The organism is Euzebya rosea (genome assembly GCF_003073135.1).
GTDB lineage: Bacteria > Actinomycetota > Nitriliruptoria > Euzebyales > Euzebyaceae > Euzebya > Euzebya rosea.
This window is the reverse complement of the sequence record NZ_PGDQ01000003.1, coordinates 114,793-230,135: the sequence shown is the minus strand read 5'-3', so window position 1 is coordinate 230,135 and position 115,343 is coordinate 114,793. Positions and strand designations below refer to the sequence as shown.

The 115,343-nt window shown below is 71.6% G+C and carries 98 protein-coding genes (2 of these 98 only partly in view); 37 read left to right on the top strand and 61 right to left on the bottom strand.

Annotation, left to right across the window (positions count from 1 at the left end; genetic code table 11):
• Positions 1–1,447, top strand: partial view of an AMP-binding protein gene (locus CUC05_RS04010; RefSeq protein ID WP_108664781.1) — the 3' portion only. 149 nt of this gene lie to the left of the window's left edge; the window shows 1,447 of its 1,596 coding nt (coding positions 150–1,596); its start codon lies beyond the left edge, outside the window; the stop codon is at positions 1,445–1,447.
• 17 nt (positions 1,448–1,464) lie between these two features.
• Here the strand turns inward: CUC05_RS04010 and tyrS are convergent, their stop codons facing one another.
• Complete coding sequence (tyrS, locus tag CUC05_RS04005) at positions 1,465–2,748, bottom strand: tyrosine--tRNA ligase (RefSeq protein WP_108664780.1); 1,284 nt, start codon at positions 2,746–2,748, stop codon at positions 1,465–1,467.
• Positions 2,749–2,820: 72 nt separating this feature from the next.
• Positions 2,821–3,936, bottom strand: a complete 1,116-nt coding sequence (locus CUC05_RS04000; protein WP_108664779.1) for an HDOD domain-containing protein — start codon at positions 3,934–3,936, stop codon at positions 2,821–2,823.
• 296 nt (positions 3,937–4,232) lie between these two features.
• Between CUC05_RS04000 and CUC05_RS03995 the strand changes: the two genes are divergently transcribed.
• Positions 4,233–4,538 (top strand): hypothetical protein, encoded by a 306-nt coding sequence (locus CUC05_RS03995; protein ID WP_157965182.1) that lies wholly within the window; start codon positions 4,233–4,235, stop codon positions 4,536–4,538.
• 64 nt (positions 4,539–4,602) lie between these two features.
• Here CUC05_RS03995 and CUC05_RS03990 read toward each other — a convergent pair whose 3' ends face one another.
• Both CUC05_RS03990 and CUC05_RS03985 read right to left on the bottom strand, forming a co-directional pair.
• A complete protein-coding gene (locus CUC05_RS03990; protein WP_157965181.1) occupies positions 4,603–5,766 on the bottom strand; it encodes an HDOD domain-containing protein in 1,164 nt (387 codons plus the stop codon).
• An 87-nt stretch (positions 5,767–5,853) separates the two neighbouring features.
• Positions 5,854–6,828, bottom strand: coding sequence for a DMT family transporter (locus tag CUC05_RS03985; protein ID WP_240606194.1), 975 nt, complete (start codon positions 6,826–6,828; stop codon positions 5,854–5,856).
• A gap of 50 nt (positions 6,829–6,878) precedes the next feature.
• Between CUC05_RS03985 and CUC05_RS03980 the strand changes: the two genes are divergently transcribed.
• From CUC05_RS03980 to CUC05_RS03965, 4 genes are all read left to right on the top strand, one after another.
• Positions 6,879–8,294, top strand: a complete 1,416-nt coding sequence (locus tag CUC05_RS03980) for an FAD-binding oxidoreductase (protein WP_240606193.1) — start codon at positions 6,879–6,881, stop codon at positions 8,292–8,294.
• 51 nt (positions 8,295–8,345) lie between these two features.
• Positions 8,346–8,798 (top strand): hypothetical protein, encoded by a 453-nt coding sequence (locus tag CUC05_RS03975; protein ID WP_108664774.1) that lies wholly within the window; start codon positions 8,346–8,348, stop codon positions 8,796–8,798.
• An 81-nt stretch (positions 8,799–8,879) separates the two neighbouring features.
• The gene (locus tag CUC05_RS03970) at positions 8,880–9,686 is read left to right on the top strand and encodes an AzlC family ABC transporter permease (RefSeq protein ID WP_205712116.1); all 807 of its coding nucleotides are present in this window, start codon (positions 8,880–8,882) and stop codon (positions 9,684–9,686) included.
• Positions 9,683–10,009 (top strand): AzlD domain-containing protein, encoded by a 327-nt coding sequence (locus CUC05_RS03965; protein WP_108664773.1) that lies wholly within the window; start codon positions 9,683–9,685, stop codon positions 10,007–10,009. The genes CUC05_RS03970 and CUC05_RS03965 overlap by 4 nt, the downstream gene beginning before the upstream one ends.
• Before the next feature lie 71 nt (positions 10,010–10,080).
• Here CUC05_RS03965 and CUC05_RS03960 read toward each other — a convergent pair whose 3' ends face one another.
• Entirely contained in the window at positions 10,081–11,007 is a 927-nt protein-coding gene (locus CUC05_RS03960) for an alpha/beta hydrolase (protein ID WP_157965180.1), read from the bottom strand.
• A 70-nt stretch (positions 11,008–11,077) separates the two neighbouring features.
• On the opposite strand from CUC05_RS03960, the gene CUC05_RS03955 reads away from it, so the two are divergent.
• From CUC05_RS03955 to typA, 3 genes are all read left to right on the top strand, one after another.
• Positions 11,078–12,151 (top strand): adenosine deaminase, encoded by a 1,074-nt coding sequence (locus tag CUC05_RS03955; RefSeq protein ID WP_108664771.1) that lies wholly within the window; start codon positions 11,078–11,080, stop codon positions 12,149–12,151.
• On the top strand, positions 12,148–12,549 hold the full coding sequence (locus CUC05_RS03950; RefSeq protein WP_108664770.1) for a pyridoxamine 5'-phosphate oxidase family protein: 402 nt from the start codon (positions 12,148–12,150) through the stop codon (positions 12,547–12,549). The genes CUC05_RS03955 and CUC05_RS03950 overlap by 4 nt, the downstream gene beginning before the upstream one ends.
• A gap of 121 nt (positions 12,550–12,670) precedes the next feature.
• Positions 12,671–14,557 (top strand): translational GTPase TypA, encoded by a 1,887-nt coding sequence (gene typA, locus CUC05_RS03945; RefSeq protein WP_108664769.1) that lies wholly within the window; start codon positions 12,671–12,673, stop codon positions 14,555–14,557.
• Positions 14,558–14,611: 54 nt separating this feature from the next.
• Here typA and CUC05_RS03940 read toward each other — a convergent pair whose 3' ends face one another.
• The gene (locus tag CUC05_RS03940) at positions 14,612–15,655 is read right to left on the bottom strand and encodes an HD-GYP domain-containing protein (RefSeq protein WP_108664768.1); all 1,044 of its coding nucleotides are present in this window, start codon (positions 15,653–15,655) and stop codon (positions 14,612–14,614) included.
• Between the two features lie 13 nt (positions 15,656–15,668).
• Positions 15,669–17,693 carry an ATP-binding protein gene (locus CUC05_RS03935; RefSeq protein ID WP_108664767.1) on the bottom strand — a complete coding sequence of 675 codons (2,025 nt, stop codon included), beginning with the start codon at positions 17,691–17,693 and terminating at the stop codon, positions 15,669–15,671.
• A 159-nt stretch (positions 17,694–17,852) separates the two neighbouring features.
• Here CUC05_RS03935 and sigH point away from each other — a divergent pair, with 159 nt between their 5' ends.
• Positions 17,853–18,500, top strand: a complete 648-nt coding sequence (sigH, locus tag CUC05_RS03930; RefSeq protein WP_108664766.1) for an RNA polymerase sporulation sigma factor SigH — start codon at positions 17,853–17,855, stop codon at positions 18,498–18,500.
• A 195-nt stretch (positions 18,501–18,695) separates the two neighbouring features.
• Here sigH and CUC05_RS03925 read toward each other — a convergent pair whose 3' ends face one another.
• The 3 genes from CUC05_RS03925 to CUC05_RS03915 form a co-directional block, all read right to left on the bottom strand.
• Entirely contained in the window at positions 18,696–19,670 is a 975-nt protein-coding gene (locus CUC05_RS03925; protein ID WP_108664765.1) for a S1C family serine protease, read from the bottom strand.
• Between the two features lie 69 nt (positions 19,671–19,739).
• The gene (locus tag CUC05_RS03920) at positions 19,740–21,806 is read right to left on the bottom strand and encodes an ATP-dependent helicase (RefSeq protein WP_108664764.1); all 2,067 of its coding nucleotides are present in this window, start codon (positions 21,804–21,806) and stop codon (positions 19,740–19,742) included.
• Between the two features lie 138 nt (positions 21,807–21,944).
• Entirely contained in the window at positions 21,945–23,852 is a 1,908-nt protein-coding gene (locus CUC05_RS03915; protein WP_157965179.1) for an HNH endonuclease, read from the bottom strand.
• Positions 23,853–24,016: 164 nt separating this feature from the next.
• On the opposite strand from CUC05_RS03915, the gene CUC05_RS03910 reads away from it, so the two are divergent.
• From CUC05_RS03910 to CUC05_RS03900, 3 genes are all read left to right on the top strand, one after another.
• A complete protein-coding gene (locus CUC05_RS03910; protein WP_157965178.1) occupies positions 24,017–25,120 on the top strand; it encodes a hypothetical protein in 1,104 nt (367 codons plus the stop codon).
• A gap of 138 nt (positions 25,121–25,258) precedes the next feature.
• Positions 25,259–25,789 (top strand): SigE family RNA polymerase sigma factor, encoded by a 531-nt coding sequence (locus CUC05_RS03905; protein ID WP_157965177.1) that lies wholly within the window; start codon positions 25,259–25,261, stop codon positions 25,787–25,789.
• The gene (locus CUC05_RS03900) at positions 25,782–27,116 is read left to right on the top strand and encodes a LysM peptidoglycan-binding domain-containing protein (RefSeq protein WP_108664760.1); all 1,335 of its coding nucleotides are present in this window, start codon (positions 25,782–25,784) and stop codon (positions 27,114–27,116) included. The genes CUC05_RS03905 and CUC05_RS03900 overlap by 8 nt, the downstream gene beginning before the upstream one ends.
• Before the next feature lie 76 nt (positions 27,117–27,192).
• Here CUC05_RS03900 and CUC05_RS03895 read toward each other — a convergent pair whose 3' ends face one another.
• The 8 genes from CUC05_RS03895 to CUC05_RS03860 all read right to left on the bottom strand — a co-directional run bounded on the left by CUC05_RS03895 (position 27,193) and on the right by CUC05_RS03860 (position 38,567).
• Positions 27,193–29,094, bottom strand: coding sequence for a M14 family metallopeptidase (locus CUC05_RS03895; RefSeq protein WP_108664759.1), 1,902 nt, complete (start codon positions 29,092–29,094; stop codon positions 27,193–27,195).
• A 73-nt stretch (positions 29,095–29,167) separates the two neighbouring features.
• Positions 29,168–31,411, bottom strand: coding sequence for a glycoside hydrolase family 31 protein (locus CUC05_RS03890; RefSeq protein WP_108664758.1), 2,244 nt, complete (start codon positions 31,409–31,411; stop codon positions 29,168–29,170).
• A complete protein-coding gene (locus CUC05_RS03885) occupies positions 31,408–32,529 on the bottom strand; it encodes a glycoside hydrolase family 15 protein (protein ID WP_157965176.1) in 1,122 nt (373 codons plus the stop codon). The genes CUC05_RS03890 and CUC05_RS03885 overlap by 4 nt, the downstream gene beginning before the upstream one ends.
• An 8-nt stretch (positions 32,530–32,537) precedes the next feature.
• Positions 32,538–33,935: an ABC transporter substrate-binding protein gene (locus CUC05_RS03880; RefSeq protein ID WP_205712115.1), complete on the bottom strand. Its 1,398-nt coding sequence runs from the start codon at positions 33,933–33,935 to the stop codon at positions 32,538–32,540.
• A 59-nt stretch (positions 33,936–33,994) separates the two neighbouring features.
• Positions 33,995–34,921, bottom strand: a complete 927-nt coding sequence (locus CUC05_RS03875) for a carbohydrate ABC transporter permease (RefSeq protein WP_108664757.1) — start codon at positions 34,919–34,921, stop codon at positions 33,995–33,997.
• On the bottom strand, positions 34,914–35,795 hold the full coding sequence (locus CUC05_RS03870; protein ID WP_420810891.1) for a carbohydrate ABC transporter permease: 882 nt from the start codon (positions 35,793–35,795) through the stop codon (positions 34,914–34,916). The genes CUC05_RS03875 and CUC05_RS03870 overlap by 8 nt, the downstream gene beginning before the upstream one ends.
• Positions 35,795–37,003, bottom strand: a complete 1,209-nt coding sequence (locus CUC05_RS03865) for an ROK family transcriptional regulator (RefSeq protein ID WP_108664756.1) — start codon at positions 37,001–37,003, stop codon at positions 35,795–35,797. Before CUC05_RS03865 ends, CUC05_RS03870 begins: the two co-directional genes overlap by 1 nt.
• 163 nt (positions 37,004–37,166) lie before the next feature.
• The gene (locus CUC05_RS03860; protein ID WP_108664755.1) at positions 37,167–38,567 is read right to left on the bottom strand and encodes a dihydrolipoyl dehydrogenase family protein; all 1,401 of its coding nucleotides are present in this window, start codon (positions 38,565–38,567) and stop codon (positions 37,167–37,169) included.
• A 336-nt stretch (positions 38,568–38,903) separates the two neighbouring features.
• Here CUC05_RS03860 and CUC05_RS03855 point away from each other — a divergent pair, with 336 nt between their 5' ends.
• Positions 38,904–40,670: a sensor histidine kinase gene (locus CUC05_RS03855; protein WP_170127909.1), complete on the top strand. Its 1,767-nt coding sequence runs from the start codon at positions 38,904–38,906 to the stop codon at positions 40,668–40,670.
• 6 nt (positions 40,671–40,676) lie between these two features.
• Here the strand turns inward: CUC05_RS03855 and CUC05_RS03850 are convergent, their stop codons facing one another.
• The 3 genes from CUC05_RS03850 to CUC05_RS03840 all read right to left on the bottom strand — a co-directional run bounded on the left by CUC05_RS03850 (position 40,677) and on the right by CUC05_RS03840 (position 43,914).
• A complete protein-coding gene (locus CUC05_RS03850; protein WP_108664753.1) occupies positions 40,677–41,627 on the bottom strand; it encodes an acyl-CoA dehydrogenase family protein in 951 nt (316 codons plus the stop codon).
• A gap of 28 nt (positions 41,628–41,655) precedes the next feature.
• A complete protein-coding gene (locus tag CUC05_RS03845) occupies positions 41,656–42,816 on the bottom strand; it encodes an acyl-CoA dehydrogenase family protein (protein ID WP_108664752.1) in 1,161 nt (386 codons plus the stop codon).
• Between the two features lie 186 nt (positions 42,817–43,002).
• Positions 43,003–43,914, bottom strand: coding sequence for a sigma-70 family RNA polymerase sigma factor (locus CUC05_RS03840; protein ID WP_108664751.1), 912 nt, complete (start codon positions 43,912–43,914; stop codon positions 43,003–43,005).
• 288 nt (positions 43,915–44,202) lie between these two features.
• On the opposite strand from CUC05_RS03840, the gene CUC05_RS03835 reads away from it, so the two are divergent.
• The 4 genes from CUC05_RS03835 to CUC05_RS03820 all read left to right on the top strand — a co-directional run bounded on the left by CUC05_RS03835 (position 44,203) and on the right by CUC05_RS03820 (position 47,323).
• Complete coding sequence (locus tag CUC05_RS03835) at positions 44,203–44,742, top strand: YqgE/AlgH family protein (RefSeq protein WP_205712114.1); 540 nt, start codon at positions 44,203–44,205, stop codon at positions 44,740–44,742.
• An 85-nt stretch (positions 44,743–44,827) separates the two neighbouring features.
• A complete protein-coding gene (locus CUC05_RS03830) occupies positions 44,828–45,418 on the top strand; it encodes a TetR/AcrR family transcriptional regulator (RefSeq protein ID WP_170127908.1) in 591 nt (196 codons plus the stop codon).
• 59 nt (positions 45,419–45,477) lie between these two features.
• The gene (locus CUC05_RS03825; RefSeq protein WP_108664748.1) at positions 45,478–46,470 is read left to right on the top strand and encodes an LLM class flavin-dependent oxidoreductase; all 993 of its coding nucleotides are present in this window, start codon (positions 45,478–45,480) and stop codon (positions 46,468–46,470) included.
• A 28-nt stretch (positions 46,471–46,498) separates the two neighbouring features.
• Positions 46,499–47,323, top strand: a complete 825-nt coding sequence (locus CUC05_RS03820) for an LLM class F420-dependent oxidoreductase (protein WP_108664747.1) — start codon at positions 46,499–46,501, stop codon at positions 47,321–47,323.
• Positions 47,324–47,608: 285 nt separating this feature from the next.
• Here the strand turns inward: CUC05_RS03820 and CUC05_RS03815 are convergent, their stop codons facing one another.
• From CUC05_RS03815 to CUC05_RS03785, 7 genes are all read right to left on the bottom strand, one after another.
• Complete coding sequence (locus tag CUC05_RS03815; protein ID WP_108664746.1) at positions 47,609–48,445, bottom strand: dienelactone hydrolase family protein; 837 nt, start codon at positions 48,443–48,445, stop codon at positions 47,609–47,611.
• Positions 48,445–49,326, bottom strand: coding sequence for an alpha/beta fold hydrolase (locus CUC05_RS03810; RefSeq protein WP_108664745.1), 882 nt, complete (start codon positions 49,324–49,326; stop codon positions 48,445–48,447). The genes CUC05_RS03815 and CUC05_RS03810 overlap by 1 nt, the downstream gene beginning before the upstream one ends.
• 100 nt (positions 49,327–49,426) lie before the next feature.
• Positions 49,427–53,866, bottom strand: coding sequence for a cell wall-binding repeat-containing protein (locus CUC05_RS03805; protein ID WP_108664744.1), 4,440 nt, complete (start codon positions 53,864–53,866; stop codon positions 49,427–49,429).
• Positions 53,867–54,010: 144 nt separating this feature from the next.
• Positions 54,011–55,069, bottom strand: coding sequence for an amidohydrolase family protein (locus CUC05_RS03800; protein WP_157965175.1), 1,059 nt, complete (start codon positions 55,067–55,069; stop codon positions 54,011–54,013).
• Between the two features lie 91 nt (positions 55,070–55,160).
• Complete coding sequence (locus CUC05_RS03795) at positions 55,161–55,628, bottom strand: peptidylprolyl isomerase (protein ID WP_108664742.1); 468 nt, start codon at positions 55,626–55,628, stop codon at positions 55,161–55,163.
• Positions 55,629–55,733: 105 nt separating this feature from the next.
• Positions 55,734–56,048, bottom strand: coding sequence for a hypothetical protein (locus CUC05_RS03790; protein WP_108664741.1), 315 nt, complete (start codon positions 56,046–56,048; stop codon positions 55,734–55,736).
• A gap of 37 nt (positions 56,049–56,085) precedes the next feature.
• Positions 56,086–56,532: a CBS domain-containing protein gene (locus tag CUC05_RS03785; RefSeq protein WP_108664740.1), complete on the bottom strand. Its 447-nt coding sequence runs from the start codon at positions 56,530–56,532 to the stop codon at positions 56,086–56,088.
• A 183-nt stretch (positions 56,533–56,715) separates the two neighbouring features.
• Here CUC05_RS03785 and CUC05_RS03780 point away from each other — a divergent pair, with 183 nt between their 5' ends.
• Entirely contained in the window at positions 56,716–57,276 is a 561-nt protein-coding gene (locus CUC05_RS03780; RefSeq protein WP_108664739.1) for a TIGR03086 family metal-binding protein, read from the top strand.
• Positions 57,277–57,285: 9 nt separating this feature from the next.
• On the opposite strand, the gene CUC05_RS03775 is transcribed toward CUC05_RS03780, so the two are convergent.
• Positions 57,286–58,065 carry an enoyl-CoA hydratase-related protein gene (locus tag CUC05_RS03775; RefSeq protein ID WP_205712113.1) on the bottom strand — a complete coding sequence of 260 codons (780 nt, stop codon included), beginning with the start codon at positions 58,063–58,065 and terminating at the stop codon, positions 57,286–57,288.
• A 111-nt stretch (positions 58,066–58,176) separates the two neighbouring features.
• Here CUC05_RS03775 and CUC05_RS03770 point away from each other — a divergent pair, with 111 nt between their 5' ends.
• The 5 genes from CUC05_RS03770 (at position 58,177) to CUC05_RS03750 (ending at position 65,187) form a co-directional block, all read left to right on the top strand.
• Positions 58,177–58,875, top strand: a complete 699-nt coding sequence (locus CUC05_RS03770) for an AMIN-like domain-containing (lipo)protein (protein ID WP_108664738.1) — start codon at positions 58,177–58,179, stop codon at positions 58,873–58,875.
• Positions 58,876–59,028: 153 nt separating this feature from the next.
• Positions 59,029–60,591, top strand: a complete 1,563-nt coding sequence (locus CUC05_RS03765) for an acyl-CoA carboxylase subunit beta (protein WP_108664989.1) — start codon at positions 59,029–59,031, stop codon at positions 60,589–60,591.
• A complete protein-coding gene (locus tag CUC05_RS03760; protein ID WP_108664737.1) occupies positions 60,588–62,579 on the top strand; it encodes an acetyl/propionyl/methylcrotonyl-CoA carboxylase subunit alpha in 1,992 nt (663 codons plus the stop codon). The genes CUC05_RS03765 and CUC05_RS03760 overlap by 4 nt, the downstream gene beginning before the upstream one ends.
• Positions 62,580–62,653: 74 nt before the next feature.
• Positions 62,654–63,316 (top strand): histidine phosphatase family protein, encoded by a 663-nt coding sequence (locus CUC05_RS03755; RefSeq protein ID WP_108664736.1) that lies wholly within the window; start codon positions 62,654–62,656, stop codon positions 63,314–63,316.
• Positions 63,317–63,516: 200 nt separating this feature from the next.
• A complete protein-coding gene (locus CUC05_RS03750; RefSeq protein ID WP_108664735.1) occupies positions 63,517–65,187 on the top strand; it encodes a diguanylate cyclase domain-containing protein in 1,671 nt (556 codons plus the stop codon).
• 13 nt (positions 65,188–65,200) lie between these two features.
• On the opposite strand, the gene CUC05_RS03745 is transcribed toward CUC05_RS03750, so the two are convergent.
• A complete protein-coding gene (locus tag CUC05_RS03745) occupies positions 65,201–65,761 on the bottom strand; it encodes a DUF1684 domain-containing protein (RefSeq protein WP_108664734.1) in 561 nt (186 codons plus the stop codon).
• A 184-nt stretch (positions 65,762–65,945) separates the two neighbouring features.
• On the opposite strand from CUC05_RS03745, the gene CUC05_RS03740 reads away from it, so the two are divergent.
• The 6 genes from CUC05_RS03740 to CUC05_RS03715 all read left to right on the top strand — a co-directional run bounded on the left by CUC05_RS03740 (position 65,946) and on the right by CUC05_RS03715 (position 71,737).
• Positions 65,946–67,220 carry a BMP family lipoprotein gene (locus CUC05_RS03740; RefSeq protein ID WP_108664733.1) on the top strand — a complete coding sequence of 425 codons (1,275 nt, stop codon included), beginning with the start codon at positions 65,946–65,948 and terminating at the stop codon, positions 67,218–67,220.
• Positions 67,221–67,229: 9 nt separating this feature from the next.
• A complete protein-coding gene (locus tag CUC05_RS03735) occupies positions 67,230–68,726 on the top strand; it encodes an ABC transporter ATP-binding protein (RefSeq protein ID WP_108664732.1) in 1,497 nt (498 codons plus the stop codon).
• Entirely contained in the window at positions 68,723–69,775 is a 1,053-nt protein-coding gene (locus CUC05_RS03730) for an ABC transporter permease (protein WP_108664731.1), read from the top strand. The genes CUC05_RS03735 and CUC05_RS03730 overlap by 4 nt, the downstream gene beginning before the upstream one ends.
• Positions 69,775–70,716: an ABC transporter permease gene (locus tag CUC05_RS03725; RefSeq protein ID WP_108664730.1), complete on the top strand. Its 942-nt coding sequence runs from the start codon at positions 69,775–69,777 to the stop codon at positions 70,714–70,716. The genes CUC05_RS03730 and CUC05_RS03725 overlap by 1 nt, the downstream gene beginning before the upstream one ends.
• 137 nt (positions 70,717–70,853) lie before the next feature.
• Positions 70,854–71,324: a PPOX class F420-dependent oxidoreductase gene (locus CUC05_RS03720; protein ID WP_108664729.1), complete on the top strand. Its 471-nt coding sequence runs from the start codon at positions 70,854–70,856 to the stop codon at positions 71,322–71,324.
• A gap of 5 nt (positions 71,325–71,329) precedes the next feature.
• Positions 71,330–71,737: a YjbQ family protein gene (locus CUC05_RS03715; protein ID WP_108664988.1), complete on the top strand. Its 408-nt coding sequence runs from the start codon at positions 71,330–71,332 to the stop codon at positions 71,735–71,737.
• A 118-nt stretch (positions 71,738–71,855) separates the two neighbouring features.
• Here the strand turns inward: CUC05_RS03715 and CUC05_RS03710 are convergent, their stop codons facing one another.
• Both CUC05_RS03710 and CUC05_RS03705 read right to left on the bottom strand, forming a co-directional pair.
• Positions 71,856–72,110, bottom strand: coding sequence for a hypothetical protein (locus CUC05_RS03710; protein ID WP_108664728.1), 255 nt, complete (start codon positions 72,108–72,110; stop codon positions 71,856–71,858).
• 139 nt (positions 72,111–72,249) lie between these two features.
• Positions 72,250–72,705, bottom strand: a complete 456-nt coding sequence (locus CUC05_RS03705) for an SRPBCC family protein (protein WP_108664727.1) — start codon at positions 72,703–72,705, stop codon at positions 72,250–72,252.
• A 114-nt stretch (positions 72,706–72,819) separates the two neighbouring features.
• Here CUC05_RS03705 and CUC05_RS03700 point away from each other — a divergent pair, with 114 nt between their 5' ends.
• The gene (locus CUC05_RS03700) at positions 72,820–74,877 is read left to right on the top strand and encodes a M3 family metallopeptidase (RefSeq protein ID WP_108664726.1); all 2,058 of its coding nucleotides are present in this window, start codon (positions 72,820–72,822) and stop codon (positions 74,875–74,877) included.
• 25 nt (positions 74,878–74,902) lie between these two features.
• Here CUC05_RS03700 and CUC05_RS03695 read toward each other — a convergent pair whose 3' ends face one another.
• Positions 74,903–75,097, bottom strand: coding sequence for a PspC domain-containing protein (locus tag CUC05_RS03695; protein WP_108664987.1), 195 nt, complete (start codon positions 75,095–75,097; stop codon positions 74,903–74,905).
• A 490-nt stretch (positions 75,098–75,587) separates the two neighbouring features.
• Between CUC05_RS03695 and CUC05_RS03690 the strand changes: the two genes are divergently transcribed.
• On the top strand, positions 75,588–76,157 hold the full coding sequence (locus tag CUC05_RS03690) for a hypothetical protein (RefSeq protein WP_108664725.1): 570 nt from the start codon (positions 75,588–75,590) through the stop codon (positions 76,155–76,157).
• A gap of 45 nt (positions 76,158–76,202) precedes the next feature.
• Here CUC05_RS03690 and CUC05_RS03685 read toward each other — a convergent pair whose 3' ends face one another.
• Positions 76,203–77,609, bottom strand: coding sequence for a serine hydrolase domain-containing protein (locus tag CUC05_RS03685; protein WP_108664724.1), 1,407 nt, complete (start codon positions 77,607–77,609; stop codon positions 76,203–76,205).
• 234 nt (positions 77,610–77,843) lie between these two features.
• On the opposite strand from CUC05_RS03685, the gene CUC05_RS03680 reads away from it, so the two are divergent.
• Positions 77,844–78,233 (top strand): hypothetical protein, encoded by a 390-nt coding sequence (locus CUC05_RS03680; RefSeq protein ID WP_205712112.1) that lies wholly within the window; start codon positions 77,844–77,846, stop codon positions 78,231–78,233.
• Between the two features lie 200 nt (positions 78,234–78,433).
• Here CUC05_RS03680 and CUC05_RS03675 read toward each other — a convergent pair whose 3' ends face one another.
• Positions 78,434–79,486, bottom strand: coding sequence for a 2OG-Fe(II) oxygenase (locus CUC05_RS03675; RefSeq protein WP_108664723.1), 1,053 nt, complete (start codon positions 79,484–79,486; stop codon positions 78,434–78,436).
• A gap of 130 nt (positions 79,487–79,616) precedes the next feature.
• Between CUC05_RS03675 and CUC05_RS03670 the strand changes: the two genes are divergently transcribed.
• Entirely contained in the window at positions 79,617–81,758 is a 2,142-nt protein-coding gene (locus tag CUC05_RS03670; protein WP_108664722.1) for a heavy metal translocating P-type ATPase, read from the top strand.
• A 39-nt stretch (positions 81,759–81,797) separates the two neighbouring features.
• Here CUC05_RS03670 and CUC05_RS03665 read toward each other — a convergent pair whose 3' ends face one another.
• The 4 genes from CUC05_RS03665 to CUC05_RS03650 form a co-directional block, all read right to left on the bottom strand.
• Positions 81,798–82,232: a c-type cytochrome gene (locus tag CUC05_RS03665; RefSeq protein ID WP_205712111.1), complete on the bottom strand. Its 435-nt coding sequence runs from the start codon at positions 82,230–82,232 to the stop codon at positions 81,798–81,800.
• 78 nt (positions 82,233–82,310) lie between these two features.
• Entirely contained in the window at positions 82,311–83,852 is a 1,542-nt protein-coding gene (locus CUC05_RS03660; RefSeq protein ID WP_157965174.1) for a copper resistance CopC/CopD family protein, read from the bottom strand.
• 93 nt (positions 83,853–83,945) lie between these two features.
• Positions 83,946–84,314, bottom strand: a complete 369-nt coding sequence (locus tag CUC05_RS03655) for a hypothetical protein (protein ID WP_157965173.1) — start codon at positions 84,312–84,314, stop codon at positions 83,946–83,948.
• A 141-nt stretch (positions 84,315–84,455) separates the two neighbouring features.
• Complete coding sequence (locus CUC05_RS03650; protein WP_108664984.1) at positions 84,456–87,242, bottom strand: vitamin B12-dependent ribonucleotide reductase; 2,787 nt, start codon at positions 87,240–87,242, stop codon at positions 84,456–84,458.
• Positions 87,243–87,697: 455 nt separating this feature from the next.
• On the opposite strand from CUC05_RS03650, the gene nrdR reads away from it, so the two are divergent.
• Positions 87,698–88,153: a transcriptional regulator NrdR gene (gene nrdR / locus CUC05_RS03645; RefSeq protein WP_157965172.1), complete on the top strand. Its 456-nt coding sequence runs from the start codon at positions 87,698–87,700 to the stop codon at positions 88,151–88,153.
• On the opposite strand, the gene CUC05_RS03640 is transcribed toward nrdR, so the two are convergent.
• Positions 88,154–88,522, bottom strand: coding sequence for a LysM peptidoglycan-binding domain-containing protein (locus CUC05_RS03640; protein WP_108664718.1), 369 nt, complete (start codon positions 88,520–88,522; stop codon positions 88,154–88,156). It lies immediately after the preceding gene.
• 86 nt (positions 88,523–88,608) lie between these two features.
• On the opposite strand from CUC05_RS03640, the gene lexA reads away from it, so the two are divergent.
• The gene (gene lexA / locus CUC05_RS03635; RefSeq protein ID WP_108664983.1) at positions 88,609–89,340 is read left to right on the top strand and encodes a transcriptional repressor LexA; all 732 of its coding nucleotides are present in this window, start codon (positions 88,609–88,611) and stop codon (positions 89,338–89,340) included.
• Here the strand turns inward: lexA and CUC05_RS03630 are convergent.
• From CUC05_RS03630 to CUC05_RS25255, 11 genes are all read right to left on the bottom strand, one after another.
• Positions 89,337–92,786 (bottom strand): FG-GAP-like repeat-containing protein, encoded by a 3,450-nt coding sequence (locus tag CUC05_RS03630; protein ID WP_108664717.1) that lies wholly within the window; start codon positions 92,784–92,786, stop codon positions 89,337–89,339. The two genes, lexA and CUC05_RS03630, sit on opposite strands and share 4 nt — an antisense overlap.
• Before the next feature lie 7 nt (positions 92,787–92,793).
• Positions 92,794–94,020, bottom strand: a complete 1,227-nt coding sequence (locus CUC05_RS03625) for a sugar ABC transporter permease (protein WP_108664716.1) — start codon at positions 94,018–94,020, stop codon at positions 92,794–92,796.
• Complete coding sequence (locus CUC05_RS03620) at positions 94,017–94,808, bottom strand: ATP-binding cassette domain-containing protein (RefSeq protein WP_108664715.1); 792 nt, start codon at positions 94,806–94,808, stop codon at positions 94,017–94,019. The genes CUC05_RS03625 and CUC05_RS03620 overlap by 4 nt, the downstream gene beginning before the upstream one ends.
• 86 nt (positions 94,809–94,894) lie before the next feature.
• Positions 94,895–96,070 carry a sugar ABC transporter substrate-binding protein gene (locus CUC05_RS03615; protein ID WP_205712110.1) on the bottom strand — a complete coding sequence of 392 codons (1,176 nt, stop codon included), beginning with the start codon at positions 96,068–96,070 and terminating at the stop codon, positions 94,895–94,897.
• 121 nt (positions 96,071–96,191) lie between these two features.
• A complete protein-coding gene (locus CUC05_RS03610; RefSeq protein ID WP_108664714.1) occupies positions 96,192–96,887 on the bottom strand; it encodes a response regulator transcription factor in 696 nt (231 codons plus the stop codon).
• Entirely contained in the window at positions 96,884–99,382 is a 2,499-nt protein-coding gene (locus tag CUC05_RS03605) for an ATP-binding cassette domain-containing protein (RefSeq protein ID WP_157965171.1), read from the bottom strand. The genes CUC05_RS03610 and CUC05_RS03605 overlap by 4 nt, the downstream gene beginning before the upstream one ends.
• 26 nt (positions 99,383–99,408) lie before the next feature.
• Positions 99,409–100,911, bottom strand: a complete 1,503-nt coding sequence (gene hflX, locus CUC05_RS03600) for a GTPase HflX (RefSeq protein ID WP_108664981.1) — start codon at positions 100,909–100,911, stop codon at positions 99,409–99,411.
• A complete protein-coding gene (dapF, locus tag CUC05_RS03595) occupies positions 100,908–101,735 on the bottom strand; it encodes a diaminopimelate epimerase (protein ID WP_205712109.1) in 828 nt (275 codons plus the stop codon). Before dapF ends, hflX begins: the two co-directional genes overlap by 4 nt.
• Positions 101,736–101,778: 43 nt before the next feature.
• Positions 101,779–102,720, bottom strand: coding sequence for a tRNA (adenosine(37)-N6)-dimethylallyltransferase MiaA (miaA, locus tag CUC05_RS03590; RefSeq protein ID WP_108664711.1), 942 nt, complete (start codon positions 102,718–102,720; stop codon positions 101,779–101,781).
• An 11-nt stretch (positions 102,721–102,731) separates the two neighbouring features.
• Positions 102,732–104,147, bottom strand: a complete 1,416-nt coding sequence (gene miaB / locus CUC05_RS03585) for a tRNA (N6-isopentenyl adenosine(37)-C2)-methylthiotransferase MiaB (RefSeq protein ID WP_157965170.1) — start codon at positions 104,145–104,147, stop codon at positions 102,732–102,734.
• A gap of 11 nt (positions 104,148–104,158) precedes the next feature.
• The gene (locus CUC05_RS25255) at positions 104,159–104,452 is read right to left on the bottom strand and encodes a hypothetical protein (RefSeq protein ID WP_157965169.1); all 294 of its coding nucleotides are present in this window, start codon (positions 104,450–104,452) and stop codon (positions 104,159–104,161) included.
• 281 nt (positions 104,453–104,733) lie between these two features.
• Between CUC05_RS25255 and CUC05_RS03580 the strand changes: the two genes are divergently transcribed.
• Positions 104,734–105,567, top strand: coding sequence for a hypothetical protein (locus CUC05_RS03580; RefSeq protein WP_108664709.1), 834 nt, complete (start codon positions 104,734–104,736; stop codon positions 105,565–105,567).
• Between the two features lie 179 nt (positions 105,568–105,746).
• On the opposite strand, the gene CUC05_RS03575 is transcribed toward CUC05_RS03580, so the two are convergent.
• The 10 genes from CUC05_RS03575 to CUC05_RS03530 all read right to left on the bottom strand — a co-directional run.
• A complete protein-coding gene (locus CUC05_RS03575) occupies positions 105,747–106,370 on the bottom strand; it encodes a regulatory protein RecX (RefSeq protein ID WP_108664708.1) in 624 nt (207 codons plus the stop codon).
• A complete protein-coding gene (gene recA, locus CUC05_RS03570) occupies positions 106,367–107,419 on the bottom strand; it encodes a recombinase RecA (protein ID WP_108664707.1) in 1,053 nt (350 codons plus the stop codon). The genes CUC05_RS03575 and recA overlap by 4 nt, the downstream gene beginning before the upstream one ends.
• Before the next feature lie 218 nt (positions 107,420–107,637).
• Positions 107,638–108,075 (bottom strand): hypothetical protein, encoded by a 438-nt coding sequence (locus tag CUC05_RS03565; RefSeq protein WP_108664706.1) that lies wholly within the window; start codon positions 108,073–108,075, stop codon positions 107,638–107,640.
• Between the two features lie 191 nt (positions 108,076–108,266).
• The gene (thpR, locus tag CUC05_RS03560) at positions 108,267–108,824 is read right to left on the bottom strand and encodes an RNA 2',3'-cyclic phosphodiesterase (RefSeq protein WP_108664705.1); all 558 of its coding nucleotides are present in this window, start codon (positions 108,822–108,824) and stop codon (positions 108,267–108,269) included.
• On the bottom strand, positions 108,824–110,077 hold the full coding sequence (locus CUC05_RS03555; RefSeq protein WP_157965168.1) for a CinA family nicotinamide mononucleotide deamidase-related protein: 1,254 nt from the start codon (positions 110,075–110,077) through the stop codon (positions 108,824–108,826). The genes thpR and CUC05_RS03555 overlap by 1 nt, the downstream gene beginning before the upstream one ends.
• A gap of 2 nt (positions 110,078–110,079) precedes the next feature.
• Positions 110,080–110,715, bottom strand: a complete 636-nt coding sequence (pgsA, locus tag CUC05_RS03550; RefSeq protein WP_108664703.1) for a CDP-diacylglycerol--glycerol-3-phosphate 3-phosphatidyltransferase — start codon at positions 110,713–110,715, stop codon at positions 110,080–110,082.
• 11 nt (positions 110,716–110,726) lie between these two features.
• Positions 110,727–112,127, bottom strand: coding sequence for a 30S ribosomal protein S12 methylthiotransferase RimO (gene rimO, locus CUC05_RS03545; protein ID WP_157965167.1), 1,401 nt, complete (start codon positions 112,125–112,127; stop codon positions 110,727–110,729).
• Positions 112,128–112,135: 8 nt separating this feature from the next.
• On the bottom strand, positions 112,136–112,963 hold the full coding sequence (locus CUC05_RS03540; protein WP_170127907.1) for a helix-turn-helix domain-containing protein: 828 nt from the start codon (positions 112,961–112,963) through the stop codon (positions 112,136–112,138).
• 820 nt (positions 112,964–113,783) lie between these two features.
• Positions 113,784–114,737, bottom strand: a complete 954-nt coding sequence (locus CUC05_RS03535) for a glutaminase (RefSeq protein ID WP_108664700.1) — start codon at positions 114,735–114,737, stop codon at positions 113,784–113,786.
• 96 nt (positions 114,738–114,833) lie between these two features.
• Positions 114,834–115,343 carry the end of an ABC transporter ATP-binding protein gene (locus CUC05_RS03530; protein WP_157965166.1) on the bottom strand. Its footprint extends 807 nt past the window's final position, so the window shows 510 of its 1,317 coding nt (coding positions 808–1,317); its start codon lies beyond the right edge, outside the window; the stop codon is at positions 114,834–114,836.

The following is a 115,343-nucleotide window of genomic DNA, read 5'->3' as shown; positions in this document are numbered from 1 at the left end:
GGCGGTCGCCTTCCAGGCCGGCACGCAGCCCGATGCGGTCGCGGTGATCGACGACCGCGGCATGCTCACCTGGGCGGAGCTCGACAACCGGGTCACGCGCCTGGCCAACACGCTGCTGCAGCACGGCGAACCGCGTGGGTGCGTGGCGTTCATGGTCCGCAACGGCAGGGAGGCGCTGGAGTGCTACGCCGCGGGGGGCCGCTCCGGCCTGGCGCCGGTCCCCCTCAACACCTGGGCGACCGGCAGCGAGGTCGGCCGGATCCTCCACATGCAGCGCCCGGCCGTGCTGGTCGTCGACGAGGAGTTCACCGACGCCGTCGCCCACGCCGTCCGCGACCTCGAGGACCCACCGGTCCTGCTGACGATCGGCCCCGGCGGCAGCTACGAGACGGCGCTGGCCTCGGCGTCGAGCTCGGCCCCGTTCGTGCGCGGCACCGGCAAGGTCGTCATCCACACGTCCGGCACGACCGGATCCCCGAAGGGCGCAGAGCGCAGCGTCGGGGCGTCCGGTCTCGGGGCGATGCTCGGCTTCGTGATGAAGGTGCCGCTGCAGCGCGGCGACCGGTTGCTGATCGGCCCGCCCCTGTTCCACGGCTTCGGTGGCGGGGTGGCCGGCGCGGCCATGCTGATCGGGGCGACCTCGATCCTGCCCCGCCACTTCGATCCGGCCGACTTCCAGCGCATCGTCGACGAGCACGAAGTGGACGCGGCTGCGCTGGTCCCCGTCCAGCTGCGACGGGCGCTGGAGGAGGGCGGCCCCGGCGGCCCCGGACGGCTGCGGATCATCCTGACCAGCGGCTCGGCCCTGCCGGTCGCCCTGCGGCAGCGGGCCCAGCAGCGGTGGGGCGAGGTCACCTACGACCTGTACGGCTCGACCGAGGCCGGCTGGGTGTCGATCTCCACGCCAGCGGACTTCCGCGAGCGCCGGGGCACCGTCGGCCGACCGGGCCCGGGCATGCGCGTGGAGGTGGTCGACGAGGACGGCCGTCGGCTGCCGCCCGGCGAAATCGGCCGGCTGCGCGTCACCACCGGGATGGAGTTCGCCGGCTACACCGGCTCCGACACCCACCGGGGCCCGGTCGAGATCGGCGACCTCGGCTACGTCGACCTCGACGGGTACCTCTTCGTGACCGGCCGCGGCGACGAGATGATCGTCTCCGGCGGAGAGAACGTGTACCCCTCGGAGGTGGAGGAGGTCCTCGAGGGTCACCCCGACATCACCGACCTGGCCGTCATCGGGGTGCCCGACGAGGAGTTCGGGCAGGTGCTGCGGGCCTACGTCGTCGGCGACGTCGACCCCGAGGACGTCCGTGCCTGGCTACGGGAGCGGATCGCCCGCTACAAGGTCCCCAAGCGCGTCGTCGTGGTCGGCGAGCTGCCGCGCAACGCCACCGGCAAGGTCCTCAAGCGGCACCTCCTGCGCTGCGAGCATCCCTCGCTGGGCTGAGCGCGGCCCGGCCGGGCTCAGCCCAGCCGTGCCAGCCAGTAGCGCTTCTTGCCCACTCGCAGGACGAGGGTGGTCGGGGTCGCGAGGTCGTCGGCGGTCAGCGCGCGGTCGGCGTCGTCGACCTTGACGTTGTTGATCCGCACGCCGCCCTGGTCGACGAGTCGCCGGGCCTCGCCGTTGGACTTGGCTGCCCCGGCGGTGGTCATCAACTCGGCGACGCTCGTGCCGGTGCCGATCGCGTCTGCCGGCAACGACACCGACGGCGCCGCGGCGAACGCCTCGGCCAGCACGGCATCGGACAGGCCGGTGAAGGCCTCGTTGCCGAACAGCACCTCGGTGGCCCGCTCGGCGTCGGCCAGCCCCTCCTCGCCGTGGGCGATCCTCGTGGCCTCCATCGCCAGCCGTCGCTGGGCGATACGACGATGCGGCGCCTGGGCGTGCTCGGCCATCACCGACTCGACCTCGTCGAGCTCGAGGAAGGTGAACATCGTGAGGAACCGCCGGACGTCGTCGTCGGAGGCGTTGATCCAGTACTGGAAGTAGGCGTAGGGCGACGTCATCTCGGCGTCCAGCCACACGGCGTTGCCGGCGGACTTGCCGAACTTCGCCCCGCTGGCGGTGGTGAGCAACGGCCAGGTCATGCCGAAGGCCCGGCCGTCGTGCATGCGGCCGATCAGGTCAGTGCCAGCGGTGATGTTACCCCACTGGTCGGACCCCCCGCCCTGCAGCACACAGCCCTCGGTCTCGAACAGGTGGGCGAAGTCGTAGGCCTGCAGCAGCTGGTAGGAGAACTCCGTGAAGCTGATGCCCTGCTCTCGGTTCTCCAGGCGTCGTTTGACCGACTCGCGGGCGATCATCTGGTTGACGCTGAAGTAGCGCCCAACGTCCCGCAGGAACGGGATGAAGCCGATGTCGCGCAGCCAGTCGTAGTTGTCGACCAGCAGGCCCCGCTCGGGTTCGGACAGGTCGAGGAACCGGCCCAGCTGCGTCCTGATCCCCTCCAGGTGGGTCGCGAGGACGTCCTCGTCCAGCACCTGCCGTTCGTCGTCCCGACCGGAGGGATCACCGATCCGTCCCGTGCCGCCACCGGCGAGGGCGATCGGGCGGTGCCCCATCCGCTGCAGCCACGCCATCGCCATGATCCCGACGAGGTTGCCCGCGTGCAGGGACACCGCGGTCGGGTCGAAGCCGACGTAGAAGGTGACCGGCCCCTCGTCGAACCGGGCCCGGAGGCCATCCTCGTCGGTGATGTCCTGGACGAAGCCGCGTTCGCGAAGCACGTCCACAGGGTTGGTGCTCATGCCGAGGAACGGTAGCGGGCCGGTCCCGCCGTGCCGAACCGCGCCGGGTGGCAGCTGCCGCAGGACCGGTTGCTACTGCACCCAGGCGGGCAGGCCGTCCAGCACGACGACGTCGTAGACGTCCACCCCGTCGGGGTGCAGTGCGGTCTGGACCGCATGGTGCACCCGGAACCCCAGCGCCCGGTCGTCCGGTTCCTCGCTGAGGGGGGGCAGGTGATGGCCGTCGATCATCCGGGCCAGCACCTTCGGCAACGACCACCGCCTGGCGAGCAGGGCCCCCGCAGTGGCGTGCGTGACGCCGAACGCCTCCTGCTCGGCTTCGTGCAGCGGCTGACCGCGGCGACGACTCTGCTCGCGCAGGACGGCATGGTCCTCGGGCCATGCCAGCGCCATCAACGGCATGCCGATGTCCAGCAGCAGCGCCCCCGTCCGGGCGTGCGGCGGCAGGTCCGGCATGCTGGCCGCCATGCGGGCAGCCGCAACGCCGTGGCGCTGCGAGTGCTCGATCACGTCGCGTGCCACGTCCAACGACGACACGGCCGAGAAGGCCGCTGAGGCGATCACCACCTGCCGGAGCGTCTCCACGCCGAGCAGCGCGGCGGCCTGGGCGAGGCTGGAGATGACGACGTTGTGCGACGCGAACCCGGCGTTGGCGAGGTGCAGGACCCTGGCGGCGAGCATCGGGTCGCGACCGACCGTCGTCGCGATCCGGTCGGTGGAGACCTCCGGATCCTCCATCAGGTCGCGCAGATCCGAGAGGATCCCGTGGGTCGGCGGCAGGCCGGCGACCCGACCGATGGCCTGCTGCAGGTCGTGGGGCACGTTCGCTGGCGCTGCGTCGAGCGCCAGCAACACGGCGCGCAGCGTGGTCGCGGAGGGTTCGCGGGTCAGGACCCGATGGGCGACGCCCATCTCGACACCGGATGACGGCAGGCGCTCGTCCTGCTCGTCGACCAGCAGGCGGGCCGCCGACGGCTGGATGCTCCTGACGAGGGTCAACAACGTCGCACCGCCGATGTGCCCGACGGTCCGCGCGGCGACCACCGCGTCCCATCGCTGGCTGCGCAGGTGCCCCAGGCAGCCGACCCCGTCCTCGGCCAGGGCGATGGTCCACCCGAACCGGTCGCGCAGCTCCGTGGCAGCGCGCGACAGCACACCCCCGGGCACGTCGACGACGAGCATGAACATTGGTGGTTCCCCGATGGAACGGACGGACGACGCAACCTCCATCGGCGGACGACACCGGTACATGAGGTATCGCTGGTCGTGCGCCCCGATCCGGTGCTAGCGTGTCCCCCGTGCAGCAGCAGCTGGTAGCCACCCTCGCAGCCGACCTCGTACTCGGCTGCGCTTCTGCTGTGCTCATCATCGGCGGGCGTTCCTAGCCCCCGACCGACCACCGGGCAGGCAGGAGCGGCCCGGTGGACCATCGCACCCTGCTCCCCGTGTCGCCCCTCGCCGGCCCTCCGACGAAGGACCTTCACGTGAGGCGTTCCCCCCACGGACCACCCGCCAGCCCGCCTGCGCCGACCCGCCTGCGGTTGGAGCTCGACGATCGTTGCCGCGCCCTCGCCCGGGTGATCGCCCTCGTCGAGGGCAGGGGCCTGCAGATCGGCGACCTCCGGTACCGCCCCGCCGGCCCGACGCGGGACGTGGCCGAGGCGGTCATCGAGATCATCGGGACCGATCCGGACGCGACACCCGATCGGCTGACCACCCTGCTGGCACGCATCGAGTCGTTGCCGAGCGTTCGCCGCGCTCGTGTGGAGCACCCCGCGCTGACGAGCTGACCCGGACCCCGGGGCTCGCGTCGCCCCCCGGTCTCCGACGTCGGGCTCGTCCGGGGGTGGCGGGCTATCCCCGGGTGTCGGGTGGTCCTGCCCACTCGACGTCCTCGACCCGCCACCGGTCGACCCACTCCGGCACGTCGAGCTCGACGCCGTGGTCGTGGATGTCGCGTCCGGCCGGGTCGCCGAGCTGGGCGGCCCGGTGCACGACGTAGCCCAGTGCCCGGCGTTCGGGAACCGGGGAACGCGGGACGAAGTGGTGGCCGGCGACCATCTCGACGATCGATGTCGGCAGCGACCAGCGACGAGCCAGCAGCGCGCCGGCCTCGGAATGGGAGGTGCCCAGCACGCGCATCTCCTCCACGTGCAGCGGCACCGAACGTTCGTGGACCATCGCCCGCAGCTCGGCGTGCACGTCGGGCCAGGTGAGCGCCATCAGCGGCAGGCCGATGTCCAGCAACAACCCGCCGATGGCGGCATGCGGCGGCAACGTGCCCGAGGCCATGGCCGCCGCAGCCACGGCGACCCCGTGGCGTTGCACCGCCGCGACGAGGGTGGGATCGACGCCGAGCTGTTCGGCAGCCGCGAAGGCTGCGGAGGCGAGGACGACCTGGCGGAGCACGCGCATGCCGAGCAGCGCCGCGGCCTGCTCGAGGTCGTGGACGCTGCCGGCACGACCGGCCAGGCCCGCGTTGGCGAGGTGCAGGACCTTGGCGGCGATGGCCGGTTCGGTGCGCACGACGGCGGCGACCCGGTCCGGGCTGCAGGCCGGATCGGTCAGGATGGTCTTCAGGTCGGTGAGGATGCGCGCCACGGACGGCAGTCCGGCGACCGCACCGACGCTGTCGACGAGGTCCTGCGGCGCCCGCATGCCGCCGACGCCCATGACGACGAGCATCGCCTTGAGGGCGGCTGGGGTCGGCACGTCGTCGAGGACACGGTGGGCGATCTCGGCGACGGCGAGCGCAGTCGCGGACCCTCCACCCGGATCCAGGCGCACGAGGCACCGCGTCGCGGACGGCTGCTTGAGCCGGGCCAGCGCCAGCGCGCTGCTGCCGTCGCCGAACTCGTCGTCGGCTGCGACGAGGGCGTCCCAGCGTTGGGCGGTGAGCGCCCCGACGACTTCGCCGATGCTCGAGGCGGTGGAGGTGGTCCAGCCGTACGCGGACGCAACCTCACCGGCGAGCTGCGTCAGCCTGCCGGGGTTGTCGTCGACGAAGAGCACATGCACGGTTCCGATCCCTCCGTCGGGGAGGGCCTCCACCATGCATGATCGGCCGGCACCGCGGTGACCTGAGGTCACGACCATCACGCAGGGTCACACGACCGGCGACGCCCCGACTCGGCGGTTGGGCACGGCGAGGATCGCCAGCCCGACGCCGATCGCCGCGGCACCGACGAGCTGCAGCACGGTCGGGCGTTCCGCCAGGATCCCGACGGCCAGGATCGCGGCCGTCAGCGGCTCGGCCAGGCTGAGGGTCGCGCCCACCGCAGCGGTCACCTCGCGCAGCCCGGCACCGTAGAGCAGGTAGGCGATGAGGATGGTCGGCCCGGCAAGCCACAGGAGCATCGCGATCCCCCGCGGGTCGGCGAGCCAGCCGAGGTCGAGCCCGACGAGGAGGGGCAGCACGAGGACCGCTCCCCCGCCGAACACCGCGGCCATGGCGCGGGCCGGCGGCCACCGGTCGAGGAGCTGCTTGGACGACACCGCGTAGGTGGCGTAGGAGAGGCCGGCGAGCAACGCCAGCCCGATGCCGGCGAACGCACCGCCGCCGGGCCCCGCGAGGAGGACCAGCCCGATGGTCGCGATGCCGGTCGACGACCACCACCTGGGCGTCGGGCGACGTCCGCTGACCGCCCACTCGATCAGGCCCGTGAAGACCGGCGAGGAGCCGATTGCCACCGCCGTTCCCACCGCCACCCCGGCACGGTCCACGGCGGCGAAGAACGACAGCTGGTACGCCGCGACCCCGACGGCCCCGCACAGCATCGGCAGCAGCGGCAGGCCCGCCGGCGAGGTGGGCGTGCTGGGGGTGGAGGGCCGCGTGGAGAGCCGCGTGGAGACCAGCATCCAGGCGGTCAGCACGGCGCCGCCGGCGACAAGGCGGGTGATCCCGACCGCCTGCGGGCTCGCGCCCTCGGGGCCCAGCGCCTGGGCGGTGCCCGTGGTCCCCCACAGGACCGCGCCGAGCAGCACCAGCACCACCCCGCGGGTCCTGGCCGATGACCGTGGCGGCCCCGTGGGCCCGCCGTCGGGTGGCGGCGTGGATCGGGACGGTCGGGCAGCGGGCACGGGGCACAGTGTGGCGCCGGGCCCGGTCCTCGCCACCGTATGGTGGACGGGTGCGCACCCCAACCGAGACCCGCCCCGTGCCCGAGCACGTCGCCGCCGCGCTCGACGAGCTGTCCCGGGCCCTTCCTGCCGGCCGCCTCCTGACCGACCCCGACGTCCTGGCGTCCTACCGGACCGACCGCGCCCCCGACCTGCGTGCCGGCACGCCGGCGGCGGTGATCCGGGCCAGGTCGACCGGTGAGGTCCAGCAGGTGATGCGCACCGCGACCCGCCACCGCGTCCCGGTCGTGCCCCGTGGTGCCGGGGCCGGGTTGCACGGCGGGTCCAACGCCGTCGACGACGGGATCGTGCTGTCGATGGAGGCGATGACGTCGATCCTCGACGTCGACCCCGCCGACCGGCTCTGCGAGGTCGAGCCCGGCATCATGAACCTGGCCCTGAAGGAGGAGCTGGCGGTCGACGGGCTGTGGTACGCCCCCGACCCGGCGTCCATGGCGTTCTGCTCCATCGGCGGCAACGTCGCCACCAACGCCGGGGGCCTGTGCTGCCTGAAGTACGGCGTGACCCGCGACTGGGTGGCAGGGCTGGAGGTCGTCCTGGCTGACGGGCGGGTCATCGAGACCGGCAGCCGCACCATCAAGTCCGTCGCCGGTTACGACCTGACGTCGTTGATCGTCGGCAGCGAGGGCACCCTCGGGGTGGTCACGAGGGCCCGGCTCCGCATCAGGCCGCTGCCCCCGCCCGCCAGCACGCTGGTCGCCTTCTTCGGCGACCTCGGCGACGCAGGCCGGGCAGTGGTGGAGATCTGCGAGGGCGAACCCCCGGCCCTGCTGGAGATCATGGACGCCTCCACGATCCGTGCGGTCGAGGAGTGGCAGCGCATGGACCTCGACACCGACGCGGCGGCCCTGCTGCTGATGCGCAGCGACGTTGCCGTCGACCGGTCCGGACACGTGGCCGCCATGGAGGAGATCTGTGCCCGCCACGGCGCGACGTTCGTCGCGCGGACCGACGACCCCGACGAGGGCGAGGCGTTCCTGCAGGCCCGGCGCCTGGCGCTGCCGGCGGTCGAACGACACGGCGTCGCGCTGCTGGAGGACGTCGGCGTCCCGCGTTCGCAGGTCCCGGCGCTGCTCGCCAGCACCGCCCGGATCGCCGCTGACCGGGGCACGGAGATCTACAGCTACGGCCATGCCGGGGACGGCAACATGCATCCGACCCTGCGCTGGGACCATGACGACGCCGACGGCAAGGTGCGGGCCATGCAGGCGTTCGACGACATCCTCGAGGCGGCGCTGGCGCTCGGCGGCACCGTCACCGGCGAACACGGGATCGGTCTGCTGAAGGAGAAGTGGCTGCAGCGGGAGGTCGGCGAGGACGCGATGGACGTCCAGCAGGCCATCAAGGACGCGCTGGACCCGGCGGGCATCCTCAACCCCGGCAAGATGGCCCTGCGGCTGCGCTGAGCAGACGCGGCATGGTTCGGCCGGCGCCCGGCCGGATAGGGTTGCCTCCACATGGCCTACAAGCTCCCCAACCCCGAACGCGAGCGGACCGAGCGCAACCGTGAGCTGAAGCGGCTGCGCAGCCCCGACGAGGAGGACCGGGTCCAGCGGGCGGCGGCCCTGATGCTCGTGTTCCACGAGGAGCGCGACATCAACCACGTCATGGAGCTGGCCCAGATCGTGATGGACGCCGCGGACGACGGGGTCGACGTGCTGGTGACGACCTACCTCGAGGACGTGGCCGACGCGGAGGACCGGATGGAGCGGCTGGCCATGCTGGCCAACGTCGGTCGCTGGATCGAGTCCGCGGCCCTCGAGGACGTCGCACGCGACCGCGGTGTTGCCGTCGCCGCGGACTGGTGCGGACAGGTCAACGACGAGATCGACCGGGCTGAGCGCTTCAGCGTCGTCGAGCGACGCTTCGACGCCGACGTCCGCAAGGCCGTGCAGGCGAGGTTCCCATGACGGGTGCCCTGCGCAGCTGACGCAGCGGTCCACTTCGCGGACCTGTTGCAGCGCGTCGGCCCGCGACCCACAGTGTCCCGGATGGCCACCCCTCCCACGTCGACGGCGACGTTCGCGACGGCGCGGTCCGCGGTGTTCGCGGGCATGCGTGACATCTCCCCCGTCGTGCTCGGCATGGCCCCGTTCGGGTTGCTTGCCGGCATCGCCGCGCTGGAGGCCGGCATGCCGGCATGGGGCGCCAGCGTCTTCTCGACGTTCGTCTTCGCCGGCGCAGCACAGCTGGCGGCGCTCGACCTGATCGCCCAGGGCGCCGCCGCTCCGATCGTGATCGGCACGATCGTGGTCATCAACGCCAGGTTCCTGATGTACTCCGCGAGCCTCGCCGTGCACCTCGGCGAGGAGCCGGCGCACCGGCGACTCGGCGTGGCCTACCTGCTGACCGACCAGGCCTACGCGGTCACGATCGCCCGGCTGACCGACAACCCCGGCCTGGCCCACCGGGTGGCCTACTACACGGGTGCCGGCGGGCTGCTGTGGGCCTGCTGGCAGGGCTACACGATCGCGGGGACGCTCGCCGGCGCGGCCATCCCCGCCGACGTCCCGATCGAGTTCGCCATCCCGTTGGTGTTCGCCGCCCTGCTGGTGCCGGCGCTCACCGACCGGGCGACGCTGCTCGCGGCCGTGGCCAGCGCGCTGGTCGCCACCCTCGCCGCGGGCCTGCCGGCCAACCTCGGCCTGCTGCTCGCCGCGGCGGCCGGCGTGTCCGTGGGCCTCGCGACGTCGGTCCGCAACGGCTCCCTGGACCGCCAGTCGGCGACGGTCGCCGGTGGTCGAGCGGTGCAGGTCGAGCCGACCCCGGACGACACCGGCCGGGAGGAGGCGGCATGACCGGCACCCTCTGGGCCATCGCCATCGTTGGTGGCGTCGGCACGCTGCTGGAACGCTGGTCGTTCCTGTCCATCGCCCACCGCGCGACCGCCCTGCCGCCGGTCGTGCAGGAGGGGCTGCGCATGATCCCCGCAGCAGCCCTGGCCGCCCTGGTGGCCCCGGCGGTCTTCCGGGGCGGGTCCGCCGACGGCTCGATCGACCTGCTCGACCCTCGCCTGCCCGCCGCTCTCGCGGCCGTGCTGGTGATGTGGCGGACCCGCAACATCGTGCTGACCCTGCTGGTCGGCATGGGCGTCCTGCTGGGCCTCGACGCCGTCCTGTAGCCGGCGTTCTCGCGAGGCGTTCTCGCGAGGCCAGCCCGGTCCGGGGCCCGGCCGTGCTCGGAGGGTGCGGGCTACCGGGAGAGCAGTCCGCGAAGCCCACCGACGACGGCCTCGGTGGCCGCTGCCGCCGCCCGACTGGTCCCGCCCATGCCGAGGAACCCGTGGATCAGGCCCGGGAAGTGCAGGCCAGCAACCGACACGCCAGCCTCGCGCAGCCGCTCGGCGTAGCGCAGACCGTCGTCCTTCAGCAGGTCGTACCCCGCGGTGGCCACCACGGCGGGCGGCAGGCCCGACAGGTCCGACAGCTCGCCCGGCGAGAACCCGTTCCCCGGCGCGTAGGCGTCGTAGAACCACTGCATCGTGGACTTGGTCAGGCCGTAGCCCTCGGCGAGGTCGTCGTGGGACGCTGACCCCATCGTCGGCTCCATCGCGGGGTAGACCAGGCACTGGGCGGCGATGGTCGGGGCCCCGTCGGTGTCACGGGCCCGCGCGGCCACGGCGGCGGCCAGCAGGCCACCCGCGGAGTCGCCCGCCACGACCAACCGGTCGGCGTGGAAGCTGTCGCCCATCTCGCTGGCGGCGTACTCCACGGCCTCCCATGCGTCGTCGTGCGCCGCCGGGTAGGGGTGCTCGGGCGCCAGCCGGTAGTCCACCGACAACACGATGGCCGGCAGCGCAGCGAACGCCCGGGCCATCTCGTCGTGGGTCCTCGGGTTGCCCAGCACCCAGCCGCCGCCGTGGAAGAACACCACCAGCGGCAGCGGGCCGTCGTGCACGGAGCGGCCCAGCGGGCGGTAGGCCCGGTACCACAGGTCACCGATCCGGTACTCCTCCACGGAGCACTCCGCGCCGCGGGGCGGCCCGTCGCCGCGGCGAATCGCGACGACCTGCTCGTAGGCGGCCCGTGCCTGCGCGGCGGTCTCCATCTGCTCGTACGGCGTGCCGCCCGCCTCGGCGAGGTCGGCCAGATATCGTGCGGTCTCGGGGTCCAGCGTCATGCCCCAATCATGGCGCACGTGTCGACCACGATGCTGCACGAGCCCTTGTCCACGCTGGCATGATCGCGGCATGTCCCTCGACGCCCAAACCATCCGCAAGGCACCGAAGGTCCTCCTGCACGACCACCTCGATGGAGGACTGCGACCGCAGACCGTGATCGAGCTCGCCGCCGAACAGGGCTACGACGAGCTGCCGACGACCGACCCCGACGACCTGGCTGCCTGGTTCACCCGCGGCGCGGACCGCAAGTCCCTCGAGCTGTACCTGGAGGGCTTCCGCCACACCGTGGCGGTCATGCAGGACCCCGACTCGCTGATGCGGGTCGCCCAGGAGTGCGCCGAGGACCTGGCCGACGACGGAGTGGTCCACGCCGAGGTCCGCTTCGCCCCCGAGCAGCATCTCGAGCACGGCCTCGACATGGACCAGGTCGTGGAGGCCGTGCTCGCCGGGTTCAGGAAGGGCTCGGCCGGCCGGGGCATCACGATCGGCACACTCATCACCGCGATGCGCCATGCCGCCCACTCCCGCGAGGTCGCCGAGCTGGCCATGCGCCACAAGGACGAGGGTGTCGTCGGCTTCGACATCGCCGGCGCCGAGTCCGGGTATCCCCCGACGCGCCACCTCGACGCGTTCCAGCTGATACAGCGGGAGCTGTCGCACATCACCATCCACGCGGGTGAGGCGTTCGGGCTGCCCTCCATCTGGGAGGCGCTGCAGTTCTGCAACGCCGAACGGCTGGGGCACGGCGTCCGCATCGTCGACGACATCACCGTCGACGAGGACGGCACCGCCCACCTGGGGCGGCTTGCCGCGTTCGTGCGCGACAACCGCGTCCCCCTCGAGATGTGCCCCACCTCCAACGTGCACTCCGGTGCCGCCCCCTCGCTGGCCGAGCACCCAATCGACCTGCTCAAGCGGCTGCGCTACCGGGTGACGGTCAACACCGACAACCGGTTGATGAGCAACGTGTCGATGACCTCGGAGATGACCGCCCTCGTCGAGACGTTCGACTGGACGCTGGAGGACCTGCGCTGGGTCACCATCAACGCCATGAAGAGCGCCTTCTGGCCGTTCGACGAACGGCTGGCGCTGATCGACGACGTCATCAAGCCCGGCTACGAGGCGCTGGGTGCCACCCGGTGAGCATCGACCACACCGATCCCCCACCTGGCGTCCTCGCCTTCCTCGCCGAACGCCACCTGGCGACGTTGACCACCCTGCGGCCCGACGGCACCCCGCATGTCGTCCCCGTCGGGTTCACCTGGGACCCCGAGGGCCCCACGGTCCGGATCATCACCAACGCCGCCAGCGTGAAGGCCCGCAACGTCGGCGGCGGCGGCCGGGCAGTCGTCAGCCAGGTCGACGGCGGCCGTTGGCTGACGGTGGAGGGCCGGGGGCGTGTGACCGACGACCCCGACGACGTCGCCGAGGCGGTCCGTCGCTACACCGAGCGCTACCGCCCACCGCGTACCAACCCCGACCGGGTCGCGATCGAGATCACCATCGACCGCATGATGGGCCGCGCTCCCGACGACGCCTGACCGGGCGCCGGGGGACGGCCGGTCGGACCGGTGAGGGACACATGACGGCCGCTACCCTTGACGGCCAGAGCGGGCCCGTCGACCGATGGGCCCGCCGTCCGTTCGCCCGAAGGCTCCTCCGATGTCCACCCCCACCCGCGCAACCCGCGACGACTCGCGCAACATCGCCATCGTCGCCCACGTCGACCACGGCAAGACCACCCTTGTCGACGCGATGCTCCACCAGTCCGGCACGTTCCGTGCGAACCAGGACGTCGCCAACCGCGTGATGGACTCCGGCGACCTGGAGAAGGAGAAGGGCATCACCATCCTGGCCAAGCACACCGCGGTGCGGTTGCCGGCCAAGGGGGATCGCGGCGAGACCAAGGTCACGATCGTCGACACCCCCGGTCACGCCGACTTCGGTGGCGAGGTCGAGCGCGCCCTGTCCATGGTCGACGGGATCGCCCTGCTGGTCGACGCCGCCGAGGGTCCCCTGCCGCAGACGCGCTTCGTGCTGCGCAAGGCGATGCAGATGACCCGGACCGGCGCGGACCGTGCCGGGCTGCCGATGATCCTGGTCATCAACAAGATCGACCGGCCCGACGCCCGCCCGGCCGAGGTCGTCGACGAGGTGTTCGAGCTGCTGTTCGACCTCGACGCCGACGAGGACAGCATCGACTTCCCGATCGTCTACACCAACGCCAAGGCCGGGACCGCCTCGCTGGACCCCGACACCCCCGGCGAGGACCTGACGGCGCTGTTCGACACGATCCTCGACACCATCCCGCCGCCCTCCCACGACCCCGAGCACCCCCTCCAGGCGCTGGTCACCAACCTGGACGCCTCGCCCTACCTCGGCCGCCTGGCGCTGTGCCGCGTGCACAACGGCCACCTGGAGAAGGGCAAGCAGGTCGCCTGGATCGACGAGCACGGCGAGAAGCGCAACGTCAAGGTCGTCGAGCTGTTCACCACCGAGGGCCTGGAGCGCGTCCCCACCGAACGGGTCGGGCCGGGCGAGATCTGCGCCGTCGCCGGCATCGAGCAGGTCATGATCGGTGACACGCTGGCCGACCCCGAGAACCCCGTGGCCCTGCCGGGCATCCGCGTCGACGAGCCGACGCTGGCGATGACCATCGGGATCAACACCTCCCCGCTGTCCGGCCGGTCCGGCGACAAGGTCACCGCCCGTGTCCTCAAGGACCGCCTGGACCGCGAGCTCATCGGCAACGTGGCGCTCCGCGTGTCCAACACCGACCGCCCGGATGCGTGGGAGGTCAAGGGTCGCGGCGAGCTGCAGCTGGCCATCCTCGTCGAGCAGATGCGTCGCGAGGGCTTCGAGCTGACCGTCGGCAAGCCGCAGGTCATCCCACAGGAGATCGACGGCAAGACCCACGAGCCGCTGGAACGCGTCACCGTCGACGTCCCCGAGGAGCACTCGGGCACCGTCACCCAGCTGCTGGCCGAACGCCGCGGTCGCATGGTCGCCATGACCAACCACGGCACCGGCTGGGTCCGCATCGACTACCTGGCCCCGACCCGTGGCCTCATCGGGTTCCGCACCGAGTTCCTGACCGCCACCCGCGGCACCGGTGTCCTCAACCGCGTGTTCGAGGAGTACGTGCCGTGGATGGGCGAGGTCCGCACCCGCAACACCGGCTCGCTCGTCGCCGACCGCAAGGGCCCGGTGACGGCGTTCGCCCTGCAGAACCTGTCCGACCGCGGTGTGATGTTCGTCGGCCCCGGTGAGGACGTCTACGAGGGCATGATCGTCGGCGAGAACGCCCGGTCGGAGGACATGGACCTCAACGTCACCAAGGAGAAGAAGCTCAACAACATCCGCTCCGCGACCGGCGAGGAGCTGGTCCGCCTGACCCCGCCGAAGGTCATGGCGCTGGAGCAGGCGCTGGAGTGGATGCGCGGCGACGAGTGCGTCGAGGTCACCCCCGACGCCATCCGCCTGCGCAAGGTGGAGCTGGACCAGAACCTCCGCGCCCGCCAGGCCAAGCGCGCCAAGAACGACGCCTGATCCCGTGCTCGCCCGCCGGTCCACCGGCGGGCATCCGCGTCATGCGCGTGTGGGTCATCCCGCGGTGACGGGCCGGTCGACGACCTCGAGGAACGCCTCCACGACGGCGGGGTCGAACTGCTGCCCGGACGCGTCGGCGATCTCCTTGCGGGCGATGTCCTCGGGCCATGCCGCCTTGTAGCAGCGCTCGTGGGTGAGGGCGTCGTAGACGTCGGCCACGCTCACGATGCGGGCCTCGAGCGGGATCTCCTCAGCCCGGAGGTCGTGGTAGCCGTGCCCGTCCCACCGGTCGTGGTGGTGCAGCGCCATGACCGACGCCAGCTGCAGCAACGGCGACTCGCTGTCGCGGAGGAGCTCGTGACCCACCTCCGTGTGGGTCCTGATGATCGCGAACTCGTCCTCGTCGAGGGGACCGGGCTTGAGCAGCACCCGGTCCGGGACCTTGATCTTGCCCAGGTCGTGCAGCGGGGCGGCGAGCCCGATCAGCTCGGCGCGGTCGTGGTCGATGCCGAGCTCCAGGGCGATCGCCCGCGAGGTGTCGCCGACGCGACGGATGTGCTTGCCGGTCTGGTCGTCGCGGAACTCCGCGGCCAGCGCCAGCCGGTCCACGGTCTCGGCCTGGGCCCGCCAGAGCTCGGCGGTGCGGTCCCTGACCCGGGACTCCAGCATCCGGTTGTGGTCCTCCAGTCGCGCGTGCAACCAGCGCGTCTGCAGGAGGTTGTGCATTCGCAGCAGGACCTCGGTGCGGTCGAACGGCTTGGTGACGAAGTCCATGGCACCGCCGGCCAGCGCCCGGTCGCGGGTCGCCGTGTTGGCGTCGGCGGTGAGGACGAGGATCGGCAGGAACGTCCCGTGGTCGTTGAGGTCCTCCAGCAGGCCCATCACCTCGAACCCGTCCATGCCCGGCATGTTGAGGTCCAGCAGCACCAGGTCGGGCCAGCCGTGCTCCAGCATCTCCGGCAGGGCCATCGGGTTGGTCGTCGCATGCACGTGCCGGTACCCCTCGTGGCCGAGGATCCGGCGCAGGAGCAGCACGTTCGTCGGCTCGTCGTCGATGACGAGGATGCGGGCGTCGTGATGGGTCTCGGGAGGATGCACGCGGGGCCTCGGGTCAGTCCATCGGGATGCGGTCGCCGATGTGGGCGTCGACCACGCCGAGCAGCGAGTCGATGTCGAACGGCTTGGACAGGTAGTCGTCGGCGCCCGCCTCCCGCAGCACCTGGACCCGGTCCGGGGTTGCGTCGGCGCTGACCACCACCACCGGGATCGTCGCGGTGCGCGGGTCCTCGCGGAGGCGCCGGAGCACCTCGGACCCGGGAAGGTCGGGCAGGCCCAGGTCCAGCAGCACCAGGTTCGGCCGGTCGCGGACGGCCCAGTCCAGCCCGCGCGTGCCATCCGGTGCGTGCACGAGATGGACCGCTGGACGTCGACGGAGGACCCGCTCGACCAGCTTGGCGTTGATCCTGCTGTCCTCCACGTAGAGGACGGTCCCTGCGGAACCGGTCCCGATCGCGGCCCGGGCCGTCCCGCTGTGGGTGTCCTCGAGGTCCAGCACCGGGTCGCCCACCGGCAGCACGAGGCGGAACTCCGTGCCCTCACCGACCGTGGAGGTGGCGTCGAGCCCTCCGCCCATGGCCTCGGCCAGCCGACGGGACAACGCCATCCCGAGACCCGTGCCCTCCACCCCCGACACCTCGGCGCCGAGCCGTTCGAACGGCATGAACAGCTGGGCCATGCGGTTGGCGGGGATGCCAACCCCGGTGTCCCGTACCCGCACGACGACATCGTCTGATTCCTGCTCGAGCCGGATGACGACCCGGCCGCCGACCCGGTTGTACTTCACCCCGTTGGACAGCAGGTTCAGCAGGATCTGGGTCATCCGCTGCCGGTCGGCCCTGACCCACGGACCGGATCCCTCGGACGGCTCGACCAGGAACGTGACCTCGTTGGCCTCCGCTGCGGGCGCCACCAGCGAGCAGCACTGCTGGACGACCTCTCGCACGTCGAGCGACTCGGCCGTCAGCGGCAGGTACCCGGCCTCGATGCGGGAGATGTCGAGCACCTCGTCGACCAGCCCGAGCAGGTGCTGGCCGGCCGCGCGGATCTGCTGGAGGGAGTCCCGGGCGTCGTCGGCCAGCGGCTCGAGCTCGAGGAGCTGTGCGAAGCCCAGGACGGCGTTCAGGGGCGTCCGCAGCTCGTGGCTCATCCGCGAGACGAACTCGGACTTGGCGCGGTTGGCCCGCTCCGCCTCGTGTGCCCGGCGTTCGCGCGCGGCATGCTCGATCCGCTCCAGGCCGGCGCGCACCAAGGACGCGATCTGCGCCGTCGAGGCCAGCAGGGTGCCCATGCCCTCGGGCAGGTCGTTGGCGTCGGTGCTGACCATCACCAACCTCGTGTTGGTCGGCCCGTGCAGCGGCCAGACGAGGCCGTGCACGAGGTCACCCGGCAGCGTCTCGCCCGCACGTTCGCCTCGGAGGCCCTGGCCACCGGCCACGACCGCGTGGAGTGCGTCGGCGTCGATGTCGGCGGTGCCGCGCTCGGCGAGGACCACCACGCTCCCGACCACGGGAGCAGTGGCCTCGACGACGTCGTCGTATCCCGGGTCGCGGACCACCATCCCCGCGGTCCAGCCGAAGGCGTCCACCATGACCTGCACTGCCGTCGCGGCCACCTCCTGGGCCGTGGTGGCAGCGGCCACACCCTCCATGACCTGGTGGAGCGCAGCGACCTCGGTGGCCTGCACTCGCCGTCGGTCGGCGTCGAGCAGCCGCTCGCAGGCCACGCCCGCGGTTCGGGTCAACCCCTCGAGCAGCTCGATGGAGGGTGGGCCATCGTTGTCGACGGTCAGGTCCAGGATCCCCACCGGTCGGCCGCCGGCCCCCACGGCCAACACCGTCCCGTGGCCGGGGTGCTCCGTGACGCTGGCCTCCGACGCGAGCACCTGCTGGATGCGTGTCGGCAGCGCGACGAGGTCCCGCTGGCCGTGCACGGCCGGGACCGGCCACCGGGTGACTCCCCGCACACCCGGCACGGTCGTCAGCACCGCTGCCAGCCCGGCCAGGACCGCGTCGACGCTGACCGCGCGATCGATGTGATCGAGCAGGTCGAGGAGCGGGGAGGCGGGGGGTGAGGTCATCGGCTGAACAGCGTTCGCTACGCAGTGTGCCCGTTGGTGAACGTGCCGGCAGGTTCGATCGCCGAGAAGAAAACCGTAACGCCCGACGAACCCCCTCGTTGTACGGGATGAGACGGCAGCCGATCCACCGGTTCGCCGCCCACCGGAAGGACGAGGACTGTGACGACTGCGACGCTTGCCCCCGACAGCACCGAGCTGGCCGACGAGGACCTGGTCGAGGTTGCCCGCACCGGGGACGAGGCCGCGCTGGCCGAGCTGCTCAGGCGCTTCCGTCCGCAGGTCCGTGCCAAGGCCAAGACCTACTTCCTGTCCGGCGGCGACCGCCAGGACGTCATCCAGGAAGGCATGATCGGGCTGTACAAGGCGGTCCGGGACTACGACCGCAGCAAGCATCCCAGCTTCCGCCACTTCGCCGACCTCTGCGTCACCCGGCAGGTCATCACCGCCATCAAGGGCGCGAACCGCCGCAAGCACGCCCCGCTGAACGCCTACGTGTCGCTGACCGGCTCGGTCAGCCACGAGGACGACTCCGACATGGAGTACCGGGAGCGGATCGCCGATGACGGGCAGGACCCGATCCACAGGATCACGTCCGCGACCGACCTCGACCAGCTCCGCTCCTTCTGCGCCGAGGTCCTCAGCGACCTCGAGACCGAGGTGCTGGTTCGCTACGTGAGCGGGGAGTCCTACTCCGACATCGCCGTCGAGCTGGGCCGACACGCCAAGGCCATCGACAACGCCCTCCAGCGGGTCAAGCGCAAGCTCGAGCAGTACGTCCAGGAGCGCCGCATCCGTCCGACGGACTGACCCCACCCGACGTCCAAGCGGCCGCCGCCCAACCCCGCCGCCACACGCCCTGCCCGGGACCCCTCGTCTCCGGGCAGGGCGTTGTGCTGTACCCACCGCGTGGCACACGAGTGTCGGTCCTCCGGGTACCGGGACCGTTCGTCGACGGACCGATCGGATGTCGGCGCCGTCCTCGAGGACGGTGCCGTCCGGGTGTCAGGACTCGGCGAGCCGGGTGCGCACGTCGATCGTTCTGGGGGCATCGGCGCCACGACGGGCGACCAGGTGCACCTCCTCCCCCGCGGTGCGGAGGGCGAGCAGCAGGTCATCGGGACCACGGAGCACGGTGCCGTTCATCGCGGTCAGCAGGTCCCCACGCCCGAGGCCGGCGGCGGCGGCCGGCCCGTCGGGGTCGACACCCGCCAGCAGGACGCCGTCGGCGGGGGCCAGCCCGACCGCTGCGCGGAGCCATGTAGCCGTCCTGCCCGGCACGACCTGCACACCCAGCCGCCGACGCCGGGGCACCTCGCCACGAGCCAACCGGTCGACGACGTCGCGGAGGACGTCGTCGGCACGGACCGCTTGGTACAGGCCACCCTCGACCCTGTTGACGTCCATGCCCACCACCCGTCCCTCGCCGTCGACGACCGGGCCACCGGACGCGCCATGCGGGAGCGGCGCGGTGTGCTCGAGCAGGTCGCCGAGCGGGCTGCCGGTGCCCGTGCGCAACCGTGCCCCGGTGGTGGCAACGGTGCCCGCGGTGAGCCTGACGATGCCGTCGGGGGCTGCAGCAGCCACGACCGGGGTGCCGACCGGGGGCACGGCGTCGTCGGTCCACAGCAAGGGGGCCCAGTCCTCCCCAGCGTCGTTGCCATCCTCGCCGTCGCGTCCGGCGGCGTCGAGGGCATCGCCGACGGTGCGGACCGCCGGGGCGACGGCGACGCCTGCCGGATCGATCGCCAGGACCGCCAGGTCCAGGTCCTCGGCGACCCCGAGGACCTGGGCGGGCAGGGGCGTCCCACCGGCCCGGAGGACCTCGACGCGGCCACCCCGCACGTTGTGCGCAGTCGTGAGCACGCGGTGCTCGGGCAGCAGCACGCCGGTGCCTCGCCGTCCCCTGGCGCGAACGCCGACGGTGCCTGCGGCGACCCGATCGGCCACTCCGGCGATGTCGATGGTGGGGACGGACATGGCGACAACCTTCCTCGACAGTTACATGATTACATCATTCTAGCGCGAGGGTGTGGAGTCGGTCGAGAGTCACCAGAGTTCCTCGAGCAGCGCGTCGACCCGGTCGGCGGCGGTGCCGGCCAGCACCGGCACGTCTCGTTCGACCTCTCGAGGGCCCACGCGAGCCATGGTGTCGCGCACCGGGCCCTGCAGGAACCGTGACACCTGGCCGAAGCTGTGCCGGTCCCCGGAGCCGAACCGCTGGTGGTAGTACCGCAGCGGTACGTAGACGTCGAGCTCGTACCGGGGGCGGGTGAGGGCCACGTACAGCAGCCGCCGTTCCTCCTCCACCTCGTCGGGGTCGCCGGTGCTCATGTCCGACGGGATCATCCCGTCGGCGGCGTGCAGGAGATGCACGGTGTCCCACTCCAGGCCCTTGGCGGAGTGGATGGTGGACAGGATCAGGTAGTCCTCGTCGAGCAGCGGCGGTCCGGCGAGGTCACCGGTCGACGCCGGCGGGTCGAGCACGAGGTCGTCGAGGAAACGCGTTCGGCTGGTCGACTGCTCGGCGAGGACCTCGAGCTGCTGGAGGTCGGCCATGCGCGGGATCGGATCCTCGAACGTCTGGGCGCACACCGGGCCGTACCACTCGCGCAGCCGTTGGACCTGCCCGGCGACCTCGTCGATTGCCGCGGTGTCGGCGAGCGCGACGGCCAGCCCGACGACGGCCCGTTCAGCCGCGGCAGGCAGGTGGACGGCGGCGTCGACGACACGATCACCGAGCTGGGCGACCGCGACACCGCCCTCCCCCACCCCGATGGCGTCCATCAGGGTGCGTGCTCGTCCCGGGCCGATGCCCTCGAGCCGCTGGAGGATGCGGAACCAGGCGAGTTCGTCGTCGGGGTTGTCCAGCAACCGCAGCAGCGACACGAGGTCCTTGACGTGGGCGGCCTCAAGGAACTTCAGGCCGCCGTACTTCACGTAGGGGATGTTGCGCCTGGAGAGCTCGAGCTCGAGGAGGTCGGCGTGGTGCGACGTGCGGAACAGCACCGCCTGCTGGGTCAGCGGCGTGCCCTGCTCGCGGCGGTCGAGGACCGCGTCGCACACCCGGGCGCTCTGGTCGTCCTCGTCGTGACAGGTGTGGAGGCGCGGCTGCGGGCCGTCGAGCCGGTCGCTGAACAGCGACTTGCCGAACTCGGGATGCTCCTTGGTCTGCACCATCTCGGCGACCAGGGCGTTGGCCGTGTCGAGGATGGGCTGCGTTGACCGGTAGGACTGCTCGAGCCGGACGATCCTGGTGCCCGGGAACGTCTGCGGGAAGTCGAGGATGTTGCGGACCGACGCAGCCCGGAACCCGTAGACGGCCTGCGCGTCGTCGCCGACCACGGTCACGTTGTCGTTCGTGCGGCGCAGGGCAGCGACGATCTCTGCCTGCAGGGCGTTGGTGTCCTGGTACTCGTCGACCAGGACGTGGTCGAAGCTGCCGCCGAGCTCGTCGCCGATGCCCTCGGCCTCTGCCAGGACCTTCCAGAACAGCAGCAGGTCGTCGTAGTCCAGCAGGTTGCGCGCCCGCTTCCGCTGGCCGTAGCCGGTGAAGACCCGCCCGATCGCCTCGGCGTGTTCCGCGCACCAGGGGTACTGGGACTCCAGCGTCGCCTTCAGCGGGACCCGGCTGTTGACCACCCGTCCGTAGATGCCGGCCAGGGTGGCCTTGCGAGGGAACCTCGACGTGCCCTTGGCCACCTCGAGGTCGTCACGGACGAGGTCGATGAGGTCCGCGGCGTCTGCGGCGTCCAGCAGGCCGAAGTCGGTGGCCAGGCCGATGCGGTCGGCGTAGCGGCGAAGCAGCCGGTTCGCGATCGCGTGGAACGTGCCGCCCATGACCTTGCCGGTCGAGGCGGGTACCCCAGCCGCCGCGACCATGCGTCCGGCACGCGACAACATCTCGCCGGCGGCCCGCCGGGTGAAGGTCAGCAGCAGGATGCGCTGCGGGTCGACGCCGTCGGCGACGAGTCGGGCCACCCTCGCCGCGAGGGTCGTGGTCTTGCCGGTGCCTGCCCCGGCCAGGATCAGGAGCGGACCGTCCCCGAAGGACACGGCCTCGTGCTGGGCGCTGTTGAGGTGGGCGAAGGCGTCAGACACGTCGGAGTCGAACATCTGTTCACCATATCGCGGCGGTGTGACAGCCTCGGCGAGGGACCGCGCCACGGCGGTGCCGGGGCCCGGATCACCCGCGTACAACCGGTCGGCTTGGCTCGGGGCAGCCCGAGGGCCCCGCCGGCGGCGGGGTGCGGGTCAGATCGGTAGTCGTCCGTCGCCGGGATCGTCCCAGTCCGGGCCAGTCCGACCGGGGGCCGTGCGGCCTGGGGCGTTCCGGTCGGCGGGTCCGGCCGGGCCGTCGGGTCCTGACGGCTTCGTCAGGCCCGGGCTGGCCGGGGTTCGCGATTGGGGTCTGGGGTTGTCGTCGGGAAACCGGGTGGTCCGGGTGACGGTCTCACCGTCGCGGGTGCGGTGGACGGTGACGGTGCCGGTGGGCAGGTCGAAGGTCAGCTGCCAGCCGTCGTGGTGCACCGCGTTGTGATGATGGCGGCACAACGGCACCCCGTTGTCCTGATCGGTCGGGCCGCCGTGACGCCACCACTGGACGTGATGCAGGTCCGTCCAGCCGATCGGCCGACCACACGGCGTCCGATCAGCAGTCGGGAACCCACACCCACCGAACAACAGCTTGGCGGCCGTGTGCTGGGCTGTCGTCCACGCCCGTGTGGTCCGACCGATGTCCAACGGCACCCCTCGGGCATCCACGATCGCCCGGGTCAGCCGGGCATCACATGCCAACCGACGTGCCGTCTCCGGGGAGACGACCGTGCCGAACCCGGCCACCCCGGCCACCTCTGCCTCACCCGTCAACGTCGCCAGCGGCACCGTCACCGTCACGTGCGGCTTGATGCCACGCGACGTGGGCAGCTCACCCGCCTGCAGCCCGGCGGTGACCAGGTCGAGGAACGCGTCGTAGCGACGCTGCTCGGGGGTGCGTCGTTCCGCCTCGGGGGTGTCGGGCGGGTCGAAGACATGGGCTGCCTCGATCCCTGATTGGAGGAGCTCGCGGTCGGTGTCGGTCAGCACCACCCGCAGCACCGTCTGCCCGGTGATCCGGTCGGACCCGAAGGTCACCGATCGGCGGGCCCGCTGCGCCGCGGCAGCACGCTCCAACGCCGCCACATCAGCAGCCCGCATCGTGTTGGCCTCGGTCCGCACCCGATCCGGCGACGCCCCCGCCACCGCCGACTCCAACAACGCCTCCTGACGGGCACGAAGAGCCGCCTCGTCGGCGGCCGCCTGCTCGGCGGCCGCTTCGGCGCGTTCCCGGGCGAGCCGTTCCTCCCGTGCCGCGGCCTCGCGGGCAAGACGCATCCGCTCCGCCAGCGTGGCGGCTTCTGCCTGGGCCCGCTCGTCGGCCAGACGACGCTCCTGGCGTTCGGCGTCCTGCCGTGCGGCCTCGGCGCGGGCGGCGGCGTCCTGATCGGCCGCCTGCTTCTCCGCCGCCGCCACCAACCCGGCCGCATGATCCCGCGAGATCACCCCCGCCTGCAACCGGTCCAACACCTCCCCATCGTCAGCCAGGCCGACCGCCAGACGCACCTCCCGTGCCGCCGTGGCCCCGGACAGGCCGAACACCCCCGCCACCCACGTCGACAACGACACCGCACCGTCGCACTCGGGCAGACCCGCCACATCTGCGGCCACGATTCCCCGCAGACGCGCCGCCGACAGTGCCGCGTCGATCCCCGCGAGTCCCTCCATCGCACGCCGGACCGTCCCGGGCTCGATGGTTCCCGAGGCACCGTCGTCGGTCACCCCCGAGGCGGTGCCGGTAGCCATGCCCGCCAGCCAGTCGTTCAGCCGACCCAGGACACCCAACGCCTCAGCGACCAGCACGACCGGGTCGGCAGCCCCCGGACCGCCCAGGCCCCCGGCCCCGTCCTCCGGCGGCTCACCAACCGTGTAGTCCGCCCCGTCCTCCCCCACCAGCCACACCTCGGGCACCCCACCACCCGATGCCGGCAGCTCCTCCGCGAGGTAGGCGACGACATCCTCCTCCGACAACCACACCTCAGCCACCCGGCCACCCCACCAGCTGCCCGACCCGGCTGCACCCGCCTCGTCCTGACCAGCCACCCGCCGGTCCACCGCCGTGGTCATCGTCGCGTTCACCTCCTCCCGAAATCCAGCTCTCGATGTACCGATCAAGGTACGCCAGGGGTGGGACATCGCCCCCAGCCCCCGCGTCACCCACCCAAGCCACCCCGACGGCCGGCCATGCCCCGCAGTCGGGCCCACCCCGGTACCGCGGCAGACTCGACCGCGTGCCCACTCCCTCCTCCTCCTCGCAGCCTCGGCCCCGGACACGGGCTGTCGTGGCCACCGGGCTCGCCGCGCTCCTGCTGCTCGGCAGCGCCGGATGCACGGACTCGGCACCCGACCCCAACGCCGTCGCGGTCCCGCCGCCGGACCCCAACGCCACCGCCCTCCCCCCGTCGACCCCGGAGGCCGAACCCCAGCTCCCACCGTCGACTCCCCCCGCCAGCAGCCCCGCACCCACCGGCAGCCCAGCGACCGAGGACCCAGCCACGTCCCCCGAGGCGCTCGAGGACGATCCGGAGCCGACCACCCTCGGTACCTTCCCCGTCGAGTCGATCCCCGAGGCCAGCGGCATCGCGGCCAGCAGCGTCGACCCCGACCGCCTGTGGCTGCTCGACGACGGTCCGGGCACGACGTCGGTCTGGGCCATCCGCACCGACGGCACGGTCCTCGGCGAGGTGACCATGGCCGGCGTCGAGGGCGTCGACACCGAGGCCCTGGCCGTCGCCCCCTGCACGACCACCGACCCGCAGCCGTGCATCTGGGTCGGCGACATCGGCGACAACCTGCCTGCCCACGACGCCATCCGCGTCCACCGCTTCCCCGAACCCGCAACCGTCGACGGCCCGGCCACGGTCGAGGTCACGACCGCCGCTTTCACCTACCCCGACGGCCCCGTGAACGCCGAATCGATGGTCATCGGCCCCGACGCGCGCCCGTGGATCCTCACCCGCGAGGAGGACGTCACCCGCCTCTTCGCCCCCGCCGCGTTCGCCGACGGCCCGCTCCAGGAGCTCGCCACGCTCGACATCCCCGTCCCGAGACTCCCGATCCTCGCGATGTTCGCCGGACTGCTCGTCACCGACGCGGCACGCCACCCCGACGACGGACGCCTGCTGTTGCGCACCTACGACAGCGCGGTCGTGCTGACCCCACCCTCCCCCGACGCCGACCCGGCCACGATCGCCGACTGGACCGCCCAGGAGGTGCCGACCGCCGCGGAACCCCAGGGCGAGGCGATCACCTGGCTACCCGCCAGCGGCGACCGGCCGCCCGGCTACGCGACGGTCAGCGAGGGCACCGGCACCATCAGCTTCGTGCCCCGCTGACCTGGGTCGGACGCCCGAGGGAGGTCATGCACCCTCTGCAGTCACGCGTCCTGAGTGATTCCGGCCATGATGGCCGTGCCGGGCAACCTGTTGCGACCGGACTAAACCGTTGGGGGCACTGAATGGGTTGGGAGGGTGATGCAACACATCCCTGACGATCCCGAGGCCTTCTGCCGTCAGCACTGGCGGCCGCTGGCGCAGTCCCTCGCCGTCTACACCGGTGATGTGGCGCTGGGTCAGGACCTGGCCCAGGAGGCGCTCGCCCGGGTCCTCGTGCGTTGGTCTCGCGTCCGGACCATGCGCTCGCCGGGTGGCTACGCCTACCGGATCGGCGTGAACCTGGCCCGTGACGTCCTGCGCGAGCGACAACGAACGCTCCCGAGTACTGGAGCGACCGAACCCGCGGACATCCCTGACCCCGCTACCCGCATGGCCATCGACCGGGCGCTCGCGGCGCTGCCGCCCCGTCAGCGGCTGGCGATGTCGCTCCGGCATCTGGCCGACCTGAGCGTCGCGCAGACCGCCCACGCCATGGGGTGCAGGCCGGGGACGGTCAAGGCGCTGTGCCACCAGGCCACGACGAACCTGCGTACGAGCCCCCAGCTCGACTGGCATCCCGATAGCCCAGTCCACATCCGCGACCAGCACGAGGTGGCCATCGATGACTGATGTTCGTACTGCAATCCTGGAGTCGGCGCCCGGGGTCGACGAGCTGGACATGGACGAGATCCAACGGCGTGCGGCCCGAATTCGCTCCGTCCAGCAACGGCGTGCCCGGCGGGTCGTCGGCAGTGTGGCCGCCAGCACGGGCGTCCTTTTCGTGGGTCTCGTGATCACGAGTCTCGTCGGTACACCGGCACCTGACGTGTCAGTCGGCACAACGCCGACCGCCGGTACGACCGCGATCCCCCCGCCGGCCGACAGCCTCAGGGGGACCACGCTGGCCGGCGACGAACTCGCGATCACGGACTTCGCGGGTGAGCCGCTGATCCTCTACGCGTGGGCTGACTGGTGCGAACCCTGCCTGGACGACCTGGCGCTCCTGGCGGCCGCCGACCTCGATGTGCAGATCATCGGGCTGGCCGTCGATGCCGAAGAGGATGGATCCCGAAAGGCCCTGGCCGACGCCGGACTGGCAATGCCGACGATGGTGCTCGGTCGGGACGCGTTGGACTCGATGTTCTGGGCACCGATCGAGGCGTTGCCCGTCTGGTTCGCCCTCAACGCCGAGCACGAGGTGGTCGACACGATCGCGGGGGCCATCGGCAGCGAGCTGCGGCTGCAGACCCTCGCAGAGACGGCCCTCACCCGATCCGAGCCCAGCAACGTGGTGACGATGGCTCCCGACGGGCCACCTGCGACGTCGAGCCCGGTCGGCTGCCCCGCGGGCCCCGTTGAGGAACGCACCTACGTCGTGCAGCCCGGGGACAGCCTCTCCAGCATCGCCCATGCGGTCTACGGAGACCCGTTGCGGTTCGGCCCGATCGCCGACGCCAACGGCATCACCGACCGGACTCCGCTGCAGGTGGCGCAGACACTGGTCATCCCCCCGTGCGAGGCATCCCGGGACCAGGGTGTGGACGCCTCAGCCGCCCTGGATGCAGCGCTCGGCAGGATGCAGACCGCGATCGACCCCGAGGTCGCGCAGGCGCTCGTGGCGGGCCTCCCCGATGGGTACTCGGAGATGCCCACGGCCGACCCGAGTGGTCGGACCTTCGGGACGGACGGCCTGACCATCCTCGTCCACCAGCTCGACCTCGCGGCCCACACGACGGCCGATCAGGTCGTGGCCGACGCCGTCGCCGCCGGATCCGGCGCAGTCGATCTTGACGGGGTCACTGCAGCCTTCACCAACCCGGTCGCGACCGGCCGGATGCTGGTCCCGCTACCGGGAAACCGCATGATCGTGGTCGGCCACGGGGAACGCGGGGCTCTCGACTACGAGATCAGCGTGCTGCAGCAGTGGATGGTCGCGGTTCGCCACGAGCTGGGCTGAACGCGAGCGCTCCGACCCACGCGATCCGGAATCGCGGGTCACCACAAGGCGTACCGACGCGACCGCCGACCGTCGCCTAGTCCGGAGCGGGCACCGGCCACACACCCGGCGTGGGGCTGGTGTCGATCACACCGGTGAGAACCACCGACGGCACGTCGGGCCCGATCTCGGCGTGGAACCCGCGCTCGATGGTGACCAGCGACTCGTACTGCACGACGCCGTCAGCGTCCCGCACGGTGACGGTGTAGGGCTCGGTGTCACCGACCTCGAAGTCGTCCAGCTGCTTCTCGTTGAGCAGGTACGGGCGGCTCGACGGGGGCACGCGCAGGTCGAACGTCCCGTCGTCGCCGATCCGCACCGTGCGACGGAGCTCCTCGTCCACCAGCGTCGGCCGCAGCGCGTCCCCGGTCGGGTCCTGCACCGTCGGCAGGCCACCGACGGAGATCACCGGGGTGCCCGACAGCTGGAGGTTGGTCGGGGTCTGGAACGCCTTGTACACCTCGACGGTGCCGCCGGCAGGCCCCTCCCCGGTGATGCGCGCCTGCACCCCGGGCTCCAGCGCCGCCAGCGAGTGGCGGATGAACGCGCCGCGGTTCTGCTCGTACATGGCCGGGATCGTGGAGGCGTACGGCCCGTGGAACTCCGTGCCGTGCTCGAAGGTGTAGATGATCGTCCGGGTCGCCGCGTGGCCGTAGTCACGGCTCGTCCCCGACGTCGGGTACAGGTTGAACGCCTGGATCGGGTCGTAGCCGTTGCCGTCGTAGAACGTCCCCTCGTGGGTGTACCCGTCACGCATCTCACGGGCGATGCGCGACATGTGCGGCCAGTCGGGGCTGCGGATCTCGCGGGGCTCACGACCCCACGGGATCAACATCTGCTGGCCCGACGTGTGGTGGGTGATGTGGGTGATGGGCAGGTGTGCCAGGGCGAGGTCACGGACGTTGTGGGTCTCGGGCTCGCTGAACGGCTGTGTCCCGCGGTAGGTCTGGCTCTCCGGGACCGAGGACGAGCCGGACTCGTCGCCCCAGTGGAACGGGTAGTTGCGGTTCAGGTCGATGCCGTAGGCGTCCGGCTGGGACGCGCCGACGGGCGAGCCACCGACGATCGGTCCCGTGGGCTCCAGCGGCCCTTCGTTGCTGAGCGCACGAACGTTCTTGCGCCACATGTCGCCCTTGCCGAGGAGCGCCTGCGGGAAGCCGTTGATCAGGTTGTTGTCGCTGGTCTGGCCGGTCAGCGCGGCCGCCTCGACCGTCCGGTCGAACCCGTCGGGGTTGACCAGCGGGAGGATGATCGTGCGCGCGTTGTCGACGATCGAGGTGATGACGGGGTCGCTGCCGTAGTTCTCCAGCAGCTCGTGGGCCCACATCATCGGCATCTCGCCGGCCGGCCACTCACGGCAGTGGTGCATGCCGTCGTGCATGACCACCGGGCGCCCGTCGTCGTTGGCGACGTCGGTGGCGATCTCCAGGCCGTAGACGGTCCTGCCGAGCAGCGACTTCGTCGGCATCTCCAGCAGCCGCACCCGACCGGAGGGGCGGTGCTCCTCGGCCAGCGCCTTCAGCTCGGCCTCGTACACCGCGGAGCCGAGCCGGTACTCGCCGTCGGTCTCCCCCGGCTGGGGCCGCAGCCCGGCGGGCCGGACGGACGCCGCGTCCGACGACGCCGGGACCAGCTCGTAGTCCATCCCGACCGCGTCCAGCCGCGCCTCGTCGCCGTCCCACAGCAGCACCTCGACGGTGCCGTCGTCGAACGTGGTGTGGGTGTCGTCCAGGTGGGCCATCAGGGCCTTCTGCGCCGCCGTCGTCGGCCGCAGGTGCGCCAGCACCGCGCCGGCGGAGGAGGAGGCCCCTCCAGCGGAGGAAACGGCGGCGGGCGACGCCGCGGCAGGCGCGGCGGCGAACAGGGTGCGGCCGGCGGTCAGCGAAGCGGCACCGGCGCCGGAGTAACGAAGCAGGTCACGACGGGACAGGAAGGTCATGGGACAGGGTTCGACGACACGCCGCCCGTTTCCTGCCCGGGCATCGCTCGGTTCTCGTGGAGCAACCCCGGTCTCAGCGCAGCAGCGCCGCCACCCGTCGGCCGGCGTCGGTGTCGGGCACGAACGCCGGGATGCGATCCAGCGGGGCAGGCACGGTCACGACGTCCCCGCCGACGTGCGGTGTGCCGTCCCACGCGTCGAGCCACGCCCCTGCGGGGAGGTAGACCCGCCACTCCTCCACCCCGGGCTCGGTGACCGGAGCCACCAGCAGGTCGTCGCCGAGCAGGTACTGGTGGGGGTGGTCCCAGATGCGCTGGTCGGTCGGCCAGCCGAGCGCGAGCGGACGCATCAGCGGCAGCCCCGACTCCAGGCCAGCGTGGTACTGCTCGTCGAGGTAGTCGACGAGGCGTTCGCGGATCTCGGTGAACCGTCGATAGGTCGACACCACCGAGGGATCACCGTGGCGTTCGGCGATGTTCCACGGCGTCCGGTCCCGTGACGGCGACCGGTGGTGGTTGTACTCCGAGTGGTACTGCATGATCGGGCAGAGCATCGCCATGGCCGCCGAGCGCAGGTACAGCTCGGGGTCGGGGATCTCGCCGGAGAAGCCGCCGTGGTCGAAGCCCCAGGCGAACACCCCGGACACGCCGGCCGACAGCCCGGCGGTGATGGAGGCACGGTAGGCCTCCCACGTCGAGTCCTCGTCACCCGCCCAGTGGCAGGGGAAGGCCCCGGCGCCGGTGAACCCGGCACGCGAGAACGTCACCCCGTCGGTCCCGGTCGCGGCCAGCAGCCGGTGATAGGCCTCGGCGTAGAGGTTGGCGAAGCGGTTGTTGGTCTCGTCCCCGCGGGTCCCGTCGGCGTACCGCAACTCGTCGCCCCAGGCGTGCTCGCCGCCGTCGGTCTTGAAGCCGTCGACGCCGACCTCCTCCAGCAGGTAGCGCCGACGCGACAGCCACCAGTCGGTGGCCTCGCGCGAGGTGAAGTCGGGCAGGAGCGCCCCGGGGAACCACCAGCCACGGTTGTGGTACGGCGTCCCGTCGGCCTCCTGCACGGCCCAGCCGTTGTCGACCAGCACGTCACGGTCGTGGGCCAGCTGCTCGCTGCCGAGGCGGTCCTCGGGGACGTCGACGGGCAGCACGGGGATCTGCCACAGCAGCACCTTCGTGCCCTGCTCGTGGAGGCGGCGGACCATGCCGACCGGGTCAGGCCACGCCCCGCCGGCGGGGAACTCGAAGTCGGCCAGCCCGAACGCCGTGCCGTCTGCCCGCGGGGTGTAGCGGGCGTCCCGGAACGCGGTGAAGGTCGCCTCGTCGGCCCAGGCCTCGATCACGATGACCCCGATGGGGATGCCCTCGTCGTGGCTGCGCGCCACCTCGGCCTCGACCCTCGCCTGGGTGTTCCACTCGTTGCCGGACGCCCACGGCCGGAACACCCAGCTGGGCACCCGTCCCGGGCGAGCGGTGTCGTCGAGGAAGGCGCTGATGACCTCCGCGGGTTCCCCCAGGTACAGCGACAGGTCGACCGCGGGGTCGTCCGGATCCAGCTCGACCTCGACGACCAGCAGGTCGTCCTGGCTGGCGGCGACGTCGAACCAGCACCGCCGGGTCGTGTCGACGTGGAACCCCCAGCTGACCGACCCGCCGACGACCAGGCCGAACGGGACCGGCAGGTAGGTCCGTTCCCCCTGGCCCTTGTACTGCTCGAAGACGACGGTGTCGATTGACCGGCCACGGTGATCCAGGGCGTGGAACCGTTCCCCCAGTCCGATGACGTGGTCGTCGTCGCCGAGCTGCAGGGCGAAGCGGGCACGGACGGGCCGTCCCTCGGCGACGAGGACCTCGGTGGCGAAGTCGTCGACGAGGTGCTCGGCCCCCTCGGGCCCCTGGATGCGCATCACGTCACCGGTGGGCAGCCACACGCCGACCTCGAGGGCGAACCACTCGGTGGCCTGGTCGGCCGCCATCCAGCGGTAGGCCACCGGCTGACCGGGCCCGTACGGCCCGAGCTCGACGGTGACCGGGTGCATGCCCTCGACCTGCTCACCCGCGGCCGCGGCGGCGGCGAGGTGACTGTCGTCGTCGGCGCCGTCGTCCCCCGCCATCACCAGCGGGGTGGCGGGGATCCCCTCGACGTGACCATCCAGGTCGACCTCGAGGGTCACGTCCTCGAGGCCGTCGGCGACGAGCGCACGAACCTCGATCACGTCTCCAGCGATGGGGACGACGGGCACGCGCTGGTCCAGCGACGGCCGGTAGGCATGTCCACGTCCCCCGGGGACGTGGCGGATGGCCGGGGTGGGGGGTGAAGCGGTCATCGGGTCGGTGTCTCCAGCAGGTCGGCCACGACGCTGAGCAGCATCGCATGCGACCACAGCAGCGGGTTCGCGCTGGGGCCCCACTTGGCCTCCCAGCCCGCGAGGTGGTCGGGGTGCAGCAGGTCCTCGGCCACCTGCTCGGGCAGGTGGCCGTCCCCGTCGGCGGTCCCGGCGATCCACGTCAGCAGCTCGTCGACCCGCTCGGGGCGGCCGGCACGGACGTGGTACCAGCCGAGGAACGCCGCCAGCAGGATCCATTGGCCGCCGCCGTAGTAGACGTCGTCGAGGTAGCGGTGGACCCCGGCGGGGGCCAGCTCGTCCTCGACGCGTTCGATCGTGCGTCGGGCGACGGGATCGTCGACGTCGAGGAAGCCGAGCGGGACGATGCAGGCGACCAGGCTCGCATCGACCGCGTCGCTGCCGAGCCACTTGACCAGCGCCCCGTCGACGATCCCGTCGGCCTCGACGCGCTGGCGGATGTCACCGGCAGCAGCGGCCGCGCGCCGACGCACGTCCACCGGCACCTCGTCCCACCCCGACACCGCGTCGAGCCCGGCCCAGATGCAGACCATCGTGGAGACGTGACGGTGCTCGATGTGCTCCTCCCACCAGTCGTAGGACGGTTCGTCCCAGAAGGTGGACAGGTACTCGACGAGGCTGTCGATGACGTCCAGCGACACCGCCAGCGGACGGTCGGTCCGCCGGTGGTGTTCGTGGAGCGCCCACAACCAGGTGCCGTAGCCGTCCAGCTGGAAGTTCTCCCAGAACCCGTCGGCCTCCCGGCCGTCGAGGGTGTACCTGGTCCGCAGATGGTCCTCGGGCGCGGGCTTGTCGCCCTGCCGTGCCCGGGCCACCAGCTCGGCGATCCGGTCACGGCGGTCGGCGACGATGCCGGCGCACCATCGGTGGAACGCCTCGGCCTCGTCGTGGCGTCCGTGACGGCTCATAGCATCGGCGATGAACGCCCCGTCACGGAACCACGAGTAGTCGTAGGTCGCGAAGGTCGGCGAGGCCACGAACGCCCCGCTGGGCGCCTGGCCGTCGGCGATGACCCGAAGGCTCGCCTCGACCAGGCCGTCCTCGACCAGCCGGCGCAGCGCCGGCGTCGTGGTCCTCACCGTCCTCCTCACGATCCCAGCAGCCCTCGGATGTCGGCAGCAGCCTGGTCGACGGCGGCCTGCGCGTCGATCTGTCCCAGGCGGGCCTGCTCCAGCGCCGCGTCGACGGCGTCCTGCAGCTGTGCCTGCTGGGCGATGACCGGCGGCACGACGACGGCGTCGAGCGACTCGAAGACCGCAGCACGGTTGGCCGGCGGGGTCACCTCCAGCCACGGCTCGAACAGCGACTCGTCGGCGACGGCGGGCAGCTCCCAGTCCGACTCCAGCCGCGTCTGGACCGCGGTGTCGGAGGACGCGATGTACTGCAGCCAGGCCGCAGCCTCGTCGGGGTGCTCGGTGTCGGTGGAGGCCACCACGGCGTTGGCGAAGAAGTGGGATGCGTCCGTGGTGTTGCCGGGCTCCACGACGACGTCCCAGGTGAAGTCGGCGTCGGCCATCGCGGCGAACTGCCAGATGCCGTTGTGCCACATCGCCAGCTGGCCGGACTTGAACATCGCGGCGTCGTCCTGCCCGCCCATGTCGGCCTCCGTCGGCATGATCGTGCCGACCTTGGACAGCAGCCACTCGGCGGCCTCGACGCCCTCGGGGCTGTCGAACGCCACGTCGCTGCCGTCGGCGGTGAAGAACTCCCCGCCGTTCTGGGCGAGGACCTTGAAGTACTCGAAGAACGACACGGGCTGGAAGGTGCCCCAGACACCGGCGTCGGCGTCGGTCAGCGCCTCGGCCGCCGCACGCTCGTCCTCCCAGGTCCAGTCGGCGGTCGGGTAGTCCATGCCGGCGGCGTCGAACAGGTCGGCGTTGTAGAAGAGCACGACGTTGGAGAACGTGGCGGGCAGGCCGTACTGGACGCCGTCGTGGGCGAACACCTCGTAGGCGCGCGGGTAGAACACCGACGGGTCGACGGCGTCGCCGACGGTGGCGTCGAGGTCCATCAGGGTGCCGGCCTCGGCGTAGGTGACGAAGTTCTCGTAGTTCAGCTCGAAGGTGTCGGGGGCGCTGCCGCCGGCGACGCGGGTCTGGAGCTGGGTGAAGTAGTCGTCGTAGGCGGCGGTCTGCACCTCGATGGTGACGCCGGGGTTCTCCTCCTCGAAGCCGGCGATGATCCGGTCGAGGTCCTCGAGGTGGTCGGGGGCCGCGGAGAAGGTGAAGTAGGTCAGCTCGACCGCGTCCCCGGACGCCCCCGCCGCCTCGTCGGAGTCGGCCCCCTCGTCCGCCGACTCGTCGGCGGCGTCGTCAGCTGTGTCGTCCGCGGCGTCATCTGCCGTCTCGGCGCTGTCGGCCGAGCCGGTGTCGTCGCCGGCGGCGTCGCTGTCGCTGCTGCTGCAGGCGGCCAGGGCCACCATCGCCAGCAGGAGGAGGAGGGTCAGCAGGCGCTGCCCGAGTCGTGTGGTGGTCGAGGTGACCATGTCGGCTCCTTGTCGTTGTTGGGGGGTTGCGGATGGTCCGGTCAGCGACGTCACGTGCATCAGCCCTTCAGGCCGGACAGGGCGACGCCCTGGATGACGTATCGCTGGGTGAACAGGTAGAGCGCGACGATCGGGATGACCGAGATCGTCGAGCCGGCCATCACGAGGTTCCACTCGGTGGCGAAGCGGCCGTGCAGCTGCGACAGCCCGAGCGGCAGGGTCATCAGCTGCTCGGAGTTGATGACGACCAGCGGCCACAGGAAGCTGTTCCAGGCGGCCATGAACGCGAACACCACGAGGGTGGCGATGGCCGGCTTGGACATCGGCAGCACGATGCGGGTGAACACCTGCCAGTGGCCGGCGCCGTCGATGCGGGCGGCTTCCTCGATCTCCGGAGGCAGGCCGAGGAAGAACTGCCGGAGGAGGAACACCCCGAACGGGGAGGCGATGAGGGGCAGCAGCAACGCGACGTAGGTGTCCTGCAGGCCCAGCCGCGAGACCTCGATGAACAGCGGCACGATCAGCACCTGGAGCGGGATCATCAGGGTCGCCAGGTACACCCCGAACAGCAGGTGCTTGCCGCGGAACTCGAAGCGGGCGAAGGCGTAGGCCGCCATCGCGCTCGTGACGACCTGGAGCGTGGTGGACACCACGGCGACGCCGATGGAGTTGGCCATCCAGCGCCACAGCGGGAAGGTGTCGGCCACCCGACGGTAGGCGGTGGCGTCGATCGGGTCGGGGATCAGGCGGGGGGTGCCGAACAGCTGGGACTCGTTGGTCAGCGAGGTCGCGACCATCCACGCGAAGGGGAACAGCATGACCAGCGCACCGGCCAGGATCAGCGCGGTGCGGACGATCGAGGACAGCTGCCGGCGTCGACGCAGCCGGTCGTGCCGGCTGTCCCGTCGCACCGGCGCCGCGGACGGGCGAGCGGCCGGTGCTGTGTCGAGCTCGGCCCGGTCGACCACGAGCGAGGACTCAGCCATAGTGGACCCACCTGTCCTGCGCGCGGAACTGCAGCGCGGTGACGCCGATGATGATGGCGAACAGCACCCAGCTCATCGCCGCCGCGTAGCCCATCTGGCTGTACCGGAAGGCGTGGGTGTAGACCCGCTCGACCAGCACGGTCGTCGACCCGCCGGGCCCGCCGCCGGTCATCACGAACACCTGGTCGAACACCTGGAAGCCGTTGATGAGGCTGATGGTCAGCACGAAGAAGGTCGAGGGCGACAGCAGCGGCAGCGTGATGTACCGGAAACGCGCCCACCAGCCGGCACCGTCGACGAGGGCCGCCTCGTAGTAGTCCCCCGGGATCGCCTGGAGGCCCGCGAGGAAGATGACCATGACGAAGCCGAGGTCCTTCCAGGCCGTGGCGATCACCACGGCGGGCATCGCCCACGTCGGATCGGTCCACCACCCCGGCCCCTGGATGCCGACGAACCCGAGGACGGTGTTGACCAGCCCGGTGGAGGGGTTGAGCAGCCACTTCCACATCAGCGCCACGACCACCCAGGACGTCACGACCGGCAGGAAGTACATCGACCGCAACAGCCCGATCGCCCGCACGCCGGTGTTCAGGGCGAGCGCGATGCCCAGCCCACCCGTCACGACGAGCGGCAGGTAGAGGGCGAGGAACCAGAACGTGTGGCGGACGGCGGCCCAGAACTGGGCGTCGCCGAGGAGGTCGCGGTAGTTGTCGATGCCCAGCCACTCGGGCGAGGTCAGCAGGTCCCAGTCCAGGAAGCTGATGCCCAGGGACGCCGCCATCGGGCCCAGCGTGAACAACGCCAGGGGCAGCAACGAGGGCAGCAGGAACCCGGCGATCGTCAGCGCCTTCTTCGGCCCCTGGTCGCCGACGATCACGCCGTCACCGCGGTGGGTCCGTCGAGCTCGGCCAGCGGGCCGCCGGCGTCGGGTGGACTGGAGGTCGACGGGCCGGCGGTGTCCGGGGCCACGCCGAGCACCCAGCCGAGCACGAGCGCCGCGGCACCCTGGGCCCAGGCATCGTCCGCCCACGGCTCCACGATCACCGTGGTGTCGGCGTGCACGTCGAGCACACCGGCGTCGAAGGCCGGGACGAAGCCCTCGGCCAGCAGCGGCCAGGCGGCGACCCCCTCCCCCGCGACGACGATCGCCTCGGGCGCGAGGAGGTTGACGAGGTTGGCGACGGCCCGTCCCAGATGGGCGCCCGCCGTCGCGAAGACGGCGGCCGCCTCGGCGGAGTCCTCGGCCAGGCGGCGCAGGTCATCGATGCCCCCGTCGGCCTCGAGCAGGCCGCGATCACGGGCCTGGCCGACCATCGCCGGGTCGGCAGCGATCGCCTCGAGGCAGCCCCGCCGGCCGCACTCGCAGCGGGGGCCGTCCAGCACGGCCAGCGTGTGACCGAGCTCGCCCGCGCCGCCCCGGCCGCGCCGCACGGCGCCGTCGAGGTGGACCCCCAGGCCGATGCCGCGGCCGATCGTGACGGTCAGGAAGTTCTCGACGTCGCGCGCCGCACCGTGCAGGTGCTGCCAGATGGCGAGGGTGTTCACGTCGTTGTCCACCACGACCGGCACGCCGAGGATGTCGCTGGCCGTGCTGCCGAGCGGCAGGTCGCGCCAGCCGAACATGGGGGTGGTGACGGCGCCGGCGTCGCCGTTGGCGACGGTGCCCGGGACGCCGAGCCCCACGCCCACCAGCGGGACGTCACCCACGGTGTCCAGCAGCAGGTGCCCCAGCCGTGCGGGGGCATCGTCCTGACGAGGATCGAAGGGCAGCACCCAGCGTCCCGTGACGGATCCGCGCAGGTCGGTGGTCACGGCGGTGACGTGGTCGTCGCTGACCTTGGCCCCGAGCACGGTCGCGGCGTCGGGGGCGATGCTCAACATCTCCAGGGGACGACCCCGACGCCCGCTGGCCGGACGCTTGCCGCTCATCGTCACCAGGCCGGACTCGATCAGCTCACGGGTGATCGTGGTGACGGTCGCGCTCGACACCCCCAGCGCATCCGCGATGCGGGTGCGGGGGATCGGCCCGTCCAGCGCGATGACGCGCAGCACGTCGGCACGTCGGCCAGCGTTGCCCAGCACTCGTCCCTCTTTCTTTCGGCTACTTAACTTAGTAGCCGAACTTAAAGACCGGTGGGGGCGGTGTCAAGCCACGCGACGCAACTCGAGGCAGAAAAGCGACGAACGGCCGTGCGCTGCTCGCGCACGGCCGTCGGGTGGGCGTCGACGTGGAGAACCCCAGCGGTCACATGCCGTGGGCCTCGAGGAACCGCAGCCAGATCTCCGACATCGTGGGATAGGCCGGGACGGCGTGCCACAGGCGATCCAGCGGGACCTCGCCGACGATGGCGATCGTGGCGGCGTGGAGCATCTCACCGACGTGCGGGCCCACGAACGTCGCGCCGACGATGACGCGCCGGTCCGCGTCGATGACGAGCTGGCTGGTCCCGCTGATCCCCTGCCCGGTGGTCGCCGCGCCGGCGGTGTGGCCCATGTCGTACCGCACGGTGTCGACGTTGTCCCAGCGCTCGCGGGCCTCGGCCTCCGTCATGCCGACGGCCGCGATCTGGGGATCGGTGAACACCACGCGGGGAACGGCGGTGTGGTCGGCCCACGCGCCTCGGCCGACGTCCCTGCCCCCGATGTGGTCCCCGGCGATGCGGGCCTGGTACTTGCCCTGGTGGGTCAGCAGCGCCCGCCCGTTGGCATCCCCGACGGCGTACAGCCACCCACCCTCGACGCCCGTGGCACGCAGGAAGTCGTCCACCTCCACGTACCGGCCGGGCTCCAGGCCGACGGTGTCCAGGCCGAGGTCGTCGGTCAGGGGGCGCCGACCGACCGCGACGAGGATCTCGTCGCCGGTCACCGTCGTGCCGTCCTCCAGGGTTGCGGTGACGGGCGCGTCGTCGGCGGACCGTTCGGCCCTGACCATCCGCACCCCGGTCATCACGGTGATCCCCATCTCCTCCAGCGCCTCGCGAAGCTCCTCGCCGGCGAACGCCTCCTCCCGCGGGACAAGCCGGTCGGCCATCTCCACGATGGTGACCTCCTCGCTGCCGAGCCAGCGCATGGCCTGCGCCATCTCCACGCCGATGACCCCGCCCCCGAGGACCACCAGGCGCGCCGGGACCTCCTTGGCCTGGGTGACGTCCCGGTTGGTCCACGTCCTGATGTCGCGCAGGCCCTCGATCGGCGGGATGGCAGCCCCCGTCCCGACGCCGATGATCACGCCCTTCTCGGCGATCAGGGTACGGACGCTGCCGTCCTCGGCCGTCACCTCGACCGTCCGCTCTCCTGCCAGCCGCCCGTGCCCGCGGACCAGGTCCATGCCCGCGGACTCGACCCACTCGACCTGGCCGGAGTCGTCGAGGCCCGCGCTCAACGAGTCGCGCCGCGCCAACGCCTTGTCCACGTCGATCCCACCCGTGATCGCCGCACGTGCACCGGGGACACGCCGAAGGGCAGCCAACGCCTCCCCGGGGCGCAGCAGCGCCTTGGAGGGCATGCATCCCCAGTACGAGCACTCACCCCCGACGAGCTCCTTCTCCACCAGCGCCACGCGGAGTCCCGCCTTGACGGCCCGGTCCCCCGCGTTCTCGCCTGCTGGCCCTCCACCGATGACGACCACGTCGTAGGTCTCGCTCACTGGGTGCTCCTTGTCGATCGTGCTGCGCTGTGCGGGTCAACTCCGCGGTTCGTCGGGATGTTCCATCGTCGGGCTTCCCGTGGACTGCACACGGACCCATCGGAAAACGAGTAAGGCCCCGGCGCGGTCCGCGAGGACCGTCTTGCCGGAGCCTTATCGGTTACTTCCCAGGTCGTCGACTTCTCGTATCGACCGCGTTGTCCATGGCCGTGGGCGGAGCCCTGAGCGACTCCTGTTCGATACGATGCTCGAGGGGATCAACCTCGTTCTCGACTGCGTCGAACGTAACACGACCCCTCCCCCTCGTGAAGCCCCACACATGACATGATTCCCTCGATGAACGTCGTTCACCGCCCGCTGTCCCGCAGCTGGCCCAGCGGGGTGGTCTGGCTGGTCCTCGGGCTGGTCCTGTCCGCGTGTTCCGGCCAGCCGTCGACGGACCTGCTCACCGAGGACCAGCGGACATGGCTGGCCACCGACGGCCCCATCCGGGTCGGCGCCACGAGCACCATCGCCCCGGCGGTCGTCGTGGTCGACGGACAGGTGACCGGGGGCTGGGCCATGGCGCTGACCGAGCTGATGGCCCTCAAGGTCGGTGCCCAGCTCGAGACCGTGATCTTCGACGACCCGGGCGAGGCGGTCGAGGCGTTGCGCGACGGCTCCATCGACATCCTCCCGGGGTTGGCCGCACGACCGGACCTGACCTCGTTTGCCCAGCCCGTCGACACGCTTGCCCACACGCCGGTCGCCTTCGCCGTCGGACCGGATGCAACCGACATCCTCTCCACCGCGAACCTCGACGGTCGCACCGTCACGTCCATCCCCGGTTCCGTGGTGGAAGAACGGATCCTCGCCGAGTACCCGGAGCTGCGGTACGTGCCCGCAGCATCCATCCCGGACGCCGTCGGCGCGGTGTACGAGGGCGACGTCGACCTGTGGGCGGGTCCGCTCGCGCTGACGACCCACGTGCTGCGACAGCAGGACCGCGGGACGCTCCGGGTCGTGGGCGAACCCATCGACGTGGCAGAGGTGTCGGCGTGGGGCCGAGCGAACTCCCCACCGCTGGAGATCCTCCGGGTCGGGCGCTCGCTGGTGTCGCCGACGGAGATGTCGGTCATCCACGTCCAGTGGACCGGGTTCGACCTGACCGACCCCGACCAGCGGGCCCTGCCGACATGGCTGGTCCCGCTCCTGTGGGCCGGGCTGGCGCTGCTGCTGGTCTTCGCCGGCGGGGTCGCCCTGCTGCGGCAGCAGGTCCGGGCACGCACGGCCGAGCTGGCTGCGCTCAACGCGACGCTGGAGGAGACGGTTGCCCACCGAACGCAGGCCCTGCGCAGCCAGTCGGTCGAGCTGTCGGAGGCCAACGCCAACCTCCTGCGGTCCAACGATGCGTTGGCCAGGTTCGCGCGCCGGGTGGCCCACGACATCCGCGGGCCGCTGGCCGCCATCAAGGGCTTCGCGCAGATGGCCACCCGCGAGGGCATCAGCCCGACCGTCCGGCAGACGAGCCTGGAGACCATCCAGTCGAGCGCCACGACGCTGGCCGACCTGGTGTCGGAGATGCTCGCCGACGCCCGAGCCGTGGTGCCCAACGCCGAGGCCCCCGTCACCACCGACGAGCTGCGGACCTGGCTGGTCGACTTCACCGCCCTGCAGGCCAGCCGCGTCGGGGGGACCGTGAGCCTCACGAGCAACCACGACACCGTGGACGCACCCGTGACGACGCTCAAGCAGGTGTTGCTCAACCTGGTCGGCAACTCGCTGAAGCACGGTGATCGCCCCGGCATCACCGTGGCGGTCCTGCTGCGGCGGACCGACAGCGCGACCCCGACATGGACGGTCACCGTCGACGACGACGGGCAGGGGATTCCGCCCGACCAGCGCGAGCTGGTGTTCGAGTCGGGCTACCGGACGCCGACCGCATCGGACATGGGATCCGGTCTCGGGCTGGCCGCCTGCAGGGACGCCGTCGTCGCCCACGGAGGCTCCATCACGGCAGAGGAGTCACCGACCGGGGGGACGCGGATCAGGTTCACCCTGCCCGTGACGGAGCCCATCGACGAGGTGCAGCCCGATGACGTCACCGAGGTGGACCTGCGCTGATGCGGATCAGCGGGCAAGCACCGCGCGCCCCAGGGCCAGCTCGGCCCGACGGCTGCCGCCCATCCACGCCTCGTCGCCCATGGCCCGCCGCAACGACAGGTGTGGGTCGGCCTCCCAGGTGATCCCGATGCCGCCGTGGACCTGCATGCCGCGCTCGGCGGCGAAGACCGCAGCCGTCGCTGACTTGGCCGCCGCGGCGTCGACGGCCGCGGCGGCGTCCTCGCGCCCTTCCTCCGTGGCCCAGCAGGCGTACAGCGCGAGCGACCACGCGAGCTCCACGCCGGTCCAGGCGTCGGCCAGCTGGTGGCTGACCGCCTGGAACGCCGCGACGACCTTGCCGAACTGCTCGCGTTGCATCGCGTAGTCGACCGCCCGTTCGACGGCCCCGAGCCCCACCCCGGTCAGGCCGGCCGCCAGGACGGCCCGAACCCGTGCCCGGGCCGCGTCGGCATGACCGTCGACGCTGGCGATGGCAGCGCCGAGCTCGAGGTCGGCCATAGGACGAGAGGGGTCCATCGCCGTCCGCGGCCTGGCGCCGGTCACGGGGTGCAGCGAGACGGTCGGCCCGTCGAGCCGCACCGCAGCGGTGGCCGTCCCACCCTCGCGCACGGCGACGGGTGCGCCGTCCACGAGCACCCAGCGAGCGTCGGCGGCGAGGCCGTCGGCGATGTCCAGGCCAGCGGCGCTGGCGGCCTGCAACGCGAGCTGATGGGCCATCCACGGGGTCGGGCAGACCGTTCGTCCGAGCGCCCGTGCGACGATGGCCAGATCGACGAGCGTTCCGCCTGCGCCGCTGTCGAGGCCGAGGCCGTTGAAGCCGTCGAACAGGTCAGCGGTGGGGCGGGCGGGGGCATCGCCGCCGTCCAGCATGGTCCGGGCACCGGTCAGGCCGTCGGCGGACAACCCCTCGGCGGCCTCGGCCAGCGCCTGCTGCTCCTCGGTCAGGACTGCGTCCATGTCACTCTCCTTGTGCGGTGGGCTGGTCTCAGCGGGAACGGGGCAGGCCGAGCACGCGCTCGGCGATGATGCTTCGTTGCACCTCGTCGGTGCCGCCCTCGACGGAGTTGCCGCGGGCACGAAGGAAGCCGCTGATCCACTCGGCGTCGGTGAAGTCGTCACCGCTGACGGCCGCGTCGCCGCCCACCCGGATCGCCAGGCGGGTCATCGCCTGCATCGTGCGGGCCCAGGCGAGCTTCACCGCCGACCCGTCGCCGCCGGGCGCCTGCCCGTGGGAGAGCGCCGACATCTGTCGGATGGTGGTGAGGGTCAGCGAGCGCACGTCGGCGGCCAGGCGGCCGACCTCGCGCTGCACGTCGGCGTCGTCGGCGAGGCCGTGCTCGACGATCCGCGTGGCCAGCCGTTCGAGCGCCGCTTCGGCCTCGGCGGCGGTGGCGAAGGCCAGGGAGCCGCGTTCGAAGCCGAGGGTGGTCAGCGCGACGCGCCAGCCGCCGCCGAGCTCGCCGAGCACGCGGTCGGCGGGAACGTGCACGTCCTCCAGGAACATCTCGTTGAAGTCGGCGTCGCCGTTGATCATCACCAGCGGGCGGACGTCGATGTCGGCGGTGTCGGCCAGGAAGTAGGTGATGCCCTGGTGCTTGCTGCCGGTCTCCTCGACGGTGGCGGTGCGGGCGAGCAACATGCACCGGTTCGCCGCGTGCGCGAAGGACGTCCACACCTTCTGTCCGTTGACGACCCATCCGTCATCGGTGCGTTCGGCCCGGCTGCGGAGGCCCGCGAGGTCACTGCCGGCGCCGGGTTCGGAGAACCCCTGGCACCAGATGTCGTCACCGTTGAGGATGCGGGGCAGGTACGTCTGCTTCTGCTCCTCGGTGCCGTGCACGATGATCGTGGGCCCGGCGAGCAGGACGCCGAGGATGTTGATGCCCACCGGCGTGTGCCGCCGCGCGGACTCCGCGTTGAAGATGGCCTCGTAGGCGATGGGCAGCCCCTTGCCGCCGTACGCCTCGGGCCAGGTCAGCCCGACCCAGCCACCGTCGGCCAGCTGCTCCTGCCACCAGCGGGAGTTGACGGTCCGTTCGTCGTGGCCGGAAGGCTGCGGGTGCGGGCAGCCCCTGAGCCGGTCCTCGATCCAGCCGGCCGCCTCCTTGCGGAACGCTGCCTCCTCCGCGGTGTCGCGGAAATCCATGTGTGCCTCCGAGGTGTTGCTGGACCAGAACTGACTCGAGTCACCCTAGCCCACCGTGCCGTGGATGCCACAGCGGGCCCGGCCTCACCCGGGTGGACCTCCGGACACACGAACGCCCGGGACCTCTTGGCGGTCCCGGGCGAACGATGGCGGGTGTCACGGGAGGTGACACCGGTCCTGGAGTGGCTAGCGGACGTCGGCGCCTGCGCCAGCCATGTCCCGACGGAGGTTCTCCAGCGCGCGGCCCTCGATCTTGCGGACCGACTCGCGGGAGATGTCGAGCTCCTTGCCGAGCGCGTCCAGCGTCAGCGGGTCACGGCCGTCGAGGCCGAACCGCCGGGTGAGCACGTAGGCGCTGCGGTCGTCGAGGTGGCCGACAGCCGACCGGAGCTCGCCGCGGACCTCGTCCTCGGCGATCTCGGTGGTGAAGGAGTCCGGCTCGACGGCGACGAAGTCACCGAGCTCGCTGGAGTCGCTGTCGTCACCGACCTGGCGGTCCAGGGACGCAACCGAGCGCATGTGCTCGAGGGCGTCCTCGACCTTCTCGGGGGTCAGGCGCGTGGCCTCGGCGAGCTCCTCGATCGAGGGCTCCTCGCCGTTCTCCGCCTCCAGCCGGGAACGCGCGGCGCGGATCTTGACGACCGCGTCGTGCATCGCGACGGGCAGGCGGATGGTCCGCTCGTTGGCGGCGATGCCACGCTGGATCGCCTGGCGGATCCACCACGTCGCGTAGGTGGAGAACTTGAAGCCCTTGCGCCAGTCGAACTTCTCGACGGCGCGGATCAGGCCGAGGTTGCCCTCCTGGATGAGCTCGTCCAGCCCCAGCTTGGTGCGGTTGGAGAACTTGGCCGCGATGTTGACGACCAGTCGGAGGTTGGCGGACACGAAGTGGTTGAAGGCGTTCTGACCCTCACGGACCAGGCGGTTGAGGTTCCGCAGGTCCGCGTCCTCGAACTCGCCCGACTCGAGGATCGCGGCGGCCTCGTTGCCGGCTTCGATAGCCTTGGCAAGGCGCACCTCGTCCGCGGCGGTGAGCAGGTCCACCGTGCCGAGTTCGTTGAAGTAGAGGTCCAGAAGGTCCTCCGGAACAGTCTTCATCAAGGGTCTATCAGACTCCCTCGTGGGTGTGAGGCGGGTAGGATTGGAGTTGCGGGTACACGCGTACAACGCGTTCGTTGGCCCGATGCTTCCCCGTGCGCGTGATTCCCACACACATTTCCGACTCGGGTTCAGGGGGCGGAGCACTGGCAGGCGCCGAGCGGATTCCGGGGGAGCCTGCTAGTTTGCAGCATCAGTCCCGAAAACGCAACAGGGCGGACGGGCGCGCCTGTTGGGTACCGTGCCGGTGTGCCTGCAACCCTCCCCCCAGCCCGAGGTCGCCTCGTCGTGGCGACTCCGGACCTGGAGGACCCCAACTTCGACGGCACCGTGGTGCTGCTGCTGGAGCATGGCCCCGGTGGGGCGCTCGGCGTGGTCCTCAACCGCCCCAGCCCCCTGCCCGTCGGCGAGGCCATGACGGCGGGGCCTGCAGGGCCGGGGACCTCGTGGTCGGACCTCGCCACCACGCCCGACGTGGTGTTCGTCGGCGGTCCGGTCCAGCCCAACGCCGTCATCGCGCTGGCCAGGGTCCCGCAGGTCACCGACACCGATCGGTGGGAGCCGGTCTTCGGCGATGTCGGCGTGATCAACCTCGGGGACGGGCCGTTGCCCGACGTCGGTCGCCTCGACGCCCTGCGAGTCTTCGCCGGGTACGCGGGGTGGGGCGAGCAGCAGCTCGAGGACGAGATCGAGTCGGGCGCGTGGTTCGTCGTCGACGCCCATGCCGATGACGGGTTCTGTACCGACCCGGCGGTGCTGTGGCGGACGGTCCTGCGTCGACAGGGAGGCCTGTTCGTGACGGTCACCGACAACCCGGCCCTGAACTGAATTCCGGAACCCCGTTCCAACGCCAACTGAACTCCGTGCAACGGAACACGTGCGTTTTGTTCGCGTCGTGTCTATGGTGCGCATTGTGACCGAGCGCAAGAGCGCGGACGAACGCACCGCCGACCTACTGACCGCCGCCGAAGCCATCCTGTCCCGTAACCGCAGGGTGACGGTGTCGGAGATCGCGCGCGAAGCGGGAATCGCGAGTGGAACCTTCTACTTGTACTTCCCCTCCAAGGCACATCTCGAGGCGACGCTGATCGAGCGCTACGTCCTCGGCGCCGTGGACCGGGCCGAGCAGGCGATGGCTGACGGCACGTCCTGGATCGGCCGCTTCGAAGCGGTGGTGCAGGCGATGGTCGACCACGCCCTCGACCACCGGCCGGTCCTCGAGCTGCAGGTCCTGCACACCCCCACCGCCGGGACCAAGGAGACGATCGCCGCCGGCACCGACCGGATGGTGTCGTTGCTCACGCAGATCCTCACCGGGGGGACCGAGACCGGGGAGTTCGAGGTCGACGACCCCGAGATGACCGCGGCGCTCGTGTACCACGCCGTCGACGGGGTCCTCCGCAGCGCCGTGACGTTCGAGCGCGAGATCGAGCCCGAACGGCTCGTGTCCACGCTCCACCACAACGTCCGCCAGATGCTGGTGCACGAGATCCGCCTGGACTGACCGGTCGGCTATAGGGTCTGCCCCGCATCGACGAGTCGACGACGGAAAGGACCGACCCGATGGGCGGCACGCTCGCCATCTCCCCCGCGTTCGCCGGGTGTTCGCTGGCCGAGACCTTCGACATCGCCCGCGCCGCACGCCTGTGGGGCTACACCGCCGCGTGGGCCGACGAGGTCGTCGGGCACGACTGCTTCGCGATGCTCGGCGCCCTCTCCCGCGAGGTCGACCTCGACCTCGGCGTGGCGGTCGCGCCGGTGCAGACCCGCTCGGCGTTCGTCCTGGGGCGGGCGGCGCTGACCCTGGCGGAGCTGACCGGTGGGCGGTTCTCCCTCGGCATCGGTGCGTCCTCGGAGGTGCTGGTCACCCGGTTCGCCGGGCTCGACTGGGACAAGCCCCTGACCCACGTCCGCGAGACGACCGAGGCGCTGCGGGCGATCCTGGCCGGCCAGCGCGCGACGGTGGAGGGCGAGAAGGTCCGCATCGGCGGCTTCAAGTACGGGCTGCCCGCGCCGACGCCGGTCCCCCTCCTCCTCGGGTCGCTCAACCCGAAGTCGCTGCAGCTGGCCGGGGCGCTCGCCGACGGGCTGTGCCTCAACCAGATGGCCCCACACCACGTGCCGATGATGCTGGAGGAGGTGCGGCGAGGTGCCGAGGAGGCGGGACGGGCTCTGCCGGAGGACTTCCCCGTCGTGGCCCGCCTGATGGTCGTCGTGACCGACGACGCGTCGGCCGCACGCCAGATGCTCAAGGGCGTCTTCGCCCCCTACGCCGCGACGACGGGCTACAACCGCTTCTTTCGCTGGATCGGCTACGAGGAGGAGGCGACCGCCATCGCCGAGGCGGCCGAACGCGGCGACAGGGCCGCGATGGTCGAGGCCTACTCCGACGAGATGGCCGACGACGTGCTGGTCATCGGCACGGCCGACGAGGTGGCCACCAAGGTGCGCGCCTACCTCGACGCGGGGGTGACCGTCGCGGCGATCGAGCCGCTTGCACCCGGCGTCGAGGCCGTCACCGCAACGCTCCGGGCCGCGGCCGCGGCGCTCGACTGACCCTCCCACCACCGCAGGAGCGCAACGCATGGACATCGGGCTGACCTACTTCCCCACCCACGAGACGATGAACCCCGTCGACGTGGCGACGATGGCCGAAGGGCTCGGCTACGAGTCCGTCTTCGTCACCGAGCACACCCACATCCCCGTCAGCCGGAGGACGCCGTACCCGGCTGGCGGCGACCTGCCCCACGAGTACTGGCAGACCTGGGATCCGTTCGTGGCGTGCACGGCGATGGCGACGGCCACCTCGACCCTGAAGGTGGGGACGGCGATCTGCTTGGTCAACCAGCACGACCCGATCGTGCTGGCCAAGACCGTCGCGACGCTGCAGCACCACTCGGGCGGACGGTTCGTGTTCGGGGTCGGTCCGGGCTGGAACGTCGAGGAGATGAACGACCACGGCATCGCGTTCGACGAGCGGTTCGCGCAGATGCGGGAACGCGTGCATGCGATGCGCGCCATCTGGACCCAGGACGAGGCGTCCTACGACGGCGACCACGTCTCGTTCGAACCGATGTGGTCGTGGCCCAAGCCGGGACACGACGTCCCCGTGCTCGTGGCCGGCTGGGGGCCGACGGTGCTGGACCGGGTGATGGACTACGGCGACGGGTGGATCCCGATCGGTGGTCGGGGTGCGGTGCTGAAGTCGCGGGTCGAGGAGCTGCAGGCCCGCGCGGCGGACGCCGGCCGTGGGCCGATGGACATCACCATCTACCAGCCCGGCCCCACGGAGCAGCTATTGGAGGAGTACGCCGACGCCGGCGCCACCCGTGTGCTGTGCGCCCTGCCCCACGAGGACCCCGACGCCATGTCGGCCCGCATCGACCGCTACGCCGCCTTCATCGGCTGACCCGGGGGCCGCCCTCGGCCGATCTGCCATCGGCTGACCCGGGTGGCCGTCCTCGGACGACCCGGCGTGTGGACTGCACGCCCGCCGGGGCCGGCCATCCCACCCACCCCTGGCCCCTGTGTGCGATCCACGCCCGCGCCGGCCGCCGACCGCACACGCTGGCGGGCCCCGTGTGCGGACGGCCACCCGACCGGGTGGCTTGGGGACACGCTGAGAGGGTGGAGGGCGGCCCCGTCAGGCGGCCCCGTCAGGCGGCCCCTCGGGCAGTCCCGTCGGGCAGCCCCGTCAGGCGGTCAGGCGTTCGGTGAACAGGTCGAGGACGCGCTGGAGGGCGTCCTTGGTCGGGGGGCCGTCGAGGTAGTCGCCGCCGAGCACGGCGTGTGGGGTCGGGGTGAGGGCAGTCGGCCGTTCGTCGGTGGGCAGCGATGCGCGGGTGCGCTTCCACTCCCCCACGTCCAGCTCGACGGCCTCGAAGGCGTCTCCGAAGCGGGCCTTCAGCGCGCGGAAGCGGGCGGCCGGGGCGAGCAGGTCCTTCTCGAACCGCAGGCCGAGGATGCACAGGCCCTCGTCGCGGCATCGGTCGGCCACCACATCGGCATGGTCATCGGGGATCCCGAGGTCACGGGCATGGAGCGGCGTCACGGCGACCGGCAGCGACGGCTGGCTGAGCACCGGCGCGAGGACGTGGTCGTCGACGGCCAGCCCGAGGGCGAACCCGCCGGTCATGCACATGCCGACCGCCCCGATGCCCCGTCCACCGGCGCGGGCGTGCAGGTCACGGCCGAGCGCCCGGAGCCACCGCACGATGGGCCGGTCCGCCTGCAGGGCGAAGGCTCGGAACTCCCGTGAGATGCACAGCTTGGCCATGCTCGCCCCGGCGTACAGCGGCTCCAGCGGACGGCCGGCGTCGCCCAGCAGGTCGGGCATCGCAACGGTGAAGCCGGCGTCGACCAGGCGGCGGGCGAAGGCGGCGTTGGTCGGGGTGATGCCGGGGACCTCGTGCATGAACAGCACACCCGGCCCCTCCCCCGCCCGGTAGACCGTCCTGGTCGCCCCGTCGTGGGCGAACGTGTCGACGGTGAAGTCCGCGAGGTCGTCCCAGCCGTCGGGCACCGTCGACATCAGGACGCTCCGATCAGGTCGATGACGTCGTCGGCCAGCATGCGGCAGACGGCTGGTGGGAGGTCGTGTCCCATGCCCTCGATCACGTGGAGGCGTGCGCCGGGGATGGCCTCGGCCGTCGCCTCGCCGGCAGCCGGCGGGATGAGGGTGTCGACGTCGCCGTGCACGACGAGGGCGGGGAGGTCGAGCCGGCCGAGCTCGTCGGTGCGGTCGCCGTCGGCGATCGTCGCGGCGTACTGCCGGGATCCCCCCTCGGGGTTGAGCCCCCGTTCGATCAGGCCCCTCGCGAGCTCGAGCTCCCACTCGTCGTCGAACGCGAAGGCGGTGCTGCCGTAGGCGGCGCGTCGCCTGGCCCGACCGGCGAGGTACCCCTCGAGGCCCGGTTCGGTGACGGCCAGCAGGGCGGCGTTGGCTTCCCTGGTCGCGCCGGGCAGCCCTCGCCGGCCGGTGGTGCTCATCACGGAGGTCAACGACGCCACCCGGTCGGGATGGTCGATGGCCATCCGCTGCACGATCATGCCGCCCATGGAGGGCCCGAGGACGTGGACCCGGTCCAGCTCGAGGTGGTCGAGCAGCCCGATGGCGTCGTCGGCCAGGTCGCGGATGGTGTAGGCGTAGTCGGGGGTGCCGCCGGCCCTGAGGGTGGCGATGATCGCCCCGATGTCGGCCGGGCCTGCCTCGTCCATCCACGTCGAGCAGCCGACGTCGCGGTTGTCGAACACCACGGTCCCGATGCCCGCCCGATGGAGCGGCTCGAGGAGGTGTGGAGGCCAGCTGATCAGCTGCTGTCCCATCCCCGAGACCAGCAGCAGCACGGGCCCGTCCAAGGGGCCCGAGCGCTCGTAGCAGATGGTCAGCCCGTTGACGTCGGCGTTCGGCATGGCCGGCACGCTAGCCCACGATCGGCCGAACACGGCAACGGGACCGGGTCGAGTGACCCGGTCCCGTCGACTGTGTCGAGCCCCGCGCGGGGGCGTTCGGTCAGCTCAGGATGGTGACGTCGTCGACGAAGGCCCCCGTCAGGGAGTCCGCTCCACAGCTGACGGTCTCCACGGAGTCGCAGATCTCGTCAGCGAACACCAGGAACCTGATCTGGATGGTGCCGGCGTCCGGGGTGAAGCGGAGCAGCTGCTCGGTGAACGCCGGGAAGTCGGCGGACACGCCGTAGCTGGCGAGCCGTGTCCAGTCGCTGCCGTCGGCGGACCACTCGACGGCCATCTCGTCGAAGCCGCCGCCCTCCATCTGGACCGCGTACCACCAGGCGATGGCGACCTCGGTGCCGTCGACCTCGATCTCGGGCGAGGTCAGGGTCGCGTTGGCGCCGGAGTTGTACTGGTCCACCTGGAAGGAGATGTCGGAGTCGTGTCCGGGTTCCCCGCGCATCCACATCGACGTGGGCGTGCCGGCGACGGCCGTGGTCCAGCCCTCGGCGTCGTCCTCGAAGCCGTACGGGCCAGCGATGACGTCGGTCGGGGCGGGTTCGCCCGGTTCGACGTCCCCGGGGACGATGGCCTGCTCGGGCGGCGGACGGTAGCCCTCCGGCGGCGGGCAGGCGTCCAGGAGGGCCCGGACCTCGCCCGCGACCGTGTCGGAGATCGCAGCGGTCCCACCGGCGATGCGGGCGGTGATCACTCGGCAGGCGTTCTCGGTGACGAACTCGCCGCTGTCCAGCGACGCGCCCAGGCTGTTGGAGTCGACCAGCACGAGCGTGCCACCCGTCGCGGCCACGGACGGACCGGACGACAGCGCGTCGGCGAAGGCGTCGGCGCGGGCGAGCCACAGGTTGGACAGCCCGTGTCCGTTGGCAAGACCGACCTCGGCCGCAGCCACCGAGGTGGCGAAGCGGTTGGGGCCGGCGACGCGGTCGCCGAGGGTCACGATCCCGTCGAGCTGGTCCTCCACCGCCTGGGACACCGCAGCGGTGCCACCGACGATGCGGGCATCGTCGATGCCCTCCAGCGCGCCGACGGTCTCGCCGGGCAGCCGGTCGGTCTCGGTCAGCAGGATCGGCTGTCCGGCACGTGCGGCGACGGGCGCGATGCTCATCGCGTCGGGCCAGCCCCGCGTCGGGTCGGCGTCGTTGCCCTTGACCACCCACGCGGCGGTCGCGTCGGGCAGCTGCTCGGCGATGCGAGCGGCGGTGCCGAACCGGTTGTCGGCGCCGTAACGGGTGATGTCGGTGATGCCGAGGCCGGTCAGCTCCTGCGCGACGGCGGGGCTCAGCGCGGCCTCGCCACCCAGCAGGACGGCGCTGGTCGCGCCGAGTCGCTGGATCTCCGCGGCGACGTCGGGGTGCAGCGCACCGGAGGCGGTCAGCAGCAGGGGCGCGTCGAGGTCCGTGGCCAGCGGGGCGCCGGCCAAGGCGTCGGCGTACTGGTCCGACCGGGCAAGGACGACCACGTCGGAGGACTCGTACAGGGCGGCGGAGACCGCCACGGACGTGGACTCGCGGGTCGGGCCGGCAAGCCGGACGACGCTGCGCTCGGGTGCCGCGAACTCGGGGAAGTCGTAGCGCATGACGCCACGGCCGTAGACGCCGAGGTAGGCGACATCGGGGTCGTCGGCCTTCATCTGGATGTCCATCACCGGGATGGACAACGCGTCGGCGCCGCCCAGCGGCGCCCACGAGGTGCCCTGCAGGTCAGCGGAGATGAACGCGCCCAGGTCGGTACCGACCAAGAGCTGGCTGCCGCGCTGCTCGATGGACAGCACCGGCGTGTCGGGCAGGTTGCCGGAGATGTCGGTGAACGTCTCACCGGCGTCGGTGGACACGAAGACGTGTCCCTCGCCGACGTCGGTGGCCTCGTCGGCACCGGTTCCCGGCGGGACCCACTTGCGGGTGTACCCACCGAGGCCCGCGTAGACGGTCCGAGCCGTCGGGTCGTACGGGTCGATCTGCAGGTCGGAGATGTAGCGCTCCGGCAGGCCCTCGGCGGCGGCGAAGTGCCAGCCGCTGTCGGTGCCCGGCTCGGGCAGGTCCTGCGACCCGATGTTGGTCGCGATGCCCGAGTCGTACGGGTAGGGCGTCTGCAGGATGTTGCAGGGAGCGCAGAAGCCGACGTAGGTGGCGTCGCCGTACACGTCGATGGCGCTGGCCTGGCGGATCGGCGGTTCGACGTCGGTCTCGTAGTTGGGCTGACGTTCCGTGGCACCCAGCTGCATGGCGACCGACCAGGTCGAGGAGGTGGCCTCGCGACCGGCGAGGTTCTCGATCACGGTGTTGCCGGCGGTGACGATGTGGTCGCTGTTCAGCGGGTTCATCTCCAGCGGCGGGACGAACAGGAACGTGCCGTCGGAGGGTGTCGGCGTCAGGCTGGTGAAGGTCTGGAAGCGGTCGGAGGACACGCCCAGCAGCGAGTTGGTCTGGCTGGATGCGTAGCCGTAGTCGGAGTCCTCGGGATCGATGGCCGTGATCGTGCCGTCGGCGCCCTGGACCTCGTACTGGCGGTTGTCCAGCGTCGGGTCGACCAGCATGGTGCCGTTGTCCTGCAGGCCCGCGAGGGCGGTGCCGTCGTTGGCGACGGCGATGGAGTAGGGCAGCAGCGTGCGCAGGCCGTTCTCCTGCTCCAGGGACCAGGTGCTCTGGCTGGCTTCGTCGCCCTCGCCGAGGATCTGCTTGGACAGACCACCGTCGTGGCCGACGAGCAGGCGGACGCCGCCGTCGGGTTCGCCGTCCTCACCGACGCTGGGAATCCAGATGCCGTCGTGCTGGTCGGGGTGGGTGGTCGTGATGCCGAGGTTGGACGACACGAGGCAGTCGGTGACCACCAGCAGGCAGTCGACGCCGCCGTAGTAGGACCCGATCGTCTGGAAGCTGACCAGGGGGGTGTTGGCCGGGGCGTTGGTGAGCCTGTTCTGGAAGACCTCCTCGAGGCCCATGACAACGCGGGTGGGGACACCGCCGACCTGGCGCGTCGGGTCCGGGGCGATCCACATGTTGTACCAGGACTGCACACCGGGCTCGATGGCCCCGGGGATGCAGAAGACCGACTGGTTGAGGGTGCAGAGGGTGCCCATCTCGTCGTCGTTGGACAGCTCGGTCCACGTCTCGCCGAAGTCGTCGGAGTAGTAGACGCCCAGAAGGTAGGTGGGGTTGGGGCTCAGCAGGCCCGTCGGGTCGACGCCGTCGGGGATCGGGACGTACTGGAAGCCGCCGTTGAACAGCACGGCGTCCTCGATGACGGCGTAGACGATGTCGTGGTCCTGCTCGGCACCGATGGCAGGGCCGAACTCCATGCGGCCGAGGCGCTCCTGACCACCGACGGTGGCGTCGAGGCCGTCGAGACGCTCGAACGTGCCGGCCTCACCGGTGTCGGAGCGGTAGACGCCGTTGCCCTCGGAGTGGATGAAGTCACCCGAGATGTCCTCCAGCCGGCCGGCGCGGTAGCCGACGGCCGCCAGGACCTGGCCACCCTCGGTGTCCTCGCCCACACCGCCGGGCGCCTTGACGACCACGTCGGTCACGAAGTGGGCGTAGTTGCAGGTCTCGATGTTGTAGTCGCCCTGGCAGGTGCCGACGGGAAGCTCGACGTCGACGTAGGTGCGGCCGGCGTCGGCGGAGCGCCACAGGCCCTTGCCCGTCGCGGCGTAGACGATGTTGGGGTCGGTGGGGTCGACCTCGATGGCGAACCCGAGGGTGCCGTCGGGCGGACCCTCTGCGCGGGCCCAGGTCGCGCCGAGGTCGGTGGACCAGAACGCGCCGAGGCCGGTGAAGGCCGACCCGCCGAACGTGTGCTCACCGGTGATGACGACGACGGTGCCGTCGGGACCCCCCGCGGGGGTCCACGAGACACCGGAGGTGATGTTGGTCGGCAACGAGTCACCGATGGAGGTCCAGGACTCACCGAGGTCGGTCGACATCCAGACGCCGGCGGTACCGATCGCCGCGAACAGGCGGTCGTTGGCCTCGTCGTAGAAGAAGTCGTCGATGCGACCCGTGGAGTCGACGATTCCCTGGCCGGAGTCGTAGGGGTCCTCGTCGAAGTTCAGCGGCCCCTCGCCGACGAACGACAGCTCGCCGTCGCTGCCGGGCACGGTGGCGCCGCTGTCGATCAGGTTCTGGCGCTGCTGCGCCGCCGACCAGCGGGCACCCTCGGCGGGCTGCATGAAGGGGGCGCTGGTGCGCGCGTCGGCCTGGGCGTTGCGGAGCGCCAGCTCGGCGAAGGACTCCACTCGGTCGGGCTTGCAGTCGCCCGGGAACTCCATCGCCTCGGCGGGGCCGCGGTACTCCGGCGGCAGGAGGTCCTGCTGGTCCGGTGGCACGAGACGGGCCTCGGGGCCGGTGATCGGGACGGTTCCCGGCGGACACTCGACGAGGGCGTCACCGACGGAGGTGACGGCCACGGCGACCGAGGCAACCACGGCCACGGACGCGAGGACGGCAAGGCCACGAGTGAACACGCGGCGGCTGGCACGAGGCATGCGAAACGCTTTCTGGCAGGCGGAGAGAACTGCGATCAACCGGCCGGGCTGGCGCCGACCGATTCGAGGGATGGTACGCCATGGGCGTGACATCCCTTACGCGGTGACGGTCCCCGAGGTTTCGCCGCGCCGCAGGTCAGCGTGTCATCGGTCGTCGGTGATGCCGTAGAAGCCGGCGGCCGTGTCGTGGAAGACGGCCCGGCGGTCGGCGTCGTCGAGGTGCTCGGTCAGCAGGTCCATCGCGTCCATAAGCGTGGTGAAGTCCAGCGACACCCGGTCCATGGGGAAGTTGCTGGCGACCATGCACCGTCGGGGACCGAAGACGTCCAGCGCGTGGTGCACGAGGGGCCGGAACGCCTCGGCGACTTCCTCGGCGGCGACCGGAACGTCCCGCCGGTGCCAGTCGAACCCGCTGATCGGCATGGCCAGGCCGCTGAGCTTGACGTGGGCCTGCGGCTGCTCGGCCACCGCGGCGATGTCGTCGCGCCAGCGTCCGAGGATCTCGTCGCGTTCCCGCGCCGTCGTCCCGACCCCTGCGAAGGGCCCGCCGAACCCGACGGGGCTGCCGAGGTGGTCGATGACGACCGCGGTCTCGGGGTGGGTGCGAAGGAGGGTGGTCACCGACGGCAGCTGGTGGCCGTAGGCCCACGCGTCGAAGGTCAGCCCCCGCTCCCCCAGGCGGTCGTATCCGCGCCGCCAGGCCGCCTCGGCGGTGCGGTCGGGGCGCGTTGCCCAGTCGACCAGGGCGTCGTTGTCGTTGCCGTGGGCGAGGTAGTCGCGGATGCCCCGGAACCGGTGGCTGGCAGCGTGGTGGCCGTCGAGGATGGCGTCGAGGGACGGCGAGGCGAGGTCGACGCGACCGACGACGGCGAGCAGGTCGGACCCGCAGACCTGCTCCAGCCAGCGGGTCTCGTCGACCACACCCATCGGCCCCTTGGCCTGCCAGTCCGCCTGGACGTGGACGAAGCCGCGGACCCGACGCGGCCGGGTGTCGGCCCGCCACATGCCCGGCAGGTAGGGGTTGAGCGCCGTGTCGGGATCACCGACGAACGCCAGCATCGCGGCCGGCACCGCCTTCTCGGCCAGTGTCCGCAGCAGGCGGGGGTTCCATCCGAGCGCCTTGACCGCGGGGGTCACCGTACGGGGGGTGACCCGTGGGTCCCACTGGTGGATGTGCGCGTCGATCCGCGGCCCGTCGTACATGGCGGGCACTCTACGTCGGGCAGGGACCTCCATGTCCGGACATGTCGACGGGCCGGCCCCGGAGGACCGACCCGTGGACGAAGGCAGCGGGCTAGAGCTCGCCGCAGTCGTCGATGATGACGGGCTCGTCGGTCTGGCCGTTGCGGCTGCCGTGGGACTCGATCTGCTTCACGACGTCCATGCCGTCGACGACCTCGCCGAAGACGACGTGCTTGCCGTCCAGCCAGTCGGTGACGATGGTGGTGATGAAGAACTGGGAGCCGTTGGTGTTCGGGCCGGCGTTGGCCATCGACAGCTGGCCGGGCTTGGTGTGCTTCAGCTCGAAGTTCTCGTCGGCAAACTTGGCGCCGTAGATGGACTTGCCGCCCGTGCCGTTGTGGTTGGTGAAGTCGCCGCCCTGGCACATGAAGTCCGGGATCACCCGGTGGAAGCTGGAGCCCTTGTAGCCGAAGCCCGGCTCACCGGTGCAGAGCTGGCGGAAGTTCTCCGCCGTCTTGGGCACCACGTCGGCGTACAGCTCGAACGTGATGCGTCCGACCGGCGTGCCGCCGACGGACATGTCGAAAAAGACCTGGGGGTTCGCGTTGTCAGTCACGCCGCCGAGCGTAGCCGGGGTGGGGCCGTCGCAGCCCGGCCGACGAGCCACCCCCGACCCGGCCTGTCGCTACAGGCCGTTGAGGGTGCTCCGCAGCCCGGTGGCCTGACGGGTGAGCTCGTCGTCCACGCACTCGGGGCGTTCGTCGACCGCGGACAGCGCGAAGACGAGCTCGTCGCGCAGCGCCGGGTCCTCGCGGCCGGTCCCCACGTAGCTGCGCGCCTCGTCGATGGCGGTGGTCACGATCGCGACCGCGTCCTCGCAGGTGCTGTCGTCGGTCAGGGCCGGCAGCAGGGTGTCGCCGCTGCCGCAGGCCGTCACGAGGACCGCCAGCACGGCCACGGACGCGGTGCGGAGACGGCTGGGGAGGGTGGGGGTCGGCACGACGGCCGACCCTATCGGTTCCCGCCGCGGGCCACCCTCAGTAGCTGGTCCCCGTCACGTACTCCTGCAGCGACTCCGCCTCGGTCCGGAGCTCGTCCATCCGGCTCTTCACGACGTCACCGATGGAGACGATCCCGACCAGGGCACCGCCGTCGACGATCGGCACGTGGCGGAACCGGCCCGTCGTCATGATCTCCACCAGCTCGTCGATCGTGGCCGCCGGGGTGGCGGTGTGCACGCCGGTGGTCATGGCCGTCGACACCGACACCGAGCCGGTGCCGACCCCGTCGGTGCTGGCGAACTGCCGCACGATGTCGCGCTCGCTGAGGATCCCGTCGACGGTGCTGCCGTCCCGCGAGACGACCACCGCCCCGATGTTGTGCTCCGCGAGGAGCGCCGCCGCCTTCGCAAGGGTGGCGGCCGGCCCGATGGTCACCACCTCGCTTCCCTTGCGATCGATGATGTGGGCCACGTTGGTGGACATTGCCGCCTCCATTTCCTCGAGGACGTGTCGGCCGCGCCGACACGGTGTCTCCACCAGCGATCCTCTCACCCCGACCGTGGCTTGTCCCGGGTGCGGACGGGAATCCTCCGCTGGCGCCCGCACCCGGACCCCCACGGGTCTACAGTCGAGGCCCCCGGGGGCCGACGATGGAGACGATCCGAGATGTCCGACCCGCATGCGCTCTACGCCCGCACCGCCGAGTTCGCCCAGTCGGTGCTGGCCGACATCGATCCCGGGCGCCTCGACGACCCCTCTCCCTGTGCGGGGTGGGACGTCCGCGAGGCAACCAACCACCTGATCGGCGGGCAGCACTACTTCGCGGCGTGCGCACGCGGGCAGGGCCTCGAACCCCGGGCCGATGGCCCGCCGGACTTCACCGCCGGCGACATGGTGGCCGCCCATCGGCAGGCAGCCGCCGCCTGCGCGGCAGCCTTCAGCGACGAGGCGATGACGGCGATGCTGCCGACGGTCCGCGGAGAGGTCCCCGGCGGCATGCTCTTCCAGGTCGCGGCGATGGAGAACGTGCTGCACGCCTGGGATGCAGGCCGCGGCGCGGGCCTGTCACCGCAGGTGCCAGACGACATCGCCGAAGCGATCCTCGGAGTGGTCGGGGCGATCGCTGCCAACGCACGGGGTGACGGTGACTTCGCCGAGCCCGTGGAGGTGGGGGACGGCGCCTCCATGACCGATCGGATCGTGGCGCTGTCCGGCCGCACGCCCTGAGGCGACCGCTCACCGGTCGGTGTAGGTGGCCCCTCGCCGTTCGATGAAGCTGTTCATCGACTCCTGCCCGTCGGCGGTCTGGCTGGAGGCGGCCATGGCCTCGATCGCCACGTCGTAGGCCTGGCGTTGCTCCAGTCCGACCTGGGCGTAGTACGTCTGCTTGCCGAGTCCCTTGGACAGCCGGCTCCCCCGGGTCGCGCGGCCCAGCAGGTCCAGGCAGGCCTCGTCCAGGTGCGGTGCGGCGACGGCGCGGTTGATCAGACCCCACGAGGCCGCGGTGGACGCGTCGACGGGATCACCGGTCAGCGCCATCTCCAGCGCCCGCTTGGGCGGAAGCTGGCGGCCGACCGCCACCATCGGGGTGTGGCAGAACCACCCGGCCTTCCCGCCGGGCACCGAGAACGTCGCGCTGTCCACGGCCACGGCGAGGTCGCAGCTGGCCACGAGCTGGCAGCCGGCCGCGAGGGCCGGTCCCTGGACCCGGGCCAGGACCACCTGGGGGATCTGCTGCACCAGCGTCATCATGTCCGCGCAGGTGCGCAGCAGCCGGCGCATGTCGGCGTAGGACCGGCCGGCCATGTCAGCGAAGTCGTGGCCGCTGGAGAACACCGGTCCCTCGCCCGTCAGCAGCACACCTGCCGCGTCGCTGGCAGCCACCTCCTCCAGGGCCCGAGCGAGCGCTTCGATCATCGCCAGCGACAGCGCGTTGCGTCGTCGCGGCACCGCGAGGGTGATCTCGGTGTACCAGTCGTGGGGCTGCGTCCTCACCATCGTGCTCGGCTCGGTCACGGGTCCTCCTCGGTCTCACCCCGTCGACGCGGCAGGACAGCCGGTCGACCGGGGAACGTCGTCGCCGACGATACGCTCGCCGCGATCGGCTCGACGAGGAGAGGCACAGAAGTGATCGGTTCGCCATCCCGCATCGTGCGACGGGCTGCGGTCGTCGCCGCCCTGTCCGTGGCGCTGGCCGCGTGCACCGGCGACGACCCCGTCGTCGAGGCACCCCCGCCCACGGCCGTGGCGGTGCCGTCGGTGGACACGACGAAGTCGCCCTCACCGTCCCTGTCGACACCGACCGAGGACGGTGTCGTCGCGCCCGAGCCGGACGACCCGGCGACCGACCCCGACGGGCTGCCCCCGATCCAGCAGCCGACCTCGACGCCGAACGCCGAACCAGACACCGAGGAGCCGACCGGCAGCGGTCAGGCCGGCTGGGTGTCCGACGTCCGCGTCAGCACCGTCGAGGGGTACGACCGCATCGTTGTCCTCCTCAGCGAGCCCGAGATCGACGGCGTGGCCGGCTGGACCGCCGAGTACGTCGAGGAGTACGTGCCGATCGGCGAGGACGTGCACCCCGACCCGCCGGGTGACGGGACGCTGCAGCTGACACTGCGGAACGTCGCCCTCCCGTTCGACGACCTCGGCGCGGCCTTCCCCACCGGGGTGATCCCCGGGCCGGGCAGCGCCATCACCCAGGTTGACGTCGTCGGCTGGTTCGAGGGCCAGCAGGACATCGTCATCGGGACCGCCGCCGAGGTGCCGTTCCGCGTCTACAGCGACCATCCGCGCCGCATCGTCGTCGAGGTCGCCCACTCCTGACCGGCGGGCCGGCGCGCCGCCTTGACTTCCTGTGTGACGTTCACGTTTAGTTGAGCCACACTCAGGAAGAGTCGAATCGGTGAGGACCACGTGCCCGTATTCCAGTCGAGGATCAACCCCACCAGCCCCGAGTTCCGGGCCAACCGCGCGGCGATGCTGGAGCTGGTCGAGCAGATGCGCGCGCTCCAGCAGCGGGCCGTCGACGCGTCGCATCGCCGGGCCGACCGGTTCGCCGAACGCGGCCAGCTGACCCCACGGCAACGGGTCGCCCGCCTGCTGGATCCCGGCGCCCCCTTCCTGGAGCTCCGCACCCACGCCGGCTACCTGGTCGACACCGACGACCCCGAACGCTCCGTCCCGGGCGCCTCTCAGATCACCGGGATCGGGATGATCGCCGGTACCCGCTGCATGGTGGTGGCCAACGACTCCGGCATCAACGCCGGTGCGCTGACCCGCTCGGGGGGCGCCAAGGTGCTGCGCGCCCAGGAGATCGCCCTGGAGAACCGGCTGCCCCTGGTCATGCTGGTGGAGTCCGCCGGGGCCAACCTGCTGGAGTATCGCGTCGAGCAGTGGGCCGAGGGCGGCAGGTTCTTCGCCAACATGGCCCGCCTCTCGGCCGCCGGGGTGCCCGTCATCACGGTCCTGCACGGATCCTCCACGGCGGGTGGCGCCTACATGCCGGGCATGAGCGACGTCGTCATCGGCGTGAAGGGGCGCGGCCAGGCGTTCCTCGCCGGCCCACCGCTGCTGAAGGCCGCCACGGGCGAGGTCGCCGAGGCCGACGACCTCGGCGGTATCGACATGCACGCCACCGTCTCGGGCCTGATCGAGCACGTCGCCGAGGACGACGCCGATGGCCTGCGGATCGCCCGCGAGGTGATCGGTGCGATGCGCTTCGGCACCGCCCGGATGCCTGCGGCGGACGTGCCCGACGGCGACCCGCCGGTGCTGGACCCCGACGAGATCGCCGGGGTCGTCCCCGTGGACTACCGGACGGCCTACGACGTGCGCGAGGTGATCGCCCGAGTCGTGGACGGCTCGCGGATCCTCGACTTCAAGCCGCGCTACGGGCCCGGCACCGTCTGCGTCGAGGCGGCCGTCTTCGGCCGTCCGGTCGGGATCGTCGCCAACAACGGCCCCATCGACAACGACGGCGCGCAGAAGGCCACCCAGTTCGTCCAGCGCTGCGGACAGCTGGGCACGCCGCTGGTGTTCCTGCAGAACATCACCGGCTACATGGTCGGCACCGCCTCCGAGCGCGGCGGGATGATCAAGAACGGGTCGAAGATGATCCAGGCCGTCACCACCGTCGACGTGCCCCGGTTCACGTTCTTCATCGGTGCGAGCTTCGGGGCCGGCAACTACGGCATGTGCGGGCAGGGGTACGACCCCCGCTTCTCCTTCACGTGGCCCAACGCCAGGTCGGGGGTGATGGGTGCCGAGCAGGCCGCGACGACGATGCGCATCGTCGCCGAGCAGCGGGCGGAGAAGAAGGGAGAACCGCTGGACGAGGCGATGCTCGACGCCTTCGCCGGCCAGATCGTCAACCAGTACGCCGCGCAGGAGGCGGCGCTCGTCACCTCCGGGCTGGGCCTCGACGACGGGCTGATCGACCCACGGGACACCCGCCGTGTCCTCGGGATCGTCCTGGCCACCGCCCAGGAGGGCGACGCCACCGACATCCGTCCCGTCAGCTTCGGGGTGGCGCGGCCATGACGCACCCGGAGAACCCCTCGACCTTCGACACCGTGCTCGTCGCCAACCGCGGCGAGATCGCCGTCCGAGTCATCCGCAGCGCCCGCGCGCACGGCTACCGCACGGTGGCGGTGTACTCCGACGCCGACGCCGGGGCACCGCACGTGGCCCTCGCCGACGACGCCGTCAGGCTGGGGCCTGCCCCGGCCGCCGACTCCTACCTCGACGTCGACGCCGTGATCGCCGCGGCCCGAACCGGCGGCGCACAGGCGATCCACCCCGGCTACGGGTTCCTCGCCGAGAACGCCCGGTTCGCCCGTGCGGTGGCCGACGCCGGTCTGGTGTTCATCGGGCCGACCCCCGACGCGATCGACCTCATGGGCGACAAGGCCGCTGCCAAGCGACGGATGGCCGACGCCGGCGTGCCGCTGCTGCCCGGCTACCAGGGCACCGACCAGTCCGACGAGACCCTGCTGGCCGAGGCCGACCGCATCGGCCTGCCGCTCATGGTCAAGGCTGCGGCCGGTGGTGGTGGCAAGGGCATGCGCTTGGTCACCGACGCCACGGACCTGCGCGACGCGCTGGCCGCAGCCCGCCGCGAGGCCACCTCGGCGTTCGGTGACGACACCCTCATCCTCGAGCGGGCGCTGCTGCATCCCCGCCATGTCGAGATCCAGGTGCTGGCCGACACCCACGGCAACGTCGTGGCCCTCGGCGAACGCGACTGCTCGGTCCAGCGACGCCACCAGAAGGTCGTGGAGGAAGCCCCCTCGCCCGCCATCGACGCCGTCACCCGTGCCGCGATGCAGCAGGCCGCGGTCACCGCGGCGGCCGACATCGGCTACGTCGGCGCGGGGACCGTGGAGTTCCTGCTCGACGTCGAGCGTCGCGACGGCGACCACCAAGCGTTCGCCTTCCTCGAGATGAACACCCGCCTGCAGGTGGAGCACCCCGTCACCGAGCTGGTCACCGGCATCGACCTGGTGGAGTGGCAGCTGCGGGTTGCCCGCGGCGAGGCCCTGGCGTTCGGACAGGACGACATCACCCTGGACGGCCACGCCATCGAGGTCCGCCTCTACGCCGAGGATCCCAGCAACGGGTACCTGCCGCAGACCGGCACCGTCGAGGCCTGGCAGCCGCCGACTGGCGCCGGCATCCGCGTCGACGCCGGCATCGCCGCCGGACAGCAGGTCACCGCGCACTACGACCCGATGCTCGCCAAGGTCATCGCCCACGGGCGTGACCGCGACGAGGCCCGGCGACGGCTCGCCGACGCCCTCGACCGGCTGGTGTGCCTGGGTGTCACGACCAACCGGACGTTCCTCGCACGGGTGCTGCGGCATCCGGTGTTCGCCGAGGGGGGCGCGACCACGTCGTTCCTGACCGACCACGACGTCACGGGTGTCGACCTCGATCCTCGCGACGTCGCGGCGGTGGCCGGCTGGCGGCAGCTGGCCGCCACGGCCGACGCCGAGCGCCGCTCCCCCGGGCTGGCCGGCTGGACCAACGCCACGTGGCTGGTCGACTCCCGCCCGCTGCGGGTCGGCGCCGACGACAGGGTGGTGTCCCTGCAGGCCACCGTCGACGGCATCGTGGTGACCGTCGATGACCAGCGGGTCCTGGTGACGGGAACCCCCGATGCGCTTCGGGTCGAGGGGCGACCCGTCCACCTCACCGTGCATCGCCCGGGCGGGGACCGCCTGCTCGTCCACCTCCCCCACGTGGACCTCGACGTGTCGGATCCGACGGGGCTGCCGCCGGGCGCCGACGACGCCGCGGGCGCCGGGGTGCTCGTGGCGCCGATGCACGGTGCGGTGACTGCGGTGGCGGCCACCGTCGGCCAGCAGGTGGAGGCCGGCAGCCAGGTGGTGGTGATGGAGGCCATGAAGATGGAGCACGTCATCCGCGCCGACGTCGCCGGCACCCTGGTGGAGGTCGTCGACGTCGGGGACCAGGTGGGTGTCGGCGCGGTCGTGGCCCGTATCGACCCGGCCGACACCGACGGCTGAGCCGACAGCCGGGTTTGTCGCTGGCGGCCCATCTGTCCGAAGCTGGCCGCTCCCCCATCGATCCCGGAGTCCACGTGCCCACCGTCACCCTGCTGCGCCACGGCCAGGCCTCCTTCGGCGCCGCCGACTACGACAACCTGTCCGAGCTCGGCCACCGACAGGCCGAGGTTGCGGCCGCCACCCTCGCCGAGCGGGGGTTGCGCAGTCCGGTCGTGGCGAGCGGCACCCTCCGCCGTCAGCGGGACACCGCCGCCCCGGTCGCCCGCGCTTTCGGCAGCCCCGACGGCAGTACCGAGGTCGTGGTGGATGCCCGCTGGAACGAGTACGACCACGTGGCGATGGTCCAGCACGCCGTCACGGCGTCGGGCCGGTCGATGCCGACCGGCGAGCGCGAGTTCCAGGCGGTGCTCGACACGGCGTTGGGCCGCTGGGTGACCGACGACGCCGCCGACGGCTGGCAGGCGTTCAGCGGCGGGGCGGTCGCCGCCCTGCACGACCTCGTCGATGCCCTCGAGCCGGGGCGTGACGCGATCGTGGCCACCTCGGGCGGCGTGATCGCCGCGGTCGCGGCACACCTGCTCGGCGGCGGCCCGGACACGGTGGTCGCGCTCAACCGCGTGGTCGTCAACGCCGGGTTCACCACGCTGCTCGCGGGCCGGTCCGGCCTGTCGTTGCTCGGCTTCAACGACCACGCCCACTTCACGGGCGCCGCGGCGTCGCTCCGCACCTACCGCTGAACCTGCGGGCGGCGACGCCCTGGCACCCCGATGGTCATTTCGGACCATTCGGTACCGTCATATGGGACCATCCTCGTGAACGTTCTTCACTTACGTCGTCCGGCGACCGATACTCCTCCCTGACAGGAACAACGAACCAGGGGTGGGGAGTGGCGAGACGTCGACGACGACGGCAGTACGCGCGGGTGGAGAGGGGGTCGGTGGGCGGCATCGTGGCCGGGTCGCTCCTGGTCACCGCGATGCTGATGGCGCTGACGGGGCCAACGGCGGCCCCGCTGGTGCCGCTCCCGGTGCCGTGGGTGGCGCTGGTGCTCGGCTTCTGCGTCGCCGACGGGACACGTCTCACGCTGCGGCTTCATCGCGAGTGTCGGGCCTTCAGCCTGAGCGAGGTGCCGCTGCTGGTCGGGGTGCTCGCCTCGACACCCGTCGCCGTCGCGACGGCGAGCGGCATCGCGATGCTGGCGTGGCAGCTGTGGGGCCGCAAACCCCTGCGCAAGGCCAGCGTCAACGTGACCATGGCCCTTCTCGAAGCCGGCATGGCCGTGGCGATCACGCGCGTGCTGGTGGAACCGGGACCTTCGCTGCACGCAGGGCACTGGACCGCTGCCCTCGTCGGGATCGTCGGCGCGATGGCGACCAGCGGTCTGGTCGTCTCGTGGGTCCTTGCCGCGGTCGACGGGCCCGGGACGTGGGCGACCTCGCTGCAGGCGCTCGCGGTGTCGCTGGTGTTCTCCGTCGGACTGGCGGGGCTCACCGTCGCCGAGCTGGTGCTCCTCAGCCACCAGCCGACGGCGGGACTGCTGCTGCTCGGACCGGCAGCGGTGGTGGTGCTGGCCCACCGGGCGCACGTGGCGGCGATGGCCGAGAGCGGGCGGGTGGCGTTCGTCGCGCGCTTCACCACCACCATCGCCGCCGCCCAGGGCCACGACGCCGCCCTGCGACAGCTCCTCGACCACGTCGGACAGGAGCTCGGCGCGGGATTCGTGGACGTCCTGCAGATGCACCCCCGCGACGGGACCATGCTGCGGGTCCGACGCGACACCGGCGGGCTGCAGGTCCGCGACACCCTCGGCAAGGACGACACCGCGGCGGTCGCGGAGTACCTCGCCGTCTGCGGGGACGGCGAGATCGTCCACTCCCCTGATGGCCACACGCTGTCGGGGTACCTGGCGTCCGCAGACATCACCGATGCCCTGCTGGTCCCTTTGGGAGACCACGAGACCCTGTCGGGACTGTTCGTGGTGGCGAACCGGGACCCCGAGGCGCCGTCATGGGGCAGGGGTGACCTCGAGATCGCGGTCACCGTCACCCGTCACACGGGCGCGATCCTGCGGTCCGCTGAGCTTGCCTCGTCGTTGTCGGACATGACGGCCGAGCACGGACGCCTGCTCCACGAGAGCCACCACGATCCGCTCACGGGACTGACCAACCGTCGTGGGCTCCTGCGGGCGCTGGCCGACGTCGACGACGGCTCGCCGGTCGCCCTGCTCACCATCGACCTCGACGACTTCAAGGCGGTCAACGACACGCACGGCCATGCGGTCGGGGACGACGTCCTCAGGGCGGTCGGCCTGCGCTTGCGAGCGGTCTCCCGGTCCGGGGACGTGGTCGCCCGGCTGGGCGGGGACGAGTTCGTCGTCCTGCTCGATCCGCCTCCTGACCCGCTCGCGGAGGTCGTGGACCGCGTCGCGTCGACGCTGGCCGAACCCGTGATCGTCGGCGACCGGGTGATCCGGTGCACCGGGAGCGTCGGAGCGGCGGTGGGCTCCGTCGACGGGCTGATGAAGCGGGCCGACGACGCGATGTACCGGGCCAAGCGGTCCCGGGCGACCGCGGCACGGACGTCCGACCGCTCCTCGGCCGACGCCTGACACCGGTCGGGACCTACAGGTGCTCGCCGGCCTCCACCGCGAACGGCAGGGTGTTCTCGGGCGGGGCGATCGGACACGACCAGCGGGAGTCGTGCACGCAGGACGGGTGGTAGGCGAAGTTGAAGTCCAGGACCAGGCGACCGTCGGTCCCACCCAGGTCGGCCGACTTGGCGCCGTCCAGCAGGTACCGCCCGCCGCCGTAGGTCGCCCCACCGCTGGTGGCGTCGCGGAACGGCAGGAACAGCCCGCCGCCGTACTGCCGCAACCAGTAGAGGGTCAGGGACGCCGTGCGGCCGTCACGGTCGATCGCCACAGTGCCCACCGGGTCGGCCATCGTCACGCCGTCGCCGGAGTGGGGCAGCCCCACGGGCTGGTCGTCCGACGGGGGACCGACCTCCACCTCCAGCCGCCAGCTGGGGTCGTGTGCCCAGGTCGGGATGGTGTCGGGTGCGTCGTCCCTCCCGGCCCAGACCCCCTGTGGATGGGTGAACAGCGCGTCCCGTCCCTCGCGCCATCCCTGCCATGCCGTCACCGGGTCCGGCGCCCGTCGCACGTCGGCGTAGAGCTCGGCCATGCGGCGGCGGTAGTCGGCGAGGTCGAGGACCGTCGCCGGAGATGGACCGGATTCGTCAGGAGGCGCAGAAGCTGTCACCCTCCGGCCAACACGCGGCTACCCAGAGGATATTTCCCTCCAGCGCCAGTCCCCGCTTGAATGACGTGGACGAGCCGCCGAACAGCACAACCCAGTGGAGAGATCGATGCGACGACTTCTGGCGGCCCTGGCCGCGACGACCCTGCTCCTGACCGCATGCAGCGGCACCGACGACACCACCGACGCGGCGTCGGACGCGCCCGTGGAGGACACCGCCGACGGCAGCACCGACGACGGCGCCGAGGCACCCGAGGACGGCGAACCGTTCGTCTTCGGCATGATCCTCGTCGGCCCGCGCGACGACCGCGGCTGGTCCCAGGCCCACTTCGAGGGCGGCGAGTACATCGAGGCGAACCTTCCCGGCGCCGAGATGATCGTCGTGGACTCCGTCAACCCGGCCGACAAGCCCGAGATCTCAGTCGAGTCGGTCGTGACCGACATGATCGACCAGGGTGCCCAGATGGTCTTCGCGACGTCCGACGACATGCGTGACGGCATCCTGGCCGCTGCTGCCGCCCACCCCGACGTCCCGATGATCTGGACCTCCGGTGACTCCGCGTGGGAGGACGGCGAGGCCTTCGAGCCCGACCTGTCCAACCTCGGCAACATCATGGGTCGCATGGAGCTGACCAAGGCACTCGCCGGCTGCGCCGCGGCCATGACCACCGAGACCGGTCACCTCGCCTACCTCGGCCCGATCGTGAACGCCGAGACGATCCGTCTGGTCAACGCCACGTACCTGGGCGCCCAGCACTGCTGGACCGAGACCCGCGGCGAGGCCGCGGAGGACCTGACCTTCGAGGTCACCTACATCGGGTTCTGGTTCAACATCCCCGGCGTCACGCTGGACCCCACGCAGGTCGTCAACGACTTCTACGCCGGTGGCGCCGACGTGGTCCTGTCCGGGATCGACACCACCGAGGCCATCGTCCGCACCGGCCAGCTCGCCGAGGCCGGCGACGCCGTGCACGCCGTGCCCTACGACTTCCTGGGTGCCTGCGACGAGGCCCCCGACGTGTGCCTGGGCGTTCCCTACTTCAACTGGGGTCCGTCCTACCTGGAGACCGCCCAGTCCGTCGTCGACGGCAGCTTCGCCGCTGACTTCCGCTGGCTCGGCCCCGACGCCGACGACATCAACGACCCCGACGCCAGCACCGTCGGCTTCGTGAAGGGCCCCGGCCTGGGCGAGGACGCGGCGGCGGCGGTCGACGAGCTGACCGCCGGCCTGCTCGACGGCTCCGTGGAGCTGTTCGCCGGCCCGCTGGTCCTGCAGGACGGCACCACCTACGTCGCGGAGGGCGAAACCGCCACCGACGAGCAGGTCTGGTACTTCCCCGGCCTGCTCGAGGGCATCGACGGCACCGCCGAGACCCAGGAGTAGCGACCCCACGTGCTGGAGGTCATCGACGTCCACAAACGCTACGGCGCGGTGAAGGCCAACGACGGTGTGGCCTTCACCGTGCAGCCGGGCGCGTTGCACGGGCTTGTCGGCGAGAACGGCGCCGGCAAGTCCACGATCGTCGGCATCGTGTCCGGTGCCCGCCGGGCCGACGCCGGCCGGATCCGCCTCGACGGGGTCGACCTGGACATGGCCGGTCCCCGCGACGGGCTGGCAGCCGGCATCGGCCTGCTGCACCAGGATCCGATGGTCCTCGGTCCCATGACGGTGCTGGAGAACTTCCTGCTGGGAAGCCACGGGCACCTCTCGCGGGTGGAGGGACGTCGGCGGCTGACGGCGACCTGCGACCGGCTCGGCTTCGAGCTGCCGCCGGACGCCGTGGCCCGGACGTTGACCGTGGGCGAACGCCAGCAGCTGGAGATGGCGCGGCTGCTGGACGCCGGCGCCCGTGTGCTGATCCTCGACGAGCCGACGACGGCGATCTCCGCGGACCAGCGGGAGCTGCTGTTCGCCGCGCTGCGGCGGCTGGCCGACGACGAGGGGCTCAGCGTCGTCTACGTCACCCACAAGCTGGAGGAGCTGGCCGAGCTGTGCCACCGCGTCACCGTGATGCGTGCCGGCCGGGTGGTCGGCGAACGTGACCTGCCCGTCTCCGACGCCGAGCTGGTCGAGCTGATGTTCGGCACCAGCCCCGAGCTCGGCGAACGCGAGGCCGCCGCCGTCGGTGCCCCGCTGCTGCGCCTGTCCGGTGTCGGCGCCGTCGACGGGTCCACCGTCGTGGCCGACGCCGACCTCGTCGTGCACGCCGGGGAGGTCGTGGGCCTCGCCGGCATGGAGGGATCGGGGCAGCGCAGCCTGCTGCGGCTGGCAGCCGGGGTCCTGTCCGCCGACGCCGGCACGATCGAGCTGGCCGACGCCGGGCGCGAGGGTGATCACCTCGTGGACGTCACCGGAACGTCCCCCCGCCGGCGGCGGGCGATGGGCCTGGAGTTCCTGCCCGCCGACCGCCTGGCCGAGGGGCTGGTCCCCGGGCTGACCGTGGCCGAGCACGCCGACCTCGCCGGCGCCGTCCCCGTCAGGTCGGGATGGCGTCGGTTCTGGCGCGACGACGCCGCGGCCGTTGCCGTCGCCGAACGGGCCATCGAGACCTACCGCATCAAGGCCACACCGACGTCGACCCCGGAGCAGCTGTCGGGCGGCAACCAGCAACGGCTGCTGCTGTCGCTGGTCGGCGACGACGTCGACGTGCTGCTGATGGAGCACCCCACCCGCGGCCTCGACGTCGCCAGCGCCGAGTGGGTCTGGGACCTGCTGACCGCACGGGCCGACGCCGGCGCGGGCATCGTCTTCTCCTCCTCCGATCTCGACGAGCTGCGCCGCCGTGCCGACCGCATCCTGGTCTGCTTCGCCGGCCGGATCATCGCCAGCCTCGACGCGGCCGACGCCGACCCCGACACCCTCGGACACCTCATCGGCGGTCGAACGTGAACGCGTCGAGGGTCCTCACCACCTGGATCGCGCCCGTCGCCGTCGCGCTGCTGGCGCTGGTCGGCCTGATGGTGCTTGCCGACGCACCGCCGGGCGAGGCCCTGTCGCTGCTGGTCAGCGGCTCCCTCGGGTCGACGACCAAGCTGGCCGACACCTTCGTCGTCTGGGTCCCCCTCGCGCTGGCCGCCGCGTCCCTGTCGGTGACGTTCACCGCAGGACTGTGGAACATCGGCGTGGAGGGCCAGATCATCGCCGGTGGCATCGGGGCCGCGTGGGCGTCACGGATCGTCCCGGGACCGGCCGTCGTCGTCCTGACCGCCGCCGTCCTGGCCGGCGTCGCCGCCGGCATGGCCTGGGGGCTGCTGACCGGCGTGCTGAAGGTCCGCGGCCGCGTCAACGAGATCTTCGCGGGCGTCGGGCTGAACTTCGCCGCGACGGGACTGGCGATCTACCTGATCATCGGCCCCTGGTCACGAAGCGGTGTGGCGTCGACGTCCGGCACCGACCTGTTCCGGGAGGAGGCGTGGTTCCCCACGCTGGCGGGCCTGCGGCTGGCCCCCGTCGCCCTCGGACTGGCCCTGCTCGGCGTGGTCGGGGTGTGGCTGCTGCTGCGCGGCACCCGCTTCGGGCTGCGCCTGCGCGCCGTCGGCGCCAACCCCGCGGCAGCCGAACGGCTGGGCGTCGCCGTGCAGCGGACCACCCTCGCCGCCTTCGCCATCGGTGGCGGGCTGGCCGGGCTGGCCGGTGCCCTGCAGGTCGGCGCGGTCCACCACAAGCTCGTCCCGGCGATCTCCGGCGGCTACGGCTTCGTCGGCATCCTGCTGGTCCTGCTGACCACCTACCGGGTCGTGCCGGCCGCAGCGCTGGCCGTCTTCTTCGCCGCCGTCGGCGTGGGTGCCAGCCAGCTCGAGCTGCGCCTGGACCTCGACTCGGCGCTGGCCGGCGTGTTCACGGCCACCCTCGTCCTGCTCGTCCTGATCGCCCGTGGAGTCGGCGGGCTGCGCCGGCGACCCTCGGTCGTCGACCCCCTCAGGAAGGTGACCGAGTAGTGGAGGCCACCCTCGCCGCCATCGTCGCGGCCGCCGCGCCGCTGGTCTTCGCCAGCGTCGGAGAGACCCTGACCGAACGTGCCGGCGTGGTCAACCTGTCGCTGGACGGGTCGATCCTGCTGGCCGCCCTCACCGGCTTCGCCGCCGCGTCCACCAGCGGCAGCGTCGTGGTCGGATTCCTGGCCGCCGCCGCTGTCGGTGCGGTCGTGGCCGGCATCGTCGCCGTCAGCTCGATCCGCCTCGGCCTCAACCAGATCGCCGTCGGCTTCGTCCTCACCCTGCTGTGCGCCGAGCTGTCGTCGTTCCTCGGCGGCCCGTTCGTCCGCGTGCCCGGCGAGTCGGTCCCGGCGTGGCCGATCCCGGTGCTGTCCGACATCCCCTTCCTGGGAGAGGTCCTGTTCGACCACAACGCCTCGGTGTACGCCTCGATGCTTGTGGCCGGCCTCGCGTGGTTCTGGCTGTACCGGACCCGCTTCGGGCTGGAGCTGCAGGCCGTCGGGGAACACCCCGCGGCCGCGTGGGTGCGCGGCATCCCCGTCAACCGCCTGCGCATGGCCTACACCCTGGCGGGCGGCGCGCTCGTCGGGGTCGCGGGCGCGGCGTTCTCGCTGGACGTCAAGCTCGGCTGGTCGGAGGGGTCGACCACGAACTTCGGCTGGATCGCCCTCGCCATCGTCATCTTCGGCGGCTGGGACCCCGTGCGGGCGGCGCTGGGCTGCTACCTGTTCGGCGCCCTCCAGGTCCTGGCGCTGCAGCTGCAGCCGGTGTTCCCCGGCGTCTCGCAGATCCTGCCGATCATCCCGTTCCCGCTGATGATCCTCACCCTCGTGGTGGTCAACCACTCGACGTTCCGGACGCTGACCGACCGCCGTCCGGGCCTGCGCTGGATCCTGCGCAACGACCCCCCGGCCGCCCTCGGCACCGCCTTCCAGCCCGAGTAGCCCGCCCCCGGCTCCAGCCCGACCGACCCCGGGCCGCCGGCCCCCATCCGGCCCCCATCCCCGGGCCGAGGCGATTCCGTCGGGGGCAACGGGCCGTGACGGGGGCGGCGTGCGGACGGACACGAGAGGCTGGGCGCATGGAGATCGCCCAGGAGACCCGTGTCGACCGAAACGCGCTGCTGGACTTCGTCCGGCCGCGTCGCAACCTCGTCCTCGTGACCAGCCGGGCCGACGGCCGACCCCAGGCCTCGCCGGTCACCGGGGCCGTCGGAAGCGACGAACGGCTGCTGATCAGCAGCTACCCGACCCGGGCGAAGGTCGCGAACCTGCGGCGCACGCCCGGCTGTGCGGTGATGGTGCAGTCCGAGGACTTCAACGGCCCGTGGGTCCAGCTCTACGGCACCGCGGCGGTGCTGGACGGCGAGGACGGCGTCGAGGCGCTGGTCGACTACTACCGCGCGGCGGCGGGTGACCACCCCGACTGGGACGAGTACCGGCAGGCGATGCGTGACCGCCGGAAGGTGGCCATCGCCGTCACCATCGACGACTGGGGGCCGATCGCCACCGGTGGCCTGCCGCCCGAGTTCGCCCCCGACGGGGAGGCGTGAACGACATGCTGACGCGAACCCTCCACCTGCAGACCGGCGCCGATCCGGTCACCGATGTGACCGCGGAGGTCCGTGCCTTCGCATCGAACGTGGGACGCAGCGGCCTGCTGCACGCCTTCCTGCCCCATGCCACCTGCGGCCTGGCGCTGCTGGAGACCGGGGCGGGGTCCGAACCCGACCTCGTCACGGCGCTGGACGGGCTGCTCCCCCGCGACGACCGCTGGCAGCACAGCCACGGCTCGCCCGGACACGGCGCCGACCACGTGCTGCCGGCGTTCGTGTCGCCCTCGCTGGTCCTCCCGGTCGACGACGGTGACATCGCCCTGGGCACCTGGCAGTCCGTCGTGATCGTCGACACCAACGTCGACAACCCTCGGCGCACGCTGCGCCTGTCGTTCCTCGTGGGGGCCTGACCCCGACGGTCCGCAACTCCAGCGGCGCGACCCGACAAGCGGACACGACGACGCCCCCGGCCGAAGCCGGGGGCGTGTCGTACAGCAGGCGGATGGACCGCCCGTTCAGGTCTGTGGGTTACTCGGTGGGCTCGACGGCCGGGTCGGCCGCGGCGTCACCGTCGGTGTCGATCTCGGCCTCGACGTCGGCCTCGACGTCGTCCAGCTCGTCAGCGGCGTCGTCGATGGCCTGGTCGGCCTCGTCGAGCTGCTGGTCGGCACCCTGCTCGATGTCCTGGACGTCCTGCTCGACACCGTCACCGGTGTCGTCGCAAGCGACCAGGCCGAATGCGAGAAGGCCGGACAGGAAGACGGTCAGAAGACGGGAGCGCATGATGGTTCTCCTTGGGGTTCGGGAACACACCGTCGACTGGAACGGCGTGCGGCTTCCACTGTTGCCACGTCACTAGTCCCCAAACGGGGCTGTGGTTGGCCGTTGGATCAGGTGCCCGGACGGCCAACTACTGCGGTAGTCAGTGGGCCTCTCGGTGTGCTCCGGTGGCCCCCACGCGCTCCTCGAGGAAGGCCTCGAAGCGCTTCAGGTCCCCACGAACACGGCGTTCTGCGGCGTTGGTCCAGTCCGCGACCTTCTCGGCGAAGGACTCCGGGGACCAGGCCATGGTGACCTCGACCTCGGTGGTCGTCGGGTCGACTGCCTCGAAGGTGACCTTCCCGGCGTGTTCGACCTCGCCCTGGGCGCGCCAGGAGATGATCCGGTCGGGGATCTGCTCGTCGATGACGGCGTCGAACTCGCGCTCGACCAGCCCGATCTCGGTGGTCCAGCGCAGGTGGGTGTCGTCGATCTGCACGACCTTCTCCACACCCTCCATGAACCGGGGGAACTCCTCGAACTGGGTCCACTGGTCGTAGACGGTGCGCAGCGGCTTGTCGACGGTGACGGACTCGGTGAATGTGGTGCTTGGTTCCATGCCCGAAGCGGTACCCACGGCCCCGGGGGGAGGCAAACACGGGTCCGTCACCTCGGTGCGGTTGCTCGCGGGCGGTCGACCGACGTTCCGGTACGGCCGACCTAGGATGGCGCGATGTCCACGGCTGACGACAACCCACTGTTCTCCCCCAGCACGCTGCCCTACGGCCTGCCCCCGCTGGACCGGATCACCCCGGACCACATCGTGGAGGCGATCGAGGCCGGACTGGTCGCGCAGCGCGAGGAGTGGGACGCCATCGCCACCGACCCCGCGCCGGCCAGCGTGGACAACACCGTCGTCGCACTCGAACGATCGGGACAGCTCCTCAACCGCGCCCTGACCATCCACTGGACGCAGTCGAGCTCGTGCATCGACGACGTGGTGACTGATCGCGACGAGTGGCTGGCACCGACGCTGGCTGCCCACACCGACGCGCTCTACCTGGACCAGCGGATCTTCGAACGCATCGACGCGGTGCACGACCAGCGGGACACCCTGGCCGAGGACCCCGAGACGCGTCGACTGGTCGAACGCATCCACACCGACTTCGTCCGGGCCGGTGCGGCGCTGGACGGCGCGGACCGCGACCGGCTGTCGGCGCTCAACCGCCAGCTGTCGGAGGCCGGCGCCCGCTTCAAGCGGCTGCTGGTCGACGGCACAAGGGCCAACGCCGTCCATGTCACCGACGTCGCCGAGCTGGACGGCCTGTCCGAGGACGCCCTCGCCTCGGCCGCCGCGTCCGCGGAGGAGCAGGGCCTGGAAGGGTGGCTCATCCCGCTGGTCCTGCCGTCCGGCCAGCCGTCGATGTCCTCCCTGACCGACCGGCGGACGCGACGTCGGCTGCACGAGGCGTCGGTGACCCGTTGCCTCGGCGGACCACACGACACCCGCCCGGTCGTCGCGCAGATCGTGGGCCTTCGGGCCGAACGCGCCGCCCTGCTCGGGGCACCCCACCATGCCGCCCATGTCATCGCCGACCAGACCGCCGGCGACGCCGACACCGCCATCGACACCCTCCGTGGGCTGGTCGGCCCCGCCACGGCCAACGCCCGCGTCGAGGCTGCGGAGCTCGAGGCGCTGCTGCTCGCCGACGGTGAGGAGGGGCCCCTGCAGGCCTGGGACTGGGCGTACCTCGCCGAGCGGGTCCGGGCCGACCGCTACGGCGTGGAGGAGGAGGCGCTGCGCCCCTACTTCGCCTTCGACGCGGTCCTGCGGGACGGCGTGTTCGCCGCGGCGACCGACCTGTACGGCATCACCTTCGTCGCACGCGAGGACCTGCCCACCTACCACCCCGACGTGCAGGCGTTCGAGGTGGTCGACCACGACGGCGAGGGCCTCGGGCTGTGCCTGATCGACCCGTGGTCACGGCCGTCCAAGCGCGGCGGCGCATGGATGACGACCCTCGCCGACCAGTCGGCACTGCTGGGCGGGCAGCCGGTCGTCACGGTGACCCACAACATCCCCCGTCCCGCCGGCGACGGGCCGGCCCTGATGACCGTCGACGCCGTCCGCACGTTGTTCCACGAGTTCGGCCATGCGCTGCACGGGCTGTTCTCCGACGTGACCTACCCACGGTTCTCGGGCACATCGGTCCCGAGGGACTTCGTGGAGTTCCCCTCGCAGGTCAACGAGATGTGGGGCTTCGACCCGGCGATGCTGGCCCGCTACGCCCGTCACCACGAGACCGGCGAGCCGATCGACCCGGCGGTCGTGGCCCGGCTGGAGGCGGTCGGCACCTACGGCGAGGGCTTCGCCACGTGCGAGTACCTCGCGGCGGCGCTGCTGGACCTGGCGTGGCACACGATCCCGCCCGGCCGTGCGGTGTCGCCCGAGGACGTCGAGGCGTTCGAGCTGGATGCGCTGGCCGAGCTGGGGCTGGACCTGCCGTGGATTCCGCCCCGCTACCGCACGACGTACTTCGCCCACATCTTCGCGGGCGGCTACAGCGCCGGGTACTACTCCTACATCTGGTCGGAGGTGCTGGACGCCGAGCTGGTCCAGTGGTTCGGCGAGAACGGTGGCCTGCGGCGCGAGAACGGCCAGGTGTTCCGCGACCGGCTGCTGGCACGTGGTGGGGCGGAGGACCCGATGGCCGCGTTCGAGGCGGTCCGCGGACGCCCGCCGACCCTCACCCCCTTGCTGGAGCGTCGGGGCCTGACCGGGACGGCATGACCCTCGAGGGCGTTCTGGGCACGGCCTACCGCGGCGCCTTCGGCACGATGACCCACAGGACGAGGTAGGCGATCTCGCCGGCGCCGAAGAGCCCGAAGAGCACGAAGAGCAGGCGGACCGTGCCGACGGACATGCCGAACCGGTTGGCGAGCGCGGCGCAGACCCCGGCGATCATCTTCCCCCGACGGGGGCGCTGCAGGGCGACGGAGTGGGTGGTCATGGTCGAACCTCGTGGTGTGGTGGACGCCGTCGTGTGATGGGCGTCGTGTGGTGGGCGTCGTGTGGCGGGCGCCGTCGCAGGAGGACTACCCGGGCACGTGCGACCGACACACGCGCACTGGACGGGGAGCTGGTCGTGGTCGGTGACGTGGGCCACGTCGCCGGCGCCCCGGGTGACCCGCCGCTGGCCGTCGTCCAGCCCGACGGTGCCGTCGAGCACGATGAACGTCTCGGAGATCCGGCGGTGGGAGTGGGGCGACGCGCGTGCGGAGACCCCCTCCCGAGCCAGCTGTCCCGGCGGGGCTTCGGCAGGGGGACGGATGGGCTGTGTCCGTCCGGCCGGGGTGTCGTGGTCCGCAGGGCGCTACTGATGGGCGCATCATCCGCGCATGGCGCCGGCACCGCCCGTCGCCCTTGCTGACCGACACCCCCGCCATGTCAGCCCCGCCATGTCAGCCCCGCAGTCCCCGCCATCTCGAGAAGGAGCGCCCGTGCGCACCCGTCCCCGTCAGCTGCTCGCCCTCGTGGCCGTCCTGGCCATCGCCACCACCGCCTGCTCCAGCGACGACGCCGACACGACGCCGACGTCGGCACCCGTCACCGAGGCGACGGCCACCACCCCGGCCGACCCGCTGGAGACGGCCGCGCCGGCCCCGAGCGAACCCGCCATCACCCCGTCAGAGGCGGCGCCGGCCGAGCCCATCCCGACCGAGCAGAACCCCACGGCCACCGAGGCAACGCCCGACGAAGCCGCAGCCACCGGTACGCAGGCCCTGATCACCTTCGGGTCGGAGGGGCCGCTGGAGGCCACCGCCTGTGAGCAGTCCGGCGGTGCCGTCCTGGTGACCAGCACCGCCGGTGACCAGGTGCTGGTCCAGGGGGGTGTCGACGACGCCTCGATGACCTACCTGTTCGAGGGCGCCGAGATCGTCGCGGAGACCACCACGATCGAGGCCCCGGCCGACGACGTCACCCGCTACGTGGGGATCTTCGACGCCAACGAGACCCTCGGGACGGAGTCCATCACCGCCGAGTTCAACGTGGGCCTTCCCCTCTGCTGATCCCATCCGGCTGGAGCCGTCCGTACCCGGTCGCCGTGCCAACCCTCACTGGGGGGCCGTGACCCTGTCGGGCAGGACGGCTCGGTCGATCGGCACGATCCGCGTGCCGGACATGTCCAGGGCGGTGACCTCGCCGTCGCCGTCGCGTTCGACGGTCACCACCTCGCCGACGGAGGCGTAGCCGGGCCCCTCGACCATGACCCAGCGGTCGGGGTCCTCGGTGTCCGGCTCCAGCCGGACCGTCGCGGCCATGGGGTTGGGCACCGTCGGGGACAGCAGGACCACCTGCTCCCCCAGCACGGCCACGTCGCGGACCCCCCACAGCCAGGCATACCGGCCCTCGGGCGCCGCCGCGCGGACGTCGGCGTCCAGCGTTCCGTCAGCGGGCGCCGCGGCGGCGTCGATGATGCGGATGACGCCCTCGACCAGCTCGGGGGCGGGGCCGTCGATGGCGTTGGTCAGCACCGACACGACCAGCCCTGCGTCGGGCAGGGCGACCGTGCTGGTGATGTGGCCGGCCCAGCCGCCGTTGTGGCCGACCCCGTCGCGTCCAGCGATGCGCGAGGTGATGAATCCCAGGCCGTAGCCGCCGTCGGGCACCCCGTCGACCTGCTGCACCGGCCGCTGGAGGCGCCGCTTGGACGCATCCGTCAGCAGGCGCTCGTCGCCCGGCAGGTGCGCGGCCATGTAGGTGCACAGGTCCGCAGCGGTCGACCAAACGCCGGTCGCCGACGCCATCGCGTTGGTCGGGACCTGGTCGACGGGGACCCGCCGGTCGGCCCACCCGAGCCCCGTGTGGGCCGTGGCCCACGGACCGTCGAGGTCGGGGGTCCAGTCCGGCCCGGTGTCGGCCAGCCCGAGGGGATCGAGGATGCGTTCCTGCACCTCCTCCGCCCAGCTGCGGCCGGTGACGGCCTCGATGACCTGGCCGAGCAGGGAGTAGCCGATGTTGGAGTACTTGAAGCGCACGTCGGGGTCGGTGACGACCCCCTCGGCGAGCACCCGCTCCGCCAGCGTGTCGGCGTCCAGGAAGGGCGCCTCCTGCTGCCAGTGCGCGCTGCTCGCGGAGTCGCGCGGGATGCCACCCGCGTGGGCGAGCAGCTGGAACAAGGTCAGGTCGGCGACCGGTGAGTCGCTGTCGCCCAGCCAGTCGAGGTGCGCGCCGACCGTGTCGTCGAGGCGCAGGTGCCCCTCCTCCACCATCTGCGCCAGCACCGTCGCGGTCATGGTCTTGGAGTGGGAGGCGACCCGGAACCGGTGCGCCGGTGTCAGCGCCTCCCCCGTGCCCTCGTCGGCGAGGCCGTGCGCGGTCGACAGGACCAGCGCGCCGTCGAACCAGACGGCGGCCTGCACCCCCGGCACGCGTGTGGCCCGCTGACGGAAGGCCAACCATCGGTCCGCGTACCGGATCGCGTCGTCGACTGCTGCACGGGTGATCGGATGGGAGCCCATGGCTGGCGATGCTAGACCGCCAGCCGGGACACGGCGGCCCGCTCAGGAGTACGGAGCGGACCGCCGCGTCCAGCGGTCCGAGGCGGCGGACGGCTTCCCCTCCGCACGCGCACCTCGGGCTGGCGGCGCCTCGACCGGGCCTGGCAGGGACCGGTCGAATCACACGACTGTAGTTCTGCCGTCGATGGTACCGAACCCGGTCGGCGACGACCAACGGACCGGTAGGGTCGAGCCGTGGCCCAGACCTTTCCCTACGCCTTCGACATGCGCCTCGCCCCCATCTGGTGGCCCCTCGGTGCGCGCCAGGGCCGCGACGGCGTGACGCTGACCGACGACGGCATGTTCGAGGCCACCTACGGCCGGTTCGCCGTGCGGACCCCGGTCGGCAACATCGCGTCGGCGGAGTCCACCGGCCCCTACAACCCGCTGAAGGCCGTCGGGCTGCGCCTGTCGATGTCCGACAGCGGGCTGACGATGGGCACGACCGGGGCGAGCGGGGTGTGCGTGACGTTCCACGAGAAGGTGCCGAGGGTCATCGGACTGCGCGCCCACCGGGGCCTGACCGTCACCGTGGCCGACCCCGACGGCCTGGTCGAGGCGCTGGGCTTCGGCGCCGACCGCTGAGCGCCAGGGGGGTCGGCCCCACGCCGACGGCCCGCCCCACCGGAGTGGAACGGGCCGTCGAGGTTGTCCGAGGCGGCTGAAGGCTTCCCCTCCCCCAGCGCACCTCGGAGGCTTGAGACTAGCCGGCGATCACCCGAGGGCCTCATCCGGCTGTGGGCACCAGCGTACTACACATCTGTAGTTACACGACAGTCGAACCGTCAGCCGGGCTGGCGGACCGTCTCGTCGGCGAAGAGGAACGACAGCAACACGAACCGCTCGCCTGCGGTGACGTCGGCGACCTCGTGCAGCAGCGAACCGCTGAACACGAGGGCGGCTCCTCGCGGCGGCCGGTACAGGTGCGGACCGTACTCGGGGAAGCGCAGCTCGCCGCCTTCGTAGTCCTGCGACAGGTTCAGGGTCAGCGCGAACCGGCGATGTGCGGTCGTGGGGCTGAGGTTGTCACGGTGCAGGCTGAAGAACCCGCGGTCCTCGGCGGTGTAGCGACCGATCTTGAACCCCTCGAACCGCTTGGGTCGGTAGTTGAAGCAGCGGGTGACCTCCACGAACAGCCGCCGACCGATCGTGGTGGCGAGCGCCTGCATGCGGTCGGGGTCGCGCACGATGTGGTCGGCGCGCCGCTTGAGCTTGGCTTCCAGCCGTTCCCCGCGGGTGCTGCCCTCGTTGGTCTCCACACCCGTCTCGGTGTGGTCGGTGTGCCACAGCGCGACGAGGTCGTCGCACTCCGCGGGTGACAGCACGTCGGGGACGATGAGCACGGGTGCCTGCATCGTCACGACCCGCGGCGGGCCCGTTGCGGCGTCCAGGGCATCCAGCCGCTGCCGGACCGCAGAGGCCACGCCGGCTGCCACCGCTCCCGTGTCGGTGACCTCCCAGGTCTCCAGCACCCGCAGGGACGGGGCGAGCAGGAACGCCACGGTGTGCCCGTCGGTCCGGTAGGCGGCGGCGGCGCGGCCGTTGCGGTCCACCAGCACGTCGGGGTCCCCCGGTTCGTCGAGGGCGTCGGCGACGGACTGCGGGCCGATCACATGGACGGTCAGGCGCTCGTGGTCCTCGGCGAGGGCCGCCGTCAGGTCGCGGACCGCGGACAACCCGTCGTCTCGGGTGTGGACCAGCAGGGCCGGTCGGCCGCCCGCGTGGGCGTAGTAATGGGTCGGTGTGCCCGCTGGAGTGGGCAGCACCATGTCGGGCGCTCGCTCACCTCGCTGGAGCCCGGGCCGGGTCTCGCGGGCGTGGTGGGATCCGTCGACCATCCTCGGCACCCTAGCGCGGAAGGGCCACCGGGCTCGGACGATGCAGGAATCCAGTGCTTGCATATACCCCCAGGGGGTATATGATCGACGTGCGAGCGGCGACCCCGGACTCCGACGGACAGGTGATGTGATGACGGTCTCCCAGAACCAGCGCGCGGCCTCGACACCGCAGGAGGAGGACGCGAGCCCCAGCCACGCTGGCGCGACCCACTCCGCCGAGCACGGTTCCGCGCACCGCGACGCGGATCATCCTCGGAACCATCACGACGGTGGCCACGGCGACGGCCATCACGGCGGGGACCACGGCAACGGGCACGGCGATCATGCGGCGATGTTCAGGGACCGGCTCTGGCTCGTGCTCCTGCTGGCCATACCGGTGGTGATCTGGTCCCACCACGTCCAGGACCTGTTCGGCTACACCGCCCCGACCGTTCCCGGTCGGGAGCTCATCGGTCCCGTCCTCGGCTCGGTCATCTTCTTCTACGGCGGCTGGCCGTTCCTGACCGGTGGCCTGTCGGAGGCGCGATCCCGCCAGCCCGGGATGATGCTGCTGATCGCCATGGCGATCACCGTCGCCTACGTCGCCTCCATGACGTCGTCGCTCGGCCTGTTCGACCAGGAGGTCTGGTGGGAGCTTGCGCTGCTCATCGCCATCATGCTGCTCGGGCACTGGCTGGAGATGCGCGCCATCGGACAGGCCCGTGGGGCGCTCCAGGCGCTTGCCGAGCTGCTGCCCGACGACGCTGAACGAGTGACGGGCGACGGGACCGAAACCGTGCCGCTGGGCGAGCTGGTCGCTGGCGACGTGGTGCTCGTCCGGCCGGGAGCCCGGGTGCCTGCTGACGGGACGATCGTCCGGGGCTCGGGCGACGTGGACGAGTCGATGTTGACCGGAGAGTCCAACCCCGTCGCACGGGAGGAGGGTGACCGCGTCGTGGCCGGGACCGTCGCGGTCGACGCCAGCCTTCGCGTGGAGGTCACCGCCACGGGCGAGGACACGGCGCTCGCCGGCATCCAGCGGATGGTCGCCGACGCCCAGTCGTCGCGATCCCGGGCGCAGGCCCTTGCCGATCGTGCCGCCGCCCTGCTGTTCTACGTCGCGCTCGCCGCCGGCATCGTCACTGCCATCGCGTGGACGATCGCCGGGAGGCCCGAGTTCGCGATCGACCGTACCGTGACCGTGCTGATCATCGCCTGCCCGCACGCGCTCGGCCTGGCCATCCCGCTCGTGACCGCGATCTCCACCTCGCGCTCCGCCCGCGCAGGCATCCTCGTGAAGGACCGCCTGGCGCTGGAGCGGATGCGGCTGGTCGACGCCGTCCTGTTCGACAAGACCGGCACTCTGACCCGCGGCGCGCACGTCGTGACCGACGTCGCCGTGGCGGACGGCACCGACGAGCACGAGATGCTGCGCATGGCGGCAGCCGTCGAGGCCGACAGCGAGCACCCGCTTGCTCGTGCCATCCACGCACGGGCGGTCGAAGCCGTGGGAGAGATCCCGACGGCCGACGGCTTCCGCACCATGGCCGGCCGTGGGGTCACCGCCACGGTGGACGGCCACGAGGTCGCCATCGGCGGACCCTCCCTGCTGCGCGAACGCGACGCCGAGGTGCCCGCCGCCCTCGCCGAGCGCACCCGGCCATGGGCCGACCGCGGGGCTGCCGTGCTGCACGTCATCGTCGACGGCACGGTCGCCGGCGCGTTCGCGCTCGAGGACGAGGTTCGCGAGGTCTCCCGGCAGGCAGTCCAGCAGCTGCACGACGCTGGTGTGACGGTCGCGATGATCACGGGCGACGCCCAGCAGGTCGCCGACGCGGTGGCCGCAGCGCTCGGCATCGACGAGGTCTTCGCGGAGGTCCTCCCCGAGGACAAGGACGCCAAGGTCGCCGAGCTGCAGTCCCGTGGGCTGACCGTCGCGATGGTCGGCGACGGGGTCAACGACGCACCTGCCCTCGCCCGTGCCGACGTGGGCATCGCCATCGGCGCGGGAACCGACGTCGCGATCCAGTCCGCCGGCATCGTCCTGGCCTCCGACGACCCCAACGGGGTCGTCGCCATCAGGCGGCTGTCGGCCGCGACCTATCGCAAGATGGTCCAGAACCTGTGGTGGGCGGCCGGCTACAACCTGGTGGCCATTCCCCTCGCCGCAGGTGTCCTGGCCCCGATCGGCTTCGTCCTTCCGATGGCGATCGGGGCAGTTCTCATGAGCGCCTCGACCATCATCGTTGCCGCCAACGCACAGCTGCTGCGCCGCGCGTCGCTCGCCGAGTAGGCCGAGGTGCATGCGTGCCCACGACCGCCGGCGGAGCCGTCACTCGATGAGCCCGGCGTCGCGCTGCACGGACCGGACATACGCAACGATGTCGGTCACCTGCTCGTTGGTCACGCCGGGAAGCGGCGGCATCGGTCCGAAGTCCCAGTGGTGCGGCCTGACCCCGTTCCGGACCGCGAGCAGAAACGCCCCGTCGGCATGATGCGACGGGACGTAGACCTCGTGGACGAACGGTGGACCCTGGTCGGTCCCGGTCGCATCGATCCCATGGCACTGCGCGCAGTTCGCGGCGTACAGCTCCTCGCCTGCCGCGACGTCACCCGACCCGCCGACATCGCTGGAGTTCGTGTCGCCGCTCGATGCGCAGGCCCCCAGGACCAGCACGAGCAGCGCTGCCACACCGACCCGCATCCATGGGTACCGGGCCGGCACGGCGTCGGGTCGCTGCTGGTCGAGCGTGTACTCATCCGACATGTTCGTTCCTCCGTACCTTCCGAACCCGACCCGGGGCGTGGTGCCCCGAGGCTTGCCTGGCTGCCTGCCCCATCGGCGTCACGGGGAGAGACCCACGAGGACGGCCGTGAGCACGATGGCCGTGGCGAAGGCCGCAGCCTCGACGAGGATCGAGCGACGGAGCTGATCTGCGGCGATCGCGCGCCCCTCGACCATGGCTGGGACGAGCCGACGGTGGTTGTGCGCCCCGATCGCCCCGATGACCGCGACGACACCCAGCTTGCCCATCAGCACCCGACCGTAGCCGGTCGACCACAGCTGCGTGGGACTCGACAGCTCGACCAGGGCCAGCGCGAGTCCTGCAGCGCCGACTGCAACCACCGCCGCCGCGGCCACGACGGAGAACCGGGCGGCGATCGCTCCGCTCTCCAGGCCCCGGTGACGACGGCTGCCGATCACCGCGCCGAGCGCGATGGCGCCCCCTGCCCAGACCCCAGCGGCCAGCACGTGGACGGCGTCGGCGCCGCGCACCAGCAGCTCCGGTTGGCTGCTGGCCGTGTGTCCCACGAGCTGGAAGGAGGCGATCATGCCCAGGACAGCGCCGACGACGGCGGTGCCGGGGCCGCGTAGCCGCCACCAGTCAGAGGTTCGCGACGCCGCCACCACGAGGACCGCTGCTGCCACCCGTATCGTGACCGCCGGCAGCAGGCCACCGCGGCTGACGATGGCGATCGCCGCGCTGTCCATCGCCCCGTCCATGCCCGTCCCGGACACCACAGCCACCCGCGCCAACAGCTGCAACAACGACGCGCCGGCCGCCAGGAGCGCGCCGCCGAGCAGCAGTCGGCTGAGCACCGACCGGTCTCGCTCGACGTCGGGATGCACGCCGATACCGAACGCGGCGACCCCGATGACCAGCAGCACGCCGACGTACACGAGCCATCGGCTGACGACGGCGAGGGCACGGGGCAGGCCCGGCGGGTCGGAATCGTCGGTGCTGACCTCCGACACGGGAGTCGGCGCGGACTCGGCCGAACCCGGGGACGGCACCGATGTGGAAGGGGTTGACCGCACCTGGGCCAGGGCGCTGTCGGACGGCCCTGTCCCGGCCGTCGTCGGGTCGTCCGGCGGCGGTGCCACTCCTTGCTCGGCCGTTGTCGGTTCCGGTGTTCCTCGCGACGCGGGAGGAAGCTGGACGGCGAAGCCGTAGGAGCCCTCGAGCGGGTGCCCGTCGGCGCCGATGACCCGCCAGCGGACGGTGTGCGGACCGTCACCGACCACGCCCAGGACCGGAACCGTGACGGTGACGGCATCGGCCAGGGCGGCCGGACCGCTGGAGATGGGTCCATCGGGGCCCTCGAGCACGATGTCGTCGGGCAGGACCTGGACGGCTTGCTTGAACTGGAGGACGAGCTCGTCGAACGCCGCGTCCACGACGGCGTCTGCCCCAGGTCGTGACGTCTCGAGCTCGCTGTGCGCGAGGGCCGGCGAGGCAAGGACACCGAGGGCGAGCAGGGCTGCGCTCGCCGCCAGCGCGGTACGCCACGCCCTCGCGGGCCGCGTACGCGGGCTGAGGACGGACAGGGACCATCGTCGGGGACGACGATGCGCCACGACTGGCGTGTCAGGGTAGTGGGACACGGGGAGACCTCCGTTGGAACGCGTGCCGCGGATGCGCGGCAGATGTGCAGGCGCCAAGCAACCCCGGACCGTCAGGTCCGGAGCGGAGGGTCCCTAGACCTGCAGCATCCCTACCGCGGCCAGCCTGCGACCGGACGGCGGACCACGCCGACGCTGCCGCGTTCGGCGATCGTCCGGACCGCGTACGGCCACTGCGTCCATCGGGGCCATCACGAGCACGAGGCCCGCGATCACGACAGCCAGGACCGTTGCGTCGGACGGCCGGGCGTCGGGGCTGCTGGGGTGCGACCCGACGTCGTCGGCTGCGCCCAGGTCGTCGGCGTGACCGAAGTGGTGCCCGTCGTCGACGAAGGCGTGCCGATGTGCAGCCTCTCCGGGCGCATGGGCGTGGGCATGCAGGATCCCAGCGGTCTGCAGGACCGCCAACACCACGATCGCCGTTCCGGCGAGGACCATACGCACGGGCACTACCCTAGTTATCGGCTGACGCCGGTTCACCTTGAGCCGCGACCGTCTGCTCCTGATCCGTGCCGAACGAGCGACGGCCCGCCCCGCAGAGGGGACGGGCCGTCGTCTTGGCTGCTCGGTCGCCGGTCGGTGCGACTAGCTGCAGCCGCTGGTCGTGCCGCAGCCGGGGCACACGTGGCAGCTGCCCGCCCGCTGCATCTTGGAGCCGCACTGCAGGCACAGCGGGGCGTCGCCGTAGATGTCGTCGACCGGGTGGGGCTGCTCCACGGGGAGCACCGTCTGGCCGGTGGCGTCGGCCGGCGGCGTGTCGCCCGACGGCGCCGCGGGGGCAGCCGTGGTCGACGTGCCGTCCAGCTCGGCGGTCCGCTCCTCGGTGGTGTAGATGCCCATGGCCTGGCGCTGCTCGGCCGGGAGGTACTCGATGGCCAGGCGACGGAAGATGTAGTCGGTCAGCGACGTGGCGAACCGGATGTCCGGGTCGTCGGTCATGCCGGCCGGCTCGTACCGCGTGTTGATGAACTTGGAGACGTAGGCCTCCAGCGGCACGCCGTACTGCAGGCCCAGGGACACGCTGATCGCCAGGGCGTCCATGATCCCCGACAGCGTCGACCCCTGCTTGCCGAGCTTGACGAAGATCTCGCCGAGCCCGTCGCCGGGGTACTCCCCTGCCGTGACGTAGCCGTCGGCGTCGCCGACCTGGAAGCTGATCGTCTGGCTGGGACGCTGCTTGGGCAGGCGACGACGGACGATGCCCTGCTCGGCCGCGGCCTCCTTGGTCACCGGCTGCGCGTCGTCGCTCTTCTTGGAGATCGACAGCGGCTGGGCGACCTTGCAGTTGTCGCGGTAGATGGCGATCGCCTTCAGGCCCAGGCGCCAGCCCTCGATGTAGAGGTCCTCGATGTCCTGAACCGTGGCCGTCTCCGGCAGGTTCACGGTCTTGGAGATGGCACCGGACAGGAACGGCTGGGCCGCCGCCATCATCTTGATGTGGCCACCGGGCGCGATCGAGCGGTCGCCCATCGCGCAGTCGAAGACCGGGATGTGCTCGGGCTTGAGCGCCGGGGCGCCCTCGACCGTCGCGTGCTCGTCGATGTAGGCCACGATCGCCTCGACCTGCTCGGGCTGGTAGCCCAGGTTGGCCAGGGCGTGCGGGACCGTCTGGTTGACGATGCGCATGGTGCCGCCACCGACCAGCTTCTTGGCCTTGACCAGGCCCAGGTCGGGCTCGATGCCGGTGGTGTCGCAGTCCATCATCAGGCCGATGGTGCCGGTGGGCGCCAGCACCGAGGCCTGGGCGTTGCGCACGCCGTAGTCCTCGGCGACGTCGACGGCACCGTCCCAGCTGTCCTCGGCCGCGGCCAGGACGTTGGCGGGGGCCAGCACCGGGTCGATGGTGTCGACGGCCGCGCGGTGCTTGCGCAGGACGCGCAGGGTGCCCTCGCGGTCGTCGGCGTAGCCCTCGAACGGTCCGGTGACCTTGGCGATCTCCGCGGAGGTCCGGTAGGCGTGACCGGTCATCAGCGCGGTGATGGCGCCGGCCCATGCACGACCCTCGTCGGAGTCGTAGGGCAGGCCCAGGCTCATCAGCAGGCCACCGAGGTTGGCGTAGCCCATGCCGAGCTGGCGGTACTTGTTGGCGTTGGCCGCGATCGGCTCGGTCGGGTAGGAGGAGTTGCCGACGATGATCTCCTGCGCGGTGAAGACGACCTCCACGGCGTGGCGGAAGGCCTCGACGTCGAAGGTGCCGTTCTCCTCGAACTTGCGCAGGTTCAGGCTGGCGAGGTTGCACGCGGAGTTGTCCAGGTGCATGTACTCGCTGCACGGGTTGGACCCGTTGATGCGACCGGCGTTGGGCGTCGTGTGCCAGTCGTTGATCGTGGAGTCGTACTGCACGCCCGGGTCGGCGCAGGCCCACGCGGCCTCGGCGATCTGGTTCATCAGGTCGCGGGCCTTCATGGTCTTGGCCGGCTTGCCGGTCAGGACCTCACGAAGGTGGAAGTCGGCGTCGTCGATGACCGCCTGCATGAACTCGTCGGTCACCCGGACGGAGTTGTTGGCGTTCTGGTACTGCACGCTGGCGGCGTCGGCGCCGTCCAGGGACATGTCGAACCCGGCGGCCTGCAGGGCGCGGGTCTTGTCCTCCTCGCGCTGCTTGCACCAGATGAACTCCTCCACGTCGGGGTGGTCGACGTTCAGGATGACCATCTTGGCCGCACGACGGGTCTTGCCGCCCGACTTGATGGTGCCCGCGGACGCGTCGGCACCGCGCATGAAGCTGACGGGACCGGAGGCCTCGCCGCCGCCCTTGAGGTGCTCGACGGAGGAGCGGATGTTGGACAGGTTCACACCCGAGCCGGACCCACCCTTGAAGATGGTGCCCTCCTCGACGTACCAGTTGAGGATGGAGCTCATCCGGTCCTCGACGCTGAGGATGAAGCAGGCCGAGCACTGCGGCTTCTCCTCCACCCCGCAGTTGAACCAGACCGGGGAGTTGAACGCGGCCTTCTGGTGGACCAGGAGGTGCTTGAGCTCGTGGTTGAACGCCTCGGCGGAGTCGGGGTCGGCGAAGTAGCCGTCGTGGATGCCCCACGCGGTGATCGTGTCGGCGACACGGTCGATCATCTGCTTGACCGACGACTCGCGCTCGGGGGTGCCGAGGGGACCGCGGAAGTACTTCTGGCTGACGATGTTCGTGGCGTTGACCGACCAGGTCTTCGGGAACTCCACGCCACGCTGCTCGAAGGCGACCTTGCCGGTCTTCCAGTCATCGATCACCGCGTCGCGCACGTCCCATTCCACCTCGTCATAGGGGTGGACGGTGGGGGTGGTGAAGTACCTGTCGAACTTCAACCCCGTGCGCTCGCCGTCGAGAACGGCGCGAACGCCGCTGTGGAGCTGTACCTGACCCTGGTTGTCACCCATCGCGTTGCCCTTCGGTGCCTGCTGCAAATCGTGTCCCATTTCGCGGTCTCCCAGTCGTTGGTTTCCGTCCCGGCGTCGCCGGAAGCGAGAGCCGAACCTGCGCGTCGCCCGTGTCTCCGACGGAAACCACACGGCTGTAACTACCTCTTCGTACTCTTGACCCGATCGTAGCTGCCGTCAAGCATCGATTCCCCAACATGTATGGGCGATACCCTGACTTGACCACAATATCTTGTGGTGCAACGCTGGCCGGGACGTGAACGTCGGGCAACCATGTCGCCGTCCACAAGGCCCGTCAACCTGTGGACGAACGCACCGGAAGCCCTCCCCACCACCACATCTCGTGGAGGTCCTGCACACCCCCTGTGGAGAACCTGTGGACAGGTGTGGGCAACCGCCCCACCTCGTGAACAACCACCCCTCGTGGCCGGGAAAACCGAAAAAGGATTCGCCTCGTGAAATGTCCCTACTGCGCCAGCGACCGCGACCGCGTGGTCGACTCGCGGCCGGCCGAGGACGGCCGCTCCATCCGTCGCCGCCGGGAGTGCGAGGCGTGCGCCCAGCGCTACTCCACCTACGAACGCGTCGAGCACGCCCCCCTCGCGGTCCGCAAGCGCTCCGGTTCGGTGCAGCCCTTCGACCCCGAGCGCATCAGCGACGGCATGCACAAGGCCACGGCCAACCTCGACCTCGACCCCGACGAGGTCCGCATCGCCGCCGCCCGCGTGGAGGCCCACCTTCGCGCGATGGGCCGACGGGAGATCGGCACCGACGAGATCGGCGGGCACGTCCTGGAGGCGCTTCGATCGCTGCACCACGTCGCCTACGTGCGGTTCGCCAGCGTCCACAAGTCGTTCACGTCCGCCGACGACTTCGCCGAGGCCCTCGCCACGCTGAACGAGCGTCCCTGACTACTGCGGCAGCTCGAGCACGGACCCCGGCCGGAGCGCGGTCGCACTGACGCCGTTGTGGGTGACGACCACCATGGCGTAGTCCTGGACCGACATCCCGGCCGGGGCGTGCTCGCGGGCGAGCTCCCACACCGTGTCCCCTGACTGGACGACCACCGTCACCGGCGCGGGCGCCGGTTCGTCAGCGACGGATGACCCGACCAGCCACGAGAGCAGGAGCCCCGCGACGAGGAGGAGGGCGACCAGCGCCCAGGAGAGCGCACGGCCGAGGTCCACGCCAGCACGGGGTCCGGCCGTCCGGTGGTTGCGACCCACGATGGGGGCGTGACCGATTCCTGACGGTGACAGCGGGGCGGTGACGGTGGACATGGCCTCTCCAGTTCTGGGGGAGATGGGGGTTATGCTGCGATCGACGACGAACATCTGTTCCCTTGACCGACAGCATGATCGAACGTATGTTCGCTGTCAAGACCCGTTTCCTCGAGTCCCGACCTCGTCACCAGCAACGTACGTGGGGGGGTGTGACATCGGGGTCCCGAGCAGCAGGAGGTCCACCCGTGCCACCCGAACTGACCAGCCGCCAGCAGGCCATCCTCGACACGATCCGCCGGGCGGTGCAGGAGCGGGGTTACCCGCCCTCCGTGCGCGAGATCGGTGACGCCGTGGGGCTGAAGTCCCCCTCCAGCGTCCACGCCCAGATGAACACGCTGGAGGAGATGGGCTTCATCCGCCGCAACCCGGCCCGTCCGCGTGCGATCGAGGTGATGGTCGACGGCGGGGATCCGCTCGAGCCGACCTCCCCAACGCGGCACGTGCCCCTGGTCGGTGAGATCGCCGCCGGTGGCCCGATCCTCGCGGAGGAGCAGATCAGCGAGCACCTCGCGCTGCCCGAGTCCATGGTCGGCCAGGGCACGATCTTCGCCCTCACCGTCCGGGGCGAGTCGATGATCGAGGCGGGCGTGCTGCCCGGTGACATCGTGGTGATCCGCCAGCAGCCGACGGTCGAGCAGGGCGAGATGTGCGCCGCGCTGATCGACGGCGAGGCGACCGTCAAGTTCTTCCGTCGGACGAAGTCCGGGGAGGTCTTCCTCGACCCGGCCAACGAGCGCTACGAGCCGATCCCGGTTCCACCGGACGCCGACAGCGCGATCATGGGTCGCGTCGTCGCGGTCATGCGGTCCCTCTAGGCCTGCCCGCCCCGGGGGTCGAACAGGGACCGTGCGCGGTCCCACGCGAGTCGGCCGACCTCCGCGCCGATGATGCGACCCGCGTGGTCGTCGGCGCGGATGTGGATACCGCCGTGGATCCGTGACCGACCGGCCTGGTCGGCGGCGTCGGCGTAGGTCGCCCACACCAGCGCCACATCGGCCGACGGACCGTCCTCGAAGGCCAGGTCACCGGCCGGCACCGTCCAGCCCAACGACCCGCCGGGGAACGCCGGGCTGCCCGTCGCCGCGGTCAGGACCTCCGCCGCGGCGCGGCTGAACGTGGAGTGCCCCGACACGTAGCCGGCGAAGGCCGGCGACACGAACGTCGGCTGCTGGTAGGGCACCCACTCCTCCGCATGGATCCAGCGCACCGCGGGGTCGGATGGGTCGTCGCGTGGGGCCCACGTCCGGACCACCACGCGACCGACGTCCAGGCCCTCGTGCCGCCCACCGGGGCGGATCGTCGCCGACGTGGCCACCTCCACCAGGTCCGCCACCAGCGGCAGGCCCTCCGGGTGGAAGGCGGGACCGTCCGGATCGCTGGACTGCCCGAGCCCACCCAGGTAGCGGATCAAGGAGATCGGTCGGGGGGAGTCGTGGGCGGTCTTGACGCCCCATGCCGCGACCGCCGCGTCGTGCAGCGCCCCGTTGAGCACCAGGTGCAGCGAGACCTCCCACTCCAGCCGGTCCAGCACCGGCCCGGACCCGCCGAGCCGTCGTTCGGTCGCCGGCATCGCGTCGGTGACCGCCCGGGCGATGACGTTCCAGTGGCCCGGCGGGGTCTCGGAGTGCGGGCCGTCGGCCCAGAACTCCGCCAGCACCCGCCCGAGGTCACCGCGCGGCACCGGCATCACCGCCCACGGCTGCCCCGTGGTGGGGTCCAGCGGATGGCCGGTGCCGTCGTCGGTGCCCAGCGGATTGTTGCCCCATCCCCCCGGCCCGGCGTCCACGACCACGCCGTCGGCAGGGTCGAGCTGGCCGGAGGCACGCAGGACCTCCACGAGCTGACGTCGCAGCTCGGCCCCGCCGTCGGCGTCGTCCAGCCGCGGTGGTGGGCCCGGGTCGATCGGCACACCGCCGGGGTCGTCCGGCAGCGCGAACGTGGACACACCGCCCCAGCCGTACCCGAGGAACGTCTGCGGTTCCGCCGGCTGGGGAATGCCGTTCTGGGTGACCACGCGGTCCAGCTGGAGGGGTTGCCACGCGTTCGGGTCGTCCATCGTCGCGCCCGGCCGTCGGACGACGAGCGGGCGGTTGGCGGGCTCGTGGATCGGCAGGTCGAGGGATCCATCGTCGTCCGCCTCGGCGAGCACGGCCGACGCGACGCGGGCGCCGACGGCGCGGGCCGTCCCGTCGTCGGGCCGCAGGCACTCCGCCGCCATGGCGGCCGGGAGGGACTCGGCGACGTGCGCGGACGCCCGTCCGTTGCCGTAGCGGGCGTCGAGCACGTCATGGGCGGCCTGCGCGACGGCGACCTCGACCGCACGGCGGTCGCCGGCAAGGTCGGGTGCGTCGATCGTGACGAGGGCGGCCGGTACGCCGTCGACCAGCGCCGCTCGGGCGTCCCACATCGCCGCGGACAGGTGGTACAGGGTCCGGGCATGGGCCGTCGGGTCGGGCAGGTCGTGGCGAATCGCCTCCAGCGCCACATCGATCCAGCGGGCGACTGCCGAGGGGGCCTCGGTGCTGCGGTCGACGCACGGTGCGACCGCGACCACGTCCCGGGGGCCGTCGAGGCGACCGAGGACGGTCGTGCCGTCACGCCGCACCTCCAGCACCCGGTCGGTGGGGACGTCGTTGACGGTGACCCGGTGCCCGTCGGGCCACGTCACCTCCACGACGTCGACCCGATCGAGGGTTCCAAGCCCGAACAGCGGCCGGGGGTCCTCCGTGGACAGGTAGCTCGACCCCGCCGCGATGTGCCTCGACGCGGCTGTGCCGTCCGGCCTGGTGACCACGACGCGGGTCCCCGGCTGCAGGCCCTCGGGCTGCACCCGCAGCGCCGCCCCTCCCCCGCCCTGGTTCTGCAGCAGGACGAGGGGTTCGCCGACGCCGACCACCACCACATCGGGATCACCGTCGTTGTCGTAGTCCGCGACCGCGGTCCCGCGCGCGTTGTGCCGCCCGATCGCGTCCAGGCCCCAGCCCCCGTCGAGCAGCTGCAGGCCGTCCGCCGACCCCCGGTAGGCCAGGAGCGGCTGGGCGGTGGCGGTCGGGTCGTCGGCCAGCGGGATGGCGCCGTGACCGGCGAGGACGTCGTCGTGGCCGTCGGCGTCGATGTCGGCGACACCGACCCCCCAGCCCGTCAGCCCCTCGCCGAAGGCCGGCACGCCGAACGCCGTCCGGCCGTCGGTGAACACCCACGGCTCGGCGCCATCGGGCTGGTGCAGGGCATGGCGCTGCTCGCCCATGTTGGTCACCAGCAGCTCGGCCATGCCATCGCCATCGAGGTCACCGGCGGCGGCGCCCATGCCCGATCCGTCGTCGTCGACGCCGACGCGGGCGGCCACGTCGACCAGGCGTGGGACGCCGGGCGTCGAGTCGTTGCGGTACAGCCGGTCGGGGTCGGTGTCGTTGGCGACCAGCAGGTCCCGGTCTCCGTCGTGGTCGACGTCGACGAACGTCGCGCCCAGCCCGTACCGGGGCCCGTCGGCATCCAGGCCGGCCTCGCGGCTCACGTCGACGAACCGTGCCCGAGCCCCCTCTCCCGGCCCGAGGTTGTGCAGCAGGAGGTCGGCGACCGGCGCGTGGCTGCGCGGGAACCCCCCGGACGCCTCGGGCAGCGGGGTGTTGCGGTCGACATAGCCGGTGAGGACCACGTCGAGGCGCCCGTCGCCGTCGACGTCGTCGGCCGCCGCACCGGCATGCCAGCCAGAGATGTGCAGGCCGGCCCTGCCGTCGTCGGCGGTGAAGGTGCCGTCGCCGTCGTTCCACAGCAGGGTGCTCCGCCGGTCGGAGGTGACCAGCAGGTCGACGTGGCCGTCGCCGTCGAGGTCCGCGGCGAGGCATCCCTGCCCCCGGACCCGTAGGCCCGCCCCCGAGTTGTCCCCGACGTCGACGAACCGCCCCTCGACGTTGCGGTACAGCGTCGACGTCGGCAGCCCTCCCTCGTCCACCCAGCGCTGGTGCTCCCCGTCGGACCACGTGGAGACCACGTACAGGTCCTGCCAGCCGTCACCGTCGGCGTCCAGCCAGCACACCCCTCCGCCCATCATGGCCGCGGGGTCGGCGGACGGTCCCCAGCGGAACGCGCCGTGCCGGGTGTCCAGCCCGACTCGGTCGGCGACGTCGACGAGGGTCGTGGCCGCCGCGGCCCGGTCGGGGGACGGCGCCGCGGCCACCAGCGCGGTGGTGGTGGCCGCCAGCACCGCGACCACCACGAGCGCGACCAGGGGGCCGCCACCGCCACCTCGACGGACGGTCATCGGCCGATCAGGCCGCGCGCCCGCGCTTGGAGATGGAGTCCACCAGCACCGCGGCGAGCAGCACCAGGCCCGTCACGACGAACTTGACGCCCGCCGGCAGGCCGAGCAGGTCCATGCCGTTGCTGACCGACGCGATGACGAGCGCGCCCAGCAGGGCGGAGATGACCCGTCCACGTCCGCCGAACAGGCTGGTCCCACCGATGACGGCGGCGGCGATGACCTCCAGCAGGAGGTTGCCGCTGCCGGTGTTGGTCGACACCGACCGCAGCCGCGAGGCGAGGATCACCCCGCCGACCCCGGCCATGAAGCTGGAGATCATGAACACGGTGATGCGGAGCCGGTCGACGTCGATGCCGGCGCGCCGTGCCGCCTCGGGGTTGCCACCGACGGCGTAGACGTGGCGGCCGAACCTCGTGCGCGAGGCGACCACGGTCCAGCCGACGAGGAAGACCAGCACCACGAGCGCCACGACGGGGACACCGCGGTCGAGGTTGGCGTAGAAGGCCGCGAACCCGGTGACGACCGCCAGGCCAGCGACCTGCAGGCCGAGGACCGACGTGGGCTTGGCGTCCAGGTCCAGGGACCGCCGCGACCGTTGCCGCAGCAGCTGGACCGCGGCGTAGCCACCGGTGACACCGGCTGCCAGCAGCCAACCCCACACGTCGGGCAGGTAGGTGTTGGACAGGCCGAGGACGACGCGGTCCTGGATGATGATGGTGCCGGCCTGGCTGGTCTCGGTGGTGAGGATCAGCACGACGCCGGACCATGCGAGGAACCCGGCCAGGGTCACCACGAAGGACGGCACGCCGAAGGAGGTGATCACGAGCCCCTGGAGGAACCCGATGAAGGTCGTCACCGTCAGCCCGGCGGCGATGGCCAGCCACCAGGGCCAGCCGGGGTCACCGGGCCGCAGCAGCAGGGTCGTGACCACCCCGCCGACGGCGCTGACGTAGGCCACCGACAGGTCGATCTCGGCGATGAGCAGCACGAAGACGATGCCGATGCCGAGGATGGCGATGCCCGACATCTGCAGCAGCAGGTTGACGAAGTTGGCGCTGGTCAGGAACACCGGCTCGAGGGCGCCGAAGACCACGACGATCAACGCGAGGCCGACGAGGATCGGCAGCGAGCCGAGGTCACCCGCCCTGGTCCGTGCCCACCAGGCGCGGACGTAGCTGCCGAGGTCGGCGTTGGCGGGTTGGGCGAACGCGGGGGTCTCGATGGGGGCGGTCACAGTTCCTCTTCCTCCATGCCCGGCACGGACTGCAGGGTGCCGGCGGTGATGGCGTGGACGATCTCCTGCTGGCTGACCTCGTTGCGGTGGTAGACCCCGACGAGCTGGCCGAGGCGCAGCACGGTGATGCGATCGGCCACCTCGTAGATGTCGTGCAGGTTGTGGCTGATCAGCACCACCCCGAGGCCCCGCTCGCTGAGCCGGCCCACGAGGTCGAGGACCTGCCGGGTCTGCGCCACGCCGAGGGCGGCGGTGGGTTCGTCCAGCACGACGATGCGGCTGTTCCACATGACGGCCTTGGCGACGGCGATCGCCTGCCGCTGGCCGCCGGACAGGGCCGCGACGGGCGTCCTGACCGACCGGAGGGTGGTGACCGACAGGGAGGCGAGGGTCTCCTTGCAGTCCTGCTCCATCGAGGCCTCGTCGAGGAACCGGCCGCTCAGCCGTTCGCGACCGAGGAACATGTTGGCGACGACGTCGAGGTTGTCGGCCAGCGCCAGGTCCTGGTAGACGACCTCGATGCCGAGCGCTGCGGAGGCCTTGGGCCCGTCGAGGTGCACCTCCTTGCCGTCGAAGATCACCGTCCCGCCGTCGTAGGGCTGGCTGCCGGCGATGCCCTTGATCAGGGTCGACTTGCCGGCCCCGTTGTCGCCGACGAGCGCCATGACCTCACCGGCCCGTACCTCGAAGTCGACCTCGTGCAGCGCGCGGACCGCGCCGAAGTGCTTGCTGACCCCGATGCACTGCAGCAGGGGGGCCTGCGTGTCCGGATTGGGCTGGTTGGACATCCCGTTCAGTCTCCTCCGTCAGGATTGGGTGGCGCCGACACCCCCGCCGAAAGAGGGGTGTCGGCGCCGGTGCTGCCGCAGTCGACCTAGCGGTCGGCGGGGCAGAACTCCTCGAAGTCCCCGACGCAGATCTCCTCCCACGTCCGGAAGCCGTCGGCGATGACGGTGTCCGCGACGTTGTCGGCGGTGACCGCGACCGGCTCCAGGGCGATGAAGGGCAGGTCCGCGGACCCGTTGTTGATCGTCTGGCCACCGGCCAGCGCGCCGACGTCCTCGCCGTTCAGCAGGGCGATGGCAGCCTCGGCGGCAGCGGCGGCCTCGGCGGCGATCGGCTTGTAGACCGTCATGGTCTGGTCACCGGCGAGGATGTTCTGGATGCCACCGACCGTGGCGTCCTGTCCGGAGACGGGGAAGGGGTCGAGGCCAGCGTTCTTGCGCGCGGCGATCACGGAGTTGGCGAGGCCGTCGTTGGCGGCGAACACCGCGTCCACGTCGTTGCCGGCGTCGACGAGGATCTGCTCGAAGATGGTCAGCGCCTCGGCGTTGTCCCACTCCGGGACGGCCTCGTCGGCGACGAGCTCCCAGTCGCCGGCCTCGACCCGCGGCTCGACGGTCTCGGCGTAGCCCTCGCGGAAGAGGGTGGCGTTGTTGTCGGTCGGGCCACCGTTGAGCATGACGACGCGCGGCGTCTCCACATCCAGCTCGTCGATGGCAGGCTCGAGGACGCTGGCCATGGTGCGGCCGACCTCGACGTTGTCGAAGGAGACGTAGACGTCGGCGCCGGGGCCCTCGATCGTCAGGCGGTCGTAGTCGATGACGGCGACGTCGGCCTCACGCGCGAGGTCGATGATGGCTGCGCCGGACCCCGAGTCGAGGTTGACGAACAGGATGACGGCGGCACCCGAGGCGATGGCTTGCTCGGCCTGGCTGATCTGCTGCTGGGCGTCGCCCTCGGCGTTGACGATGTTGTACTCCACGCCGGCCTCGTCGAAGGCTTCCTCGAAGAACCGGCGGTCATCGGTCTCCCAGCGAGCGGAGGAGGCGCTGTCGGGCAGGAGCACCCAGATGCTGCCGTCACCGGCGGACGCCGTGTCGTCCCCGCCGTCCTCACCCGCGTCCTCACCGGCGTCGTCGGTCGCCTCGGTCGTGTCGCCGCCGTCGCTGGTGTCGGTGCCGCTGTCGTCGCTGCTGCTGCAGGCGGTCGCGACGACCACCAGCGCGAGCAGGAGCATCAGGACCTTCGTCATCCCGGTTCGTGCCATCTCGTGTCTCCAGTCTCGTTCGGCTCGGCCCTTGCCGGCCCTGCGAGCACGCTAGTAACGATCCTGTGAACGAGGTGTGAAAGGCCTGTTTCGTCCGTGAACGAACTGTGAACGGCCGGGCTCAGCTCGACAGCCGGTAGCCGGTCCGTGGCTCGGTGATGATCAGCTCGGGACAGCCGGGGTTCTCCAGCTTCGCCCGGAGCCGACGGACGTAGGCGCGCGTGTACTCCGTCTCGGTCTCGTAGGCCTGCCCCCAGACCCGGCGCAGCAACATCCCGTGGGTCAGCACCTTGCCCTGCTCGACCGCCAGCTCGCGCAGGACTGCGAACTCCGTGGGGGTGAGGTGCACCCGGGTGTCGTCGACGGTGACCCCCTGCGCCTCGAGGTCGATCAGGACGTTGCCGACCTCGATCCGCTGCGCGGACGGGCCGGTGGTCTCCGCGGGCCGGGTGCGACGCAGCGTGGCGGTGATGCGAGCCAGCAGCTCGTTGATGCCGAAGGGTTTGGTCATGTAGTCGTCGGCCCCCTGGTTGAGGGCACGGACCTTGTCGGACTCGCCGCCGCGGGCGGAGATCACGATGATCCCGACCTCCGAGCGGGCGCGGATGCGTCGGCACAGCTCGAACCCGTCGGCTTCGGGGAGCATCAGGTCCAGCAGGACCACGTCGGGGTGCTCGCGGTCGACCAGCCGTTCGACACCCTTCCCGTCGGCGGACAGCACGACATCGAACCCGCGCGCGGTCAGGTTGGCGCGGATCAGGTCGGAGATGTTCGGGTCGTCCTCGACCACCAGGACCCGGGTTCGCGCGTTGGTCATCGTGATGCCTCCGTGCGGGGGCCGCTGCCGCCGCGATCGTCCAGCTCCCAGCCGGGTGCGTCCTCGGTGGGTCCGTCCACGGGAAGGGCGAGCGTGACCGTGGTGCCGTCCGGCCCCGTCGAGAGGTCCACGGTCCCGCCGTGGGCGATCACGATGCCACGAGTGATGGACATGCCGAGTCCGGCACCGTCGCCCGGTCCCCGTGTCCCCGCCACGAACGGCGACTCGGCGACGTGCGGGGGCAGTCCGGGACCCCGGTCGGCGACCGTCAGCTCGACGGTGTCGGTGCCGTCGTCGTGCCGGACCAGGACGGCTCGCACGGACACCGGGGTACCGGCCGGGGTGTGGCGGACGGCGTTGCCGATCAGGTTGACCAGGGCCTGCTCGATGCGCGCGTGGTCGGCGACCACCGGCGGGAGGTCGGTCGGCACCTCGACGGCGATGCGCCCCGGCTCGGTGGTCGGTACGCAGGCGATGGCGGCGTCGACGATGGGGGGCAGCTCGCACCAGTGCAGCTGCAGCCGCAGGACGCCGGCCTCGATCGCGGAGGCGTCGAGCAGGTCGGTGACGAGGTCGCCGAGCCGTTCGGACTCGTGGGCGATGGTGTCGAGGAACCGTCGGGTCGAGGAGTGGTCCCACGCGACGTCGGGTTGGCGCAGGGTGTCGGCGTACCCGTGGATGGCCGTCAGCGGGGTCCGCAGCTCGTGGCTGAGCCGGGACAGGAACGTCCGCTGGAGGTCGTTGCTGCGGCGCAACGCCGTGGTCTCCTGCCGGGCCGCTTCGTGGGCGCGTCGTTCCAGGGCGAGCAGGACCGAGTGGGCGCCGTCGACCAGCAGCTCGGCTGCGCCGTCGCGGGGGGACTCCCCGGCAGCCCAGCGTGCGGCGAGGACGTGTCGGCGCCTCGGTCCGGCGACGACGGCGGTGAGGATCCCCCGACCGTCGTCGTCGCGTGTCGCCACGGCGTCACCGGCGGGCGGCAGGTCGGCGCGGTGCACCCAGCTTCCGTCACCGGTGCCGACGACGTGGGCGACGGCGGCGCGTCCCGATGCCCCGTCGCCCTCCGATCCGTGGGCGTCATCGGGTTCGGAGAGTGCCAGGCCCTCGGCGCCGAGGCCGACCCGCAGGGCCTCGAGGGCGATGACGAGGCCGGCGTCGTCCCCGACGGGGCCGGCGAGGGTCTCCAGGACCTGTCGCAGCGTCTCGAGGGTCCGGTTGCGCCGGGTGACGGTGGCGAGGAACCGGTCGCGTTCGAGGGCCGCGGCGGCCTGTGCGGCGTACAGCGACGCGAGCTCCAGCGCCTCGTCGGTCACACCACCGGCCGCGGTGCCGTAGCCGGACAACGTGCCGAGCACCTCGTGGCCGGCCACCAGGGGAACCGCCCACATGCTGCGGATGCCGGCGGTCACCAGCGCTGCGGCATCGGTGCTGTCGTGCTCACGCAGGTCCGCGACGACCACCGGGCGCCGGCTGACGATGCACTCGGCGAGCGGGGTCGGCACCCCGGACGGGCCGGCGCCGACGACCAGCCGGTCGAGGTGTCCGCGGAGCGGCGCGGACAGGCCCATCGCCGCACCCAGCCGCAGCGATGTCGTGCCGTTGCCCGACCCCGCACCATCACCCGACCGGGGCCGGTGCAGGTGCAGCGCCAGCCGCGGCTGCTCCAGCGCCACCCCCACGGCGGAGACGACCAGCGGCAGCACGTCGGTGGGTTCGACGTCGGCCAGCTGATCCACCAACGAGCGGAGCCCGTGCAGCTGCTGGCGGGCCAGGACGTCGGCTTCGAGCCCCGACATGCAGCCGCGCAGAAGGTCCGGGGTGAGGTCCGGCCGGCGGACGTCGTGGCTGATGACCCCGTCACGGAGCACGAGGACCCGGTCGGCGACCTCGCAGACGAGGTCGAGGTCGTGGCTGATCAGCAGGATCGCCGTGCGCTGCGCCCGCATGCCCTTGAGCAGCGACCGGACGGCGTGGACACCGGAGGAATCCAGCGCCCCGGTGGGTTCGTCGAGGACCAGCAGCGAGGGTGGCCGCACGAGCGTCCGTGCCAGCGCGATCGTCTGGCGTTGCCCGCCGGAGAAGCTGGCCACGGGACGGTCGGGGTCGGGCATGGCCACGCCGAGCCGGTCGAAGAGCCCGCGGGCCAGCACCTGCTCGTCCTCGCGCCGTCCCAGCAGCGCCCCGTCCTCGCGCCCGAGGAACAGGTTGTCGATCACGTCGAGGTTGTCGCACAGGGCCAGGTCCTGCCAGACCACCTCCACTCCCGCCATCGGGGCACCACCGTTCCGGTCGACGGGAAGCCCGTTGACCAGGACCTGTCCGCGGTCCGGGACCAGGCTGCCGGCGATGCAGCGGACGAGGGTGGTCTTGCCGGCGCCGTTCTCGCCGACCAGGGCGATCAGCTCGTCGGGGTGCACCGCGAAGTCCACCCCCCGCAGGACGTCGACCGTCGCGAACCGTCGGTGGACGTCGCGGACCTCCAGCACCCCTCGGCTCATGGAGGTGTCCTCAGTCCCCTCGGTGCTCAGCCATCGTCGTCCGTGGCCCACGGGTCGCTGGTGGCGAAGGGGACGAGCTCGGCCCCGACCCTGGGCGAGACGTTGGCCACGATCCAGGTGCCGTCCTCGCGGTCCTCGCGCTTGAGGACCTCCCCGCCGGCGTGGGCGCGGGCGACCAGATCGGCGCGGGAGTACGGGATCAGCGCCTCGACGACCTTGCGGTGCGGTGGGATGCGTTCGGCGATCCCGTCGATGAGCGCCTGCACGCCCTGTCCGGTGGCGGCCGACACCTCGTGGACGGCTTCGCCGTGCGCCTCGACGGTCCGGGCCAGGCCGACCAGGTCGTCGGGGTCGCAGCGGTCGATCTTGTTGAGGACCAGCACCCGTGGCATGTCCCCCGCGCCGATCTCTGCGAGGACGCGGTTGACGGCCAGGACGTGCCCCTCCGCCTCCTCGTGGGACGCGTCGACGACGTGCACGAGCAGGTCGGCGTTGAGGGTGTCCTCCAGCGTGGACTTGAACGACTCGACCAGCTGCGTCGGCAGCTTCTTGACGAACCCGACGGTGTCGGTCAGCACGATGGTGCGTCCGTCGGGCAGGTCCAGCCGGCGGGCGGTCGTGTCCAGGGTGGCGAACAGCTGGTCGGCGACCAGCACGTCGGCCCCGGTCATGGCGTTCATCAGGGTGGACTTGCCGGCGTTGGTGTAGCCGACGATGGCGGCCGCACGGACCTTGTTGCGACGCCGCTTGAGCGACTTGGTCTGGCGGATCTTCTGGGCGGCCGCGAGATCGCGCTTCAGCTTGGTGATGCGACGGTTGAGCTTCCGTCGGTCGACCTCGAGCTGGGTCTCACCGGGACCTCGCATGCCGACGCCGACACCACCGGCCTGACGGGACAGGGCGTCACCCCACCCTCGCAGGCGGGGCAGCAGGTAGGTCAGCTGGGCCAGCTCGACCTGGGCGGTGCCCTCCGAGGACGAGGCGTGCTGGGCGAAGATGTCGAGGATCACGATGGTGCGGTCGAGCACCTTGACCTTCAGCTTCTCCTCCAGGTTGCGCTGCTGGGCCGGGGACAGGTCGTCGTCGAACACGACCGCGTCGGCACCGAGCTGGCCGACGAGGTCCTTGAGCTCCTGGACCTTGCCGCGGCCGAGGAACGTGGCGACGTCGGGGTGGTCGCGCCGTTGCACGACCCGACCGACGGTCATGCCGCCGGCGGTTTCCAGCAGCTGCTCCATCTCGTCGAGGGAGGCGTCGACGTCGTGGCTGGTCTCGCCGGGCAGGTGCAGCCCGACGATGACGGCCGCGTCGACCTGCCGGAAGATCTTCACACCCTCCTGCGGGGCGTGGTCCTCGATGCGCTCGGCCTCGAGCCGACGGCGCTGCGCACGACCGATCCGGAGGCCACCTTCACTGTCGGACGCGGGGTCCTCGATGTCCCAGCCCAGCTCGGTCGGTTCGTCGCTGTCGATCACGGTCTCGTCGATGTCGTCGTGCTCCTCGCTCGGTCCCTGGTCTGGGTCGCTCATGCGGATGCCCCCGTCCCGCTGGCAGCAGTGGCCAGCCATGCGTCGTCGAGGAACCCCTTGCCGACCTCGACCGCCGGACCGGTCACGAAGAGGGTCTCCTCGGTCCACTCGATGCGGAGCACGCCGCCGGGCAGGTGCACGTCGGTGGTCCGGTCGGCGAGTCCGTTGAGGTGGGCGGCGACGGCCATGGCCGATCCGCCGGTCCCCGAGGCCATGGTCTCACCGACGCCGCGTTCCCAGATGCGTCCGTCGACGCCACCGTCGGGGCGTGCGGCGATGAACTCGACGTTGGTCCCCTCGGGGAAGTCCGGGTGGGTCTCCAGGCGCGGGCCGAGGGTGGTCACCGGCGCGGTCGCCACGTCGTCGACGAGGAGGACCGCGTGGGGGTTGCCCATCGAGACGATCGTGACGGTGGCGGTCGTGCCGTCGTCGAGCACGATCGTCCGGCCGACCTCGCCGGTCACGGGGGCGCCCATGTCGACGGTGCACGTGTCGGTCAGGCCGTCGGGGCCGCGGTGGATGACGACCCGCTTGACGCCCGCGCGCGTGTCGACGGCGACGACGTCCATGGGCTGGCGGTCGGCGAGGTACTTGGCGACGGTGCGAACCCCGTTGCCGCACATCTCCGACAGGCCACCGTCGGCGTTGCGGTAGTCCATGAAGACATCGGCGTCGGTGCCGGGTCGGGCGGGGCCGACGCGGATGGCCCCGTCACCGCCGATCCCCATCTGCCGATGGCACAGCGCAGCGGCCAGGTCGGCGGTCAGGTCGACGCGGTCGTCGAGGTCGGGCAGCAGCACGAAGTCGTTGCCGGCTCCGTGCACCTTCAGGAACTCCAGGGTGCTCTCCGTGGGTCGTGTGTGGGCGTCAGCCCAGCCTAGCGGCGGCCTCGACGGCAGCGGGGACGGCGTCGGCCGGCTGCCACTGGATCCGTGGGTCCTTGCGGAACCAGCGGCGTTGCTTGGCGGCGAACTGCCGGGTGCGGATGACGATGCGCTCGGTCGCGTCCTCGAGGGTCATCTCGCCGTCGAGGTGGGCGAACAGCTCGGCGTAGCCGATGGCCTGGCGGGCGGTGTCGGACAGCGTCCGGTCCCTCAGGGCGGCCGCCTCATCCAGCCACCCGTCCTCGAGCATCCGATGGGTGCGGCGTTCCAACCGGTCGGCCAGGTCGCGCCGGTCGACGTCGACCCCGATGACGGAGAGGCCCGGATAGATGCTCTCGTGGCTCTGCCACACGCGGTGGAAGCTGGAGAACGGCTGGCTGGTCAGCTCGATGACCTCCAGCGCACGGACCGTGCGTCGCAGGTTGAGCGGGTCGATGCGGCCTGCCGCCTCGGGATCCAGGGCGGCGAGGTGCTGATGTGCCGCCGCCGGGTCGTGGGCCCACTCCCCCTCCAGCCGTTCGCGGACCGCCGGGTCGGTCGGCGGGAAGACCATGGCGTCGACGACCGCCCGGTAGTACAGGCCCGAGCCGCCGACCAGCAGGGGCAGCGCGCCGCGGCCGATCACGTCGGCGATCGCCGTCCGGGCCCGCTGCTGGAACCACCGAACGGTGCAGTCCTGGTCGGGTTCGAGCTCGTCGACCAGGTGGTGCGGAACTCGTGCACGGTCCTCGGGGCCGGGTGTGGCGGTGCCGATGTCCAAGCCGCGGTAGACGGTGAAGGCGTCGATCGCCACCAGCTCGACGGGGTGGCCGGCGTCGTGCAGCCGATCGGCTGCGGCCATGGCTGCGGCGGACTTGCCGCTGCCGGTGGGCCCGACGACGGCGACGACCGGACCCGTCGGACCGTCGGGTCCGACCTCTTCCACGGTGGGCTCGCTCAGGCGATCGCGGTGGCCGGGCCCGGGGTGGGCACGGCCGGGGTGACGTCGGCGTCGGTGACCTCACCGAGCAGGTAGTGCGCGGCGGCGTCGGTCACGGCCACGTTGGCCCTGGCACCCGACGCAAGGCCCTCGACGACCGGGAAGTGCACGAGGCGGTTGTGGCGGGTGCGGCCGCTTAGCCGGGAGTCGTCGGTCTTGGACGGGCCCTCGACCACGACCTCCTGCACGGTGCCGACCTGGCGGGCGTGGGACTCCGCCGACAGCCGCTTGGTCAGCTCGGCGAGGCGGATGAACCGCTCGTCCATGACGTGCTGCTCGACGTGGTCGGGCAGGTCGACGGCGGTCGTACCGGGACGCTTGGAGTACTTGAAGGTGAAGGCCGAGTCGAACCGGGCCTGCTCGGTGACGTCGAGGGTGGCCTGGAAGTCCTCCTCGGTCTCGCCGGGGAAGCCGACGATGATGTCGGTGGAGATGGCCAGGCCGGGGATGGTGTCACGGGCCTCGGCGACGAGGTCCAGGAACCGGCGGGAGCGGTAGCTGCGCTGCATCAGCTTCAGGATCCGGTCGCTGCCGGCCTGCAGGGGCAGGTGCAGCTGCTCCATGACCGTGGGCACGTCGCGCATCGCGGCGAACACGTCGGAAGTGAAGTCCTTGGGGTGAGGAGAGGTGAACCGGATGCGGTCCAGCCCGTCCACGTCGCCGAGCATGTGGAGCAGCTCGGCGAAGAGCGTGCGGTTGCGCGAGCCGTCCGCGAACTCCGCGGGCACCTCACCGGCACGGACCAGGTCACGGCCGTAGCTGTTGACGTTCTGGCCGAGCAGCGTGATCTCGGTGACGCCGTCGGCGACCAGCTCGCGGGCTTCGCTGACGATGTCGCCGAGCTTGCGGGACTTCTCCGGGCCGCGGAGCGAGGGGACGATGCAGAACGCACAGGTGTTGTCGCAGCCGATCGAGATCGACACCCATGCATGGTGGCGCACCTCCCGCATCGACGGCAGCGCCGAGGGGAACATCTGGGTGTGCTCGAGGATCTCCACGACGGGCAGCGCCGCGGAGTCGGCCTGCGCGAGCAGCTCCGGCAGGCGACCCATGTTGTGCGTGCCGTACACCACGTCGACGTACGGGGCCTTCTCGGCCAGCTTGTCCTGGTCCTTCTGGGCCAGGCAGCCACCGACCACGATGGTCTTGGAGGGGTCCGCCAGCTTCAGCGGCTTGAGGTGGGAGAGCTGGCCGTACAGCTTGTTGTCGGCGTTCTCCCGGATGGCGCACGTGTTGAGCAGCACGAGGCCCGCCGACTCGGCGTCGGGGGCGGGGCGATAGCCCATCGTCTCCAGCACGCCAGCGGCGCGCTCGGAGTCGTGCTCGTTCATCTGGCACCCGTAGGTGCGGATGAAGTAGGTACGTGCGCTCACGGAATCCTCGATCAGCCCTGCGCCGCGCGACGCTTGGGGTGCAGCGACGCGTCGGGGACGGCCAGCTCGTCGGCTCGGGTGTCGATCCGCTCCAGGCTGCCGCCACGGCCAGCGGCGTACAGCAACGCGATGAGGCCACCGAAGACGGCGGCGTTGGCCCGGTCGTAGACCGCCATGCCACCGAAGCCGGCGAACAGGACGGCGTAGCCGACGACGGACCGCCAGGGCGAACGGCGCACGAAGAGCGCACCGGCGAGCGCCAGCGCGGGGACACCGATCAACATCCAGACCTGCAGCACGTTCACGTGCGGTTCTCCTCATCCGATAGCGGGGCGGTTGACCAGCCTACGGGTTGTGGTCGAGACTGCCCAGCCGCCCCCCGGGCGCCGCTGGTCCATCCATGACCGCGGCGTCACAGGACAACGTCCTACAGGTCCGGCCGCGGTCACCCGATACCTCCACTGTCCGACCGACAGCAGGAGATCCGGTGTCGAAGGGCGAAAACTCCACTGAAGAACCGTCACACGACGCAGCGGGCGTCGTTGGGTTCCGCGAAGAGCCGCACCGAACCGCAGGAGATCCCCCAGTGGCCCACCCCACTTCCCCCCGTCGTCGCACCCCCCGTGCCATCGCGTTCACCAGCCTGGCCGGTGCGGCGATGCTGCTGCCGGTCGTCCCGGTGACGGCCCAGCTGCTGGACACCCCCCAGGAGACCCTGCCGGCCTGCGCCGCCGAGTCCAGCGCCGACCCGATCGTGGATGCGGCCTGCGGTGTCGTCGACGACGTCGTCGAGACGGTCGCCCCGGTCGTGGAGGCCGTCGCCCCCGTGACCGACGCCCTGCCCCTGGACGCGGTCGCCCCCCTGGTGGAGGAGGTCCCCGCCGGACTGCTCGGGGACGACGCTCCCGCGGACGACAACCAGGGTGTCCCCGCTCCCCCGGCGGCGCCCGCACCCCAGTCCGGCTCGCAGGGCGGCACCGTGACCACCGACGACGGCGCCGAGGCGGAGCCCACCAAGGTGACGGCGGCCGGCAAGGCCCCCACCGAGGTCGTCGAGCCCCAGGCCCCCGCCGCCGACGGTCGCGTCGCCGGCACCCCGACCATCCAGCCGGCCAACCTCGGCGCCAACATCGACGGCGTCCGCAGCCAGAACGGCCTGACGCTGCAGCCCTACGAAGCGCCCATGGTCTCGGTCCCGATGGAGTACGAGACCCCGATGATCGCGCCCCCCACCACCACGGCCGCACCGATCCAGCAGGCCGCCGCCGACGCCCTGCGGTTCACCGGCGCCGCGATGGTCCCCTACACCGACGGGTCGGCCGCCTGGATCACCGCGACCGGCCTCGGCCTGCTCGGCGCTGCCGGGTACGGCATGCGCCGCCGCGCCGACCGCCTGACGGTCACCACCCTGGACGTGTAGGCCGCCAGGCCGTATGGGCCTCCAGGCCGTATGGGCCGCCAGGCCGTGCAGGCCGCCAGGCCGTGCAGGCCGCCAGGCCGTGTGGGCCATTCACCTCCAGAGACACCAGCCTCCTAGGGCCTCGGACCCCGTCGATCACCCGGCGGGGTCCGCGGTTCGTCCGGGGGAATGAATCCAGTTCAGTCCCAGTCGCGGTCGAGGGCGGTGGCCTCGCGAGCGGCCTGGTGCGCCGTACCCGAGTCGAACCCGCGGCGGACGAGCATGCCGACCAGCCGCTGGGCCACCCGCGCCGGCGGCAGGTCGGCCGGCATCCGCTGGGCGCGCTGGCGTGCGAAGTCCAGCGCCTGGGCCGTCTCGTCGACCTCGTCGAGCTGGGCCAGCGCTGCGTCGATGACCGGTTCGGGGACCTTTCGCTTCGTGAGCTCGCGGTGCAGCCGACGCCGGCCGTAGCCCCGCTTGACCCCGCGGTCATCCACCCATGCGCGGGCGAACCCCTCGTCGTCGAGCATCCGCGTCGCGACGGCGCGGGCGACCGCCGCGTCGGCGACAGCGTCGTCGTACTCGCGTGCGATGAGCTTGTCGCGCGCCTCCGCGACCGTCAGCGGATGACGTGACGCGCTGCGGGTCAGGTAGGCGATCGCCTTGGACAGTGCCGCTGCGTCCACGTCGTCCGGCACGCCCGCCAAGCCACCGGGGACATCGTCGGGAGCAGCGTCGGGCGCAGCGGCGCCCGGGGCAGTCCTGTCGACCCCGGCCGCCTCCATCGCGGCACGGAGGCGGGCGATGACCTCCGGGTCGCTCACGCGTCGAGGGCCAGCGCCTCGTCGATCTCGAGGCTGTCGTCGCCGGTGACGTCGGTCGGCACGAGGCCCAGCATCTCGATGGTCCGCTTGTAGATCTCGTCCGCGACGTCGCCGTGCTCCTTGAGGAAGCTGCGGGCGTTCTCGCGGCCCTGGCCGAGCTGTTCGCCGTCGTAGGTGTACCAGGCACCCGCCTTGCGGATGATCCCGTGCTCGACCCCCATGTCGATCAACGAGCCCTCCTTGGAGATGCCCTCGCCGAACATGATGTCGAACTCGGCCTTGCGGAAGGGCGGGGCCAGCTTGTTCTTCACGACCTTGACACGAACCCGGTTCCCGACGAAGTCCTGGCCGTCCTTCAGCGACTCGATGCGACGGATGTCCAACCGCACGGAGGAGTAGAACTTCAGGGCACGACCGCCGGGGGTGGTCTCGGGCGAGCCGAACATCACGCCGATCTTCTCGCGCAGCTGGTTGATGAAGATGCAGCAGGTCCGGGACTTGTTCAGGTGACCGGCGAGCTTGCGCAGCGCCTGGCTCATCAGGCGGGCCTGCAGGCCGACGTGGGAGTCGCCCATCTCGCCCTCGATCTCGGCACGGGGCGTCAGGGCAGCCACGGAGTCGACGACGAGCAGGTCGACGGCGCCGGAGCGGACGAGCGTGTCGGTGATCTCCAGGGCCTGCTCACCGGTGTCGGGCTGGGACACCAGGAGGGCGTCGACGTCGACCCCGAGCGCCCGGGCGTAGGTGGGGTCCAGCGCGTGCTCGGCGTCGATGAACGCGGCGATCCCGCCGGCCTTCTGCGCCTCGGCGATGGCGTGCAGGGCCACGGTCGTCTTGCCGCTGGACTCGGGGCCGTAGATCTCGCAGACCCGTCCACGGGGGAACCCGCCCACACCCAGCGCGACGTCCAGGCCGATCGCGCCCGTGGGGATCGTGGCGACCTTCTGCTGGGCACCCTCGTCCATGCGCATGATCGCGCCCTTGCCGAACTGCTTCTCGATCGAACCGAGCGCCAGCTCGAGCGCCTTCTCACGGTCGGTCTTGGCCATGGTGTCCTCCTGCCGGCCTCGCGGCCGGTGTGGGTCTGTGTGGGTCTGTCTGGTCGACGGTACGTCGGGGGTGTGACATCGAGGCCGGATGATCCGACGCGGCTGTGGACAACTGCACCTCCCCCCACGGTATCGAACAATCGTTCGAGTGCCAAGCATGTCGAGGGGACGTCCGTGGACGGCATGCCTGGCGCCGGCCCGTCGTCAGCCGGCGGGCGTCACCAGCGGGCCGTGACCCGGTCGTTGGCGGCGTTCACCAGGTCGACGGCGTAGTTGGCGTTGTCGCGCATGGCGTCCTCGGTCCGCCGTCGCAGCGAGTGGCCCGCCTCCTCCACGCCCCTGTAGGCCTCGTGATCACGCAGTCCCGGGGGGACGCGGCTGATCAGCGGCAGCACCTCGCGGCAGACCTTCCACGACAGCGCCCTGAGCTTCTGGACGGCCCGCCAGCGTTCGTCGTCGCTCAGGTCGCTGCTGCGCATCGCCCGGTCGGCGTCGCGCTGGGCGGCCATCACGGCCTGCTCGCACCACTCCAGCTGCTGCCGGAGCGCCAGCAGCTGGGCCCGACGGCCCACCGGCAGCGTGGTCGCGCCGAACCGCCTGGCGGTCGTGTCGTCGGTCAGGTCGATGGTGACCGCGTTCCCCTGGGCGTCGTGCATCCTTCTGCGCCTGCCTTCCCGTGTCACCCGGTCGCATCCCCACGACCGGTCGGTAATCACACACCCGTGATTCCGATGCCCGAAGCGTACGCCCGCGGTGTGACATCGACCCCTGATCCTCCACTGTCCCCCTGACCGGCCCGCGTTCGGTGCGGGGTCAGTCAGGTGAGCGGGGGGCAGGTGAGCGGGGGTCAGGTGAGCGGGATGCTCGCCAGCTCCACGTACCGTGCGCCGGTGGCGGTGCGGTCGCTGCGGAGGACCTCGACCCGGTCGGCGGTCCACGACAGCGGCGGACCGTCGTAGGCGGCCGCGACCGTCCGGGCGAGTGCGGCGGGATCGTCCGTCGATCGGCGCGGGACCCGGCAGAGGGTCAGGTGTCCTCGGAACGCCCGGTCGCGGTCCGGCGGGGCCCCGGCGGCGTCGCAGGCGTCCCGGACTCCTTCTGCCAGCGCGGGCAGCGGCGGTGATGTCACAGGAAGCCACACGATCCCCCGTGACCCGGGTGCGGTGTCGGCAGACCCCGGCAGGCGAACCGCCACCGACGGCACATCCGCGACAGCGGACCGGACCGCGTCGCACACCGCGGTCGCCGTCGCATCGTCGACCTCGCCCAGGAACGCGAGGGTCAGGTGCCAGCCCAGCGGATCGGTCCAGCGCAGCCCCGGCCAGCGGTCCCGCAGGACGCCGACTGCCGGCTGGATCATCGTCGCGACCGCCGTTGGGACGGGAAGCGCGACGAAGCTGCGCATCAGGCGGTCCGCAGGACCGCGTGCAGCACCGACAGGGCGCCGGACGCCCCGAAGGACTGGATGTCGACGCGGGATCGGCCGGGCATCCGCATCTCCTCGACCACGGCCGTGGTGCCGGCCACCACGACCGCGACCCGAACCGTGCCGACCGGGGCGTCACCGACCGGCTCGGGGCCGGCCACGCCGACGATGCCGAGCCCGACGTCGGCGCTGCAGCGCTCCGCGGCAGCGCGGGCCAGGGCCTCCGCGGTCGCCCCCTCGACGGGGCCGGTCCCGGCCAGGCCCGCAGGGTCCAGGCCGGCCAGCAACGCCTTGACCTCGGTCGCGTAGGTGATCAGGCCACCGCGGAACCACGCGGACGCACCGGGGACCGTCACGAGGCGTGCCCCCACTCCTCCTCCGGTCATGGACTCGGCCACGGCGAGCGTCCAGCCGTGGGCCCCCAGCAGGCGTCCGATGGCGTGCTCGACCCCCTCGTCGTCAAGGCCCATGACCCCGGTGCCGAGCAGGGCCACGACCTCCTCCACCACCGGGTCGATGGCGGCCAGCGCGGTGGGCCGGTCGGGGGCAGTCGCGGTCACCTTGACCCGCGTCTCGCCCCTGGAGGCAAGGAAGGCGATCGTCGGGCCGCCGTCGCGCTCGACCCGGGCGACCAGCTCGGCGAGCGTGTCGGCGATGCCGCTCTCGCTGAGCCCCGCGGTGCGCACGGTACGGGTGACGGTCGTGGACAGGCCGCCACGCTCGACGAGCATCGCGACGACGTCCTGCTCGAACATGACGTGCATCTCGCTCGGGACACCCGGCATGCAGACGACGAGGCCGCCGTCGACCTCCAGCGCCAGGCCGGGTGCGGAGCCGACGCGCGTCAACCAGCGGCCACCCTCGGGGATGTCGGCCTGCTGGGCGTTGGACGGCGACATGACGCGGCCTCGCGACTCGAAGTACGCCTGGATATCGGCCAGGGTCGCCTCGTCGCGGACCAGCGGCGCGCCAGCCACCCGGGCGAGGGCGACCCGGGTGAGGTCGTCCTGGGTCGGACCGAGCCCGCCGGTGGTCAGCACCACGTCCGCACGCCCGAGCGCCTCCTCCAGCGCGGTGGCCATGTCGTCGATCCCATCACCGACGGAGGTGTGGCGGACCACGGTCACGCCGAGCTCGACGAGCCGCTGCGACAACCACGTGGAGTTGGTGTCGGTGTTGTCGCCAAGCAGCAGCTCGGCGCCGATCGCGATGATCTCTGCGGTCGTCCCCACGGTCATGATCCTCCGTTGGCGGCGGCGATGGCCTGCTGGCGAAGCCGCTGGACGCGGGCGAGGTACTCCAGTCCGCTGCCGACCGTCGCCGCGACGGCGAGCAGCAGCACCACGAACGCCACGTCGGCCACCCCGGGGTACAGGTACAGGGTCACGGCGATGACCTGCGTGACGGTCTTGACCTTGCCCCACACGCTGGCGGGCATGACGACGTCGTGGTCCCGCAGCAGCGCGCCCCGTTGCCAGGTGACGAACACCTCGCGGGCGATGATGACGACGACGGCCCACCATGGGAGCTCCCCCAGCGCCGCGAGGATCGCCAGCGACCCGATGATCAGCAGCTTGTCCGCCAGGGGGTCGGCCAGCTGTCCCCAGCGGGTCACGCCGACCAGCCGCCGGGCAACCCAGCCGTCGATGGAGTCCGTCAGGGCCGCGAAGACGAAGATGCCGAACGCCCACCAGCGGGTGGCGGTGCCGGCGTCGCCGCTGCTGCGGGCGAGCAGGACCCCGATGACGGGCACCAGGAGGACCCGCAGGAACGTGAAGGCGTTCGCCAGGTTGAGGGGGGAGGGTTCCGCCGTCGCCGCCGCGGCGCCGCCGGTGGGGTGGTCGCCGTGGGGGTGGTCGGTGTCGGCCACGTCCCTGTCCGCTACGCCGGCCGGGCGACGAGGTCGACGCCGTCGCTGGCGACGATGGTGACCGGCGCCATGCGCCCGACCGGGGTCTGCACGCCCTCGGCGCGGATCTCGCCGTCGGTCTCTGGGGCCTCGCGGTAGCTGCGGCCGATGGCGGTGTCGCCCTCGTGGGACTCCACCAGCATCTCCAGGGTCCGGCCGACGAAGGCGTCGGTGCGTTCCTGCGCGACGGCCTCGATCACCTCGGTGACGGCGTCGGCGCGGGCACGGGCCTCGTCGGTGGGGACCTGGTCGTCCATGGTGGCGGCGGGGGTGCCGTCCTCGGGTGAGTAGGTGAACACACCCGACCAGTCGATCCCGGCGTCGCCGACGAAGTCCATCAACGTCTCGACGTCGGCCTCGGTCTCACCGGGGAAACCCGTGATGAAGGAGGAGCGGAAGACCGCGTCGGGATCCCGCCGGCGGATGCCCTCCATCAGGTCGAGGAAGCGCTCGGGCGACCCCGAGCGGGCCATGCGGTCGAGGACGGACTCGCTGGCGTGCTGCAACGACAGGTCGTAGTAGGGCACGACGGTGTCGGAGGCGGCCATCGCGTCGAGCAGCTCGGGGATGATCTCGGCCGGCTGCAGGTACATCAGGCGGACCATCTCCAGCCCTTCGACCCGGTCGAACATCTCGACGAGGTCGACCTGGCCGTGGCGGCCGCTGTCGAGGTCCTTGCCCCAGGAAGTGGTGTTCTCGCTGACGCAGACCAGCTCGCGCACGCCGGTGGAGGCCAGCCAGCGCACCTCGGCCTCGAGCTCCTCCAGCGGCCGGGACACGAAGCGCCCACGGAAGGAGGGGATGGAGCAGAAGGTGCAGACGCGGTCGCAGCCGCCGGCGATCTTGAGGTAGGCCCACGGCCCCTTGGGGACGGTGCGGACCGGGAAGGAGACGTTGGGCGGCGCGTCGGGTCCGGCGGGGCCGGCGCCGAGGACCGGCAGGCCACGGCGTCCGGTGGACGCCGGCGCGATGGTGGCTGGTGCGACGGCCGGGGACCCGTCGATGGCCCGGCCGACGATGTCGGCGAGCTGGGTGTACTGGCCGAACCCGACGACGGCGGCAGCTTCGGGGACGGCTTCGGCGAGCTCGTCGCCGTACCGCTCGGCCATGCAGCCCATGACGACGACCGGCCGGTCCCCGTCGACGGCGTCGAGGACGGTCTCGATGGACTCCTCGCGCGCCGGGCCGATGAACGTGCAGGTGTTGACGATCACGCAGTCCGCGCCGTCGGGGTCGTCGACGATGTCGAAGCCGCCGCTGCCGAGCAGGCCGCCGACGTTGTCGGAGTCCACCTCGTTGCGGCCGCAGCCCAGCGTGACGATGGCCACGCGACGACGGTCGCTGGCGGGAGGGGTGAGGGTGGAGTCGGTCACGATGGGGCTCAGATCACGCGAACTTGGCAGGCCTGCTCGCCGATGGCGCAGGACACCTCGACGGCTTGTCCGGGTCCGCCGAGGCCGACCAATGGTAGGCCGTTGACGGTGATGTCGACGGCGGCGGCATCGCTGACCCTGAACACCACGGCCGGATCACCGGTCAGGGTGCGGGAGTCACCGACGTCCAGCTGGGCGTTGCTCACGGGCGGCTGGCCCTCGACGACGTTGAGCCGGACGGGCTGCAGGACCGAGACCTCGATGACCACCTCGGTGAGCGCCGGGCCGTCGAGCTGGGCAGGTGTGGAGGCGTCGACGAGGGGGTCGGCGGGGGTGTTGGCCAGCGCCTGCCCGTCGTCCTCCGTGGGGGCCTCGTCGGGGACCTCGGCGACTTCCGCCGGCGAGGGACCGGGGGCGTTGGGGTCCTCGGTGGCCTCGCCCTCGGCCTCGCCGCCACCGCGGAAGGCGAAGAAGGCGATGACGAGGAGGGCCACCAGCCCGACGGCCCCGAGGATCGCGGGGTTGAACGGCAGTCGGGTGCCACCGTCTGGCGGGAGGATGTCGTCGATGCTGGAGCCGGGGAAGGCCGCGACCTCCTCACCGGTGTCGTGGTTGGCCCGGTAGGCCTCGACCAGCGCCTCGGCGTCGAGGTCGAGGTATCGCCCGTAGAGGCGGATGAAGCCGCGGGCATAGACGTCCCCGCCGAGCACGGCGAAGTCGTCCTCCTCGATCGCGGCGAGGTAGGACTCACGTACACGCGTCTCAGCGGCAGCGTCGGCCAGGGTGCGCCCCTGCCGCCGACGCTCTGCCCGCAGCGTCTCTCCGATTCCGGCCATGCAGGTCGAGGGTAGCGGCGGGATCGACCCGAGAACCCTCCCCCACCGGACCATGTGGGCGGGGTGGTCGTCCTTGGTCCTCGGGTTGTTGGTTGGTCCCTTCACACTGCCTCGCTGCGCTCGGACGGTCCTCGGGCTCGCAACCGACGATCCGCGGCGCGAGCTCCTCGGTCCTCGCTTCGCATCGGACACTGCGGTGCTCCACCACGGAGTCGTCGGCGCCCTGCGGCGGTGCGTGGGGACCACGGTGGGCACCGCACACGACTGGTGTGTGCGTTCACCCTCCCCTTGGGCTGTCCATCGCGCACACCCTCGGCCGGGGTGTGGCACCCACGCTGCTGGAAGGCATCCATCGCACACGCGGCCCAACCCCGCGTGCGATCGGCCACCCTCAGCGGCGCCCAGGCCACACCCCAGCCCGACCACGGGCGGCCGGGCGCCACGCCGGGCGGCGGCGCCGCGTCGGCACCTCGGCGGCCCCGGCACACAACTGGTGTGTGCGTTCACCCTCCCCTTGGGCTGTCCATCGCGCACACCCTCGGCCGGTGTGTGGCACCCACGCCGCCGGAGGGCGTGGATCGCACACGAGGCCCCACCCCGCGTGCGATCGGCCACCCTCAGAGACGCCCAAGCCACACGCCAGCCCGACCACGGCGACCGAACCGACCACAGACCGCCGCAGGGCGCCGACGCTCCGTGAGCAAGACTCGCAGCCACGAGCTTGCGAGAGGCGAGAATCGGCGGAGCGGATCGTCGGTCACGAGCCCGAGGACCGTCCGAACGGAGTGAGGACCAGCCAGCAGAGCGAGGACCAACAAACTCAGAACACGGAGAGGCCGGTCTGGGTGACGAGGTGTTCGAGGGCGGCGCGGCCCTTCACGGAGTTGCCGGTGTGGTCCAGGCCCGGGGACCAGGCGCAGGCGGTCATGTGGTGGGGGACGATGCCGACCACTCCCCCGCCGACGCCGGACTTGCAGGGGATGCCGACGCGGAAGGCGAACTCGCCGGCCGCGTCGTAGGTCCCGCAGGTCAACATCAGGGCGTTGACGCGCCGGGCCTGGCTGACCTCCAGCACGCGGTCGCCCGAGACCGGGTCGACCCCATCGTTGGCCAGGTAGGCCAGCGACCGGGCCAGCTGGTCGCTGGTCATCGCCAGGGAGCACTGGGCGAAGTAGACGTCCAGCACGTCCTCGGGGTCGTGGATGATGTTGCCGAACCCCTTCATGAGGTGGGCGAGCGACCGGTTGCGATAGCCCGTCTCGGCCTCGCTGAGCGCCACCTCGCCATCGACGACGATCTTGGAGCCGGCCAGCTCGCTGACCATGGTGACCAGCTCGTGCAGCGGGTCCTCCAGGCAGGTCAGCAGCAGGTCGGCCACCACGATCGCCCCGGCGTTGATGAACGGGTTCCGCGGGATGCCGTTCTCGTGCTCGAGCTGCACCAGGGAGTTGAACGGGTCACCGGAGGGTTCCCGCCCGATCCGCGTCCACAGGTCGCCCTCGAACCGCTGGAGCGCAAGGGTCAGCGTGAACACCTTGGAGATCGACTGGATGGAGAACGTCGTGTCGTGGTCCCCGACGTGCACCGGCTCGCCACGCAGCGGGTTGACCGAGAGGGCGAACCGCTCGGCGGGCACGCGGGCGAGGGCCGGGATGTAGTCGGCCACCCGGCCCTGCCCGGTCAGCTCCGCCACCTCGTCGGCGATCCGCGGAAGGATCGTGTCGAGCTGCCCCACACCGGGGGCCTCGTGTCTGTCCAGGGAGATCTCGGCCATGACCTGCAGCCTCGCGTCGTCAGTCGATGGGCGCCCGTCGGGCACCGAGGCAACCCTGCCAGCCGCGTGTCGCTCGACAACCCGGCCGGATCCGACCTACCGCTCGGCGCCGGGGAGCTCGGCGTCGTCGCGCATGTCCTCCAGCGAGAACTGGTCCGCCGACTCGTCGTACTTGGCGGTGACGTCGCCGGAGTCCTTCTCCTCGCTCATCCCGATCGGGCCCATCGTCGAACCGCGCAGGAACTGGCGGACCACGGCCATGTCGGAGTTGAGCAGGCGCTCCTTCGGGCCGGCCAGCATCAGCTGACGGCGGTACAGCAGCGCCAGGTTGTCGCTGACGTTCTTGGCCGTCGGGATGTGGTGGGTCACGATCACGAACGTCGAGTCGAGCTTCTCCTTGAGGTCCAGGATCAGCTCGTTCAGGAACGCCGTGCGGACGGGGTCCAGGCCCGAGTCCGGCTCGTCGAACAGCAGGATCTCGGGGTCCAGGACCAGCCCGCGGGCCAGGCCCGCACGCTTGCGCATGCCGCCGGAGATCTCACCGGGGAACAGCTTGGCGGCATCCGACAGGCCGACGATCTCGAGGTTGTACTCGACGATCTCCTT

Coding starts and splice junctions, on each gene's coding strand:
- tyrS (WP_108664780.1), bottom strand. CDS start 2,748: ATGAGCACCAACCCTGTGGACGTGCTTCGCGAACGCGGCTTCGTCCAG.
- CUC05_RS04000 (WP_108664779.1), bottom strand. CDS start 3,936: ATGTTCATGCTCGTCGTCGACGTGCCCGGGGGTGTGCTGTCGCGCGCT.
- CUC05_RS03975 (WP_108664774.1), top strand. CDS start 8,346: ATGGCCTACAAGCTCCCCAACCCCGAACGCGAGCGGACCGAGCGCAAC.
- CUC05_RS03970 (WP_205712116.1), top strand. CDS start 8,880: ATGGCCACCCCTCCCACGTCGACGGCGACGTTCGCGACGGCGCGGTCC.
- CUC05_RS03965 (WP_108664773.1), top strand. CDS start 9,683: ATGACCGGCACCCTCTGGGCCATCGCCATCGTTGGTGGCGTCGGCACG.
- CUC05_RS03960 (WP_157965180.1), bottom strand. CDS start 11,007: ATGACGCTGGACCCCGAGACCGCACGATATCTGGCCGACCTCGCCGAG.
- CUC05_RS03955 (WP_108664771.1), top strand. CDS start 11,078: ATGTCCCTCGACGCCCAAACCATCCGCAAGGCACCGAAGGTCCTCCTG.
- typA (WP_108664769.1), top strand. CDS start 12,671: ATGTCCACCCCCACCCGCGCAACCCGCGACGACTCGCGCAACATCGCC.
- CUC05_RS03935 (WP_108664767.1), bottom strand. CDS start 17,693: ATGACCTCACCCCCCGCCTCCCCGCTCCTCGACCTGCTCGATCACATC.
- CUC05_RS03925 (WP_108664765.1), bottom strand. CDS start 19,670: ATGTCCGTCCCCACCATCGACATCGCCGGAGTGGCCGATCGGGTCGCC.
- CUC05_RS03920 (WP_108664764.1), bottom strand. CDS start 21,806: ATGTTCGACTCCGACGTGTCTGACGCCTTCGCCCACCTCAACAGCGCC.
- CUC05_RS03915 (WP_157965179.1), bottom strand. CDS start 23,852: ATGACCACGGCGGTGGACCGGCGGGTGGCTGGTCAGGACGAGGCGGGT.
- CUC05_RS03905 (WP_157965177.1), top strand. CDS start 25,259: ATGCAACACATCCCTGACGATCCCGAGGCCTTCTGCCGTCAGCACTGG.
- CUC05_RS03900 (WP_108664760.1), top strand. CDS start 25,782: ATGACTGATGTTCGTACTGCAATCCTGGAGTCGGCGCCCGGGGTCGAC.
- CUC05_RS03895 (WP_108664759.1), bottom strand. CDS start 29,094: ATGACCTTCCTGTCCCGTCGTGACCTGCTTCGTTACTCCGGCGCCGGT.
- CUC05_RS03890 (WP_108664758.1), bottom strand. CDS start 31,411: ATGACCGCTTCACCCCCCACCCCGGCCATCCGCCACGTCCCCGGGGGA.
- CUC05_RS03880 (WP_205712115.1), bottom strand. CDS start 33,935: ATGGTCACCTCGACCACCACACGACTCGGGCAGCGCCTGCTGACCCTC.
- CUC05_RS03875 (WP_108664757.1), bottom strand. CDS start 34,921: ATGGCTGAGTCCTCGCTCGTGGTCGACCGGGCCGAGCTCGACACAGCA.
- CUC05_RS03855 (WP_170127909.1), top strand. CDS start 38,904: ATGAACGTCGTTCACCGCCCGCTGTCCCGCAGCTGGCCCAGCGGGGTG.
- CUC05_RS03850 (WP_108664753.1), bottom strand. CDS start 41,627: ATGGACGCAGTCCTGACCGAGGAGCAGCAGGCGCTGGCCGAGGCCGCC.
- CUC05_RS03845 (WP_108664752.1), bottom strand. CDS start 42,816: ATGGATTTCCGCGACACCGCGGAGGAGGCAGCGTTCCGCAAGGAGGCG.
- CUC05_RS03840 (WP_108664751.1), bottom strand. CDS start 43,914: ATGAAGACTGTTCCGGAGGACCTTCTGGACCTCTACTTCAACGAACTC.
- CUC05_RS03825 (WP_108664748.1), top strand. CDS start 45,478: ATGGGCGGCACGCTCGCCATCTCCCCCGCGTTCGCCGGGTGTTCGCTG.
- CUC05_RS03820 (WP_108664747.1), top strand. CDS start 46,499: ATGGACATCGGGCTGACCTACTTCCCCACCCACGAGACGATGAACCCC.
- CUC05_RS03815 (WP_108664746.1), bottom strand. CDS start 48,445: ATGTCGACGGTGCCCGACGGCTGGGACGACCTCGCGGACTTCACCGTC.
- CUC05_RS03810 (WP_108664745.1), bottom strand. CDS start 49,326: ATGCCGAACGCCGACGTCAACGGGCTGACCATCTGCTACGAGCGCTCG.
- CUC05_RS03805 (WP_108664744.1), bottom strand. CDS start 53,866: ATGCCTCGTGCCAGCCGCCGCGTGTTCACTCGTGGCCTTGCCGTCCTC.
- CUC05_RS03800 (WP_157965175.1), bottom strand. CDS start 55,069: ATGTACGACGGGCCGCGGATCGACGCGCACATCCACCAGTGGGACCCA.
- CUC05_RS03795 (WP_108664742.1), bottom strand. CDS start 55,628: ATGTCCGTCGGCGGCACGCCGGTCGGACGCATCACGTTCGAGCTGTAC.
- CUC05_RS03785 (WP_108664740.1), bottom strand. CDS start 56,532: ATGTCCACCAACGTGGCCCACATCATCGATCGCAAGGGAAGCGAGGTG.
- CUC05_RS03780 (WP_108664739.1), top strand. CDS start 56,716: ATGTCCGACCCGCATGCGCTCTACGCCCGCACCGCCGAGTTCGCCCAG.
- CUC05_RS03765 (WP_108664989.1), top strand. CDS start 59,029: ATGCTGGAGCTGGTCGAGCAGATGCGCGCGCTCCAGCAGCGGGCCGTC.
- CUC05_RS03760 (WP_108664737.1), top strand. CDS start 60,588: ATGACGCACCCGGAGAACCCCTCGACCTTCGACACCGTGCTCGTCGCC.
- CUC05_RS03745 (WP_108664734.1), bottom strand. CDS start 65,761: ATGGCCGAGCTCTACGCCGACGTGCGACGGGCGCCGGACCCGGTGACG.
- CUC05_RS03740 (WP_108664733.1), top strand. CDS start 65,946: ATGCGACGACTTCTGGCGGCCCTGGCCGCGACGACCCTGCTCCTGACC.
- CUC05_RS03720 (WP_108664729.1), top strand. CDS start 70,854: ATGGAGATCGCCCAGGAGACCCGTGTCGACCGAAACGCGCTGCTGGAC.
- CUC05_RS03715 (WP_108664988.1), top strand. CDS start 71,330: ATGCTGACGCGAACCCTCCACCTGCAGACCGGCGCCGATCCGGTCACC.
- CUC05_RS03710 (WP_108664728.1), bottom strand. CDS start 72,110: ATGCGCTCCCGTCTTCTGACCGTCTTCCTGTCCGGCCTTCTCGCATTC.
- CUC05_RS03705 (WP_108664727.1), bottom strand. CDS start 72,705: ATGGAACCAAGCACCACATTCACCGAGTCCGTCACCGTCGACAAGCCG.
- CUC05_RS03700 (WP_108664726.1), top strand. CDS start 72,820: ATGTCCACGGCTGACGACAACCCACTGTTCTCCCCCAGCACGCTGCCC.
- CUC05_RS03695 (WP_108664987.1), bottom strand. CDS start 75,097: ATGACCACCCACTCCGTCGCCCTGCAGCGCCCCCGTCGGGGGAAGATG.
- CUC05_RS03685 (WP_108664724.1), bottom strand. CDS start 77,609: ATGGGCTCCCATCCGATCACCCGTGCAGCAGTCGACGACGCGATCCGG.
- CUC05_RS03675 (WP_108664723.1), bottom strand. CDS start 79,486: ATGGTCGACGGATCCCACCACGCCCGCGAGACCCGGCCCGGGCTCCAG.
- CUC05_RS03670 (WP_108664722.1), top strand. CDS start 79,617: ATGACGGTCTCCCAGAACCAGCGCGCGGCCTCGACACCGCAGGAGGAG.
- CUC05_RS03665 (WP_205712111.1), bottom strand. CDS start 82,232: ATGTCGGATGAGTACACGCTCGACCAGCAGCGACCCGACGCCGTGCCG.
- CUC05_RS03650 (WP_108664984.1), bottom strand. CDS start 87,242: ATGGGTGACAACCAGGGTCAGGTACAGCTCCACAGCGGCGTTCGCGCC.
- CUC05_RS03640 (WP_108664718.1), bottom strand. CDS start 88,522: ATGTCCACCGTCACCGCCCCGCTGTCACCGTCAGGAATCGGTCACGCC.
- lexA (WP_108664983.1), top strand. CDS start 88,609: ATGTTCGCTGTCAAGACCCGTTTCCTCGAGTCCCGACCTCGTCACCAG.
- CUC05_RS03630 (WP_108664717.1), bottom strand. CDS start 92,786: ATGACCGTCCGTCGAGGTGGCGGTGGCGGCCCCCTGGTCGCGCTCGTG.
- CUC05_RS03620 (WP_108664715.1), bottom strand. CDS start 94,808: ATGTCCAACCAGCCCAATCCGGACACGCAGGCCCCCCTGCTGCAGTGC.
- CUC05_RS03615 (WP_205712110.1), bottom strand. CDS start 96,070: ATGGCACGAACCGGGATGACGAAGGTCCTGATGCTCCTGCTCGCGCTG.
- CUC05_RS03610 (WP_108664714.1), bottom strand. CDS start 96,887: ATGACCAACGCGCGAACCCGGGTCCTGGTGGTCGAGGACGACCCGAAC.
- CUC05_RS03605 (WP_157965171.1), bottom strand. CDS start 99,382: ATGAGCCGAGGGGTGCTGGAGGTCCGCGACGTCCACCGACGGTTCGCG.
- hflX (WP_108664981.1), bottom strand. CDS start 100,911: ATGAGCGACCCAGACCAGGGACCGAGCGAGGAGCACGACGACATCGAC.
- recA (WP_108664707.1), bottom strand. CDS start 107,419: ATGGCCAAGACCGACCGTGAGAAGGCGCTCGAGCTGGCGCTCGGTTCG.
- CUC05_RS03565 (WP_108664706.1), bottom strand. CDS start 108,075: ATGCACGACGCCCAGGGGAACGCGGTCACCATCGACCTGACCGACGAC.
- thpR (WP_108664705.1), bottom strand. CDS start 108,824: ATGCGCAGCTTCGTCGCGCTTCCCGTCCCAACGGCGGTCGCGACGATG.
- CUC05_RS03540 (WP_170127907.1), bottom strand. CDS start 112,963: ATGGCCGGAATCGGAGAGACGCTGCGGGCAGAGCGTCGGCGGCAGGGG.
- CUC05_RS03535 (WP_108664700.1), bottom strand. CDS start 114,737: ATGGCCGAGATCTCCCTGGACAGACACGAGGCCCCCGGTGTGGGGCAG.